Here is a 113,217-nt window from a genome sequence, read left to right on the forward strand (position 1 = left end):
ATGTGTTAAGCACGCCGCCAGCGTTCGTCCTGAGCCAGGATCAAACTCTCCGTGAATGTTTTCCCGTAATCGGGACGACACCACGAGAGCGGAACAGTCAGGCGGAATAGGCCCGACCGTTCACAGCGTCCTCGCTGTGTTTTTTCAAAGGAACCTCATCCTCGGCTATCACTGCCGGGGACGGGGTATCAACATATCTGGCGTTGATTTTTGGCACGCTGTTGAGTTCTCAAGGAACGGACGCTTCCTTTGTACTCACCCGAGAGACTCTCTCAGGCTTTCCTCCGGGCTTTTCCCTTCGGTCTTGCGTTTCCGACTCTATCAGATCTTTTCTCGATCCGATTTCCTCGGTGCTTTCCAGGTTTCCGCTCTCGCGGTTTCCTTTCCGGCGGTTCCGACTCTATCAGATCCTTTCGGCGTCTGATTCCCCGTCAGAGGGGGGTTGTCTTCCCGGCCGTTGGGCCGTTCCGACGTCTCAAACCTTAGCGGATCCGTACCGGCGAGCGCTAATCGAGCCGCCGGCCCCAATTCGAATTGCATTCGGGCATGCCGAATTCAGTCCCGTGGGGAGATCTTGCTGTGGTGTGAGGTGCCGCTTCAGCGGCGGAGGTGCTGTCGAAGAACCGTTACGGCTCCGCGGCAACCCGAAGAACTGTACGGATCGGGGAGGGGGGTGTCAAGCGCCCCCTGTCAAGATCTTTTAATCGAGGTCGGTGAGTCGTCCGCCGGCGTCCGGCTGGGCGTGCTCCACCCGGCGCAGCAGCCTGGTCAGGACGTCCCCGAGGGCCGTGCGGTCCTCCGCGGAGAGGTCCTGGAGCAGGTCCTCCTCGAAGACGGTCGCCAGGCGCATCGCCTCCAGCCACTTCTCACGGCCCTCGGGGGTCAGCTCCACGATGACCCGGACCCGGTTGGACTCGTCCCGCTCCCGGGTCACCAGTCCCTCGGCGACCATGCGGTCGATCCGGTGGGTCATGGCGGCCGGCGTGAGGCCGAGGCGCTTGGCGAGGTCGCTGGGGCCCAGTCGGTAGGGGGCGCCGGAGAGGACGAGCGCCTTGAGCACCTCCCACTCGGCGTTGCTGATGCCGAGGGCGGCGGTCTGACGGCCGTAGGCGACGTTCATACGGCGGTTCAGGCGGGACAGCGCCGAGACGATCTTCTCGACCTGGGGGTCGAGGTCCTGGAACTCGCGCTGGTAGGCGGCGATCTGCTCTTCGAGGGTCGGCTCGCCGCCGATGCCGGTGCTGCCGGAGGTGTCGCCCATGGGCGTCAGTATCGCACGCGGGTCGTTCGCGTTGAAGTTCTTCGAGGTGTACTGTTTAGCCTTGAAATTTATCTTCGAAGTCTTCGGTTCTAAGAACTGAGCTTCGCCACCAGTGAGCGACTACCTGAGAGAGGTGAACGTGACCAGGGCGATGGGCGCGGCGATGCGCCGGATCCACGTGGGCAACGCACTCAGCGCGTTCGGACTCGGTTTCACCGTCCCCTATCTGTACGTCTACGTGGCGCAGGTGAGGGGGCTGGGGGCCGTGACCGCGGGGCTCGTCCTCGCCGTCTTCGCCGTGGCCGCGCTGATCGTGCTGCCGTTCGCCGGTCGGGCGATCGTGCGGCGCGGCCCGCTGCCGGTCCTGATCGCCGCCCTGGTCACCGCCGCGGTGGGCGCGCTGGGCCTGGGGCTGGCCGGCAGCGCCACCGCCGTACTGGCCGCGGCGGCCGCGCTCGGGGCCGGGCAGGCCGTGATGCAGCCGGCGCTCGCGACGATGATCGTGGACTGCTCGACCGCGGAGACGCGGTCGCGGGCGTTCGCGACGCAGTTCTTCCTGCAGAACCTGGGGCTCGGCGTCGGGGGGCTGATCGGCGGGCACCTCGTCGACACCACGCGCGTGTCGTCGTTCACGCTGCTGTTCGCGATCGAGGCGGCGATGTTCCTGCTGCTGGCCGCAGTGGTGGCGACCGTGCGGATGCCGCACGCGCCACGGGTCGGGGACGCTCCGCGGGGATCCTCCAAGGGGAGCTGGAGGCAGTTGCTCGGGAACCGGGCGATGGTGCAGCTGTGCGTACTGGGCTTCGTCCTGTTCTTCGCCTGCTACGGACAGTTCGAGTCGGGGCTGAGTGCGTACGGGGTCGAGGCCGCGGGGATCTCCACGTCCGCGCTCGGGACCGCGCTCGCCGCGAACACGGCGGTGATCGTCGTCGCGCAGTTCGCCGTCCTGAAGTTCGTCGAGCGGCAGAAGCGGTCGCGGGTGATCGCCGCGGTGGGTCTGATCTGGGCCGTGGCATGGGCCGTGGCCGGGTACGCGGGGCTGGGGCACGGCAGCCGGGAGACGGCGACGGCGGCCTTCGTGTCGACGTACGCGCTGTTCGGGCTGGGGGAGGCGATGCTGTCGCCGACGGTCGCGCCGCTGGTCGCAGATCTGGCGCCGGCCGGGCTGGCGGGCCAGTACAACTCGGCGTTCGCGCTGGTCAAGCAGTTGGCGCTGGCGATCGGGCCGGCCGTGGGCGGGCCGATGGCTGCCTCGCTGCACGGGCCGTACGTGGTGACGTTCCTGGTGTTCTCGTTGGGGATCAGCGTCCTCGCCGTGCGGCTGGGGCGGCGGCTCACCCCCGAGCAGGATCGGCCGTGGCTCGGGCGGAACCGGGTGGTGGCCCGGGGCGCGGCAGCCACGGAGCCGGTCGGCGCCGAGGCGTGAGGCCGTCATGAGGACGCCATGAGGGCGTCATGTGGCTGTGTGGAGGCGGCCGTCGTCGTGGACGACGGGCGCCTCCGCGCTTTTTACGGGCCGTGGCGTCGTCAGTCCGTCGTGCGGGGCAGGACGAACTCGCACCACACCGCCTTGCCGCCGCCCGGGGTCCGTCTGCTGCCCCAGCCGGAGGCGATGGTGGCCACGATCGCGATGCCGCGGCCGGACTCGTCGCCCGGTTCGGCGCGGCGGCGGAGCGGCAGGTGGTCGTCGCCGTCGGTGACCTCGATGATCAGGCGGCGGTCGGTGCGGCGCAGACGCAGGCGCATGGGCGGGGTGCCGTGCTGGAGCGAGTTGGCGACGAGTTCGCTGGTGGCGAGGACGCCGAGGTCGTGCAGTTCGGTGGGGAAGCGCCAGCTGGTGAGGACGCCGGACGCGAAGGCACGCGCGCGGGGGGCCGCCTCCACGCCGCCGAGCAGATCCAGGGCGGCGTTGCGGAACAGCTCGCCGTCGGCGCCGGTGCGGTGCGGGTGCTGGAGGACCAGGACGGCGACGTCGTCGTCGTGGTCGGCGGTGACACCGGCCGAGCGGACCAGGCGGTCGCAGATCACCTGGGGGGTGCCGGTCGCGCCTGCCAGGGCGCGCTCCAGGGAGGCGATGCCCTCGTCGAGGTCCTCGTTCCTGCGTTCCACCAGGCCGTCCGTGTAGAGGACGGCCGTGGAGCCGGGGGTGAGGGGGACCGTGCCGGAGGCGTGCATCCAGCCGCCGGTGCCGAGCGGGGGGCCGGTGGGTTCGTCGGCGCGCCGGACGGTGCCGGTCTCGTCGCGGACGAGGATGGGCAGGTGGCCGGCGGAGGCGTACACCAGGCGTCCCTCGTTCGGGTCGTGGACGGCGTACACGCAGGTGGCGATCTGGTTGGCGTCGATCTCGGCGGCGAGGCCGTCGAGGAGCTGGAGGACCTCGTGCGGGGGCAGGTCGAGGCGGGCGTAGGCGCGGACGGCGGTGCGCAGCTGCCCCATGACGGCCGCCGCGCGGACGCCGCGGCCCATGACGTCGCCGATGACGAGGGCCGTGCGGCCGCCGCCGAGGGTGATGACGTCGTACCAGTCGCCGCCGACTGCGGCTTCGGTGCCGCCGGGCTGGTAGGTGGCGGCGATGCGCAGGTCGTCCGGTTGTTCGAGCTCCTGGGGGAGGAGGGAGCGCTGGAGGGTGACGGCGGTCTCGCGCTGGCCGCGTTCGCTGGCTCTGAGACGTTCGGCGGCCTCGGCGTGGTCGGTGACGTCGGTGGCGAAGATGAGGACGGCGCCCTCGCCGTTGTCCTCGGCGGCCGGGGTGCAGGTGAAGGTGTAGGAGCGGCCGTCGGGGGCCCTGCGGGACTTCAGGGTGCGCGGCCGGCCGCTGCGCAGGGCCTGGTCGAGGAGCGGCATCAGGCCCAGCTCGCGCAGCTCGGGGAGGGCCTCGGCGGCCGGTTCGCCGGGCGGCCGGACGCCGAAGGCCGCCGTGTAGGCGCCGTTGACGTAGGCGAGGCGGTGGTCGGGGCCGTGGACGAGGGCGACGAGGGCCGGGACGCGGTCGAGGACCTCGCGGACCGGGAGTTCGTCGACGGCGGGGACCGGGGGCGGCTCGTCGGTGAGCCGTTCGGCGCGGGCCGCGGGCACGGAGCCCTCGCTGCGTCGGTCGGTGGTGGTGACCGTGTGCTCGGCCCGCGCGTTGGCGCGGCGCTGTGTTCCGGGGAGCCGGGCGCTCCAGCGCGTGAAGTTCACGATTCCTTGCCTCGTGTAGTCGTCGTCGGCCGGCTCCGGGCCCGGCCTGGGCTCCGGGGGCCGCGCGGCGGTGGCCGCACATTGTCGCAGCACACCCGGGAAATGCAGCACGTGGAAACAGCCTCGTCGTGGGGCGGGGCGGGCAGTGGCCCGCCGTGGGCTCGGGAAAGGGCTCGGGAGGGTCGGGGGAGGCTCGGGGAGGGATGGGTCAGCAGTCTGGCAGGGGGCCGTCCGGGACGACATTCGTCAGACGCCGGGGCGGCCGGTGGAGTTCCTGGATCCGGCCAGGACTACCCGTTCGGGTTGCTGTTCGAGCCGCCCTTCGGGTCGTCCTTCTGGGTGTCCCGCCGGTCGTCCCGGCCGTCTTCCCGGCCGTTGTCCCGGCCGGTCTCTGGGCTGTCGTCCCGGCTGTCGTCCCGGCCGTTCTCCCGCCGATCGCCCTTCCCGTCGCCCTTCCCGTCGCCCTTCCGGTCGGCAGAAGGCTTTCCCCCCGCGGCCAGTTCGAACTCCGCACGGGGGTGTTCGAGTGAACCGAGCGAGACGATCTCCCGTTTGAAGAGGCCCGACAGCGTCCATTCGGCGAGCACGCGCGCCTTGCGGTTGAAGGTGGGCACGCGGCTGAGGTGGTAGGCGCGGTGCATGAACCAGGCGGGGTAGCCCTTCACCTTGCGTCCGTAGACGTGCGCGACGCCCTCGTGCAGTCCCAGGGAGGCGACCGAGCCGACGTACTTGTGGGCGTACGGCCGCAGGGGCTCGCCGTGCAGCGAGCGGACGATGTTGTCGGCGAGGGCCTTGGCCTGACGCAGGGCGTGCTGGGCGTTGGGGGCGGTGTACGTGCCGGGCTCGGCGGCGGTGACGTCGGGGACGGCGGCGGCGTCTCCGGCGGCCCACGCGTGCGTGACGCCCTCGACGGTCAGCTCGGGTGTGCATTTCAGCCGGCCCCGGTCGGTGAGGGGGAGGTCGGTGGCGGCGAGCAGGGGGTGGGGTTTGACGCCGGCGGTCCACACGACCGTACGGGTCGGGAAGCGGGCGCCGTCGCTGAGGACGGCCGTGCGGTCCGCGCAGGACTCCAGGCGGGTGTGGAGGCGGACGTCGATGTTGCGGCGGCGCAGTTCGCTGACGGTGTAGCGGCCCATCTCCTCGCCGACCTCCGGCAGGATCCGGTCGGAGGCCTCGACGAGGACCCATTTCATGTCCTCGGGCTTGACGTTGTGGTAGTAGCGCGTGGCGTAGCGGGCCATGTCCTCCAGCTCGCCGAGCGCCTCCACGCCCGCGTAGCCGCCGCCGACGAAGACGAAGGTGAGGGCCGCGTCGCGGATCGCGGGGTCGCGGGTGGAGGAGGCGATGTCCATCTGTTCGATGACGTGGTTGCGCAGGCCGATGGCCTCCTCGACGGTCTTGAAGCCGATGCCGTGGTCGGCGAGGCCCGGCACGGGGAGCGTGCGGGAGACGGAACCGGGCGCGAGGACGAGTTCGTCGTACGCCATCTGGCGGGGCCCGGTGCCCTCCTCCTCGGTGGCGAGGGTGGTGAGGGTGGCGGTGCGCTTGGCGTGGTCCACGGCGGTGACCTCGCCGACGACGACCCGGCAGTGCGGCAGGACGCGGCGCAGCGGGACCACGACGTGGCGGGGGGAGATGGCGCCGGCCGCGGCCTCGGGCAGGAACGGCTGGTACGTCATGTACGGGTCGGGGGTGACGACGGTGATCTCGGCCTCGCCCCGGCCGATGTCCCCTCTGAGCTTCCGCTGGAGCCGCAGGGCCGTGTACATCCCGACGTAGCCGCCGCCGACAACGAGAATGCGCGCACGTTCCTTCACCATCCCATGACGCACCCGGCGCCGGAGTTTGTCCACAGCCCCGGCACGGCGGGTGTCCGGGAGCGGGGCGGGCGCCGGGTTGGCCGAAACACCGGTGTGGAGTGCGGCGGCGCAGGTCAACCGGTGTGCGCCGGGGTGCGGGGAGAGGCGCAATCGGGACGTATGCGCCGCGTACTCCGATCGGGGGGCGCTCCGTGCGGAACCTGCCCCTTCTGAATTGAGTCCCGCTCAACTATGTTCGTGTGTCGACGGGGTGTAGGGGGAGGCGCTCCTCGGGTCCGCGACGGGCGGGTCCGGGTGGTCGCGGTCCCCGGTTTCCATCGCCCCGGCTTTTCGATGGCGGGGAGAGTCTCCGGGGGGAGACGTCATTACCGGGGGATCATTCATGCACATTCAGGACAGGCATTGGTCGTCCGCGTCCGCCCTTGCACCGGGCGGCGCGGTGAGCGCGGCGGCGGGCACGGGACGCGGGGACGGCCCGCGGACCACGCCGCTGCGCGTGGACGCACAGCGCAATCTGGAGCACGTGCTGCGCGCGGCGCGCGAGGTCTTCGGCGAGCTGGGGTACGGCGCGCCGATGGAGGACGTGGCGCGGCGCGCCCGCGTGGGCGTGGGGACCGTGTACCGGCGGTTCCCCAGCAAGGACGTGCTCGTGCGGCGGATAGCCGAGGAGGAGACCTCCCGGCTGACCGACCAGGCACGGGCGGCGCTCGGTCAGGAGGACGAGCCGTGGTCGGCGCTCTCGCGGTTCCTGCGGACGTCGGTGGCCTCGGGTGCCGGGCGGCTGCTGCCGCCGCAGGTGCTCAGGGTCGGTGTCTCCGACGAGGGCGGCGCCGAGGACTCCCCGGCCGACGCGGTGCGGGTTCCGCAGCAGCGGTCCCAGCCGGTCGGCGGTGAGCTGCGGCTGGTGTCCGAGGAGGGCGGTCCGGCGCCCGTGGACGACGCCGGGGCGGCAGCGCTGCTCGACGTCGTGGGCCAGCTCGTGGAGCGGGCACGCGCGGCGGGCGCACTGCGGCCCGACGTGTCGGTGTCGGACGTCCTGCTGGTGATCGCCACGGCGGCACCCTCACTGCCGGACGCGGCCCAGCAGGCGGCCGCTTCGGCCCGGCTGCTGGACATCCTGCTGGAGGGACTGCGGTCGCGGCCGGTCGGGTAGCGGGCGGTTCCGCCGGGGGCGGCGGACGGCTTCGTCGACCGCGGGCGGTTCCGTCGCCGGCCGGCTTCCGTCGGGGCCGGTTCCGCCGGTGACGGCGGGCCGGCTCGGCCGACGACGGTGGGCCGGCTTTGTCGGTGACGGCGGCTGGTTCCGCTGGTGACGGCGGCCGACTTCGCCGGTGACGGCGGCCGGTTCCGCCGGTGCCAGCAGCCCGTCCTGCCGGTGACGGCGGGCTGACTTCGCCGACGACGGCGGGCCGGCTCTCTCACCGGTGGCGGGCCGCATCCGTCAGCCGCGGCGGGACAGGTCCGTCCATGGTGGCGGGCCATGCCCGTCAGTGGTGGCGGAACAGGTCCGTCAACGGTGGTGGGCCGGTCCCTTCAGTGGTGGCGGCCGGATTCGTCAGCGGTGGCGGAAGCCGTGCGTGACTCGTAAGGGTGACGGTGGGGCGGGGCGTTCCGGCGCTCCGCCCCCGCCCTCCGCCACGGGCGTGCCCGGCGCGTCCGGCAGGCTGCGCGGCGTCTCTGCCGAGCGCGGCAGCCGAACCTTCCCCGTTCGGGTGAATTCCCGCACTGGAGTACGGCCAGCCCCCGAAGGACGGCTGGGTGGCCCGGTCGGTGGGGATCCCGGACGATGGCCGATATGGCACTCTGAGCCGGTGGTCGGGACCGGTTGGGCAGGCGGCGGGGGCTTTCCGCGATGAGCGTTGAGGGGCGGGACGGGTCACCGGGCGACGGTGGCGCGGAGGCCGGTGGCCGGATCGCACCGCAGGTGCCCAGTCAGGGCGGCCGCCCGGGTGTTCCCCGCGGCCGCGGTGCCGCGGCCGTGCCGCCGGACGGCGTCGGCGTTCCGGCACAGCGCGAGTGGCGGGCGGACGACAGCGTCCTGCCGCCGCCGGACGCGCCGCCGGCCGACGCCGAGCTGATCGGGCGGATGCGCTCGGGCGACGACACGGCGTACGAGGAGCTGTACCGGCGCCATGCCGACGCCGTACGCCGGTACGCGCGCACCTGCTGCCGGGACGCCCACACCGCCGACGACCTCACCGCCGAGGTCTTCGCCCGCATGCTCCAGGCCGTACGCCGCGGCTCCGGCCCCGAGCACGCCGTCCGCGCCTACCTGCTCACCTCCGTCCGCCGGGTCGCCGCCGACTGGACGCGGTCGGCGAAGCGGGAACAGCTCGTGGACGACTTCGCGGTGTTCGCCACGCAGTCCGGCCGGTCCTCCGAGGTCCCCGACAGCGACGCGCTCGACCTCGGCGCGGACGTGCGCGCGATGCACGAGGCCGATCGGTCCATGGCCATGCGGGCCTTCCGCTCGCTGCCCGAGCGCTGGCAGGCCGTGCTGTGGCACACCGAGGTCGAGGACGAGTCGCCGAGCGAGGTCGCCACGCTCTTCGGGCTCGACGCCAACGGCACCCGCGTGCTGGCCAGCAGGGCCCGTGAGGGCCTCAAGCAGGCCTACCTCCAGGCCCACGTCAGCGCCGCCCTCACCAGCGACGTGGAGTGCGCCCGGTGGGCCGACCAGCTCGGCACGTACGCCCGCCGCCGGCTGCGCACCCGCGCCGAACGGGGGCTGCGCAAGCACCTGGAGGAGTGCGCCAGGTGCCGGCTGGCCGCCCTCCAGATCGAGGAGGTGGCCGGAGGCATCCCCGCCGTCGTGCCGGTCGCGGTCATCGGCTGGTTCGGAGCCGCCGGGTACGCCAAGGCGGCCGCGCTCATCGCCGGCGGTGCCGGGACCGGGGCGGCGGGCGTCGCGGGCGGTGCCGCCGCGTCGGGCGGCGGATCGTCGGGCGCCGGGGGCGGTACGGCGGCCTCGGAGGGGCTGGGCGCGCCCGTGAAGGCCGGTGTCGCGGCCGGCGTGGTCGCGGTGGCGGCCGCGGCGGTGGCCCTCGGCCTCGTCGGCGACGACAGCCCCGCGCGGCAGCCCGTGGCCCATCCCCCCACCTCCGTCCCGGCCGTCCTGCCGGAGCAGCCCACGCCGGCGCCGACGCCCCGCCCCACCCGCACGCGGGAGGAGTCCACGCCGGCCCCCACGGTGATCGTCCCGGCCGGGGCCGCCACGCCGACGCCGAAGCCCACGTCCCGGACCGTCGGGAGGACGACGACCCCCACACCCACCCCCACACCGCCCTCCTCGCCCACCCCGACGCCCACACCCGCTCCCGACCCGGCACCCACCTCCACACCGTCTCCGGCACCCCCGTCGGCCCCGGCCGTCCACCGGTTCGACGAGCTGCCCTTCGACGTCTTCGGCGACGGCACCGGGCCGGAGATCCGCCTGGGCGGCAGCAGTTGGGTCTGGCAGCGCTCCGAGCTGTCCATCGCCGGCCGGCGCTACGCGCGCGGGGTGACCGTCCACGGGGACTCCTCCGTCACCGTCGACCTCAACCGCGCCTGCACCGCGTACGACGCCGTGGTCGGCGTCGACGACCTCACGGGGAAGCTCGGCAAGGTCACCTTCTCCGTCCACGCCGACGGGGACCGGCTCTGGACGTCCCCCGTGGTCGGGGGCGGTGACCCGGCCGTCCCCGTCCACGTGGACCTCACCGGGCGCCGGACGGTCCGGCTGGTGGTCGAGCCGCACGACCCCCTCGACACGCTCACGCTCGCGGACTGGGCGGAGTCCGGGTTCACCTGCTCCTAGGCCCCAGGAGGGCGAAGTCCCCCTGTCAGGAGGGCACAGTCCCCCTGGATCGTTCAGCCCCCGGAGGAGACCGCCCGCCTCTGGGGGGCGATCCCCGCGGGTACCGCACGCGCGCGGGCCGGGGTGCCCGTCCAGCAGGTGCCGCGGCGGGACAGCAGGCGGCGCAGCCACAGTTCCAGGGAGACCAGGTCGGCCAGGCCGTCGAGCGGGAGGGGCTCGCCCGCCGCCGCCCCCCGCAGGGCCTTGCGGACCACCCGGGCCTCGATCAGGCCCGCCTCGGCGAGGAGAGGGGCGTCGAAGAGGGCCAGCACGGGGTCCGTGGCCGTGCGCAGGCCCGCACGGGCCGCGGCGGTGGTGGAGCCGAGGGAGGGGGCGCCCCAGCCGGGCGGGAGGTCGGCCACGCCGGAGCCCTTCAGGACGGTGCGCAGGATCGCGGCACGCGCCCCCGGTTGCACGCGCAGGGTCTCGGGGAGCGCACGGCAGGCGCGCACGACCTGGTTGTCGAGGAACGGGGCGTGCAGGCGCTGGGAGCGGATCTCGGCGGCCTGCTCCAGGACGCGCAGATCGGCCGCGTGGCGGGCGAGGGCGGCACGCGCGCGGTAGTCGCCGGGACGCTGGCCTGGGCCCACGCCGGCGCGGTGCGCCATGGACTGGAGGCGAACCGATACTTCAGCCAGTGCCTCTCCGGTCAGCCAGCGCGCGGCCGGACCGGGCCCGCCCCAGGCGAGGGCCGCCAGCGAGGCCCCCACGGCGCCCGCGGCGCCCGCGGGATCGTCGAAGCGGCGGTGCAGCAGCCGTTCGGCGAGGCCCTCCACGCCCGCCCCGTACGGGGTACGGGCCAGCCGGCGGGCGGCGCCGTACACGCGCGCGGGGACGAGCACGGACCCCTCCGCCTTCGTCAGGGCGGCGACGGGCCGGACGAGGTGGCGTCTCTTGCGGTCCATCAGCAGGTCGGCGAGGCGGGCGGGGTGGGCGTCGAGGACCTGGCGGGCGCCGTGTCCGGTGAAGTGGTCCGCGCTGCCCGCGGCGAGGCGCGCGCGGTGGCGGGCGGCCGTCACCAGGCTCGGGCCGGGTTCGTCGGTCAGGGGGCCGTCCAGGTCGGCGTACGGCAGGGTCTCCTCGCCGCCGGCCACGACGACGTGGTGCAGGCGGGGGTTGGCCGCGAGGGTGCCGGCCCGCTCGACCTCGGCCTCGTGGCCGCCGACGGCCAGGTCGTTGAAGGTGACGGCCAGCAGGCGCTCGCCGGCGCCGGTGCCGTGCCCGAGGAGCGTGCCGGGCCTGCCGGGCAGGCCCGCCGCGAGCAGCGCCAGCGTCCCCGAGGCGGGACCGCCGGACAGGTCGGCGCCGATGCCCGGGACCGGCATCCCGCGCGCGGCCCGTCGCTCGGCGGGGCCCATGCCGGGGACGGGCCCGGGGTCGATGTCGGGGACGTGCCGCGGCGCCGACAGACGCGCGCGTACCGCTTCGACGAGGGCGTCGCGCACGGCGTCGACCGCGCTGTCCGGATCGGCCGGGGGCGCCGCCACGGCGAGGGAGGCGACCGGCTCGTACCCGGCGATCTCGCGCGCCCCGGCGCGCAGGATCAGCGCGTGCCCCGGCGGAACGCGTCGCACGCCGTCGTACGGCGTGGAGTCGTGCACGGCGGCCGGTACGTCGGGGGCGGCGAGGAGGGCCGCCAGGTGGCCGAAGTCGAGGTTGGCCTCGACGAGGTCGGCCAGCGGCAGCGCGGCCGTCGCGTACGCCGTACCGCCCGCCCAGGGCGTGTGGAACACCGGGCGGGCGCCCGCCAGATCACCGCAGACGGTGATGCGCCGACCGACCTGGACGATCGCGGTGTAACTGCCCGGCCAGGCCGTCAGATGGCGCAGTGCCCCTCCGCGCGCGGCGAACAGTCCGACGCGCAGCTGCTCGTCCGTCGCCCCGCAGATGCCGAGCACGGCGATCCGGGTCTGGGCGTCCGCCCGCACCACGCGCACCTCGTCGGGCCGCCAGTCGCCGACCGCCCACAGCGGATCGGGGTCGCCCCACAGCGGTTGGGAGCCCACGGGGTGCAGCGTCTCGCCGTCGTACCCGATGCGCCCGGCGTCCTCGCCGCGGCCGGCGTACCCGCCGCCGTAGCCGCCCGCTCCGACAGTGCCGGGACCGGTCCCTCCCGCGGCGGCGCTGCTCCATCCCACCAACCACCGCATCGACGCCTCCACAGGCTGTGGACAAACCAGTGCACCGCACGAACGGTTCACATGCTGCCACGAAGAACGCGCCGCAGAAGGAGGTGACGCCGCTTGAGATCCCCGGAGTGCGCCCCCGTGAACGCCCCCGCGCCGACCTGCGGGACCATGGGCACTCGCGCGCGCGGGGCGCTGGTGACCGCGCATGCCCTCGCCTGTGCGACGCGAATGCGCCCCCGAAACGCTCCCCCAAAACACCCCGCGCGCCCTCGATTTCCATGGTGGGAAGCGAATTCACCCACAGAACACGGGGTCGATTTTCGGCCAATTACCGGACGGCGGGCCGCCGTCGGGCCGCCGTCGGGCCGGACCCGCGCACGCTCCGTACACAGCCGCGCGCCTCGGACGGCGCGCCGGCCCGGGAGACGGAGCTCGCCTCCCGGACCGTTCCGCCGCCCGCGGGGATGGTGGCGGCGGTGTCCCCCAGCCCACTGGATCCAGTACAGCGGGCCGACCCACGCACGACCCATGGAACCGCTCCCCCCGTGGCCGGAGAAGAGCGCACGGACGGGCGCACGGCCACACAGCGGGAGCACGCCGCGACGGTGCGTACCCATGCCGGCACTTTGGTACGTGCCACAATCCCGCCATCCGGAAGAATGCCCCTTAACGCTTGGGATGCGGCGAACTACGCTGGGTTTACGAATGCCGCGTGGTTATGCCAGCGCGGCAGCCGTCTGTGTCGAGGGGTGGCGCAATGTCCAGGGAGCAACGCGGGCCGAACGAAAAGCTCGGCGCCGTTCTCGCCCTCGCGGGAATCAGCAACGCCGGACTCGCGCGACGCGTCAACGACCTCGGCGCCCAACGCGGGTTGACTCTTCGCTACGACAAGACGTCGGTGGCGCGCTGGGTGTCGAAGGGCATGGTGCCGCAGGGCGCCGCTCCGCACCTCATCGCGGCCGCGATCGGCCAGAAGCTCGGCCGCCCGGTGCCGCTCCACGAGATCGGCCTGGCGGACGCGGACCCCGCGCCCGAAGTGGGCCTCGCCTTCCCCCGGGACGTCGGCCAGGCCGTGCGCTCGGCGACGGAGCTGTACCGCCTCGACCTCGCCGGCCGCCGGGCCGGCTCGGGAGGCATCTGGCAGTCGCTGGCCGGCTCGTTCGCGGTCAGCGCCTACGCGACGCCCGCCTCACGGTGGCTGATAACCCCGGCCGACAGTTCGGTGGCGCGCGAGGTGAACTCCGCCGAGGGCTCCGGCGCACCGCTCAAAGTCGGCCACAGCGACGTGCAGAAACTGCGGGAGGCCGCCGAGGACGCCAGGCGCTGGGACTCCAAGTACGGAGGCGGCGACTGGCGTTCGTCGATGGTGCCGGAGTGCCTGCGGGTGGAGGCGGCCCCCCTGCTGCTGGGCGCGTACTCCGACGAAGTGGGCCGCGCCCTGTTCGGGGCGAGCGCCGAACTGACCCGGCTGGCCGGGTGGATGGCCTTCGACACCGGCCAGCAGGAGGCCGCGCAGCGGTACTACATCCAGGCGCTGCGCCTGGCGCGCGCGGCGGCGGACGTCCCGCTCGGCGGCTACGTCCTGGCATCGATGTCCCTCCAGGCCACCTACCGCGGCTTCGGCGACGAGGGCGTCGACCTCGCGCAGGCCGCCCTGGAACGCAACCGCGGCCTGGCCACGGCCCGCACCATGAGCTTCTTCCGCCTGGTCGAGGCTCGCGCCCACGCGCGCGCGGGCGACGCGCAGGCCGCCGGCGCGGCCCTGAAGGCCGCCGAGAGCTGGCTGGAGCGCGCCCGCGAGGGCGACCACGACCCCTCGTGGCTCGGTTTCTACTCCTACGACCGCTTCGCCGCCGATGCCGCCGAGTGCTACCGCGACCTGAAGGCACCACGCCAGGTGCGCCGCTTCACGGAGCAGGCGCTGTCGAAACCGACGGAGGAGTTCGTGCGCTCGCACGGGCTCCGGCTCGTCGTCTCGGCGGTCGCCGAACTCGAGTCGGGCAATCTCGACGCGGCCTGCGAGCAGGGGGTGCGCGCGGTGGAGGTGGCCGGACGCATCTCGTCGGCCCGCACCACCGAGTACGTCAAGGACCTCCTGCACCGCCTGGAGCCGTACGGCGACGAGCCCCGCGTGGTCGAGCTGCGCGAGCGCGCCCGGCCCCTGCTCATGGCGCCGGCGTAAGCACTGCGCCCTGGGGCGTCCCGGCACGGCACGCCGGGCCGGGCCGGGCCGCGCTGGGCCGGGCCGCGCTGGGCCGTGCCGCGCTGGGCCGGGCCGCGCTGGGCCGGGCCGCGCTGGGCTGTGCCGGGGGACGGCCGGGAGCGATGGGATCGCCGGGGCGCTCGGGACCAGCGGCCGGTGGGACCAGCGGGGCGCTCGGTGCAGGGGGGACTGCCGGGACCGATGAGAGCACCGGGGCGCCGGGGCCATGGGACAGCCGGGACGATGGGACCCGTGGGGCCCGTAGGGCAGGTAGGACCGCCGGGCCGCTTGGGATGCAGGGCACCCGTGCGGCGTGCCCGCGAGAAGTAGGACACGCTCCCGCGAGACGCGGGACACGGGGTAAGGGGCGCCGTCCGGGGTTTCAAGCCGTTGTCAGTGGCGCAGTGCACTATCGAAGCCGGGAGGTGGTGCAGGTGGCGCGGCAGGTGCCGGGGACTCGGGCGGTCGGCTACGACTGTGACGTGCTGGTGATCGGCGGCGGGATCGTCGGCCTGTCGACGGCGCACGCGATCACGCGGGCCGCGCCGGGTACACGCGTGACCGTACTGGAGAAGGAGCCGGGGCTCGCCCGGCACCAGACGGGGCGCAACAGCGGCGTCGTCCACAGCGGGATCTACTACCGCCCGGGCTCGCTCAAGGCGCGCTACGCGGTCCGCGGCGCCGCCGAGATGATCAAGTTCTGCGCGGAGTACGGCATCCCGCACGCCGTCACCGGCAAGCTGATCGTCGCCACCGACCGCTCCGAGCTGCCCCGCCTGCACGCCCTCGTCCAGCGCGGCCGGGAGAACGGCATCCCGGTCCGGGAGCTGGGCCCCGCGCAGATCACGGAGTACGAGCCGGAGGTCCGCGGCCTCGCGGCGATCCACGTCCGCACGACCGGCGTCTGCGACTTCACGGCGGTCGCCCGGCAACTGGCCGAGGCGTCCGGCGCGGAGATCCGCCACGGTACCCGGGTCGTCCGCGTCGACCGCCGCCCCGGCCGCGGCGTCGCCGTCCTGACCGCCCGCGGCGACATCGTCCGGGGACGCGTCCTGGTCAACTGCGCGGGTCTGCACTGCGACGAGATCGCCCGCCTGACCGGCGACGAGCCCGGGATGCGGATCGTGCCGTTCCGCGGCGAGTACTACGAGCTGGCGCGCCCCGAGCTGGTGCGCGGCCTGGTCTACCCGGTCCCCGACCCGGCGTTCCCGTTCCTCGGCGTCCACCTCACCCGCGGCGTCGACGGCAGCGTCCACATCGGCCCCAACGCGGTCCCGGCGCTGGCCCGGGAGGGGTACGGCTGGGGGGTCGTACGCCCGCGGGAGGCGGCGGCGACGGCGGCCTGGCCCGGGGTGTGGCACCTGGCCCGACGGCACTGGCGCCACGGCGCCGGCGAGCTGCGCCGGTCGCTGTCCAGGGCGGCCTTCGCGGACGCCGTGCGCCGGCTGCTGCCGGCCGTCGAGGACGGGGACCTGGTGCGCGCGGCGGCCGGAGTGCGGGCCCAGGCGGTGCTGCGGGACGGCGGTCTGGTGGATGACTTCCTGATCCGGGAGGGCCCGCGTACCGTCCACGTCCTGAACGCCCCCTCCCCCGCGGCGACGGCCTCCCTGCCGATCGGCCGGGAGGTGGCCCGGCGGGCCCTGGGGGCGCTGGCCGACGGCTGATCCCCACCGAGCACGCGCTCACCCCCGCCCCGACCCCGTCCACCCCGTCCACCCACGCACGTAAAATCGGCCCCACTGTGTCTGACTCCCTGAACACCCCCGACTCCCGACCCGCCCCCGGCGAGTCCCTCCGCCGTACCCGCGCCAAGGGCGAGCCCCGCTTCCCGGACGGCCCCAAGGCCGACCCCACCGGCTCGCACTTCGAGCGGCGGATCCGCAGCTTCCAGCCCCGCCGCAGCCGGGTGACCACGGGACAGGCCGACGCGCTGCAACGGCTCTGGCCGAAGTGGGGGCTCGACATCGACGGTCACCGCGTCGACCTCACCGAGCTGTTCGGGAACGACCACCCCGTCGTCCTGGAGATCGGCTTCGGGATGGGCGAGGCCACCGCGCGCATGGCGGCCGCCGCCCCCGGCACCAACCTCCTCGCCGTCGACGTCCACACGCCCGGCCAGGGAAACCTCCTCAACCTCGCCGACCGCGACAGCCTCACCAACGTCCGGGTCGGCAACGGCGACGCGATCATCCTGCTGCGCGAGATGCTGACCCCGGACTCCCTCGACGGCCTGCGCGTCTACTTCCCCGACCCCTGGCCCAAGAAGCGCCACCACAAGCGGCGCCTCATCCAGCCGGAGTTCCTCACCCTGGCCGCGACCCGCCTGAGGCCGGGCGCGCTGCTGCACTGCGCGACCGACTGGGAGCCGTACGCGGAGCAGATGTTGGAGGTGCTCACCGCGCACCCCGGCTTCGAGAACACGCAGACGGACGGCGGTTTCGCGCCCCGGCCCGAGTTCCGGCCGCTCACCCGTTTCGAGGGGCAGGGCCTGGACAAGGGTCATGTGGTGAACGATCTGCTGTTCCGTCGCGTACAGCACGGCTGACCCCGAGCACCCGCGCCGCCCGGGTCACCGCCCCCGGCCCCCTCCACCGCCGTCCTCTCCCTCGTTAGGGTCGATGCCGTGGCCACCAGTCCTCCGTACCCGCCGCACCCGCCACAGCCCCCGCAGCCGCCGCAGTCCGGCGCGGTGCCGGAGGGCGGTGGGGTCCGGCACGCGCACTGGTGGCAGCACACCTGGGTGCGGTACGGCGCCCTGATCACCCTGCTCGCCCTGTCCGGGCTGGTGATCCTCGCCCTGGTCCGCGAACAGACGGGCACCCAGGGGTTCCTGGTGGGACTGGGGCTGGCCGTGCTGCCCGTCCCGCTCCTCGTGGCCGTCTTCCGCTGGCTCGACCGGGTCGAGCCCGGACCCTGGCGGAACCTGGTGTTCGCGTTCGCGTGGGGGGCGTGCGCGGCGGCGCTGATCGCGATCGTCGCCAACAGCTTCGCCACCCGCTGGATAGCCACGGCGACCGCCGACCCCGCCGGAGCGGACACCCTGGGCGCGACGGTCGTCGCCCCGGTCGTGGAGGAGTCCGCCAAGGCGGCCGCCGTCCTGCTCGTCTTCCTCTTCCGTCGGCGGGACTTCACCGGGCTGGTCGACGGAGTCGTCATCGCCGGCGTCACCGGGACCGGCTTCGCGTTCACCGAGAACATCCTCTACCTCGGCAACGCCTTCGGCACCGACCAGCTCACCGGTGACGGCGGCATCGCCTCCGTCACCGCCGCGACCTTCTTCGTGCGCATCATCATGTCCCCGTTCGCGCACCCCCTGTTCACGGTCCTGACCGGCATCGGCTTCGGCATCGCCGCGCTCTCCGGGCACCGCCGGCGCGCCCGCCGGGTCCTGTTCCCGCTGGCCGGCCTGCTGCTCGCCATGGTCATGCACGCCCTCTGGAACGGCTCGGCGTCCTTCGGCGAGTGGGGCTTCCTCGCGGTGTACGGGGCGTTCATGGTGCCGGCGTTCGCGGTGCTGACCTGGCTGGTGGTGTGGACGCGCCAGCGGGAACTGGGCACCGTCCGCGAGGAACTGCCCGCCTACGCGGCCGCGGGGTGGCTCGCCCCCGGGGAGCCGTACGCGCTCGGCTCGATGCGCGCCCGGCGGCTGGCCCGCGACCACGCCCGCCGGTACCTGGGCAAGCCCGCCGCGCGCGAGGTGGCGCGGTACGAGGCGTACGCGACCTCCCTCGCGTTCCTGCGGCACCGGGGGAGCCTCGGCCGGGCCGGCGCCGACTTCGTCGTACGGGAGCGGGAACTGCTCAACGAACTCTGGCGGCGCAAGGACGTCGCCCGCCCCGCCCTGGAGCACGCGGCCCGCATGACGGCTCCCCCGGTCCCGTGGGCCGTGCCACCGTGGCCGGCGTACGGGGTCCACGGGCCCGGGCACCCCGGGCACCCCGGATACGGCGGGCCGGGCTACGGCCAGCCCGGTCAGGGACACCCCGGTCAGGTGCACCCCGGTCAGGGACCCTCCGGCCACGGACCAGGCGGTTACGGGTACCCGACGGGACCGGGGCCGTACCCGGGGCCGCACCCGGGGCCGTACCCGGGGCCGCACCCGGGGCCGCACCCGGGGCCGCACCCGGGGCACGGCCCCCACCACCCCTACCGGCCGTAAGAGCCGGGCCGGCGCGGTCCCCTCAGGCCGAGGCCTCGGTCAGTCGCGCGATCTCCCCCTCGGTCAGCTCCAGTTCGGCCACCCCCAGCAGCGCGGGCAGTTGCTCCACGGTCCGCGCCGAGGCGATGGGCGCCGCGACCGTCGGCCGGGCCGCGAGCCAGGCCAGTGCCACGGTGGCGACCTCGCTGTCGTGGGCGCGGGCGATCTCGTCCAGGGCGGCGAGCACCCGCCGGCCCCGCTCGGTCCCCAGGTGCCCGGCGGCCCTCGGGGCGCGGGCGCTGTCCACGGTCGTCCCGGGCCGGTACTTGCCGGTGAGGAAGCCGGACGCGAGCGCGAAGTACGGCACGGCGGCGAGCCCGGCCGCGGCGGCGAGGTCCTGGAGTCCGCCCTCGTACGTGTCGCGCGAGACGAGGTTGTAGTGCGGCTGGAGGGCGACGTACCGGGCGAGGCCCTCGCGGTCGGAGAAGTCCAGGGAGGCCCGCAGCCGCTCGGGCGAGATGTTGGAGGCGGCGATGTGCCGCACCTTGCCCGCCTTCACCAGTTCGTCGAGCGCGCCGACGATCTCCTCGACGGGCACCTCGGGCTTGTCGAAGTGGGTGTAGTAGAGGTCGATGCGGTCGGTGCCCAGGCGTCGCAGCGAGGCGTCGGCGGCGGCCTTGATGGTGGCGGCGGACAGGCCCTGGTAGTCGGGGTGCTGGCTCACCTTCGTCGCGATGACGACGTCGTCCCGGTTGCCGCGGGCCTTGAGCCACTTGCCTATCAGGGTCTCGGACTCACCGCCGCTGTTGCCCTCGATCCATGCCGAGTAGGAGTCGGCGGTGTCGACGAAGTTGCCGCCGGCGGCCGTGTAGGCGTCCAGGACGGCGAAGGAGGCGGCCTCGTCGGCGGTCCAGCCGAAGACGTTGCCGCCGAGGGCGAGCGGGAAGACCTCGAGGTCGGAGGAGCCGAGCTTGCGCAGAGACGTCATGCTCCATGGCAACGCCTCGGCCGGAGGCGTGTATTTCACGCCTCCGGCCAAGTGTTCGCAAACATCCGGGAGACCACCTCACCGGCCCCCGGAAGACTCAGGGCCTACGGGACGGCCTCAGGGGTTGAGCCCCTTGTCCCGGAGCCAGGCCGCGGGGTCGACGCCCGTGCTGCTGCCACCGGGGTGGACCTCCAGGTGGAGGTGGGCGCCGGTGACGTTGCCGGTGGCGCCGACGCGGCCGATCACGTCACCGGTGGAGACCTTCTGGCCGACGCTGACACTGATGGACGACTGGTGGGCGAACCAGAGTTCGGTGCCGTCGTCGAGGGTGAGCACGGTCTTGTACCCGTACGACCCGTCCCAGCCCGCCGAGGTGATGGTGCCGCTGTGGATGGCCTTGATCAGGGTGCCGGTGGGGGCGGCGAAGTCGAGGCCGGTGTGGTAGCCGGAGGACCAGTAGGCGCCGGCCTGACCGAACGTCGAGGTGATGGTGTACGAGGAGGTCGGCAGCGTGTACTGCTTGGCGAGCTCGGCGAGGCGCTCGGCCTCGGCCTTCTTCGCGGCCTCCTCGGCGGCCTTCTTCTTCGCGGCGGCGGCCTTGGCCTCCGCCTCCTTCTCCGCCTTGGCGGCCGCGTCGGCCTCGGCCTTGGCGGCGGCGGCCTCGGCGGCGGCCTGCGCCTTGGTCTCGAGCTGGGTCTGCTGCGACTCGGCCTGCGCCATGATCCGGCTGCGCAGCGCCTCGCCGGCGTCGGCGGAGCTGTCGCCGCCGTCGTCGTCGGCGGCCGTGGTGCCGAAGCTGCTGAGGGCGGACGCCGTGGATTCCTCGGGGGTGTCGTCGTCCGAGATCAGGGAACCCACGGAGGGGAGGTCCGGCATGGAGATGGAGACCGGGGGCTTGCCGGTGTTGGCGCTGGCCATGCCGCCCGCGCCGACGGCGGCTATGACACCGACGCCGAGAACGGTGGAGCTGCGGGCGAGTCCGCCGCGCTGCTTCGCGACGCGGTGCCGGCCGCGTACCGGGCGAACGGAATCCGCGGTGGGGTTCCACTCCTCCCAGGGGCCCTCGTCGGTGCGGTAGCCGCCGTAGCCGAAGGTCTGGCTGGGCGCGCTCGGGGCTTCTGGGGCAGGCCGGTTGGACGCCACGCGGGCGTACTCCTTTCCTTCCGTCGCCTACCGGGTTAGCTGACGGGTTCGGAGCGGGAAGGTCTCCTACGCGCGTATACCGGCCGTTACCTCACGGCGGCTCCGCGTGATTCACCCCAAGGTGGTGGTTCCCCGGTTCCCTTACGGGATTCGGCGCGTGCGCACGGAGCCGCCTCTTGTGACGGCTGGGACGACCGCGCTGCGTTATCGAACGTTAATAGACCCGGGGCTGGGTTTCCAAGCCGTTCCCCTTGATCAACAACATTGATGGCCTGGACTTATACCTCAGGGTCGATGAAATCAGGGCGAGTTGACCCGGTGTCGAACACGCTGCGCCCGCCAAGGCCTTTTTGATGGTGACTCAGTTGTTATGCGCAGGGCGCTCACCCGCTCACGTTCCGTGAGGGAGGCGCCGAAGACGTCTGGGCGGACGCCGAAGACGTCTGGGCGGACGCCGAAGACGTCTGGGCGGGCACCGAAGACTCGGGGGCGTGCGCCGGAGGCCCTGGGGGCGCGCGACGGCGCAACACACCGAGGGCCGGAATCCTGTGATCAGGATTCCGGCCCTCGGCCTTCAGTAGCGGGGACAGGATTTGAACCTGCGACCTCTGGGTTATGAGCCCAGCGAGCTACCGAGCTGCTCCACCCCGCGTCGGTATGACACCAGTGTACGCCATCCGCGGGGCCTGAAGCACACGGCTTCCCCGGGGCCGCCCCCCACGGGCCCCGGCCCGGCTCAACCGCCGTGCAGCAGATGCAGGTTGGGCTCCTTGGCCCGTTCCTCGTACTCGGGCAGGACGGCGACGTCGACGCCCGCGGCCGTCAGCAGGCCGGTGCCGTCGGCGTCGGTCACGAAGGTGTCGGGTTCGCGCCAGGCCGTCACCACCCTGCGGACGCCCGCGGCGAGGACGAGGCGGGCGCAGGGGGTCGGGCGGGAGGAGCGGCGGGCGCAGGGTTCGAGGCTGCTGTAGACGGTGGCCGTGGCCAGGCGGGGGTCGGCGGGGTCGATCTTCGCGAGGGCGGCCTCCTCGGCGTGGACGACGGGGTCGCCGGCCTCGCGGGAGTGGCCGCGGGCCAGCTCCGTCCCGTCCGCGGCCACCACCACCGCGCCCACGCTGAACGCGGTCCGCGACGGCGGGCAGGCGGCGGCCAGCTCACAGGCGAGGGCCAGCCAGTGCCGGTCGGCGGCGGTGGGGAGCGGGCCGGCGCCGGGCGCGGTGGGCTCGTAGCGCATCAGGACGACGTCGTCGAGGCGCCGTGTCTCGACCAGGCGCAGCCGTCCGCCCTGGTAGCCGCCGGGCCCGAAGAGCCGGGGCGCGTCCGGGTCGCCCACGAAGAGGGGCGCCAGGACGAGCTGGAGTTCGTCGGCGAGGCCTTCCCGCAGGAGCTGGCTGTGGATGGTGCCGCCGCCCTCCACCATGAGCCGGCGCACGCCCCGGACGTCGTGGAGGTGTTCCAGGAGCCGGCGCCAGTCGAGGCGGGGCCCGAGGGGGACGACGTCGGCGGCGAGGCCGAGCGAGCGGGCGCGCTCGGCGCCCGGGTCGGTGGTGTACACGACTTTCTCGCCGCCGGTGTGCCAGAACAGCGCCGCCGGGTCCAGTTCGCCGGAGCCGCTGACCAGGACCTTGAGGGGGTACTCCGGCCGGCCGGCCGCCCGGCGCGCGGCCCGGCGCTCGGGCGCGTTGACCAGGAGGCGGGGGTTGTCGGCGCGGAGGGTGCCGGCGCCGATCAGGATGGCGTCCACGGAGGCCCGCACCTCGTCGACCCGGTCGAAGTCGGCGGGGCCGGAGAGCAGCAGGCGGTCGGGGCCGGTGTCGTCGAGGTAGCCGTCGAGGGAGACGGCTGCGGACAGCAGGACGTACGGGTACGGCATCGGCGCGGCCTCTCCGGGGACGGTCGACGGGGTCATGGGGTGTGCACGGGGTCCTGGCGCGGCGGGGGTCGGCGGCAGGAGGTCCGCGACTCTTGGGAACTCTTGGTTCAAGTTTGAAACAAACCTACACTGGGAGCATGACGACCCGCTGGCTCACCCCTGAGGAGCAGCGCGCCTGGCGCGCGTACGTCGCCGGATACCTCCTCCTGGAGGACGCGATCGACCGGCAGCTCCAGCAGGAGGCCGGCATGCCCCACCTGTACTACTCGATCCTCGCCCACCTCTCCGAGGCGCCGCAGCGGCGGCTGCGCATGACCTGTCTGGCGGAGAAGCTGAAGATCACGCGGAGCAGGCTGACGTACGCGGTGGCGCGGTTGGAGAAGGACGGTCTGGTGCGGCGCGAGGAGTGCCCCCGGGACAAGCGCGGGAGCGTCGCGGCCCTCACGCAGGAGGGCATGGCGGTGCTGGAGCGGACGGCGCCGGGCCACGTCGACACGGTGCGCGCCTCCCTCTTCGACCGGCTCACGCCGGAGCAGGTGGGGCAACTGGAGGAGATCTTCACTCAGGTGGCGAAGGGACTCCAGGAGGGCGGCGGCGAGGCCGTGCCCGAGGACCTGCCGTGGCGGCGGCGCTCGTCGCCCTGTACCGACGGCCGCTGAGCCGCCCCCCGCCCCCCGCCCCCCGGACCCATTGCTTCAACTTTCAAGCATGAGGTAGGGTCCCGATCACCCAACTGCTTCAAACCTGAAGCAGATGTACGGCGGGCACGGCGGGGAACCGCGCGCTGCCCCGCGCACCGCCCGCGCCCCGCCCCCGCCCCCCTGACCCGGAGAACCCGCATGCCCGACACCCCCGCCGCCACCCCGCGTGCCCGCGTCCGGGTACCGCTGCGCTTCCACGACGGCTTCGCGGTCGACGCCGACCTGGTCACCTTCCACGGTCTGACCGACGGCCGGGAACACGTGGCCGTCGTCCTCGGCGAGCCCGGCCCCCGCCCGCTCGTTCGGCTGCACTCCGAGTGCCTGACCGGCGACGTCCTCGGCTCGGCCCGCTGCGACTGCGGCCCCCAGCTGCGCGAGGCGGTCGAACGCATAGCCGAGCGGGGAGGCGTCCTGCTCTACCTCCGCCAGGAGGGCCGCGGCATCGGCCTGTACAACAAGCTCGACGCCTACGCCCTCCAGGACCAGGGCCTGGACACCTACGAGGCGAACGCCGCGCTGGGCCTGCCGGAGGACGCCCGGGACTACACGGCCGCCGCCCAGATGCTGCGGGCCCTGGACATCACGGCCCTCGACCTGCTGTCCAACAACCCCGACAAGGCGGGCCAGTTGCGCGCGCTGGGCATCGACGTGCACGACCGCGTGCCGACGGGCGTCTTCACCACCCCGCACAACGTCCGCTACCTGCGCGCGAAGGTGCTCCAGACGCAGCACACACTGCCGCTGGCGGACCTCACGGGACGCGGCGTCGGCTGAGGCGCGCCCGCCTCACGTCGCCGTACGCCCTCGGCCCCCGTGCGCCCGTCCTCACCGGCGAGCGAAGGGCCCGTCGAGCGCGGCCCACTGGAGCAGCATGATCGTCTTGGCGTCGGCGACGGCGCCGGTGCGGATCAGGTCGAGCGCCTCGCCGAAGGGCAGCTCCACGACGGTGATGTCCTCGCCCTCCTCGGCCACCCCGGCGGTGTCCGCGCCGGGCGTCGACCCGTCGTAGGGCGCGGCGAAGAAACTCAGGCGTTCGGTGACGGAGCCGGGGCTCATGTAGGCGTCGAAGACGTGCTCGACCTCGTGGACGGTCCGCCCGGTCTCCTCCTGCGCCTCCCGGCGGATCGCCTCCCGCGGCTCGTCGCCGTCCAGCAGCCCGGCCGCGGTCTCCAGCAGCATGCCGTCGGGGTGCCCGTTGACGTAGGCGGGCAGCCGGAACTGACGGGTCAGCAGGACCGTACGGCGTTCGGGGTCGTAGAGCAGGATCGTCGCGCCGTCGCCCCGGTCGTAGGTCTCGCGCCGCTCCCGGCTCCAGTGGCCGTCGCCGTGCCGGTAGTCGAAGGTGGTGCGGCGCAGCACCGACCAGTCGCAGGCGAGGACCTCGACGTCGAGGACGCGGACGCGGGGATTGCCGGTCAGGTCGCGGCCGTGGCGGTCGAGTCCGGTACGGCCGCGGGGGTCGGGGACGTCGATGCCCGGACGGGCGGGGTTCCCGTTCCCGGCGCTCATCGGCCGGCCTCCGCCGGTACGCCGGTGAGGTCGGCGATCTCCGTGTAGATCTCCTTGCCCTGCGCGCGGGCCCGGGCCACCATCCGGTCGGCGCCCTCGGAGGGGCCGCCGATGCGCAGGACGGCGTCGCAGCGGTCGAGGAGGCGTTCGGCGACGGGGTGGAACAGCTCCGCGAAGAGCGGGTCGTCGGGGCCGGTGCTGCCCGCCGTCTCCAGGAGCGGCAGCGCGAGCGCCTCACCGGTGACGGGCAGGTGCCCGGCGCGGTGGAGGGCGAGGGCGGCCTCGTTCATGGCCCGTACGTTCGCGGCGAGTTTGGCGGGGTCGTCGCCGGTGCCCGAGCGGTACGGGCCGGCGACGAGGATCATCAGGGATGTCAACGGGACCTCCTTCGGAGGGCTGGGGGTCTTCGAGGGCTCACACGAGCAGCGTCTCGACGCCCGCCTCCCGCAGGGCGTCCAGGGTCTGCGGGCCGCCGGGGTGGGTGGCGGGGTCGGCCGCGGCGGCGTCGGTGACGAAGGTGTGCACGGCGTCGAGCGGGGCGACCTGGCTGAACGCGCGGACGCCCAGCTTGGTCGCGTCGGCCACGGCGACCGTGCGGCCGGCCTGGCCGAGCCCCGCCTGCTTCACGGCCGCGTCGTCCAGGGAGAACTCGGACCAGCCGTGTGCGGCGTGCACCCCGCCGATGGACATCACGAACACGTCGAACGCCAGCGACTCCAGCGTGCGCAGCGCCAGCGGCCCCACGAAGGACCGCTCCCCCGGCCGTGACCGCCCGCCGACGACCAGCAGCTCGATCCCCGGCCGGTCGGCGAGCCGCACGGCGGCCTGCACGCTGAGCACGGCGACCGTCAACGGCCCACGCGCGGCGAGGTGTTCGGCGACGTGCACGGTGGTGGTCCCGGCGTCGAGCAGCACCCGCGCGCCCGGCTCCACCAGCCCGGCGACGGCCGCCCCGAGCCGGTCCTTGGTGGCGGTCTGCCACCCGGCCCGCGCCTCGAACCCGCCCCCCTCCTCCCGCGCCCGATCGGCAACGGCCCCGCCGTGCACCCTGCGCACGAGCCCCTGCTTCTCCAGCGCGTCGAGATCCCGGCGCACGGTCATCTCGGACACCCCGAGCCGCTGCGCGAGCTCGGCGACGGAGACGCGGCCTTCGGCACCCTGGACGAGGCGGAGGGTCAGGTCGAGACGGTTGGCTACACCCATGCGGGTATTTCTACCATGAGAGTGTGCGAATGAACATTCACCTGTTCAGGTCGTGCCTCATGGCCGACGGTCCTCGCCGTCCGGCACCGGGAGGCGCATCCCCCGGGACTCCGCGACCCGCAGGGCGTCGACCAGGCACTCGGCGAGCCGGAGACCGGCGTACCGCACCTCGGTGTACGGCGAGCGCGGGTCGTCCAGCACCCTGCGCGCGAGGCCGAGCACATCGGCACCCATGGCGAGCTGCGTGGCCTCCATCTCGTCGGCGAGGCGGGACACATATCCGCCACCGCCGCCTGCGACCAGGTAGCAGGGCTTGCCGTCGGGGGACTGCCAGGGCAGCAGGCGGGGCGCGGTGGAGGCGGTCGCGGGGCCGGTCGTGTGCTCCATCACGCGGCCACCTCCTGTGCGCCGATCAGATGCCGGTCGAGGTCGGCAGCGGCGAGGAAGGGCCGTACGAGAGCGGAGTCGGCGCCGTCGAGGCGGGTGACGAGTCCGTAGGGGGAGCGGTGGCGGGGGAGGCGCGGGGGCGGGGGTGCGGGAAGGGCTACGGCGGCGGGGTGAGGCCGAGGGGAGAACCGGCCGCGAGCCCGGCGCCGTTCGCCCGCCCCAGGGGCGAAGAGAAGACGCAGCCCTTCGAGGGCGCGGCGGATAAGGTCGTGCATGTCGACGCTCCTTGTTCAGCGTTGGCCGTGCCCCGGGAGGTCTGGCCACCTCGCCGGGGTCTTCTGCGTCTCCGACGTTACACAGGGATGCAGCCCTCTACATACAAGTACAGAGGGATCCACACGATCGTGCACGTCACTACCGCTCTACGTTGGACACATGAGCGATACGGAAAAGCGGAAGGCCGCGCTGGACCCCATGAGCGCGAGGCCGCTCTACGTCCAGTTGGCCGACGTCATCGCCGAGAAGATCGCGTCCGGGCAGTTGGCCCCGGACAGGCCCATCCCTTCGGAGAACCACCTCGCCGACGAGTACGGCGTGGCCCGGCTCACGGCACGGCGAGCTGCACAGGAACTGCGCGAGCGCGGGCTGATCGTCACCGTGCGCGGCAAAGGGTCCTTCGTCGTCGAGCAGCCGCCCGGCGAGGGCGAACCGAACAACTGAAGGCGCCGAAACGACCGCGCCCCCAGCTCAAGTACTCCTGAGCTGGGGGCGTTCCGGTAGGCCCTGTGGGACTCGAACCCACAACCAATGGATTAAAAGTCCACTGCTCTGCCAATTGAGCTAAGGGCCCAGGCGATGTTGCCACCCTGAGCATAGCCGGAGGAGGCCGTGTCTCCGATCGGGTATCGGGGACACGGCCCTGCCGGAGGCGGAGAAAGGTCACGGATCCGTCGTTTCGGCCACCGGCCGCGCTCCTGCGGCCTCGCCAGAGACCTCACCGGCGGTCGCGTCGGTGGCCGTGCCGGCGGGGGCGGGCCGCAGGAACCAGTGCCGGGCGGAGACGATCCACCAGGCGGCGGCGAAGCCCAGGACGACGAGGACGGCCACGGGGGCGTAGTTGAAGGTCTCCCAGGTGACCGGGGAGACCTGGGGCAGCATGAACAGGACGGTGATGACGGCCACCCAGGTCACCGACACCACCCCCACGGCCCGCGACCACCGGCCGAGGTGCCAGGGCCCCCGGTCGAAGGCGTCGCCCTTGCGCAGCCGCAGCAGCGTGGGGATGACGTAGGCGATGTAGAGGCCGATCACGGCGATCGAGGTGACCGCCGCGTACGCCGTGACGTTGATCAGGTACGGCAGGCCGAGGAGCAGGGCGCCGCCGGCCGCCAGCCAGACCGCCGCGACGGGCGTGCGGGAGACGGGGTCGACGGTGCGCCAGACCCGGGAGAAGGGCAGGGCGCCGTCGCGGGAGAAGGCGTAGATCATGCGGCTGTTGGCCGTCACGGAGGCCATGCCGCAGAAGAGCTGCGCGCCGATCACGACGAGCAGCAGCAGTTTGCCCGCGGTCGCGCCGAGCGCGTCGAGGAGGATCTGGGCGGGCGGGGCGCCGGTCGGGGAGGTGAGGGCGCCCTCGTAGGACTGGATGGCGAAGGTGAAGCCGAGGAGGAGGACGAAGCCGGCGATCCACGACGTCCAGATGGACCGGACGATGCCCTTCGGGCCGGCCGTGGACGCGTCGCGGGTCTCCTCCGTCATGTGGGCGGAGGCGTCGTAGCCGGTGAAGGTGTACTGGGCCATGAGGAGGCCGAGCAGGACGACGTACGCCCCGCTGCCCCAGCCCGTGTGGTTGACGAACTCGCCGAAGACGAAGGACGCCGGCCGGTGCCGGTCGGGGACGACGGCGAGCGCGCCGACGATGACCGCCACGCCGATCACGTGCCACCACACGCTCACGCTGTTCAGCAGGGCGACGATGCGCACGCCGAAGGTGTTGAGCAGACCGTGCAGCACCAGGATGCCCGCGAAGAGCAGGATCGTCCGACCGGGCGTCACCTCGAAGCCGAACTGGAGGTTCAGGTAGGCGCCGAGGAAGGAGGCGGCCCCGAAGTCGATGCCGGCCGTCACGGCCACCTGGCCGAGCACGTTGAACCAGCCCGTGAACCAGGCCCAGGCCGCGGCCGTGCGCGCCGGAGCCAGGCGGTGGGCCCAGAAGTACAGGCCGGCCGAGGTCGGGTACGCCGAGCAGATCTCGGCCATCGACATCCCGACGAAGAGGGTCATCAGGCCGACGGCGATCCAGCCCCAGGTGATCACCGCCGGGCCGCCGGTGTTCATGCCGAACAGGTACAGCGTCAGGCAGCCGGACAGGACGGAGATGATCGTGAACGAGACCGCGTAGTTGGAGAACGCCGACATGCGGCGGGCGAGGACCTGCGTGTAACCGAGCTGGGCCAGCCGTTCCTCGTCGGACGGCCCGCCCGCTCTGGCGTCATCTGTCATGCCCCCAGCAATTCCCTCACCGGGGGCGTGACACACGCCACAACGTGACTAGAAAAGGCCCTTGTAGTTCTGCCACCCGGCGCCGATCTTCGTCCGCGCCCCGAACGTGCCGGTACCGGTGCCGTCGAGCCGGTACAACCCGCCCGCCGTGTCCCGCACGACGAGGTCGGCCTTTCCGTCGCCGGTGATGTCACCGGCCCCGACGACCGCGTTGTACGAGGCGCCCCAGTTCGCGAACAGCTTCCCCCGCGCGCCGAAGGTCCCCTTGCCGGTCCCGATGTACCGGTACAGGTTGTTCGCCTTGTCCTGGGCGATCAGGTCCCCGACGCCGTCCCCGTTGAGGTCACCGACGCCGACGATCTTCTTGTACGTCCTCCAGTCGTCGTACAGCTTCACGGGTGCGGCCAGCTTGCCGGCGGCCGTGCCCTTGTACAGGTAGACCCTGCCCGTCGACGGGTTGCGCGCGATCAGGTCGGGCAGGCCGTCCTTGGTCACGTCGCCCGGCGAGGTGATCACGTCGAACTGGTTCCAGCCGCTGGTGCCCAGCGTGGTGTACGGCGACGTGGGCCGCACCGCGCCGCCGCAGCCGGTCCGGTACAGCCGCAGTGCGCCGCTGCTCAGCCGGACGAGGACGTCGTTGCAGCGGTCGCCGCTCAGGTCGCCGATGGGCACCGCCTTGATGCCGCTCGGCCAGCCACCGCCGCTGACCTGGCCGGAGAACGTGCCCCGGCCCGTGCCCTGCTGGTAGGTCAGCGTGCCCGCGTACGGCATGGTCAGCAGGTCGCCCACGCCGTCCGGCTTCGCCCCCGCGCCCACGTAGTCGTGGAACACGGCGGCGCCGCCCACCAAGCGGACCGTGCCCCGCACCTGGAGCGGGGCGCCGGCCCCGTCCGTGGGCGTCACCGTCAGCGTCCAGTCGTACGAGCCGTTGGGGAGGAGCTTGCCGGTCGCGTCGCGGCCGTCCCAGCCGACGTTCAGCGCACCGCGCACGGCCCCGCCGTCCGTGCCGTCGACGCGCTTGCCCGTCGCCCCGCCGCGGACCTCCAGCGCCCAGCCGGCGGCCGGCTTGGACAGCAGGACGGACGTGAGGAGGCCGCCGGGGGAGACCTGGGCCTGGCTCTGAGCGGCCTCCAGCAGCCGCAGGGGCTGCTGCGGCACACCCGAGGGCACCAGGTGCACCCGCTCCTGGTCGTCGACGTAGGCCGCGTTGGCCCCGGACTCGTCGACGGTCCAGCGCACGTCGCGCTGCGAGACCCCGGTGTCGGGCAGATCGCCGATGACCCGGCCGGCGGCCGTACCGTCCGTGACGGTGGTGAGCGTGAGCTTCCCGGCCTGCCGGTCGTGCGTCACGACGTACCCGTCACCGAGCTTCGCCTCGCCCGCCGGCACCTCGACGGACCTCTTCGCCGTACGGTCGTAGACACCGGCCCGTCCGTCGCAGGTCCAGTACAGCCAACGGCCCAGCGCCTGGAGGTCGGTGGGGGTGCAGCCCGCGTCGGTGGTGAGGGTCCCGGTGGTGTTCTTCGCGCTCAGGTCGTACGCCGTGACGCTGCCCGGAGTCGTGCCCGGGGTCCACAGCGTGTCGCCGTCGAGGGCGGCGGGGCCCGGGGCGCGGGTGAGGACCGGGCCGCTGGTGACGGGACTGGTGAGGCGGTGGACGGACTGCTGGGTGGCGGTCGTGTGGATCACGTAGCGGCCGGAGACGTCCGTGATCCGCCCGCCCGCGGGCACGCTCCGTTCCTTGGCCAGATAGCCCGGCCCCCAGTTCCTGAGCTGGTCCCTGCCCGTCGCCGCGTCGTGGTCCAGCCAGACGAGCTGCCCGTCGGCCGCACCCCGGATCGGAGCGCAGGCGATGTCGTCGACGGCGCAGTTGCCCACGGCGCCGGCGCCCAGGAAGGTGGAGGACGGGCCGAAGGCGGGGGTGCCGGCCGGGGCGACCGTGCGCAGCCGCGTGGTCCGTATCCCACCGCCCGCGACGCTGCTCTGCTGGTCCGCCACCACCAGCAGGCCGTGGTCCAGCGACAGGCCCTGAATCTTCAGCGGCGGCTTGGGCAGCGCCTTCACCTGCGTGACGACCGGGCTGCCGTCCGGGCCAGGCTGGATGCGCTGGACGCCCCAGTCGTCGGTGGCCGCGGGAGTGCGGCCGACGGCGACGGCGGTGCCGTCGGACACGGCGGAGCTGCCGACATTCGACGCCGCCAGCAGGGTGACCTCGGGTCCGCCCGCGAGGGGCTGCGCGTACACCGCCGTACCGGAACCGGCCCGGTGCACCAGCCAGTCGCCGACCACGGCGAGGTCCCGCGCCGGGTCCACCCCGCCGCCCGTCAGGGTGACCTCGGCCGGAGCGGCCGACAGGTCGGCGCGGTCGAAGACCAGCACGGTCGCCTCGTCCAGGTCGAACAGCACCACGTGATCGCCGGTGACCTGTGCCTTGAGGTAGACCTCGGACCGCACCGGGGTCGAGTCCGTGACCTGCCCGGTCGTGCGGTCGACCATGACCGACCGGTACCCCTGCGCACCCGACCCGGCCTGGAACAGCAGCCCGTCGGCGTCCCCGCCCACCGGCGCCCCGAGGACCACGCCCTCGGGCACCCCGCCCACCGTCACGTCGCGCGTGCCGCCGTCGTCCGCCGGGGACAGCAGGTGCGTCTCCCGCCAGGTGCTCCCGCTCTCGTCCTCGACCGTGCGGTAGGCGACGACCAGGTCGCTGTAGACGGCGAGCCGTGACAGCTCGTCGGGCACCTGGACGCTGCGGGTGGTCCCGTCGGCCGCGTTCCACAGGTCGACCCGGCCCTCGTCGTCGTAGGTGTACGCCAGGACGTCGCCGCCGGTCACGCTGTAGCTGGAGTAGCCCTCCGGGTGGACGACCTTCACGGACCTGCCGTCCGAGTAGCGCGTCCACACCAGCCCGGAGCCCTCCAGGCTGTGGAACACGCCCTGGGCGCCCGCACCGTCGCGGCCGGAGTACGACGACGCGCCGTAGAGCGCGCCGGAGGTGTACGTGTCGCGCAGCGCCGCCGGCACCACCGTCTCCTGCGCCTCGTCCGCCACGGCGGTGGACGGCAGCGACGGAACCAGGCCGGCCGCCAGCACGGCGGAGGCGGCGACGAGACACAGACGTACGGAGCCATGACGGGCCACGAGAGTCCCTCCCCGGGAACACGGAGACGGGTCTGGGCGCCGCTACGGCGCCTCCGGCCCCCCGGCCTTCACATCCGTCTCACAAGTCTGCTGATCTTACAGTCGTTTCACAGCTTCGGGGCAGGGGAGAATCGCGCCGTCGGAAACGCCGTGGCCCCCACCGAAGAGTCGGTGGGGGCCACGGCGTTCACTCACACGGGCCTGCGCGGTCAGCCGTTGCGCTTCCAGCGCGGCTTGTCCTCGCGGCGACCGAAGGAACCGCCGCCGCGGTGGTCGTCACGACGGCCGTTGGGGCGGTCGTGGCCGGCAGCACGGAAGCCGGGGCGGTCGTCACGGCGGTCACGGTTGAACGGACGGTCGCTGCCCCGGTGCCCGCCGCGCTCGTCACGGCCGCGGAAGCCACCGCGGTCGTCACGGCGCTCGAAGGAACGGCCACCGCGGTCGTCGCGGTTGAAGCCGCGCTCACGGTCCCGGTCCCGGTCGAACGGACGACGGTCGTCACGGCGCTCGAAGCCACGGCCGCCGCGGTCGTCACGGCGCTCGAACGAACGGCCACCGCGGTCGTCGCGGTTGAAGCCGCGCTCACGGTCCCGGTCCCGGTCGAACGGACGACGGTCGTCACGGCGCTCGAAGCTCCGGCCGCCCCGGTCGTCACGGTCCCGGCCGAAACCACGGTCACGGTCGCGGTCACGGTTGAAGCCACCGCGGTCACCGCGGTCACCGCGGTCGTCCCGACGGAACCCGCCCCGGTCGTCACGGCGCTCGAAGGAACGCTCGCGGTCCCGCTCGAAGGGCCGCCGCTCCCGCCGCTCGTACGACGACGAAGCCGCCGCCCGCTCCTCACGGCCGCCCCGGTCGCTCCGGTCGATGTCCCGCGCGGCCGGCTGCTCCGGCACGGAGACCTCGGCCACCGGCGACGCCTCGACGGCCTCCACGGCAGCCGCCTGCGCCTCGGCCACCGCGGCCTCGGGGTCCTCGCCCCGCTCACGGGCGACCCGGGCGACCAGCCGGTCGGCCTCCTCCCGCAGCTCGCCCGCACGGCGCTGCGCACGCTCCAGCTGCTTGGTGAGCTGGGCGACCTCACGCTCGGCCTGCTGCGCGGCGTTGCCCGCCGACTCGGCCTGGACCTCGGTCATCGACCGGGCGCCGGTGATCTCGGCGACCTCCGGGTCGAAGGCCGCACCGCCCTGGATGATGTGCCGCCCGGCGTCGACGCCGGCGTCCTCCATCAGGCGGAAGATCTGGCGGCGCTGGTGCGGCAGGGACAGGGAGACGACCGTGCCCGTGCGCCCGGCGCGCGCCGTACGGCCGGCGCGGTGCAGGTAGTCCTTGTGGTCACCGGCCGGGTCCACGTTCAGGACCAGGTCGATGCCGTCGACGTGGATGCCGCGCGCGGCGACGTCCGTCGCGACCAGGACGTTGACGTAACCGTCCTTGAAGTCGGCCAGGGTGCGGGTGCGCGCGCCCTGGGTCATGCCGCCGTGCAGCGCGTCCGCCTTCACGCCCGAGTCGCGCAGCTGCTCGGCGACCCGGTCGGCGCCCAGCTGGGTGCGGACGAAGATGATCGTGCGGCCCTTGCGGGAGGCGATCGCGGCCGTGACCGGCGCCTTGTCCTTCGGCTTCACGATGAGGATGTGGTGCGACATCGTCGTGACGGCGCCCTGGGCGGCGTCGACCTCGTGGCTGACCGGGTCCTTCAGGTACCGGTCGACGAGGGTCTTGATCTCGTTCTCCATCGTCGCGGAGAACAGCATCCGCTGGCCGCCCGCCGGAACCTGGTCCAGCAGCTCCGTCACCTCGGGCAGGAAGCCCAGGTCGGACATCTGGTCGGCCTCGTCGAGGACGGCGATCCGCACGTCCTCCAGGGAGCAGGCGCCCCGGTTGATGATGTCGCGCAGACGGCCGGGGGTGGCGACCAGGATGTCGACGCCGCGCTCCAGGGCGTAGATCTGGTTGCCCATCGACGTACCGCCGCAGACGACCTTCATCCGCAGGCCGAGGACGTCACCGTAGGGCTGGAGCGCGTCGGCGACCTGCATCGCCAGTTCGCGCGTCGGGGTCAGGATGACCGCGCGCGGCTTGTGCTTCTCGGTGCGGCCGCCGGCCAGCGTGGCCAGGGTCGGCAGTCCGAAGGAGAGGGTCTTGCCGGAGCCGGTGCGGCCACGGCCGAGGATGTCCTTGCCGGCCAGGGCGTCCGGGATGGTCGCCGCCTGGATCGGGAAGGGGGTGGTCACGCCGTTCTGCGCGAGCTTGCGCACGACGCCCTCGGGCAGACCCAGGTCCGCGAAGGTCACCTGGGGCGCCTCGTCGGCGTCGGCCTCGACGACGTCGGCGGCCTCGACGGCCTCGACGGCCTCGACGGTCGAGACGGCCTGGGCGGTCTCGACGGCCTCCGCGGCCTCGTCGTTCTCGGGCACGACGGCGTGATCAACAGGGGAAATGGACATGCGTATGCGAAACCTTCCGGAGTCTCGTCGGCACGCGCCCGTCAACTCCGTGTTCGCAATACGACCGCCTCAATGCGGTCAGCCACGGCAAGGGAGAGTACGCGCCACACGGCGCGCTCTGCGGTGGCGCCGGGCAAATGGGATCAAACGATCTACCACCATACGCACCCACCACCCCCGAAGGCAAACCGAACCCCGTAGACGTAGGTCACACGCAGCCCTGGAACACAGCCCGTGAACGCAGCCCGTGAACGCAGCCCGGAACACGGCCCGCACCAGCCCCGGAAAAGGCTCCGAGCCCAAGCCACCGCCGACCACCCGCCCCCTACACCGGCGCCCCCGCCTCCGGTGCCGGCTCCCGTTCCACCAGCTGTGGCAACGGCTCCTCGTGGGCCGACGACGACGGTTCCGCGACCGTCGGCTCGGGCGCCGGCGACGGCGGGGGCGGTGGCGGCTCGGGCGACGACGGCGGCTCCGGATCGGCCGACCGCGAGGGCGTGGGCTGCTCCTTCGACGGCTCCGGCTCCCCCGGCTTCTCGCTGCGGCCCGGCCGCGCCCCCGGCGAGGCCGCGGCGCTCGCGCCGGGCGACGCGGAGGAGGCCGAGGGAGCCGCCGATCCGTCCGGCCCGCCCTTCCCGCCGCCTTTGCCGTGCTCGCGCCGGCCGTCACCGCCGGCCGCGCCGAACCCGTGGCCGCCGACCGGCCCGGCGGGCCCGCCGCCCGCCGCCTCACCGCCCCGGTGCCCCGCCGAACGCGACGGCTCGGCCCGGGTCCCCTCCCCGTCCCCCACGCTCATGCAACCGGCGGCCGCGGCGACGGCCATGACCGTGGCGGCCAGTCGAACGGGTACGTACAAGGGGCGCACGGGCCACCTCCGGAAGCAGAAACAGGAGTCGACCTCCCCAACTCCCGCCGCCCACAGGAGGACACGCGTCCCGCACGCCGACGGCTCAGCCGTACCCCAGCGCGTGCAGCCGGGCGTCGTCGATCCCGAAGTGGTGCGCGATCTCGTGCACGACGGTCACCTCCGTCTCCTCGACGACCTCCTCGCGCGTCTCGCACATCCTGAGCGTGGGCCCCCGGTAGATCGTGATCCGGTCGGGCAGCACACCCGCGTACCACTCGCCGCGATCCGTCAGCGGAGTCCCCTCGTAGAGCCCGAGCAGCTCGGGATCGTCCGCCGGCGGCTCGTCCTCCACGAACACGGCGACGTTGTCCATCAGCCGTGTCAGCTCCGGCGGGATCCGGTCCAGCGCCTCGGCGACCAGTTCCTCGAACTCCTCGCGCGTCATCTCCAGCACAGGCTCATTCTCCGGCACGACACCGCCGTACGAGCCACACGAACGGCCCGCATATCCGGGCGCGCACTTGGGCATACGGGACCAATGGTCCGCGCCCGCCTCCCCACCGCCCCGCATTCCGTGAACCGTCCGCACCGCCAAAACCGCCGCCGCTCCCCCCGCACGACCCCCGAACTCGCCGCCCGCCCCCGGCCCTGGGTCCGCGCCCTCGGACTCACCGCCGTCGTCCTCCTCGGCGCCTGGCTCGGCCTGCTGGTCGTCGGCGACGTCCGCGCACCCGTCGGCCCCATGAACACGACGATGACCCTGCGCCCCTCCCTCACCGGCGGCACCAAGATCAACGTCTCTCCCCTGGGCGCCCTCCACCTCGACAGCCACACCGCTCCCGTCCGCCTGGACGTCAACGTCGACCAGCTCGACCCCGCCCGCGCCCAGGCCCTCGTGGACCACCCCGAACGCCTCTCCGGACTCCAGGACGAGATCGCCCGCGACGTCGGCCACGGCACCCTCGACCTCGCCGCCCGCTCCTGCGTCGCCGTCGTCACCGGCGCGACCGCCCTCGGTCTCGCCGTCTACCGCCGCCCGCGCCGCGCCCTCGCCGCCGGCGGCCTGGCCCTCGCCCTCCTCGCGGCCTCCGGCGCCACCGCGTACGCCACCTGGAACCCCAAGTCCGTCCTCGAACCCCGCTTCTCGGGCCTGCTCTCCTCCGCCCCGTCCCTCGTCGGCAGCGCCCGCAGCATCGTCACCGAGTTCGACGTCTACCAGCGCGAACTCGCCCGCCTCGTCACCAACGTGACCAAGCTCTACGACGTGACCTCCACCCTCCCCGTCTACCAGCCCGACCCCACCACGGTCCGCGTCCTGCACGTCTCGGACATCCACCTCAACCCGGCGAGCTGGAAGATCATCGCCTCGCTCGTGGAGCAGTACAAGGTCGACGTCATCGTCGACTCCGGCGACACCATGGACCACGGCACCGCGGCCGAGAACGGCTTCCTCGACCCCATCGCCGACCTCGGCGCGCCGTACGTCTGGGTGCGCGGCAACCACGACTCGGCCCTCACCCAGCGCTACCTCGACGGGATGAAGAACGTCCACGTCCTCGACGACGGCCGCGCGGTCACCCTCGCGGGCCTGCGCTTCGCCGGCGTCGGCGACCCCCAGTTCACCCCCGACCGCTCCACCGCCCCGGGCGGCGAGGGCGTCCAGGAAGCGGCCGGCGACCGCCTCGCGGACGCGCTGCGCGCCCAGCGGGCCGCGGGCACCCCCGTCGACGTGGCCGTCGCCCACGAACCCGCCGCCGCCCGCCGTACCGACGGCACGGTCCCCCTCGCCCTGGCCGGCCACCTCCACCACGCGGACATGGAGGTCCTGAAGAAGGGCACCCGGCTGCGCACGGAGGGCTCCACGGGCGGCAGCGGTCTGCGCGCCGTCGAAGGGAAGTACCCCGACCCCATCGAGGCGTCGATCCTCTACTTCGACCGCGACACCCGCCGCCTCCAGGCCTGGGACGCGATCAAGCTGGGCGGCCTGGGCCTGACGACGGCCGAGGTCAGCCGCCACCTCCCCAAGGAGAACCAGCCGGGAGCCACCCCCTCTCCCACCCCTTCCCCCACGTCCACCGCCACCCCGTCCCCCACGCCCTCCGGCACCGCTCCGTAAACCGTTTTGGCGATACCTCCCGCCATCCCATATGCTTCTCACGTCCCCGACGCGCTGAGAAGCGCGCAGGCGGGCCGATAGCCCTCATCGTCTAGCGGCCTAGGACGCCGCCCTTTCAAGGCGGTAGCACGGGTTCGAATCCCGTTGGGGGCACGCAACACCGTGTGCGACACTGTCGTACACAACAGCTTGGTCCTGTGGAGCAGTTTGGAGTGCTCGCCACCCTGTCAAGGTGGAGGCCGCGGGTTCAAATCCCGTCAGGACCGCTGAGGTTCCCTTGGGAATCTCGTGGCTGGGTAGCTCAGTTGGTACGAGCGTCCGCCTGAAAAGCGGAAGGTCGCCGGTTCGACCCCGGCCCCAGCCACAACCGCTGAACAGCGGAAAGACCCCCGTCGGGAAACCCGCGGGGGTCTTTCGTGTGTGCGGGCCGCGCCTGCCCGCGCCACGCACAGCGCGGAGACGGGGTCCGCGTCGACCGGAGCTCACTTGACCGCGAAGCCGGCCCAGAGCCCTGCCGTCCCGACGATCAGGGCTCCGGCGGCCGCACCCGCCAGAGCGATCCACAACTGCTTGCGGGTCTCCGAACTCAGCTTCCGCACTTCGCTCTCGTTCCGCGGAACGATGCGAACCGTTCCGGTGCGATACGCGAATGTGCTGTTGAATCCGAAGGTGACGAAGCAGGCCCCGAGGAAGGACGCCAGCGCCGCCCGCCAATCGCCGAAGACGAAAAACGAAGACGCCGCCAGGGCGATTCCACTGATCAGGAGCACGACGTCATGAGTACCGTCGAGCCACTGATAACCTCCCCGGAGGCTGCGTTTGGCGTCGACGAATTTCTTGATCCCCTCCGCCACCGCTTTCCCTTCGGCGTCGGACGCCTGAGCGGACACATCGGCGTTCTCCGACCAGAGGTCGACCGAGATCAAGGGCGCCTCCACCGAGATACGGACCCGTTGCAGTTCACCGGGGGTGGCGTCCCGCAGGTCCCCGGGCGCGTCCGCCGTCGCGTCCCGTGCCGTGATCCGCACCTCGGCCGCCACGGTGTTCAGACTGTCGGCCCGCTCCTTGGCCGCCTTCACCAGCGTCGTGTGAATCAGCTCGACATCGTTCAGATACAGCCTCGAAGGACCCAGCCGGTAGCGCACGAAACCCGGGTCGCCCTGTTGTGGGATTTCAATTTCTCGATGTAACGCCATCCGCCCCTCCCCCGTGCGCGACCCATTCGAGTCGATCACGCATTATACGAACGACCGGCACCATGCGCCATCCCTCGGATCGGCCTTCACCAGCCGTCGCTCCATTGGATATATATGACCGCCCACCTGAACAGAACAGGGCGGTAAGAGATCGATTCCGATCGGAAACAGGCCCCGTCTTTCCCGTTCGCGCGCCCGGTACCGCCGGTCCGTCGGGCGGGGCCTGGTCCTCCCCGTGCCCCCGCAGGCCGGATGCCGAAGGGGGGACGGGGGAAGACCGTCCCGGGAGCCGTCACCCGCCCCACCCCACGAACCGCCCCCCGACCGGAGACAAAAGCGTTCGCCACGTTTTTCTCCGGGATGAGATCCTGGATCGCGTATGTCTACGCACCCTGCCCCCGCCCTGGGCGCCCTCGCCCCCCGCCTGGCCGAGCTGTCCCTGCGTGACGCGCACCGGCTCGGGCGCAGGCTCGAAGGCGCGCGCAAGATCCGCAAGCCGGAGGCCCGGGCCGCCGTTCTCGCCGAGATCGAGGCGGAGGTCGCCCAGGCCGAGGAGCGGATGGGAGCACGGCGCACCCGTGTGCCCGCCGTGACCTATCCGGAGCAGCTCCCCGTCAGCCAGCGGAAGGACGCCATCGCGGACGCCATCCGCGATCACCAGGTCGTCATCGTCGCCGGTGAGACCGGGTCCGGCAAGACGACCCAGATCCCGAAGATCTGCCTGGAGCTCGGGCGGGGCGTGCGCGGGATGATCGGGCACACCCAGCCCCGCCGGATCGCCGCCCGGACCGTCGCCGAGCGGGTGGCCGACGAACTGCGGACGCCGCTCGGGGAGGCCGTCGGCTGGAAGGTGCGCTTCACCGACCAGGTGAACCCGGACGCCACCTTCGTGAAGCTGATGACGGACGGCATCCTGCTCGCCGAGATCCAGACCGACCGCGAGCTGCGCGCCTACGACACGATCATCATCGACGAGGCCCACGAACGGTCCCTCAACATCGACTTCCTGCTGGGCTACCTCGCCCAGCTGCTGCCGCGCAGGCCCGACCTGAAGGTCGTCATCACCTCCGCGACCATCGACCCCGAACGGTTCTCCCGGCACTTCGGGGACGCGCCGATCATCGAGGTCAGCGGCCGGACGTATCCGGTGGAGGTGCGCTACCGGCCGCTCCTGGAGGAGGACTCCGAGGACGCCGACCGGGACCAGATCACCGCGATCACCGAAGCCGTCGAGGAGCTGATGGGGGAGGGGCGGGGCGACATCCTCGTCTTCCTCTCCGGCGAGCGGGAGATCCGGGACACCGCGGACGCGCTGGAGAAGAAGAAGTACCGGTTCACCGAAGTGCTGCCGCTGTACGCCCGGCTGTCGCACGCCGAGCAGCACCGCGTCTTCCAGCCGCACACCGGACGCAGGATCGTCCTGGCCACGAACGTCGCCGAGACCTCCCTGACCGTGCCGGGCATCAAGTACGTCATCGATCCCGGCTTCGCCCGGATCAGCCGCTACAGCCACCGCACCAAGGTGCAGCGGCTGCCCATCGAGCCGGTCTCGCAGGCCAGCGCCAACCAGCGCAAGGGCCGCTGCGGACGGACCAGCGACGGCATCTGCATCCGGCTGTACTCCGAGGACGACTTCACCGCCCGCCCGGAGTTCACGGACGCGGAGATCCTGCGCACCAACCTGGCCTCCGTCATCCTCCAGATGACCGCGGCCGGCCTCGGCGACATCGACAAGTTCCCGTTCATCGACCCGCCGGACCACCGCAACATCCGTGACGGCGTGCAGCTGCTCCAGGAGCTGGGCGCGCTCGACCCGGAGCAGAAGGACCCGCGCAAGCGGCTCACCCAGACCGGCCGGAAGCTGGCCCAGCTGCCCGTCGACCCGCGGCTGGCCCGGATGGTCCTGGAGGCCGAGAAGAACGGCTGTGCCCGCGAGGTCATGGTGATAGCCGCCGCGCTCTCCATCCAGGACCCACGGGAGCGCCCGGCCGACAAGCAGACCCAGGCCGACCAGCAGCACGCCCGCTTCCGGGACGAGACGAGCGACTTCCTCGCCTACCTCAACCTGTGGCGGTACGTCCGCGAGCAGCAGCGGGAGCGCGGCTCGTCGTCCTTCCGCCGCATGTGCCGCCAGGAGTTCCTCAACTTCCTGCGCATCCGCGAATGGCAGGACATCTACACCCAGCTCCGCACGGTCGCCAAGCAGATGGGCATCCACCTCAACGAGCAGGACGCCTCCGGCGACAGCGTCCACGTCTCCCTCCTCGCCGGCCTGCTGTCCCACATCGGGATGAAGGACGTGAAGGACGGCAACAAGAACGAGTACCTCGGCGCCCGCAACGCCAAGTTCGCGATCTTCCCCGGCTCGGCGCTGTTCAAGAAGCAGCCGCGGTTCGTGATGTCGGCGGAGCTGGTGGAGACCAGCCGCCTGTGGGCCCGCGTCAACGCGAAGATCGAACCGGAGTGGGTCGAGCCGCTCGCCGGGCACCTGCTGAAGCGCACCTACAGCGAGCCGCACTGGGAGAAGGACCAGGCGGCGGTGATGGCGTACGAGAAGGTCACGCTGTACGGCGTGCCGATCGTCGCGCAGCGCAAGGTGAACTACGGGCGGATCGAGCCCGAGGTCTCGCGGGAGCTGTTCCTCCGCAACGCCCTGGTGGAGGGCGACTGGCGCACCCACCACAAGTTCTTCGCCGACAACCGCAAGCTGCTCAGCGAGGTCGAGGAGCTGGAGAACCGGGCCCGGCGCCGGGACATCGTGGTCGACGACGAGACGCTGTTCGACTTCTACGACCAGCGGGTGCCCGAGCACGTGGTGTCCGGTGCCCACTTCGACTCCTGGTGGAAGCGCAAGCGGCACGAACAGCCCGACTTCCTGGACTTCGAGCGGGAGATGCTCATCCGGGAGTCGGCGGAGGCGGTCACCAAGGCCGACTACCCGGACACGTGGCGGCAGGGGCAGCTGACGTTCCGGGTCACGTACCAGTTCGAGCCGGGCGCGGACGCGGACGGTGTGACCGTCCACATCCCGCTCCAGGTGCTCAACCAGGTCACGGACGACGGCTTCGACTGGCAGATCCCCGGCCTGCGGGAAGAGGTCGTCACCGAGCTGATCCGCTCCCTGCCGAAGCCGGTCCGCCGCAACTACGTGCCGGCGCCGAACTTCGCCAAGCGGTTCCTGGACCGGGCGGTGCCCCTTCAGGAGCCGCTCACCACGGCGATGGCGCGCGAGCTGAAGCGGATGGTCGGCGTCCCCTTCGAGGCGGACGACTTCGACTGGTCCAGGGTTCCCGACCATCTGAAGATCACCTTCCGGATCGTCGACGAGCGGCGCCGCAACCTGGCCGAGGACAAGGACCTCGAGGTCCTGCGGCTGCAGCTGAAGCCGAAGGCCCGCCAGGCCCTCTCCCAGGCCGCCGCGGCCATCGCCGAGCGCCGAGGCGGTGAGTCCCTGGAGCGTTCGGGCCTGTCCGACTGGACGATCGGCTCGCTCACCCGCGTCTTCGAGACCCGCCGGGCCGGCCAGCCGGTGAAGGCGTACCCGGCGCTGGTGGACGACGGCGACACCGTGTCCGTACGCCTCTTCGACACGGAGGCGGAGCAGGCGGAGGCGATGTGGAAGGGCACGCGCCGGCTGATCCTGCGCAACATCCCGGTCAACCCGGCGAAGTTCGCGTCCGAAAAGCTGACCAACGCTCAGAAGCTCGCCCTGTCGGCGAATCCGCACGGCTCGGTCCAGGCGCTGTTCGACGACTGCGCGATGGCGGCGGCGGACCGGCTGATCGGCGACTTCGGCGGCCCGGCGTGGGACGAGGAGTCGTACCGGAAGCTCTACGACAAGGTGCGTGCCGAGATCGTGGACGTGACCGTACGCACGGTTGGTCAGGTGCAGCAGGTGCTGGCCGCCTGGCAGGCCTGTGAGCGCCGTCTGAAGGCCGTGGGCAGCCCCACGCTGCTGGCGAACCTGACGGACGTGCGCAAGCAGCTGGACGCGCTCGTACGGCCGGGCTTCGTGACGCAGGCCGGGCTGCGCCGGCTGCCGGACCTGATGCGGTACCTGGTGGCCGTGGACCGGCGCCTCCAGCAGATGCCGACCAACGTCCAGCGGGACACCACCCGTATGGAGAAGGTCCACGAGATGCAGGACGAGTACGCGTGGCTGCTGGAGCAGTTGCCCCAGGGCCGCCCGGTCCCGTCCGCCGTCCTGGACATCCGCTGGATGATCGAGGAGCTCCGGGTCAGCTATTTCGCCCACGCGCTGGGCACGGCGTACCCGGTCTCCGACAAGCGGATCGTGAAGGCGATCGACGCGGCCGTGCCGTGACGGTCCCGGTGCGGAGGGTGAGTTCGACCAAGGGGCTCACCCTCCTGTACAGTCCTTCTCGCAGCACAACGCAACACCAAGTGCCGCGAAACCTGGTCCTGTGGAGCAGTTTGGAGTGCTCGCCACCCTGTCAAGGTGGAGGCCGCGGGTTCAAATCCCGTCAGGACCGCAGTATCGAGAGCCCGGGTCTTCGGACCCGGGCTCTCGTGTGTTCCGGCCTCGGCTCCAAAGCCGGTTCCGGAACCGGGGCCAGGTCCGGTTCCGGGGCCGCGGCCGGTCGGCGAACGCAGGGCCGCGCCCGTCGGCGGTCGTGCCGCAGGGCCGTTCCGGCCGGCGCGAGGGGCCCCGTACGGGCTCACCGTCGCCGTGCACGCGCCGCGCTCCCTTGACGGCGTCACATTCGCCCGGTACCCCAGAGTTCAAGGCTCTGTTCCCCGCGTGGACCTCTCGGAGGTGGCGTATGGCGGCATCGGCCAGGCACGAGACGCGGGCGTTGCTCCGCGCGCATCTGTCGGCCGCGTCGTCCTACCGACATCGGACCCGTCACTGCCCGATCTGCCACCGCCTGCTGCGACTGGCGATGGACGGCGCTCCACGGGCCGCCCAGGCCCCCCAGGAGGCCACCGAGGGGGACGGCACCCCGTCGACGTGACGGCCCCACGACACCTCGGGAGCGGGACCGCGCGCAGGCCGCGTCCGGGACCGCGTTCGGGACCGTAGACGCCCAACACCCTTGCAGGCGTGGGCTGCTGGGGCGCGAGGCGGAGCAAGCGGTTCCTCTAGCGCAGACGCGGCGACGTCGACAAGGCCAGTGGCATGTGACGGGTGTCACCGCATGAGTTTCCGAAAACCGGGTTCTTACTCGTCTCCTACAACCGGTCAATTTAATATGTGCAATTGCACCACTGTGGAGGATGCTGCCCACAACCCTCGCGCAACCTCCCAGAGACTCCCCAGACTCGGACAAGGCCACTCACAGAGCCACCTGCTAGACAGGCTCCGGCGCACAAAAAAGATCGCGCTGGACCCGGCGGAGTCCAGCGCGATCGACGACGTACCGTGTGGGCGAGAGGCCTGTTGGGGCAGGCCCACGTCGTGTGGAGCAGGTGGTTCGGGCGTTCCGGCAGGTTGGGGGACCTGGCGTTCTGCCCGGTTATTCAGTTGTTCAGGCCTCGCTGCGCTGCTGCGGGATGCCCGCCAGCAGGGCGCGGACCTCGGCCTCGCGGTAGCGGCGGTGCCCGCCGAGCGTGCGGATCGACGTGAGCTTGCCGGCCTTCGCCCAGCGCGTGACCGTCTTCGGGTCCACGCGGAACATGGTGGCGACCTCAGCCGGGGTCAGCAGCGGCTCAGCATCAGGGGTGCGAGCGGTCATGAGCGGCCTCCTCGGGAGAACCGAACCTTCTCGGTTCTTTCCTCTAAATTCTGCACCTTGACCCGCGTTGCCCGAAATGGCGGACGCGAGTCGAGTCGGTTATAGGACGAACGGCTTGTCCTCGGCACTACAACTACACCATCTGTCCAGCCGCGTCGGCCAAACCGATGGAATTGCCCCCCAGGTGTTCATCGGCGACGGAAGCCGATGGACCGTGCCATAGCGGACAGTCACGCCAGTGTGACGATCAGTCACACGGCGATCAGGAGTCACCAGACCCCCCAAAGCGTGCAATGCTGAGATCCCGCCCACGTCGGAACACAAGCGGACGGAGGAGCCCTCCCCGGACTCCTTGTCCTATTTTGGCACGAGGAGGGGCAAGCGGCGCAAGGGCCGCGTACGTGCGGTCCATCACCCTTGGCGGTTCTTGCGGCTATACGCCCGGATCGGGGCCGGTGCCCGGATCAGGCCCGACGTCCCGTCAGTTCCGTGAGGTGCGGTCGACCGTACGCTGTTCGAAGGCCTGGCGGCCGTGACGTACGTCACTCATCAACCGTATGTCGTATCTGTCACACCGTCAGTTCGCCGAGCGCCGGTCCCGCACCGACCGCCACCGCTCCACGAGCCGGGCGTACGCCTCGCCCGCCGCCGCGCCGTCCCCCCGCCGCAGGGCGTCGATCCCGGCGGCGACGTCGGCGGCCGAGTGGTCGTTCTCCAGGTCGCCGGCCGGCAGGGCGTGCACCAGGCCGCCGTAGTCCAGCTCGACCAGCGAGCGCGGATGGAACTCCTCCAGCCAGCGCCCCACGTCCACCAGCCCGTCGATGAGCGGCCCCTCGTCCATGGCGTCCCGCAGGGCCCGCAGCCCCCGGGCCACCCGGCGGCGGGCCTGCACCATCGGGGTGCGGTAGCGCAGCACCGGCGGCAGCTCCGCCGTCCCCTTGTCCCACTCGCGCTCCTCGTCGGAGACGAGCACGAACCAGTGCAGCGGGATCTGCCAGGCCGCCGTGCGGATCCAGGGGCGGGCGTCCGGGTTCCGGGCCAGCCAGCGCTCGTAGTCCTGGGCGGCCTGGAGGCGGACGACGGGGGGCAGCACCGCGTCCAGGACCGGTCCGGGCAGTTCGTCGCCCAGCTCCTCCAGGGCCTGCCAGCCGCGCAGCCGGGTGCGCCAGGGGCACACGCAGACCACGCCGTCCACGTCGAGCACGAAGGCGTCCCCGCTCTCGTGCACCGGGACCGCGACCGGCGGGGTGGGCAGCAGGTCGGACAGCGAGCGGCGCAGCTCGTCCTGGTACGTGGGGCGGTCGGGGCGGTTGGCGTAGCGCACCCAGTGGCCGCGCTCCGGTTCCGGGAAGGCGGCCAGCGGCTCGTAGACGCGCAGATAGACGGCGTACGGGACGATCACCGAGGACACCTGGGGCACGCCTCCTCCCTCCCCCTCCGGCCGTGCGGGAAACCTTCCGGACCGCTCGACCGGGAGCCGGAAAACATACAAATCGTCCCACGGCCTTACTCCGCAAGAAGGTGATCCGGAACACCACGCGTGCGGCGGCCCGCCCAGGCTCTACGCTCGTCCCACAGGCCCCGCCACCCGTACGGGAGCCCTTGTCCCGATCGCCGCTAGTTACCCAGGAGTCACCACAGTGACCGACGTATCCGGCGCCTCTTCCGATGTCCTGCACACCCTGTTCCACTCGGATCAGGGAGGCCATGAGCAGGTCGTGCTCTGCCAGGACCGGGCCAGCGGCCTCAAGGCCGTCATCGCCCTGCACTCCACCGCCCTGGGCCCCGCGCTCGGCGGTACGCGCTTCTACCCGTACGCGACCGAGGGAGAGGCCGTCGCCGACGCCCTGAACCTCGCGCGCGGGATGTCGTACAAGAACGCCATGGCCGGGCTGGACCACGGCGGCGGCAAGGCCGTGATCATCGGCGACCCCGAGGTGATCAAGACCGAGGAGCTGCTGCTCGCCTACGGCCGTTTCGTGGCCTCGCTCGGCGGCCGGTACGTGACCGCCTGCGACGTCGGCACGTACGTGGCCGACATGGACGTGGTGGCGCGCACCTGCCCCTGGACGACCGGGCGGTCCCCGGAGAACGGCGGCGCGGGCGACTCCTCCGTCCTGACCGCGTTCGGCGTCTACCAGGGCATGCGGGCCTCCGCCCAGCACCTGTGGGGCGACCCGTCGCTGCGGGGCCGTACGGTCGGCATCGCGGGCGTGGGCAAGGTCGGCCGCCACCTGGTGGAACACCTGCTGACGGAAGGCGCACAGGTGGTGATCACGGACGTGCGCCAGGAAACCGTGCGGCGGATCGCCGACGAGCACCCTTCGGTGGGCGTGGTCGCCGACACCGAGCGCCTGATCCGGATCGAGGGGCTCGACATCTACGCCCCCTGCGCGCTGGGCGGTGCCCTCGACGACGACTCGGTGCCGGTCCTGACCGCCGCGGTCGTCTGCGGCGCGGCCAACAACCAGCTCGCCCATCCGGGCGTCGAGAAGGACCTCGCCGACCGCGGGATCCTCTACGCGCCGGACTACGTGGTGAACGCCGGCGGGGTCATCCAGGTCGCCGACGAGCTGCACGGCTTCGACTTCGAGCGGTGCAGGGCGAAGGCGGCGAGGATCTTCGACACCACGCTCGCCATATTCGCACGTGCGAAGGCGGATGGGATTCCACCGGCCGCGGCGGCCGACCGCATCGCCGAGCAGCGGATGCACGACGCGGCCCGGGCGGGCGGGCGGTGAGACGGAGGGAAGGGTTCCGCTGACGGCCCGGGGCGCCCCGTCCCCGCCCTCGCCCCCGGTTTGCCGGTACCTGCCGACGGAAAGTTAGAGAGAACTCTCACTCTTCCCGGCGGGTCGCCCGCCGATAAGTGGTTAAAATCGCCACTGACCAGCGAGGACGGGGCGCCTCGAAGGTTCTGTGCACACGCGCGTGCCACGGGCGACGTACCGTATGGGTGCGGGCTCAGGTACCGTGGAAGCCCTACGGACCGGCCTCTCTGCGGAGAGTCCGTTCCGGATCATGAACGCGTGTCAAGACTCTGGGGCCGTCGAGCCCCGTCGTTGAGGGGGTCGAGCCATGGGGCGCGGCCGGGCCAAGGCCAAGCAAGCGAAGGTCGCCCGCCAGCTGAAGTACAACAGCGGCGGGACGGATCTCTCACGCCTGGCCGAAGAGCTGGGCGCATCGTCTCCGAACATTCCGCCGAATGGCGAGCCGTTCGAGGACGATGAGCAGGACGACGACCTCTACAGCCGGTACGCCGACCTGTACGAGGACGACGACGAGGACGAGGACTCCTCGCAACAACACCGTCGCGGCGCTTGACCTTGTACTGAGCACCCACCCGGTCGGTGACTTCGGTCATCGACCGGGTCTTGTGCTGTCCGCACGGTTCCGCGGGCTCCCCCGGGCCCGCGGGTTCCATGAGGTCAGCCGGCGTAGTCCCCGACCAGGGTGGCGCCGCCGGTGTGGTCGCCGCGCTCGGTGATCTCGCCCGCGACCCAGGCGTCGACCCCGCGGTCGGCCAGGGTCGCCAGGGCCACGTCCGTCGACTCCGGCGGGACGATCGCCAGCATGCCGACGCCCATGTTCAGGGTCTTCTCCAGCTCCAGCCGCTCGACGTTCCCGGTCCGGCCGACGAGGTCGAAGACGGGGGCGGGCGTCCAGGTGGAGCGGTCGACGGTCGCGTGCAGTCCGTCCGGGACGACCCGGGCGAGGTTGGCCGCGAGCCCGCCGCCGGTGACATGGCTGAAGGCGTGGACCTCGGTGGTGCGGGTGAGGGCCAGGCAGTCCAACGAGTAGATCTTCGTCGGCTCCAGCAGCTCCTCGCCGAGGGTCCGGCCGAACTCCTCGATGTGCGCGTCGAGGGAGAGGCCGGCCTGGTTCAGCAGGACGTGGCGGACCAGGGAGTACCCGTTGGAGTGAAGCCCGGAGGACGCCATAGCGATCACCGTGTCACCCGTGCGGATGCGATCGGCGCCCAGCAGGCGGTCGGCCTCCACGACGCCCGTACCGGCGCCGGCGACGTCGAAGTCGTCCGCGCCCAGCAGGCCCGGGTGCTCGGCCGTCTCACCGCCGACCAGGGCGCAGCCGGCCAGCACACAGCCCGCGGCGATGCCCTTGACGATGGCGGCGACGCGCTCGGGGTGGACCTTGCCGACGCAGATGTAGTCGGTCATGAACAGCGGCTCGGCGCCGCACACCACGATGTCGTCCATGACCATGGCGACCAGGTCGTGGCCGATGGTGTCGTAGACGCCGAGCTGGCGCGCCACGTCGACCTTGGTGCCGACGCCGTCCGTGGCGGAGGCGAGCAGGGGTCGCTCGTAGTGCTTGAGGGCGGAGGCGTCGAAGAGGCCGGCGAAGCCGCCGAGGCCGCCGAGGACCTCGGGGCGCTGCGTCTTCTTCACCCACTCCTTCATCAGTTCGACCGCGCGGTCGCCCGCCTCGATGTCGACGCCGGCAGCCGCGTAGGAAGCACCGGGAACACCGGTACGGGTCTCAGACATTGCCTGGGATCTTTCGGGTTGGTGATACGTACGAGGCCTACGGGCGGCGGATCGCGTCGGACGCGGCCGTGGCGGCCGGGCCCGCGGCCAGCTCCGTCTCCAGGAGCTGCTTGCCCAGCAGCTCGGGGTCGGGGAGCTCCATCGGGTACTCGCCGTCGAAGCAGGCGCGGCACAGGTTCGGCTTGGCGATGGTGGTCGCCTCGATCATGCCGTCGATGGAGATGTACGCCAGGGAGTCGGCGCCCAGGGAGGTGCCGATCTCGTCGATCGACATGCCGTTGGCGATGAGCTCGGCGCGGGTGGCGAAGTCGATGCCGAAGAAGCAGGGCCACTTCACGGGCGGCGAGGAGATCCGGATGTGGACCTCGGCGGCGCCGGCCTCGCGGAGCATGCGGACCAGGGCGCGCTGGGTGTTGCCGCGGACGATCGAGTCGTCGACGACGACCAGGCGCTTGCCCTTGATGACTTCCTTCAGCGGGTTCAGCTTCAGGCGGATGCCGAGCTGGCGGATGGTCTGCGAGGGCTGGATGAAGGTCCGGCCGACGTACGCGTTCTTGACCAGGCCCGCGCCGAAGGGGATGCCGGAGGCCTCGGCGTAGCCGATGGCGGCCGGGGTGCCGGACTCCGGGGTGGCTATGACCAGGTCGGCCTCGGCCGGGGCCTCCTTCGCCAGGCGGCGGCCCATCTCCACGCGGGAGAGGTACACGTTCCGGCCGGCGATGTCGGTGTCGGGGCGGGCCAGGTACACGTACTCGAAGACGCAGCCCTTGGGCTTCGCTTCCGCGAACCGGGAGGTGCGCAGGCCGTTCTCGTCGATGGCGACGAACTCGCCCGGCTCGATCTCGCGGACGTAGCTGGCGCCGCAGATGTCGAGGGCGGCGGACTCGGAGGCGACGACCCAGCCGCGCTCCAGACGGCCGAGGACCAGCGGGCGGATGCCCTGCGGGTCGCGGCCGGCGTAGAGGGTGTGCTCGTCCATGAAGACGAGCGAGAAGGCGCCCTTGACCTGCGGGAGGATCTGGTGGGCGGCCTCCTCGATGGTCAGCGGCGTGCCGTCCTCGCCGACCTGGGCCGCGAGGAGCGCGGTGAGCAGGTCGGTGTCGTTGGTCGCCGCCACGCGCGGGGTGCGGCCCTCCTGCTTGGGCAGGTCGGCCACCATCTCGGCGAGCTGGGCGGTGTTGACGAGGTTGCCGTTGTGGCCGAGCGCGATCGAACCGTGCGCGGTGGCGCGGAACGTCGGCTGGGCGTTCTCCCACACGGAGGCGCCGGTGGTCGAGTAGCGGGCGTGTCCGACCGCGATGTGACCCTGGAGCGAACCGAGCGAGGTTTCGTCGAAGACCTGGGACACGAGGCCCATGTCCTTGAAGACGAGGATCTGGGAGCCGTTGCTGACCGCGATTCCCGCGGATTCCTGGCCCCGATGCTGGAGGGCGTAGAGCCCGAAGTACGTGAGCTTTGCGACCTCTTCGCCCGGAGCCCAGACACCGAAGACGCCACACGCGTCCTGGGGGCCTTTCTCACCGGGGAGCAGATCGTGATTGAGTCGACCGTCACCACGTGGCACGTCTTCGAGTGTAGGCGAGATCGACCACTGGTCCGAATTGGGGATACTTGCCAGTAACTCGATCATGACCTGGGGTCCCACTCCGAGATCGCTTCGTTTGCGCAGGTCAGATCGGTGTGGCGGCGATCGGTTCGGGTTTCGGGAGCGCTCCCGAGGTGGCCGGACGGTGGCTTGTTCCCGTGATGTGAGTGAGGTGTCGCACATCAATCGGCCGCTCGCGCGTCAGGACATCAACGGCAGCAGCGCCGTGAGGTCCGACCGCTCCCCGCTCGCGCTCACCCGGGCCTCCTCGACGGCGTCCTTCCAGGTCAGCCGCCCGGTCGCCAGCCGCATCCAGGTCAGCGGGTCGGTCTCGACGACGTTGGGCGGGGTGCCCCGGGTGTGCCGGGGGCCCTCGACGCACTGCACGACGGCGTACGGCGGGACGCGCACCTCCGTCGCGCCGCCGGGCGCCTTGACGGCGAGGGCGTCGGCGAGGAGCCGGGTGGCCGCGGCGAGCGCCTGGCGGTCGAACGGGACGTCCAGACCGGGCACGGCGGCGTTGAGGTCGTCGGTGTGGACGACGAGTTCGACGGTGCGGGTGACCAGGTAGTCGGCCAGCGGGAGGGCGCCGACGTTGGTCTGGAGCAGCCGGCCCCCCGGGTGGGCGTCGAGCAGCTCGCGCAGGCGCCGGTCGATGTCGGTCAGGTAGGTGACGAGGTCGGGGTGGGTCTCGGCGACGCCCCGGGTGAAGTCGTCGATGGCCGGGGCGTTGGCGGCGGTGGCGAACGGCCAGTCGAGGAGCACGGCGTCCTGCCGTGCCGGTTCCGGCTTGTCGAGCGCCCGGTGCACGGCCGTGACCGCCATCCCGATGTGCGCGACCAGCTCCCGTACGGTCCAGTCGCCGAGCCGGGTCGGCAGCGCGAGCTGTTCGGGCGTGAGGGTGCCGGCCGCCTGCCGTACGGCGCCGAGCTGGGCCAGTACGGCGGTACGGGTTCTGGCCGGGTCGTAGGTCCTGGTGCGCTTCTTGGCCGGGGGCATGGCGGTGAGCCTATGCGCCGGCGGCAGGAGCGTTGCGGACTTTTCCGAACGGGCGGTCGAGGGAGGGCCCGGACCGGCCGCCGGTTCAGGATCCGGGATCGGGATCGGAATCGGCCGCGACCGCCGTCACGGTGTCGCCGTCCGCGCCGGTCAGGGTGAGGGTGCGGTGGTCCAGGCGGTAGGCGACGGTGCCGTCGAAGAGGTTCAGCAGGCGCCGTTCGGTGTCCATGAGCGGGCCGGGACACAGCTTGCGGGTGGTGGACGGGGCGCCCAGGGCGATCCGGCCGTCGCGGACGGTCGCCGACGCGTGCACGGTGTTGCAGCCGAGGCTGCCGCCGACCTTGCCGTTCTCGTCGAAGGTGAGGTGGGGTTCGGCGCCGGCGGGGAGGGACTCGGCCGCGCCGTCCGCGGCGCCGAGTGCGGTGACCTTCCAGCGCGTGCCGTACAGCGGGGCGGCCGGCTCCTCGGTGAGCCGGACGGTGTCGCCGCCGTCGGTGGTGAGGGTCAGCCGGCCGTCCTCGACGGTCGCGGTGAGGGTGCCGTCGGCGAGCGTGCGGGCGAGGGCCGTCTCGACGGCCGTGGACCGGCCCTCGCAGGCCATCTCGGTCGCCGCGGTGTCGCTGAGCCGGAGCCGGTCGCCGTCGAAGTCGGCGCGCGCGCTGAAACGGTTGCATCCGTAGCTGCCCTGCGCCCGGCCGTCGTCGTCGATCCGGACGGTGGCGCCCGCGGGTGCCTCGTGGGTCGTGCCCCCGACGGTGACGTCGGCGACCTTCCAGTGGACGCCGGTCACCCGCTCCCCCACGCCGACGGAGCCGCTGCCGCCGGCCGTCTCGCTTCCACAGGCCGCCAGGAGCGGGACGAGAGCCGCCACGGCGGCCAGGATCAGTCGCTGCTGCTTCCTGGACATGTCGGTTCGACGGGGCGGGTGGGGTGAACGGTTCCCCTCGCCGGGGGGAAGGCCGCGGCCGGGGGGCGGGCCGCGACCGGGGGTGACGGGTCGCGACCGGGGGTGAGGTGTCGCGCGCGCCGCCCGCGGAGGACGACGGGCCGCGACCCGGGGGGTGGCGGACCACAGCGGGCTGCGCCCAGGGGTGACGGGCGGCAGCGCGCCGCGCCCGGAGGGCGACGGGCCGTGACCCCGGGGGCGGCCACGGGCTGCGCCCTGAGGACACGGGCCGCAGCGCGCCGCCCGCGGGGAGCAGCGGTCCCCGAGCGCCGCGACCGGGAGACGGCGGCCCGGACCGAGCCGCGACCGGGAGGTGGCGGGCCACAGCGAGCCACGACCGGGGGCGGCAAGCTTCAGCGAGTCGCGACCGAGGGGGCGGCGGGCCGTATCGAGTCGGCGTGGGGGGCGCAGGCCGAGGGCCGCCGGCCAGGTCCGGGGGCGGTACCTGGACGGCGGCCCTGGGTGTCGTACGGGCCGGGCGGCGGAACCCGCTACGCGAGCAGCGCCGGGATGGTGGCCTCGTGGACCTCGCGCAGCTGCGCCAGGGGGAGCGAGAACTCGCCCTGGAGCTCGACCGTGTCGCCGTCGACGACACCGACGCGGGTGGCCGGGAGGCCGCGGGCGCCGCACATGTCGTTGAAGCGGACCTCCTCGGAGCGCGGCACGGCGACGATCGCGCGGCCGGCCGACTCGGAGAAGAGGAGGGTGAAGGCGTCCAGACCGTCGGGGACGATCAGGCGGGCGCCCTTGCCGCCGAGCAGGGCCGACTCGACGACCGCCTGGACCAGACCGCCGTCGGAGAGGTCGTGCGCGGAGTCGATCATGCCGTCGCGGGAGGCGGAGATCAGGATCTCGGCCAGCAGGCGCTCGCGCTCCAGGTCGACCTTCGGGGGCAGACCGCCGAGGTGGTCGTGGACCACCTGCGACCAGGCCGAGCCGCCGAACTCCTCGTGCGTGTCGCCGAGGAGGTAGAGCAGCTGGCCCTCCTCCTGGAAGGCGACCGGCGTGCGCCGGGCCACGTCGTCGATGACGCCGAGGACCGCGACGACCGGCGTCGGGTGGATGGCGGCCTCGCCCGTCTGGTTGTAGAGCGAGACGTTGCCGCCGGTCACCGGGGTGCCGAGCTGCTGGCAGGCGTCGGCCAGCCCGCGGATGGCCTCCGCGAACTGCCACATGACGGCCGGGTCCTCGGGCGAGCCGAAGTTCAGGCAGTCGGAGACGGCGAGCGGCTTGGCGCCGGTGGTGGCGACGTTGCGGTACGCCTCGGCGAGGGCGAGCTGGGCGCCGTGGTACGGGTCCAGCTTGGCGTACCGGCCGTTGCCGTCGGTGGCGATGGCGACGCCGAGGCCGGTCTCCTCGTCGATGCGGATCATGCCGGAGTCCTCGGGCTGGGCGAGGACGGTGTTGCCCTGCACGAAGTGGTCGTACTGCGAGGTGATCCACTTCTTCGAGGCCTGGTTGGGCGAGCCGACCAGCTTCAGGACCTGGTCCTTCAGCTCCTCCGAGGAGGCGGGCCTGGGCAGCTTGTTCGCGTCGTCCGCCTGGAGGGCGTCCTGCCACTCGGGGCGGGCGTACGGGCGCTCGTAGACCGGGCCGTCGTGGGCGACCGTGCGCGGGTCGACGTCGACGATCTTGCCGCCGTGCCAGAAGATCTCCAGGCGGTCGCCGTCGGTCACCTCACCGATGACGGTGGCGATGACGTCCCACTTGTCGCAGATCTCGAGGAAGCGGTCGACCTTCTCCGGCTCGACCACGGCGCACATGCGTTCCTGCGACTCGCTCATGAGGATCTCCTCGGGCGAGAGCGTGGAGTCGCGCAGCGGTACGTCGTCCAGGGTGACGCGCATGCCGCCGGAGCCGTTGGAGGCGAGCTCGGAGGTGGCGCAGGACAGGCCGGCCGCGCCGAGGTCCTGGATGCCGACGACCAGCTTCTCCTGGAAGGCCTCCAGGGTGCACTCGATGAGGAGCTTCTCCTGGAAGGGGTCGCCGACCTGGACGGCGGGGCGCTTGGAGGGCTTGGCGTCGTCGAAGGTCTCGGAGGCGAGGATCGACGCGCCGCCGATGCCGTCGCCGCCGGTCCGGGCCCCGTACAGGATGACCTTGTTGCCGGCGCCGGAGGCCTTCGCGAGGTGGATGTCCTCGTGCCGCATGACGCCGATGGCACCGGCGTTGACCAGCGGGTTGCCCTGGTAGCAGGCGTCGAAGACGACCTCGCCGCCGATGTTGGGCAGGCCGAGGCAGTTGCCGTAGCCACCGATGCCGGCGACCACGCCCGGCAGGACGCGCTTGGTGTCGGGGTGGTCGGCCGCGCCGAAGCGGAGCGGGTCGACGACGGCGACCGGGCGGGCGCCCATCGCGATGATGTCGCGGACGATGCCGCCCACGCCCGTGGCCGCGCCCTGGTAGGGCTCGACGTAGGAGGGGTGGTTGTGCGACTCGACCTTGAAGGTGACCGCGTAGCCCTGGCCGACGTCGACGACGCCGGCGTTCTCGCCGATGCCGACGAGGAGCGCGTCGGACTGCGGGGCCTTCTCGCCGAACTGGCGCAGGTGCACCTTCGACGACTTGTACGAGCAGTGCTCGGACCACATGACGGAGTACATGGCGAGCTCGGCGCCGGTCGGGCGGCGGCCGAGGATCTCCACCACCCGCTCGTACTCGTCCTTCTTCAGGCCGAGTTCGGCCCAGGGCAGCTCGACGTCGGGGGTCGCGGCCGCGTGCTCGACCGTGTCCAGAGGCGTCCGGCTCATACGTTGACCAGCTTCTTGAGGATCGAGGTGAAGAAGGGGAGGCCGTCGGTGCGGCCGGTGCCGATGAGCGGCTCCACGGCGTGCTCCGGGTGCGGCATCAGGCCGACGACGTTGCCGGCCTCGTTGGTGATGCCGGCGATGTCGTTGAGCGAGCCGTTGGGGTTGAAGTCCACGTAGCGGAAGGCGACCCGGCCCTCGGCCTCCAGCTCGTCCAGCGTGTACCGGTCGGCCACGTAGCGGCCGTCCATGTTCTTCAGCGGGATGTGGATCTCCTGGCCGGCCGTGTAGTCGGTCGTCCAGACGGTGTCCGCGTTCTCCACCCGCAGCTTCTGGTCGCGGCAGATGAAGTGGAGGTGGTCGTTGCCGAGCATCCCGCCGGGAAGCAGGTGGGCCTCGGTGAGGATCTGGAACCCGTTGCAGATGCCGAGGACCGGCAGACCGGCCTTCGCCTGCTCGATGAGGGTCTCCATCACCGGCGAGAAGCGGGCGATGGCACCGGCACGCAGGTAGTCGCCGTAGGAGAAGCCGCCGCACAGCACCACGGCGTCGACCTGGTGGAGGTCCTTGTCCTTGTGCCAGAGGGCGACCGGCTCGGCGCCGGCGAGCCGGATCGCGCGCTGGGTGTCCCGGTCGTCGAGGCTGCCCGGGAAAGTGACGACGCCAATACGAGCGGTCACTTCACGGCCTCCGCGACAGCGTCCTCGGACTCGACCTTGACGGTGAAGTCCTCGATGACGGTGTTGGCGAGGAAGGATTCCGCAAGATCGTGGATGCGGGCGAGCGCGGCCTCGTCGACCGGGCCCTCAACTTCCAGTTCGAATCGCTTTCCCTGACGTACGTCGGAGATGCCTTCGAAACCCAGCCGCGGCAGTGCGCGCTGCACCGCCTGGCCCTGGGGGTCGAGGATCTCCGGCTTGAGCATGACGTCGACTACGACGCGTGCCACTGGCACTCCCGGTGGTGTGGTGCTGAGCAGGTTCCTGATGGTGTCTCCAACAGGTGTCTTCAGACTACCCGCACAAAATTTCTACGCGAGTAGAGTTGTAGGAATCTACGTGAGCGTCATCACGATCAGGTCTCGGGGGCCCACTCCGGCGAAAAGTTCGGGGAAAGATCCCGGATTGGTGGACGAGGGGTATTGCGCCCGGACACGCGGGAAGATTTAGTCGGGCTTCCCAATGCATTGCGGGCACTGTACAAATGAATTGGCAATAGCCGATACTCGGCACGCCATCGCAGATGAGCTGTATGCCGTGCCACACGAAGGGACCGATATTCGTGGCGCAGAAGGTCGTGGTCACTCTCTTTGACGACATCGACGGCTCGGAAGCGGCGGAAACGATCGCCTTCGGACTCGACGGCAAGTCGTACGAGATCGACCTGAATGAAACCAATGCCGAGAAACTGCGTAAGGCGCTCGCGCCGTACGTGGAGGCCGGCCGCAAGCGGTCGAGGTCCGGCAGGGCGTACCAGCAGACGGAGGTCGCCCCCGACCCGGCGGCCGTCCGCGCCTGGGCCCAGGCGAACAAGATGGACGTACCCGCCCGCGGCCGGATCCCCAAGAAGGTCTACGAGGCGTTCGCCGAGGCGCAGTGAGCCGTTCCCCGGCAGGTTCCCGGGGTCCGTCAGCGGCCCCCGGGGACAACCGACTTGCGCTACCCCCCACATGGTCGGCTAATGTCTGGAGCACGCCGCCGGGCAGGGTCGAAAAGCCCAGCTCACGGAGGCCGTGCGGGTGTAGTTCAGTAGCAGAACATCCCCCTTCCAGGGGGAAGGCGCAGTGTGCGATTCCTGTCACCCGCTCTGCATCGCCGTCCCGACCACCTCGGTGGATCAGGTAGGCTGGTGCTCGCGCCGGTCGGTGAGAGCCGATCGGAGGCAATGCGGACGTAGCTCAGTTGGTAGAGCGCAACCTTGCCAAGGTTGAGGTCGCGAGTTCGAGCCTCGTCGTCCGCTCGGGAATGAGACCCCGGTCCACTGGACCGGGGTCTTTTCGTGTGCCACCGGTTCCCCGGGCGTCCCTTTTCCCCGCGCCTTCTGACATTTGTCATGCGGAGTGATGACGTCGCGCACTGCCGCCCGCGCCCGACGGCAGGGACGCTGACGTCATGGACACCGGGGAAGCAGCCAGGACAGCCGGGCCGGCCGGGGAGACCGGGGGCACGGCAGAGCATGTGATCGAGGTCACCGACCTCCGTCGGGTGTACGGGGGACGGTTCGAGGCGGTGCGCGGGATCTCCTTCCACGTCGACCGGGGAGAGATCTTCGCGCTGCTGGGCACCAACGGCGCCGGGAAGACGTCGACGGTGGAACTGCTGGAAGGGCTCGAACGGCCCGACGGCGGGCGGGTCAGGGTCCTCGGCCACGACCCGCACGCCGAGCGCGCCACCGTACGGCCGCGGACCGGGGTGATGCTCCAGGAGGGCGGCTTCCCCTCCGAGCTGACCGTGGCGGAGACCGCGCGGATGTGGGCCGGATGCGTGAGCGGGGCCCGCCCGGTCGCGGAGGCGCTCGCCCTGGTCGGACTGCCCGGCAAGGCCCGGGTACGGGTCAAGCAGCTCTCCGGGGGCGAACGGCGGCGGCTCGACCTGGCGCTGGCGCTGCTCGGGGAACCGGAGGTGCTGTTCCTCGACGAACCGACGACCGGCCTGGACGCCGAGGGGCGCCAGGACACCTGGGACCTGGTCAGGACCCTGCACGAGGCCGGGACGACGGTGCTGCTGACCACGCACTACCTGGAGGAGGCGGAAGGACTCGCCGACCGGCTGGCCATCCTGCACGCCGGGCGCATCGCGGCCGCCGGGACGCCCGCCGAGGTGACCGCCGCACAGCCGTCCCGGATCTCCTTCCGCCTGCCCGAGGGGTACTTCGTCGGCGATCTGCCGCCGCTGGCCGAGCTGGGGGTGTGCGACCACGAGACGGACGGGCGCCTCGTGCGGCTGCGGACCCGTCAGGTGCAGCGGGCGGCCACCGGGTTGCTGGTGTGGGCCGAGCGGACCGGCGTCGAACTGCGGGAGCTGGACGTGCGGTCCGCGTCGCTGGAGGAGGCGTTCCTCGGCATCGCACGCGCCGCCGGGGCCGGGAGCAGGGAGGTCGCGGCATGAGCGGCGCCACGGCCGGGGGTCCGGTGACGAGGGGCGTCAGGAGGAGCGCGGTGGGCGCGGGCAGGGGTGCGGGGACCACGCCGGTGAGCCGGATGGCCGCCCTCGCGCGGGCCGAGCTGGCGCTGCTCGGACGGAGCCGGGCCACCCTCGTGACCGCCGTACTGGTGCCGCTCGCACTGCCGTTCAGCCTGCGGTCGGTGGTCGACGAGATGGACGTCGGCGAGGCCGGCCTCACCGTCGGGGTGGTGCTGCTGCCCGCCGCGATCGGGTTCTCGCTGCTGTTCGGCGTGTACGGGGCACTGACCGGGATCTACACCGCCCGGCGCGAGGAACTCGTGCTGAAGCGGCTGCGCACCGGGGAGCTGCGGGATGCGGAGGTGCTCGCGGGTTCCGCGCTGCCGGTGCTCGCCACCGGGCTGGTGCAGTGCCTGGTGCTGGCCGCGGCCTGTACGGCCTTCCTCGACGTGCCCGCCCCCGAGGCGCCCCATCTGGCGGTGCTGGGGGTGCTTCTGGGGCTGGTGATGTGCGCGGCGCTGGCGGCGGTCACGGCGAGTCTGACCCGGACCGTGGAGAGCGCGCAGGTCACGACGATGCCGTTCGTGCTGGTGTCGATGGTCGCCTCGGGGGTGACCGTACCGCTGGAACTGCTGCCCGACCGGGTCGCCTCCCTGTGCGGACTGCTGCCGCTGAGCCCGGTCGTCACCCTCGTCCGCGGCGGCTGGACCGGCGACCTCTCGGCGTCCGGGACGCTGGTCGCCCTGGCCACCGCGCTGGCCTGGACGGTGGCGGCAGTGTTTGCTGTACGGCGGTGGTTCCGGTGGGAGCCGCGGCGCTGAGCGGCCATCCGTCTGGACGGATGGCCGGAGGGCCGGACGGCAGGGCCGGAGGGCCGGAGGGCAGGGCCGGAGGGCAGGGCCGGGGTCCCGGGGCGCCGGAAGGGACCGGGGAGACCGGGCGCGCCGGGGCCTCGGTCCTCCGGGTCGCCTCGCGGGCGGCGGCCGGAGCGGCGGGACGGTGAGGTTGCGGAGACCGCGGAGAACCACGGGAAACGGCGAGGACCGGCAGAGAACGGCAGAGAACAGCGGAGAACGGGGGAGGTCGTGCCGGTGCGCGGGACGGGGGGCTGGTGGCGGCGGAAGAGCACGCCGGCGAAGGTGGAGACGTACACGCGGTGGTCGTACCTCGTCTTCCCCGCGATCGAGGTCGGGACCTTCGGTCCGCCGGTCCTCGGCGGGGTCGGCGCACCGGCGGGCGGCTGGCTGTTCGTCCTGCTGCTCGCCCACGCGGTGCTCGCCACGGTGACCGCCCTGCGGGCGCTGGACTGGGTGCGCGGGCGCCGCGAGCAGCCGGTGCGCCTGATGTGCGCGCTGGCCGCCGTCACCGGCGCGCCGGCCCTGCTGGCGCTCGCCGTCACCGACGGGCGGGACGAGCACACGGACGCGGTCTCCGCACTCGGCGGGATATTCGTGGGTGTGCTCGTCTTCGGCGCCGGCACGATCGCGCTCGGCATCCGGCGGCGCAGCCGAGTGCTGTACCTGGTCGCCGGGTTCGGCGCGGGGGCCGCCGCCCTGGCGCCGGCTTTCGGCGCCGCCGGGACGGAGGTGCTGGCCACGTCGCTCGCGGTGCTCCTCGGTTCCGGCTTCCTCGCCTTCACCTCGGTCTTCTCCGTCTGGCTCCTCAACGCCGTCTACGAACTCGACGAGGCCCGCGAGACCCGCACCCGGCTCGCCGTCGCGGAGGAACGGCTGCGGTTCGGGCGGGATCTGCACGACGTGCTGGGGCGCAACCTCGCGGTCATCGCCCTGAAGAGCGAGCTGGCGGTCCAACTGGCCCGGCGGGACCGGCCGGAGGCGGTCGAGCAGATGATCGAGGTGCAGCGGATCGCGCAGGAGTCGCAGCGCGAGGTGCGCGACGTCGTACGGGGCTACCGGGAGGCCGATCTGGGCGTGGAACTCACCGGCGCGCACGGCGTGTTGACGGCCGCCGGGATCGAGTGCGAGGTGCGGGCCCCGGCCGGGTCGGCCGACCGGCTGCCCGCCGGGGTGCAGTCGGCGCTCGGGTGGGTGGTGCGGGAGGCGACCACGAACGTGCTGCGGCACGGGGACGCCGCACGGTGTTCCGTGAGACTGCGGGTGACGGAGGGACATGTGGTGCTGACGGTGGAGAGCGATGGGGTGGAGCCCGGGGGTGGTGAAGCGGGGGCCGTGAGTGGTGAAGCGGGGGCCGTGAGTGGTGGAGCGGCACTCGTCCGTGGTGGCGCGGATTCCTTCGGGGGCGGGGGCGCGGGGGGTGCGGCGGGAGGGGGCCGGGGCGGGTCGGGGCTCGCCGGGCTGCGGGAGCGGCTCGCGGAGGTGGACGGCACGCTGGAGGCCGGGTTCGCCGGCGCCGGGCGGTTCCGGGTGGTGGCCGAGGTGCCCCTGCGGGAGACGGCCGCCGTACGGGAGGTCACCGCGTGACCGTGCGGGTGCTGCTCGCCGACGACGAGCATCTGATCCGGGGCGCGCTGGCCGCGCTGCTCTCGCTGGAGGACGACCTGGTGATCGTCGCCGAGGCGGCCACCGGCCCGGAGGCACTGGCCATGGCGCGGGCGCACGCGCCGGACGTGGCCGTCCTGGACCTCCAGATGCCCGGCGCTGACGGTGTGAAGGTCGCCACATCGCTCCGGGTGGAACTGCCCGCGTGCCAGACGCTGATCGTCACCAGCCACGGCCGGCCGGGGCATCTGAAGCGGGCGCTCGCGGCGGGGGTGCGCGGGTTCGTCCCGAAGACGGTGAGCGCGCAGCGGCTCGCCGAGATCATCCGGACCGTGCACGCCGGCAACCGGTACGTCGACCCCGAGTTGGCCGCCGACGCCATCGCCGCCGGGGACTCGCCGCTGACCTCGCGCGAGGCCGAGGTGCTGGAGCTCGCCGCCGACGGGGCGCCCGTCGCGGAGATCGCCGAGCGGGCCGCGCTGTCGCCGGGAACCGTACGGAACTACCTCTCGTCGGCCGTCTCCAAGCTCGGGGCGGAGAACCGGCATGCGGCGGTGCGGCTCGCACGCGAGCGGGGTTGGGTATAGTTGCTCTCGCGCCACGGCGCAACGCGGACGTAGCTCAGTTGGTAGAGCGCAACCTTGCCAAGGTTGAGGTCGCGAGTTCGAGCCTCGTCGTCCGCTCGCGGAGAAAGCCCCCCGGCTTGTGTCGGGGGGCTTTTTCGTGCCTTCTCGCGCGTTCCCGCGCGTTCTCGCGCTCTTTGGGCGCCTGCTCTGTGGGGCGGGGCGGGGCGAGGGCGTGGCCCGGGTCGGGGCCACGCCCTGGTCGGCCCTACGCCCAGCTGGTGCCGGTGAGGCGTTCGTACGCCTCCACGTACTTCGCGCGCGTGGCGTCCACGATCTCCTGGGGCAGCTCCGGCGGCGGCTGCTCGCTCGCCCGGTCCCAGCCCGAGGCGGACGAGGTCAGCCAGTCGCGCACGAACTGCTTGTCGTACGACGGCTGCGCGCGGCCCGGCTGCCACTGGTCGGCCGGCCAGAAGCGGGAGGAGTCCGGGGTGAGGACCTCGTCGGCGATGACGAGGGTGCCTCCCTCATGGCCGAACTCGAACTTGGTGTCGGCGAGGATGATGCCCCGGTCGCGGGCGATGGCGCGGGCCCGGCCGTAGACGGCGAGGGTCGCCTGGCGCAGCTGGGCGGCGGTGTCGGCGCCGACCTGGCGGGCGACCTCCTCGTAGGAGACGTTCTCGTCGTGCTCGCCGACCGCGGCCTTGGTGGCCGGGGTGAAGATCGGGGCGGGGAGTTCACTGCCGTCGACCAGGCCCTCGGGCAGGGCGAGGCCGCACACCGTACGGGACTCCTTGTACTCGGCGAGGCCCGAGCCGGTGAGGTAGCCGCGGGCCACGCACTCCACCGGGACCATCCGCAGCGACTTGCAGACCAGGGTGCGGCCGGCCCAGTCGGCGGGGGCGCCGGCCGGGAGCTCGGTGCTGAGGACGTGGTTGGGGACCAGGTCGGCCAGCTGGTCGAACCACCACAGGGAGAGCTGGGTGAGGATGCGGCCCTTGTCGGGGATCTCGGTCGGCAGCACCCAGTCGAAGGCGGACGTACGGTCGCTGGCGACCATCACGAGATCGCCCGCCTCGTTCCGGTACAGCTCACGCACCTTGCCGGTGTGGAGGTGCACCAGGCCCGGCACCTGAAGCGGCTCGGGCTTTTCTACGAATCCGGACACGGTTCCTCCCCGTGGTTCTGTCCAATGACTTGATTCTCCCTTAGACCGGGATCGATCAGGACAGAGGGTCGGGTGGTCGGGGCGGGGGTTCAGTCGCGCTTGCAGATGCGGTCCAGGAGGTTCGCGGTGGCGCGCTGGACGCGGGGGTCCACATGGCCGGGGCGGTCCAGGGCCGGCGACCAGGCGAAGGTGCCGGAGGCGAAGACCAGGGCGCCCGAGCGGGCCCGGTACAGGGAGGTCTCCTGGTGGCGCAGGACGCCCCCCGTGTCGGTGTACGGCGAGTGGGCGAGGAGGGTGCGTTCCTCGTGGTCCGGGAGCGGGGTGCGGGGGAAGTAGCGGTCGGCCTCGCCGGCGACCAGGCCCTGGATCCCCTCGCCCTCGTGGGTGCCGGTCGCCTCCCACAGCCAGTGGCCGGCGTTGCGGACGATCAGCGGGCGGGGTTCGGGGACCCGGCCCGCGTACTGGATGCCGAGCAACTGCTGCTCGGCCCGGTCGATCTCGCGCCACAGGACGGAGCGGCCGGGGCCCTTGCGCTTGCGGCAGGTGAGCAGGCGGCCGGGGACACCCGACGGGGACGGGCCCAGCTCCACCTGCCAGTACAGGGTGTTGGCGGAGAGGAAGACCAGCGAGGTGCCGCTGTCACGGGCGCGCTCCACGGCGCGGCGCATGGTCTGCGACCAGTACTCGTCGTGGCCCGGGAAGATCAGGCCGCGGTAGCGGGTGGGGTCGATGTGGCCGACGTGCAGGTCGCGGGCGTCGGCGTAGGCGAGGTCGTAGCCGTAGCGTTCGGCCCAGCGGATGACGTCGTAGGCGTGGCCGACGTGGAGCGGGAGGCCCGCGCCGGCGTAGGGGCGGTCGAAGGAGACGGTCGTGGCGGCGTCGGCCTCGCCCAGCAGGCGGCCCTTCTCGTCCCAGGCGTGGTAGAGGCTGGCGCCGGTGCGGCCGTCCTCCGGGTAGAGGTTGTAGGCCTGCCAGGTGATGTCGGGGAGCAGCAGGAGCAGGTCGGCGGGGCGGCTGTCGCGGACGGTGAAGGGGATGTGGGAACGGTGGCCGTCGGCGGTGGTGAGGACGGCGACGTAGGCCCCGATGTTCCAGTACGACGGAACCTGAAGCCGCCAGGAGAGCCACCAGTGGTGGCAGGAGACCGTGCGGTCGGCGGTCAGCGGCGGGGGCTGGACGATGCCGGACAGCCGCGGGCTGGTGGTGATCTTCGCCGCGCCGTCGCCGTCGTAGTGGCCGATGCGGTAGATGTCGACGGCGAATTCCTGGGGCGGGTCGACGGTGATGTGGAAGTCGAGGGCGTCGCCGGGGGCGACCGCGCCGGTCGAGACGAAGCCCTTGATCTGGCGGCGTACGTCGTCGGCGGAGCGCGGGCCGCCGGAGGCGCGGGGGGACGGGATGCGGGGGGCGGCGTCCCGGGCGTGGCCCGGGGCGGGGGCCGGGTCGACGTACCAGGGGACGACCTGGCCGGTGTCGTCGAAGTAGGTCTCGCTGCCGCGCAGCCAGGGGAGGGGGCCCTGTCCGAACGGGTCCGTCACGGCGTGCGCCAGCGCTCCCGACTCCCACCGGCGGATGTGGTCCTGTCCCATGGTGCTCCCCTCCCTTTGGCCCCCGTGGTGGTCGTGCCAGGTGGTGGTCGTGCCAGGTGGTGGTGCGGCGGTCCGCCGTGGTGGCGGGGGTGGTCCGCCGTCGTGGCGGGGGTGGCCCGCGTGACGGCGTGGTGCCGGTGCGGTGACTGTTGCCCGATGGTGGGGTGACGTGGTTGTCCGTTTGTCCTATGTCGCGCGCCCATGCCATGGGCTCGTTCGGTCCCAGCACATCACATGACGCGCTCAGACAGTCACCATTCGGTGCGAATCGACTGGAAGTGGAATCAACCGCTCCGTCAGTGGTTCGGGCGGTCCGGGGTGGCGCCCGGGTGACCACCCCTGGCGACGCCCGGGTGTCGCCGGGGGTGGTGCCCGGGTGTCGCCGGGGGGGTGCCCGGGTGTCGCCGGGGTGCGTCAGCCGAGGCGTACCGGCTTCTCCGGGCGTATCCCCAGCTCCACCAGCCAGCTGCGCAGCGGGGCCGCGTCGCCGTCCTCCACCAGGCTGAGCACGCGGGGGGCCAGATCGGTCACGCGTTCGCCGTCGACCAGCAGGGACGGGCCGTCCAGCCAGTCCAGGCCGGGGGTGGCCCCCACCGTGTCCATCGCGGCGCAGCAGACCATCGCGGTGACGTGGTCGGTGAGGAGCTCGCGGTCGGTGCGCGGGGGCTGGAGGGGGAAGAGCGGCAGCGTGCCGCCGTCCCAGAGGGTGGCCGGGTCGGGGCCCGGCCCGGGCGCGGGGAGTTCCGGGGCGGCCGCGGACGGCTCGGTGCCGGCCTCCTCCCGGGCCAGCTCGGCACCGAGGCGGGCGGCGAGGGCGGCGCTGCGGGGGTTGGGGGCGGGCAGGTTCTCGTCGTCCTCGCCGGGCGCGGGGGTGCCGGGTGCGGCGGCGGGCGAGGGGGTGGCGGGCGTGGGGGTGCCGGGTGCGGCGGCGGGCGAGGGGGTGGCGGGCGTGGGGGTGCCGGGTGGCGCGGTGGCGGGGTGCGGGGCGGCGGGGTCCTCCGGGCCGGGGAGCGCGTGTTCCACGCCCGTCAGGTGGTCCAGGACCCGGGCCAGCGTGGGGCCGTCGGAGGAGGCCCCCGTCAGCCGGTCGGGGACGCGGCGGACGCCCAGGGTGTCCAGGACGCGGTGCAGGCGGGCCGCGTCGGTGCGCCACTTGCGGTCCACGACCTCGTCCGGATAGTCCTGCCAGCCCACCGGGGACCAGTCCGGACCGGGTTCCGCCGGGCCGCCGTGGAAGAGACGGGCGGCCAGCAGGGAAGCGGCCTCGTCGACCGCGCCGGGCTCCTCCAGCAGGTCGCAGGCGGGACGCTCCCCGAGCCGGGAGGCGAAGCCCTCGGCGAGGCGGTCCCGCCGGGACAGTTCGGTCAGGGCGGCGACGACACCCGCGTCCAGCCGGGACGGCCACCGGCCCATCCGCCAGGCGGGCAGCGCCACCCGGGTGAGGAGCCGGTCCCAGCCCGCGTACGCCAGCCCCACCTGTTCCTGCGCGACGATCCGCAGGCCGTAGTCCACGCTCTGCGCGCGCTCGGCCGCCGCCGCGGCCACCCCCCGCTCCATCTCCGCCGCGTGGACCTGACAGCCGCGCAGCAGCAGCCGCGCGACCCGGCCGACGCCCGCGCAGACCAGGCGTACGCCGGGACAGCGGCCGCGGCCGCGGTCGGAGGAGACGGCCACCGCGGCGTCCAGCCCCCGCACGAAGCGCCGGGCGGCGGCTATGTCGGGGTGCGCCGAGGGTCCCGTACCGGCGACGACCGGGGCGAGGACGGCCCGCAGCTCGGCCACCCGCATCCACCACAGGAACGGCGAGCCGATGACGAGGACGGGCGCGGTCGGTGTACGGCGGTGAGGGTTCCGGCCCGGCCCGGCTATCTCGTCCGGGTCGCGCGGCGCGGGCGGGCCGTGGGCCGGGTGGGCCCGGTCCTCCAGCCAGCTGTCGCAGTCCGGGGTGAGCGCTATGGCCGACGGCGCGGGGACGTCGAGCCGCTCGGCGAGGTCGCGCACCAGCCGGTACAGGTCGGGAGCCGCGCGCTCGGCGATCGCGACCGTGGGACTGACGGCGGGGCGGGCCCGCGCGACGACCAGGGCGACGACACCGGCGGCGGTCAGCACGACGAGCGCGAGCGCGGACACGACCCCGCGGGCGACGTCCCAGCCGGGGCCCACCAGGTGCCCGGAGGAGGCACCGGCCAGCAGGATCGCGGCGGCCGCCGCCGGCAGCAGCGCCACCGCCAGCGCCCAGCCGCGGATGCGCAGGACGGCCAGCGCCCGGGCCCTGGCGGCCTGCGCGCCCGCTTCCCTTCCCCTACCGGTCACGGCCGGACCTCACCCCCTCCCCTCGATCCCGGCTGTCCTGTCCGGCCCAGCCCGCTGCGTTTCGCTCACTCCCCCACTGTGGCACCCGCGACTGACATCGCAATGCCGATGGGCCAAGTGCCGGAGAGCTTGCGCCGCACCCTAGTTGGCCCTCCGGCCCCCGTCAGCCGGATGCGGTAGCGCTCACTCGATGGAATGGCTTTGGGGAAAGGTGTATGACGGAGGGCAACGAAAAGGCCCCGGATTCCAGAGGTGTTCACCTGCTGGAACCGGGGCCCGAAAGTGCCTGCTGGTCGGCCTGTTACGCCTTCGCCGCCGCCTCCGCCGCGGCCTTCGCCGCGATGTCGGTGCGGTGCTGGGAGCCGTCGAGACCGATCCGCGCGACCGACCGGTACGCCCGCTCGCGGGCCTGGGTGAGGTCCTCGCCCGTGGCGGTGACGGACAGGACCCGGCCGCCCGCGCTGACCACGGCGTCGCCGTCGACCCGCGTACCGGCGTGCAGGACGTAGGCGTGCGGGGCGTCCTCGGCGGCGACCTCGGCGAGGCCGGTGATCGGGTCACCGGTGCGCGGGGTGCCGGGATAGTTGTGGGAGGCGACGACCACCGTGACGGCCGCCTCCTCGCTCCAGCGCAGCGGCGCGAGGTCGCCGAGGGTGCCGGTGGCGGCGGCCAGGAGGACGCCGGCGAGCGGGGTCCTCAGCCGGGCCAGGACGACCTGGGTCTCGGGGTCGCCGAACCGGGCGTTGAACTCGATCACCCGCACACCGCGGCCGGTGATCGCGAGGCCGGCGTAGAGCAGGCCGGAGAACGGGGTGCCGCGGCGCCGCATCTCGTCGACGGTCGGTTGCAGCACGGTCCGCCTGACCTCGTCGACCAGCGCCGGATCGGCCCAGGGCAGCGGGGAGTACGCGCCCATGCCGCCGGTGTTGGGGCCCTCGTCGCCGTCGAGCGCGCGCTTGAAGTCCTGGGCGGGCTGGAGCGGGACGACCGTGTCGCCGTCGGTGATCGCGAAGAGGGAGACCTCCGGGCCGTCGAGGAACTCCTCGATGACGACCCGCTCGCACCCCGCCGCGTGCGCCTTCGCGGCCTCGAGGTCGTCGGTCACCACGACGCCCTTGCCGGCGGCCAGGCCGTCGTCCTTGACGACGTACGGGGCGCCGAAGGCGTCGAGGGCCTCGGCCACCTCGTCGGGCGTGGTGCAGACGTAGGACCGGGCGGTCGGCACGCCGGCCGCGGCCATCACGTCCTTGGCGAACGCCTTGGAGCCCTCCAGTTGCGCGGCCTCACCGGAGGGACCGAAGACCGGGATGCCCGCCGCGCACACGGCGTCGGCGACCCCGGCGACGAGCGGGGCCTCGGGCCCCACGATCACGAGGTCGGCGCCGAGCTCGGTGGCGAGCTCGGACACGGCCTTGCCGTCCAGGGCGTCGACCTGGTGCAGCTCGGCGACCTCGGCGATGCCGGCGTTGCCGGGCGCGCAGTGCAGCGCGGTGACGGCGGGGTCGAGGGACAGTGAGCGGCACAGGGCGTGTTCGCGGGCGCCGCTGCCGATGACGAGGACGTTCACGGGGCCAGCCTAACGGGCGGCGGGCGGAGCGGTTTGTGCGGGCTTCCGAGGGCGACGGGGCGCATCCTTCGTAGGTTCCTCCGAGGGGAGGCGCGTCGACGGGACTCGGCTCGCGGGCGGTTCCGGGTCGCTGGTCCGCCGGTACTCGGCTCGCGGGCGGTTCCGTGACGCCGGTCCGCCGGTACTCGGCTCGCGGGCGGTTCCGTGACGCCGGTCCGCCGGTACTCGGCTCGCGGGCGGTTCCGTGACGCCGGTCGTGCCGTGGTGGCGTGCCGGTTCTCGGCCGCCCGCCCGGCCTTCCATGCGACGCCACGCGTGACGTCACGCCTGTCGCTCCGGCTCGGCCGTCCCGCCGGGTGCGCCGTCCGGGCGGGTGCGCCGTGAGGCCGGGGGTGCTGTACCGGCGGATCGGGCTGCCCCGGCGCGTGTGCGGGCCCGACAGGTCGGCCTGTCGCGGCGGATCGGGCTGTCCCGGCGGATCGGGCTGTCCGGCGGATGTGCGGCCCGCTACTCGTTCGTGAACTCCTCCATGACCGTCGCCCCCAGCTCCCGCACGATCAGTTCGTGGCCGGAGAGGGCGGACTCGTTGAGGTCGGGGTCGTCGTCCTCGGGGATGTCGTCCTCGAGGGCCACGGGCTCCGGGGCGGACGTGGGCTGCGGACGGGGTGCCGCAGGGGCGGGGGCCGCCGGGGCCGCGGAACGGGCCGGGACGGTGCTCGGGCCGGTGGACGCGCCCGGGGAGGCGGACTGGGGAGCGCCACCGCCGTAGCCACCCGATGAGCCGTAGCCGCCGGGCGTGCCCTGACCGCCGCCCGGGGCACCGCCACCGCCGCCGAAGGCGGAGGAGCCGCCGGAGCCGGAGAAGCCACCGGGACCACCGGGACCGGACGGGCCACCGGCACCGCCGTAGCCGCCGAGACCGCCGGCCGGAGAGGCGGGTCCTCCGTAGCGGCCTGAGCCGCCTGAGCCGCCTGCGGCCTCGACGATCGCCTCGATCTTCCATTGGACGTTGAACTGCTCGCCCAACGCCTGTCGCAGCACGTCCTCGCTGCCGCTGCTCGCGAAGTTGTCGCGGGCGCCCGCGCTGGCGAAGCCGAGCTGGAGTGTGGTGCCGTCGAAGCCGGTGATCTGGGCGTTCTGGCTGAGGAGGATCCAGGTGAAGCGGCGACGGTTCTTGACCGCCTCCAGGATGTTCGGCCAGAGCGTGCGGGGGTCGAGGCCGCCGGCCGGGGGCGCGTAGGCGGCGGGCGCGGGGCCGGCCGGGGGCGCGGTGGCCGGGGAGCCGGCGGGCGGGGCCGCGGGGGGCGCCGAAGGGCGGGCGCCACCGCCCGCGGGAGCGGCCGTGGGCCAGCCGCCGGGGCGGCGTCCGCCGCCCGCCGGAGCGGCCGTGGGCCAGGCACCCGGGGCGGGGGCCGAGGGGGCGGCCGGGGCGGGAGCCGGTGCCGGGGCGGCTTCGACGGGCGCGGAGGCGGCCGCAGGGGCGGAAGGGGGAGCGGAGACGGGTGCGGGCGCGGGCGCGGGCGCGGCAGCCGGTGCTGCGGGCTGCGGCGCGGACGGAACGGGAGGCGGAGCGGCGGCCGGGGGCTGGGACTGGAAGTTGGGCTGGGGCTGGGGCTGGGCTCCCGGGCCGCGTACCGCCGCGCGGGCGGCCGCCGCGCCGCCACCCGGCGGGATCGGTGCGGCGGCGGGCACCCCGGCCGCTCCCCCATGCCCCTCGGGACCGGGCACGTACCCCATGGCCGGCATCCCGGTGGCACCGCTCGCGGCGAAGTTCACCCCGCGCTCGATGCGGTCGAGGCGGGCCATGACGGACCGCTCGTCGCCGTAGGCGGCGGGCAGCAGGACGCGCGCGCAGATCAGCTCGAGTTGGAGGCGGGGCGAGGTCGCACCGCGCATCTCGGTGAGGCCCTCGTTGACGAGGTCGGCGGCGCGGCTGAGTTCGGCGGCGCCGAAGACGCCGGCCTGGGCCTGCATCCGCTCGATGACATCGGCGGGGGCGTCGATGAGGCCCTTCTCCGCCGCGTCCGGGACGGCGGCGAGGATCACCAGGTCCCGCAGCCGCTCCAGGAGGTCGGTGACGAAGCGCCGGGGGTCGTTGCCGCCCTCGATGACACGGTCCACGACCTCGAAGGCGGCGGCCCCGTCACCCGTGGCGAAGGCCTCGACGACGGAGTCGAGCAGCGAGCCGTCCGTGTACCCGAGCAGCGAGGTGGCCATGGCGTACGTCACGCCGTCGGCGCCCGCGCCGGCGAGCAGCTGGTCCATGACGGACATGGAGTCACGCACGGACCCCGCGCCCGCGCGCACGACGAGCGGCAGCACCCCGTCCTCGACGGGGATGTCCTCCTTCTGGCACACCTCGCCGAGGTACTCCCGCAGGGTGCCCGGGGGGACCAGGCGGAACGGGTAGTGGTGGGTCCGCGAACGGATGGTCCCGATGACCTTCTCGGGTTCGGTGGTGGCGAAGATGAACTTCAGGTGCTCCGGCGGCTCCTCGACGACCTTGAGCAGCGCGTTGAAACCGGCCGACGTGACCATGTGGGCCTCGTCGATGATGTAGATCTTGTAGCGACTGCCGGCTGGCCCGAAGAAGGCCTTTTCCCGCAGGTCACGGGCGTCGTCCACACCGCCGTGCGAGGCGGCGTCGATCTCGATGACGTCGATGGACCCAGGTCCGTTCCGCGCCAGGTCCCGGCACGACTGGCACTCCCCGCAGGGAGTCGGCGTGGGCCCCTGCTCGCAGTTCAGGCACCGGGCCAGGATGCGCGCGCTGGTCGTCTTGCCACACCCGCGCGGCCCGCTGAACAGGTACGCGTGATTGACCCGGTTGTTCCGCAGCGCCTGCTGCAGCGGGTCGGTGACATGCTCCTGCCCGATGACCTCGGCGAAGGACTCCGGGCGGTAGCGGCGGTACAACGCGAGAGACGACACGCCTACGAGGTTATAGGCGCCCACCGACAACCGGACTCGCCCGAGGTCCATGGCCTCGGCACGCACGGCTCGCCGGGGACACCACCCACCCAGTGGAAGCTCACCCCAGGCGCGAAAGCCCGGGGGGACCCGGAACCCGGGGAGACCCGGGGGGCCCGAGGAAACCCGAGGGAAAAGCAAGCGCCCCCCACGCACCCGCCAGAGCCGACCTACCCTTGCTGCCTTCCGGCCCTGGGGGAGTTCAGTCAGATAGCGCCGCGTGAGGGGCTGCGCCAAGGCTACCTGATGTCAGGGGCGGGGAACGAGTTCGCGAGCACTCCTCTCGGTCATGTAATGTTCCCACCGGAGGATTCGCCTAGAGGCCTAGGGCGCACGCTTGGAAAGCGTGTTGGGGGCAACCCCTCACGAGTTCGAATCTCGTATCCTCCGCCAGTGCCTCACCGGGCACGATGTCGAAGGGCCCCACCGTTCGCGGTGGGGCCCTTCGACGTGGTCCGTCTCAGTTTCCGTCTCAGTTCGTCGTCGGAAGCTCCCAGAAGATCAGGAAGTCGGGTTCGGGCTCAGCGGTCCGCCGGCCGGCGAGGCGAAGACGTGCCCCTTGCCCTCCCAGTCGGCGCCGGCCGCGGTCGGGGACGCGTCCGCGGCGCACCGCTTCCCGAGGGCCACCCGGATCGTCCGGTGGACGTGGTGCGCGGTGCCGGCGGAGCTCCCGAAATCCTGCACCTTCCGGTAGCAGCGCTCCGGGTGCTCCGGCTCCAGGCGGTCGAGCCGGTGAGCGCCGAGGCCGGGCACAAGGTGAACGCGGACATCGACCTCGTACCCCGTCGTACGTGTTCTGGGAGACGTACGGCTTGGCGATGTTCTCCACCCAGTGCTCAAGCCGGCTCTGCACGGTCCACTCCTTGCCGGGCTTCTTGACCTTCTTGGCATCCCGCGCCCGTTCCATCTCGCGGACGGCCCGGGTCACCTCGGTCTTGGCCCTCCGCTCGATGTGCCGACGGTCGGGCCTACCGTCGTCCCGGACGCCGACCGTCACCCGGCCGTGCCATTTCCCGTCCTTGCCGAGGCCGTGCCGTTTCCCGTCCTTGCCGAGGCCGTGCCATTTCCCGTCCTTGCCGAGGTGGACGGACGAGGCCCCATTGGGCTGCCGGGTGCGCAAGGCCCGCGCACGGCGCGAGCGCGCGCCGCCTCTGCGGTGCGGCCTGCCTCAGTCGCTTGCCCGAGTGGCTCCGGCGGAGTGGCCGCCCCGCTCTTCGGGCCGTCCGTGCCAGGAGCGTCACGAGAGGGTGCCGTACTCCCCGCGGATCCCGTGGGTCCGGGACCTGCGCGAGGCGTTCCAGCAGATCCGGGAGGTCGCTCCCGGAGACTTCCGGATGCGGTCTGAGCCGTTCAGAGGCGGGGGAGAGCAGAGATGACGCGTCGGCAGGCGCGGGCAGTCCAAGGTCACAGAGCGTAGAGAACTCCGTGATCGCGGACGTCCGTGCCTGCTGTGTACCGAACCCCGCCCAGCATGACGAGATGTCAGCAACCGGGCGTCAGCCGACTACGCCGAAGCCCTGGCCGAGGAGGGCGCGGTAGTGCGTGACTTCCGGTTCGCGCTCCATCCAGATGATGCCGGTGGGGGGTCTCCGTTGTTGCGCTGTCGGACCATCCGCTTGGTTTCCGCTGCGCTCTTCGAGATGCACGACGAATGGATCGCCTTACCTCGCCGCCACCTCCCCGAAGGCGATATGGGTGATATCTACCGTAAACTCTCTTTTAGTTCCTCTGCGCCACCCAACGCACCGAAATGCAACCGCCAGTTGGCCCCCAACACCATGACGAGGGACACTACCCGGCGGATGCGCGTTCCCGACCGAGTGGCACTCGCTTCGGTATCCTCCCGTGCAGGTCATCGGAGGCCATTTACCCAACGATTACTGGGCAGTTGACCTCAGGGTTTCGTGGTAGCGTCCCTGCTCGGAGGGACAGTGCAACCTGAAAGGGAAATCGTGAACACGGAGAAGATCGCCGCTCGCCGCCTCTCGCTGGAAGAGGTGACGAAGCTCGGCGTGAAGGACAGGATCTTCATTTCCGCCGACACGGCAGAACTCAAGCTTCCCGACTGCTATGTCCCTGCTTTCCTGACCAAGTCCGGCGAGAATTTCGAGGGCGGTTCGATCACGGCGCGAACCGTATTCCAGGAAGAGGTCTCCTGCCTTCCCGACGACGAGAATGAAGCCGGAATCTACCTGGCCGACGAGAACGGCTCGGTGACCATCGAGGTCCTCCAGTCCGCCGGTGTCGTGCTGGACCTGGCACTTTTCGTCCCCGGTGGGGACAAGGGGGCCCTCACGGCCCTTTACGCTGCGGCCCGGCAGGCGTTCGGTGCCGACATCGTGCAGATCTGGCGCCAGGGCCTCAAGGAGGTTCCCGACGTGAAGGTCGACATCTTCGAGGAGCAGATTCCCCGGGGGCGCAAGGGGAACGACAGCCCCAAGCGTGACCGTCGCGCGATCGACACCTACCCCACCCGTGCGGACTTCATCGAGTTCTCCGCGGGGTGGAAGCCGGTCATTGAGGTTCACAGGCCGATTGTTGACGACACCCCGACCATCTGAGGCGGCGTTACCTCTCGGCCTCGGCCTGAGAGAACGCCGAGAACGCATGCGCCGGATCCGGTCGACCCCGGAGCGGCCCAGCGAGCCGTCGGGAAATAACTCACGAACGCCGAAGCGCCGTTCCACTCGATGACCTCGCGAGACAGCCCGCCTGACCGAGGTCAAAGCCTGAAGTTGTTCTGCGACAGCTCCCAGGGCTTCGGCGTAGTCGAGTGGAGTCCGCCCGGCGCCCTGTTGAGACACAGCCACCGTCGCTGTCGAACGCGGTGCAGCCCCCCAGGACCGCAATCCGCCTCAGACGATGAAACGGCGACGCGGATTCGGGGACGGAGACGACGGCCTGGCCGGCGTACTCGCCCGTGTGGAACCGCGCCGCCTTTGGCGAGCGATGTCGGTACGACTGTGAGACCGCGGGGCGAAGCGCCCTGCATGACCGGCCTCGCGCACCCACGAGGCCGGTCATCTCCCGTACGCGCGCTTCCAGCGTGCCCGGTGCCGGGAGTCTCCCTGCCCTCTGCCGTTCACCTCGCTCACGGACAGCAGGGAGGCCCCGTTGTTCCACATGCCGAGGTGATCGCGGTGCACTGCGAGGATGCCGTGCTGCACCGCGAATCTCTCGGAGGGCCGGCTGAAGCGCGTGGTCGTCACGAACACTGCCAGGTCGGCCCCGAAGTGCACCTTGGCACCCAGCAGATCGCGTAACTCGCGACTCGCGATCGTGCTGCTCGGCGCGTAGCGCTTGCACTGGATCACCATGGTCCGCCCGTCCGGGAGACGGCCGACGACGTCGGCGCCGTTGTCGTTCGCACCGCCCACCCGCCGCACCTGCGTGCAGCCGTCCCGGCGGCACAGGCTTGCGACCAGATCCTCGAACTCGGTGCCGGTCATCGCGTCCACCTCGGCGAGAGTCCGGTACCCGGCCTTCACCGCCTCTTCCTGCCGCCACAGACGGTCCCGCCCGCGCACGAGCCGGTCCGCACGCCACAGCCACCAGGCCGCCGCTCCGAGGCCGCCGAAAACCAGTGCGCCCGTGACGTACGGCCACACGGCCGACCAGAACACCACCAGCAGGACCAGCGCCAGAGCACCGCCGGCCGCCGGCGCCTTCAGCCGCGCCGCCCGACGCCGGCGGGCAGCCGCACCCCGTCTACGCCCAGCCACGATCGAAGCCCCTCCCCCACAAGTCCGTGTACGGCAGTCTGAGCAGCCTGAGGCGACGGCAGAAGGGCGCGAGTCGGCCATGGCCGGATTGGTTTCCGTTGGTCACACCCGTCACAAGTTCGAACCTCGTATGCTCCGCCAGTGCCTCACCGGGCACGATGTCGAAGGTCCCCGCCGTTCGCCGTAGGCCCCTTCGGAGTTGGGCGTCTCGGTTTCCGGTTCGCCGATCCGGCGATATCCCGTTCGGCTGCCTGCCATGCTGGGCATCATGTCCATGATCACCACCACATCGGCCGCGGCCTCATCCGACCCGGCAGGGGTCCTGATCTTCCTTGCAGCCCTGGGGGCCGCAGCCGTCTGCTTCGGAGCGAGGTGGACCTTCAACCTGCGCGGTGCCGTCGACGCAACGCTGGCCCGCCGACGGGCCGCTCTGGAGCTGAAGGGTCAGCGCACAGGCGATCTGAGCCTCGCGGACACCGAGAGCCTCGGCCCCGGGTTCTTCAAGCTCATCGGCAGCGTCATAGCTGTGGCAGGGCTTGCCTTGCTGGCACTGAGCCTGATCCTCGCGACCCACTGAGTCGGCACCCGGTGAACGCGGCTGAACGGCTCTGATCAGGCTCTGATCAGGCTCTGACCGGCATGAACAGACCCCTGAAGTAGATATGGGGCAAGTCGTCGAGGGTTCACATTCCTCCACTACCGCACGTGAGCGAAGGGCTCGTCCGCTGGACCGGGCTCTTCGGCGTGTCCGCTATCGGCTTCTTGCCGACGTAGGCCCAGACGAGGGCGGCGAAGAGCGAGCCGTTGAGGAGGAAGAGCAGCCACAGCAGCTTCGGTACGAAGCGGACGCGGTCGGCGGGGGTGCGGACGCAGTCGATCAGCGCCCACAGCGAGAGGGCGGCCGCGAGGGCGATCAGCACGAGGGTCGGCAGGTCCATCATGTGCAGCATTCGTCTTCTCCTTGCTCGGACTCGGGCTCCGTCTCGGAGCGGCGTTCACTCCCTCATCGCACGAGCCCCTCCGATCGGTTCACGCACGGGCGCGGTGTGTGCCGGCCGGTGCGTACCGCCTACAGTCCCCGCATGGACTGGACCGCTCCCCTCAGCGCCATGGCCGGTGCGCTCGCCGGCATCGTCGCCACGTTCGTCGTGGACCGGGACCGCTGGAGGCGGGCGCAGAAGGCGGAGGCACAGACCGTTCTGCGGGAGGCGTTCGTGACCTATCTCGCCCACCTGGCCCGTGCGACCGAAGGCATGCGCTTCGCCGCGGAGGCCACCTACGAGACGGCCGAGGAGCGCAGGCGCGCGGTCCGTGCGGCGTTCTCCGAGTCCGGTCTGTTCGAGCAGCGCTTCGCGCTGACGATGCTTGCTCCGCCCCGCGTGGTCGAGCTGGGCGTCGAGGCGTTCCGCACGGTCCGCACGATGCGGGACCTGCTGGCGGACGGCGAGCAGGTGACGGGCGGCACCTTCCAGACCGCGCAGCACACGTACTTCGTGGCCGTCCAGGACACGGCGGCCGTCATGCGCCAGGAGCTCGGGATTGCGGAGCTGCCCTTCGTTCCCCTGGCACCCAGTCACGACGGCGACCGGGTCGGACACGGGTGAACGCGCCGGGCCGCGGCCCGGCACCCTCCTGGACATGGCGATCACCGAAGGCCCACCTCACTTACCCGTACGGCGAGTTGAGGGTGCGGGACCGCACGGTCGCGGAGGCGGTCGGCGTACGGACCCGGCCCGTCGCTGCGGCCGTCAGGCCGTCCGATAGCGTCGCTGCCGCCCGTTCTCCCTGGTCAGCAGGGGTGGGAGGGGCAGTGAACAGGTACGACAGGACGGCGGGCGCAGTGGATGTGAAGGGCGGCTCGATAGCCGAGGACCCCGGGAGCGGGATGGTGCTGATCCCCGCAGCCGAGGCCAAGTTCTCCGTCGGGGTGGCGCTGTGGGACGACACGGACGCCGTGTACCGGTCGTTCCTTCGCGGCAGGCTCACGGAGGGCTGGGAGAAGGACACCTTCCGGGCGTCCGTCGCCGGGCGGGGCCACCGGCAGACGCTGCTGCCCGTGCTGGTGCAGCTCGTCCCCCGGCCGGACAACGACTACAACCCCGCGGCGATCAGCGTGGCCGCTCCCCCGGCGCTGGGCGGGACGGACCACGAACGGCACATGGGCTACCTGTACGAGCGGAACCTGGTGTCGCTCGGGGGCCCCGTCCGGGCTCTGGCCGCCCTCGGCGACCGCCCGGTCGGCTGCCACGGGATCGTCGTGGTCGACGAGGTCGACGAGGTCGACGACGATCTCTGGGACGAGCAGGAGGAGCAGGACGAGGAGTCCGGCCATTTCCTGCGGGTCCGGAGTGCCGGGCGGACGTACTCGGTGGCCTCCCTGCGGCTGCGGCTGCCCTGGTGGGAAGACCTCCAGGCCATGACGGTCGCGTACGCGCGGAGGATGCGGCCGGAGCTGATCCTGCCGTTCACCGGCCACTGGACGTCGTACCGCGAGGGCGCTCACGACGAACTGCTCCGCCGGACCGACCGGAAGGCGTTCCCCGTCACCCTCCGCGCCGAGGGTGACACGCTCACCGCGTTCTACGAGGACCTGGAACTGTCCGTCCTCGTGCCCTCCGGCCGGGACTTCTTCGACCGCACCCTGCTCCGGGTCCGGGAGCTGGGCGGTACGGCCACGGCCCACGCCCAGGAGCACCGCGGGGCGCTGAAGGTGTTCGTGGAGGACCACACGCCGGTCGGCGCCTCCTGACCCGTACGGGGCCCGTCGGCGCGCGGGGTCCGGGCGGGCGGTCCGTTCACCGTACGATCCGCACCCTCGCCGTCTCGCTCACCTGGTCGATCTCCGACGTCCGTACCGTCACCTTCATCTCCCAGGTGCCGGGGGCGGGCAGGGTGAAGGACGGCGCGGTCCAGTAGCCGCCGCGGTCGGTGAGCCTGGCGTCGAGGGGGCCGACGTCCTGATCGGGGAGGGTGAACGAGACGCGGAGTTCGGGGACGGCCGCGAAGCCGCCGTCGGGGCCGTAGACCACGGCCTGGAGGGAGTTGCTGCCGACACGGCCGGGATCGAGGGTGAGCTGGACCGTGCCGCGGCCGCCGGTGGCACCGGCGTCGAAGGGAACGGTGGTGACGGAGGCGACGGGCAGGCCCGTGGACCGCCCCGCGGTGGCCGCCTCCGCCTCCGCGCGGGCCGGCAGGGTGCCCGTCAGCACCGTGGTGAGCCCGAGCACCACCACGGAGACGACGACCTCGGCCAGTACGGAACGGCGCAGGGCACGCCGGTGGGCGTCCTCGACCGGCGGGAACGGCGGCTCGGTCGGGGGAAGCGGTGGCTCGGCCGGCAGGAGCGGCGGCTCGGCCGGGGGGAGCGGTGGCTCGGCCGGTGGGAGCGTGTCCGGCGGGGAGAGCCGGGTGTCCGAGGGGCGGCCGTCGGCGGGCTGCGGAATGCGGTCCCGCAGCTGTGCCCGGGGGCTCGTGCCTGCGTGCGCTGCCACCGTCACCGTGACCGCCGCCGTAACCGGCGTCGCCGTCCCAGTCTCCGTTTCCGTCGCCTCCGCCGTCTCCGTCGTCTCCGTCGTCGCCGGTGTCTTCGACCGCATCTTCGTCCGTTCCTCCGCCTCCGCCACCCGTGCGGTCCATCGTCGGGACAGTGCGCCCGCCGTGAGGAGCAGTGCCACCGCGGCCAGCTTGGCGAGCAGGAGACGGCCGTAGGGGGAGCCTGTCAGCGCGCCGAGGGAGCCGAGGCCGCGCCAGGACTGGTAGACGCCGGTGACCGCCAGGACGGCGACCGAGGCGGCGGCCACTCGGGAGAAACGGGCCGCCACGCGGGCCGGGAGGGCGTCCCGGCGGAGCAGGGTCAGCAGAGCCGTCAGGCCACCGAGCCAGGCCGCCGTCGCCAGCAGGTGCAGCACCGACGACGCCATCGCCGCCGGGACCTGGATGCCGGCCGACGCGTGTTCGGCGGCCGCCCAGGTCAGGGCGAGGGCCACGGCGAGGACGGCACCGGCGGCGAGGGTCGTCCGGGGGACCCTCGCGCGCCCGCGCTGCCGTACGAACAGGACGGCGGCCACGGCCAGCAGGGCCAGCCGTACCGCCAGGGCGAGGCCGGGGCGGCCGGTCAGGGTGCGGGTCAGGCCGGACGGATCCAGGGCCCGGGCCGGGCCCGCGCCCGTCTCGTAGGGGGCGCGCAGCAGGAGCAGCAGGACCGTCGAGCCGGTGAGGACGGCCCAGCCCGCCAGCAGGGGCCGGCGCAGGGGACGGGGGTCAGGCGGGCGGCAGACGGCGAGGAACGCCGCCGTACCGATGAGGACTGCCGCCGCGCCGTACGCCAGATAGCGGCCGATCTTGAAGAGGCCGGCGGTGGCCGGGTCCTCGGCGGGGCCGGCGGGCGGGGTGGCGCGGGTCGCGGACGGTGCGCCGACGGAGAAGGTGAAGGCGCCGCCGATCGGGTGGCTGTCGGCGGACACCACCCGCCAGACCACCGTGTAGGTGCCGTCGCCGAGCGTGGCGGGCAGGGTGGTCCGCGCGGTGTCGGCCCGGCCCCGCGCGTGCCGTGCCGGGCCCGTTCCGACGCGCCGGTTGTCGGGGTCGAGGACGCGGAAGGAGTCGTCGAGCAGGCCGACGGACTCGGTGAAGGTCAGGGTGACGGCGCGGGGCGCGGACCGGACGACGGAGCCGTCGGCGGGGTCGGCGTCGCGGAGGACGGCGTGGGCGGATGCCCGGCCCGCGCCCGGGAGGAGGAGCAGGACCAGCAGGGCGCCCAGCAGCACCAGCCCCTGAAGCCGTCGGCCCCCTCGATCCCCTCGGCCCCCTGGGCCCCGTCGGGCTCGTGGACCCTGTCGGCCCCGTGGTCCCCGTCGGGCCCGTGGTCCCGCCGTCCCGGTCCCCGGGCCGCTCCGGCCGCCTCCGGACCACCTGCCGGTCGTCCGCGCGGCTCCCGACGCTCCTGGGGCAGCTCCTGGTACTCCCGGGGTTCCCGCGGCTTCAGCGACTCCCGCGACTCCCGCGGCTCCCGCGGCTCCCGCGGCTCCTGGGGCTCCTGGGGCTCCTGGGGCTTCCGCGGCTCCCAGGGCTCCCGGGGCTCCCAGGGCTCCCGCGGCTGCGGCGACTCCCGCGGCTCCCGAGGCTCCCGGGGCCCCCGAGGTCGCCGTCGTCCCGTCCCGTCGTCCGTCGTCGTGGCCTTCGCTCACGCAACCGCTCCGTACCTCGGACTCGTGTGCTCGGGGATACGTACGGACGGCGGGGCGGTCCTGCTCACCACGACGGGCGGACCGAGACGCCTCCGTCCACCACCAGGTCGTGGCCGGTGATCCAGGAGGCGAGCGGGGACGCGAGGAAGACGCAGGCGTCGCCGACGTCCTCCGGGCGGCCCAGCCGGCCGACGGCGACCGCCTCGCGCCACCGCCGCACGCCCTCGGGCCAGGCCTCGGCGAGACCCTCCCGTTCGATCAGACCGGGCGAGACCGTGTTGACGCGGATGCCCCAGGAGCCGTACTCCCGCGCCGCCGCGCGGGCGTGCATCACGACCGCCGCCTTCGAGGCGGCGTAGTGGGCGTGGTGCTCGGCGGGCCGTCCGGCCTCGACCGAGGCGATGTGGGTGACGGTGCCGCCGCCGTCCTGTCCGCGCATGACCTCGGCGGCGGCCCGGGTGCAGGAGAAGACACTGGTCAGGTTGGTGTCGAGGACGACCCGCCAGTCGGCGTCGGACATGTCCGCCAGCGCCTGGACGGGCTGTACGCCCGCGTTGTTGACCAGGTCGGTCAGCCGTCCGCCGCCCCACTCGGCGGCCTCCCGCACGAGCCGCCGGCAGTCCTCGGGGCGGGACAGGTCGGCCTGGAGGACGACCGCCCGGCGGCCCGTCCCGGCGACCGCGCGGGCGACGTCACGCGCCGCCTCCACTCCTCGGTGGCAGTGGAGCGCCACGTCCGCGCCCTCCTCGGCGAACCGCAGCGCGATCCCCCGGCCGAGTCCGCCGCTCGCTCCCGTGACCAGGGCCAGACGGCCCGTCAGCAACGTCATGGACGGCAGAGTCGCTCGATCAGGGCCGCCCGGTCCGGGTGGCGCGCCGTGAGGCCGGCCGCGTCGCCGTGCTCGTAGTCCCCGTAGGTGAACCCGGGGGCCATGGTGCAGCCGAAGAACGTCCAGGCGCCGCCCGCCGTGACCCGCGCGCCCATCCAGGTGCGCGCGGGGACGGTGAGCTGCGGATGCTGGCCGCCGAGGACGTCCGGGCCGAGCACGGCCGTCCGGGAGGTGCCGTCGGGGGCGAGGAGCAGCAGCTCCAGCGGGTCGCCCAGGTAGTGGTGCCAGACCTCGTCGGCGGGCAGGCGGTGCAGGGCCGAGAAGTCGTCCGCGGTGAGCAGGGCGACGATCGCGGAACCGGCGGTCCGGCCGTCCGGCCCCTCGGGGCCCGTCCAGGTACGGCGGAACAGTCCCCCCTCACGGGGGATCGGCTCCATCCCGTAGTGGGCGACGAGGTCTTCGGGGGTCACCGGGCCTGGGGAGGTCACCCGGGGAAGGCTACCTCCCGGCGGAGGAAGGCCAGTTGCGCCTTCTTCTCCGGCAGGTACACGTCCGGCAGGTCGATCTCCGGCAGCGTGACGAGCGGCCCGGCCTCGAATCCGTGCCGCAGGAAACGGCCGACCGCCTTCTCGTTGCGCACGTCGGGGTCCACGACGATCCGCCGCCGGTCCAGCCCGAGCAGCGCGTACGCCGTGAAGGCGTCCAGCAGCGCCGACGTCCAGCCCGGCCGCGGGCCGTCGCCGCCGGCCGGCGCGAGGAGCAGGTGGATGCCGATGTCCCCGGGCTCGACGTCGTAGCACTCGCTGACCCGGTCCTCCGTGGGCTCGTACGTCTGGAGCAGGGCCACCGGGGTGCCGTCCAGCTCGACGAGGAAGGCGTGGTGGGTGTCCAGGCCGGCCATGTGGGCGTAGATCTCGGCGACCTGGTCGCGCGTCAGGCCGGTCATGCCCCAGAACGCGGCCCGTTCCTCGCGCACCCAGCCGTGGACGACGTCCGCGTCGCCCTCGGCGTCGAGGGGCCGGATGCCGACGGTGCCGAAGCCGTCGGCCGTCCGCTCGAACAGGTAGGCGGGCGGGTGCTCGGACGTGGTCGGCTCTGACGAGCGTTCGGACGTGGTCCACCCTGACGAGTGCTCGGACGGGTGTTCGAACGGGCGTTCGGAGGGGTGGTCGGGCGTGGTCCCGGACCCGGGGCGGTCAGACATCGCTCTCCTTCTTCAGCTGCGCCCAGTCGGTGACGACCGGGGCCAGCTCGCCCGTGAGCCAGAGGGGCAGCTGGTCGTGGTGGTGGGGGCTGTCGGGGTGGCCGTCGGCACCGTAGGGCACGACCCAGGAGCTGTCCTCGCGGCGGGCCAGGTCCCAGACGTAGCGGGCGGCCGGGCCGCGGGCGGCGAGGTCGGTCCAGCCGGGCACGGCGGAGGTGCACAGCACGCAGTCGTGGTCGCCGGAGAGGGCCGGGGCCTCCTGCGCGGGGTCGGGCAGGGCCCGCCAGGGCGCGAGGCGGTGCGTGTCGCCCCAGCGGGCGGCCGGCTGCCCGGCGACCTCCTCGACGGCCTCCCGGAGCAGGGCGGTGCGGTCGATGCCGTACAGCTCCTCGGCGCGCAGGAGGTGTTCGAGGGCGAAGCCGACCCGGGGCAGCAGGGCCAGCCAGGGCAGGAAGACCTCGGGGTAGGCGGGCGGGGCGGTCAGCGGGGCGAAGGCCGGCTGGGTGGCGAGGCGGCGGACGAGCGCGCCGCGCAGGGCCGCGAACCGTGCGGCGTCCTGGCTGCCGGCGTCCATGCGGCGGTCCCAGCGCAGGAGGTGCTCGCGCAGGTCGGCCGCCGGGCCGGTCAGGTCGTCGAGGGCGGCGAGCCGGTCCAGCAGGGGGGCCGCGGACGCCAGGTGGGTGTCCGTGTGGATCCCGGGCATGTCGGCCGCGGACCAGTCACGGCGCCGGTCCAGCAGTTCCCGGATGCGGTCGGCGCGGTGGGGCGGGGCGAACTCGACGCCGAGCGGGCCGGCGGGGCCGCGCTGGTTGGCCATGACGGCGATGCCGTCGGTGAGTCCGGCGCGGGGGGTCTCGTGCCAGCCGGTCCACTCGTGACCGGGTTCCCAGGCGGCCACGAGCCGGGTGCGGTTGGCCCGGGAGCGGACCGGGACGCGGCCCGCGACCCGGTGCAGGAGCCCGCCCTCGGTGTCGGCGGCCTGGACGACGTTGACGGGCTCCGCCCAGACGTCGAAGGCGCGGTCCACGTCGGCGACCCGGCGGGCGCGCAGCAGGGGCAGCAGGGCGCCGAAGCCCAGGTCGCCGGTGACGCGGGGCGGGTAGCGCAGGGCGAGGGCGAGCGGGGTGCCGTCGTCGAGCCCCTCCGGGCCGCCGGCGATCACCGGGCCGCGCTCGGTCTCCAGGACCTCCACCTCGACGGTCTCCTCGCCCGCCACGCGGACCAGTTCGGTGTGCCGGGCGACGCGCCGCCAGACGCCGTCCGGGCCGAGGGCCTCGACGCCGGCGCCGGTGCGGCGCAGCCGTTCGCGGTAGAGGTCCTGGTAGTCGGCCATGGCGTTGGTGATGGCCCAGGCGACCGTGCCGGTGTGCCCGAAGTGGGCGATGCCGGGGACGCCCGGCACGGCGAGCCCGACGACGTCGAACTCGTCGCAGGCCAGCCGGATCTGCTGGTAGACGCCGGGATCCTCGATGAACCGGTGCGGGTCGCCGGCGATGACGGCCTGTCCGGTGCGGGTGCGCTCGCCGGCGACCAGCCAGCCGTTGCTCCCGGAGGTGCCGGGTCCGTCGGTGGCGAACAGGCCGACGGCGTCCGGGCCGAGGTGGCGGACGGCCTCCTCGCGCCAGAGCTTGGCCGGGAAGCCGGCGAAGAGGATGTGGGTGGAGAGCCAGACGGCGAGCGGGGTCCACGGCTCCCAGCGGCCGGGGGCGAGGCCGACGCGCGCGAACTCGGGCGCCGGGCCGCCGGCACGGTCCAGGTCCAGGCGTGTGCCGACGCCGTCCTGGCCTGCGCCTACGCCTACGCCTACGCCTACGCCTACGCCTAGGCCTAGGCCTACGCCTACATGGTCCAGGCCTGCGCCGACGCCGTCGAGGGCTGCGCGGACACCGTCGAGGCCTTCGTTGACGCCGTCGACGTAGGCGCGCACCCAGTCGGCGGTCTCCGGGTCCCGCTCCTCCAGGGTGGTGAAGCAGCGCCGGGCCGTGTCGTCCAGGCGGGCACGGCGCACGAAGCGGTCCCAGGAGAGGGCCTCGGGGCCGAGGAAGGACGCCGAGGTGCCGCGGGCGCGATGGCGTTCGACCTCCAGCTGCCAGGCGCGGTCGCGCGCGGTCACCCGTCCCTGGAGGCGGGCGAGGTCCCGGGCGCTGCCGGCGCGCAGGTGCGGAATGCCCCAGGGGTCCCGGAAGACGCCGTCAGGAATGTCGGTCTCGCTCGTCACCCTGCATCCTCGCATCTTTAGGTTAGCCTTACCTAACAATTCGTGGAGAAATCGTACGCGAGGGGTGAAGACGCCATGGCGCAGGGGCCGGGTTGGGAAGGCGCGGTCCTCAAGATGATGCGGGCGAAGTACTTCACCCTCACCGTCACGGGCGCCGGGGACGTCACCCCGCACTATCGCAGGCTGCACCTCGCCGACGGCGGCCTGCTCGCCGCGACCGGCGTCCACCCCACGATGTGGGTGCGGCTGTGGTTCGCCGACGCCGGGAAGCCTCACCAGCGGGCGTACACGCTGGTCGACCGCGGCGCGTGCCCCGGCGCGACACGGGGGCCGCGCTGGTGGACCGGGTGAAGGCGGAACTCCCCGACCTCCTGACGGCCACCCCGCACCCGTACGTCCGGATCGCCCGCGACACCCGCACCACCCGCACGCTCTCGGCGCACGTACGCAAGGACCTGGACGTCCCCAGGGAGCGGACCCACGCGCTGGGGTACCGGCGGGCGGGCTGAGGCCGGCCGAGCCCGCCAGGCCAGCCAAGCCGGCCAGTCCCGCCAAGCCAGCCACACCCGCCAGGCCCGCCGAGCCTGCGAGACCCGCCAGACCAGCCAAGCCAGCCACACCCGCCAGGCCCGCCACCGAGGTGCCGGTGGGCACGCCGCCCTCGTGCGCGGGATGATCGGACCATGGACGTCACTCTTCACCTCGCCCAGGACCCCGAGGCCGACGCGCTGCTCGGGCGCTCGCCGCTCGCCGCGCTGGTCGGGATGCTGCTGGACCAGCAAGTGCCCATGGAGTGGGCGTTCAAGGGGCCCCGGACGATCGCCGACCGGCTCGGCGCCGGCGATCTCGACGCCCACGAGATCGCCGCCCAGGACCCGGAGGCCTTCGCCGCCCTGCTCTCCGAGAAGCCGGCGGTGCACCGCTACCCGGGCTCCATGGCCAAGCGCATCCAGCAGCTGTGCCAGTACCTCGTCGAACACTACGACGGTGACGCGAGCGCCGTCTGGGAGGGCGTCGGCACCGGCACGGAGCTGCTCGCACGGCTGGAGGAACTGCCCGGCTTCGGCAAGCAGAAGGCCCAGATCTTCCTCGCGCTCCTCGGCAAGCAGCTCGGCGTGCGGCCGACGGGCTGGCGGGAGGCGGCCGGCGCCTACGGCGAGTCCGGCTCCTTCCGCTCCGTCGCCGACATCACCGGACCGGAGTCGCTGTCCAAGGTGCGGGCGCACAAGCAGGAGATGAAGGCGGCGGCCAAGGCGAGGAAGCAGTCCTCGGGCGGCTGACGCCGACCAGGGCCGAACGGGTGGTTCTCGCCCCACCATGCTGAACGATCGGCGTGTCGCGGGGAGACCACCTCCCATGAGCAGCACGCGAAGCCTCCCGTTCGGCCCCGCCTGGCTACGGGTCGTCGTGCTGCTGCTCGTGGTCCTGGTGCCGAACGCCCCCACCGGGACGGCCGCGATTCCGCCCGTGGCCGCCGCGGAGACCTTCGAGTTCGACGCCCTGGACACGGCGCTGCGCCCCACCTCGGGCGGCTCCCACCGCACCGTCGCCCCGCCGCCGCGCTCCACGCCCGGGCGGACGCCGACGCCCGCCGTTCCCCCGGGCCGCCGCGTCCCCCCGCCGCACGGGGCGCCGTACGCCCCGGACGCCCTGGTCGCCCTGCGCACCGTCGTCCTGCGCTGCTGACCGGCCGCCGCCCGCCACCCGGCCGGGCAGGGACCAGCCAGCACTACGCGAGGAACATGCGAGGGAACCAGCCATGCCCACCGACCCCTACGCGGTCCTGCGCGCCCTGCTGCGCGCCGAGGCCGTGCGCAGTACGCCGAAGCCGCAGCTGAAGGTCACCGACCAGGAGAAGCCGCAGCGGGCCCCGAAGAGCGACCGGGGCCGCTGACCCTCCGGCGGAGGCGGGCTACCGCCTCCGCCGCGCGGTACCGAAGAGCGAGCGGGTGATCTCCCGGCCGATCTGCGTGCCGATGGACCGCGCGAGCGACCGGAACACGCCGCTGCCGACGACCTGTTCGACGACGGAGGGCTCGTCCCGCCCGGCCGCCGATCGCGACCCCGACCGAGCCTCCGACCCCGACCGCGCCTCTGGCTCCGACCGCGAGCCGGGCTTCGACCGCGAGCCAGGCTTCGAGGCCGGCTCCGGCTCGGAGACGCGGGCGCGGGCGCGCGCCGCCAGCATCTCGTGCGCCGACTCTCTGTCCACAGCCTGTGCATACCGCCCGTACAGCGGCGACGCCCTCACCGCCCGGTCGAGGGCCGCCCCGTCGACCGGGCCCATCAGGGACTCGGGGGCGCGCAGGCGGGTCGCGGCGACGGGGGTCGGGGCGCCGTTCTCGCCGAGGACCGTGACGACGGCCTCGCCGGTGCCCAGGCCGGTGAGGAGTTCCTCCAGGTCGTAGGCCGAGTCCGGGAAGGTCCTCACCGTGGCCCGGAGCGCCTTCCGGTCGTCCGGGGTGAAGGCGCGCAGGGCGTGCTGGACGCGGTTGCCGAGCTGGCCGAGGACGTCGGCGGGCACGTCCTCGGGGGACTGCGTGACGAAGAACACGCCGATCCCTTTCGAGCGAATGAGGCGGACGGTGCGGGTGACGGACTCCAGGAACGCCTTCGAGGCACCGTCGAACAGCAGGTGCGCCTCGTCGAAGAAGAAGACCAGCCGGGGCCGGTCGGCGTCGCCGATCTCGGGGAGGTCGTGGAAGAGGTCGGCGAGGAGCCACATCAGGAAGGTCGAGAAGAGCTGCGGCCGGTCCAGGACGGCGGGGAGTTCGAGGACGGAGACGATGCCGCGCCCGTCGTCCGCCGTACGCAGCAGCTCGCTCGTGTCGAACTCCGGTTCGCCGAAGAACCCGGCCATGCCCTGCGCCTCGAAGGCGGTGAGGGAACGGAGGATCACCCCGGCCGTGGCCGGCGACAGGCCGCCGATGCCCTTCAGCTCCCCCTTGCCCTCGTCGGAGGTGAGGAAGGCGACGACCGACCGCAGGTCCTTGAGGTCGACCAGCTCCAGCCCCTTCTGGTCCGCGTAGTGGAAGACCAGGCCGAGGGACTGCTCCTGGGTCCGGTTGAGCTGGAGCACCTTGGACAGCAGAAGCGGACCGAACCCGGTGATCGTGGCCCGGACGGGGACGCCGTCGCCGAGGCCGCCGAGGGCGTAGAACTCGGCCGGGAAGCCGGCCGGGCGCCACTCCTGACCGACCTCGGCGCAGCGGGAGGCGACCTTGGCGTTCGGGGCGCCCGGCGCCGAGATGCCCGACAGGTCGCCCTTGACGTCCGCGAGGAAGACGGGCACGCCGTGCGCGGAGAGCTGCTCGGCGAGGAGCTGGAGCGTCTTGGTCTTGCCGGTGCCGGTGGCGCCCGCGACCAGGCCGTGCCGGTTGAGCAGCGGCAGGGGCACGCGCACGCGCGCGCCGGGCTCGCACACCCCGTCCCACAGGAGGGCGCCCAGTTCGAGGGCCGGGCCGGTGAAGGCGTACCCGGCGGCGATCCCGGCGGCATCGGTCGGCGCGTGCATCAAGAGCCCCTCATTCCCTTTTGCCCCGTTCGCCACTTCTTTTTCAGCGTCGCACTCGGTCGCCATGGCTGCGCCCGGAACGTCGGGCCCGGTAGGCTTTCCGTGTGATCTTCAAGCGCATCGGAAACGGCCGGCCGTACCCCGACCACGGCCGGGAAAGCACCCGCCAGTGGGCGGACGTCGCGCCGCGCCCGGTCCGCCTCGATCAACTGGTGACCACCAAGCAGCAGCTCGACCTGGAGACGCTCCTCGCCGAGGACTCGACGTTCTACGGCGACCTCTTCGCCCACGTCGTGAAGTGGCAGGGCGACCTCTACCTCGAGGACGGCCTGCACCGCGCGGTGCGCGCCGCCCTCCAGCAGCGCCAGGTGCTGCACGCCCGCGTCCTCGAACTGGACTGAGCCTCCGGCCGCCGCCCCTCAGCCCACGCCCAGGGAACCCTCAGCCGGCCCCCGGCCGACTCCCGGGCGACCCTCGGCCGTTTCCCGGTTGGCCCTTTCGGGTCGTCCTGCGCGGTGTCGAATGATCATCTAGTAGGCACGGCCGTCCAGGCCCACTACGCTGCGCTCATGAGCATGCTGACTCCCCCCGGCATGGGCGGCAAGTACCGGATCACGGGGGACAAGTACCCCAGGATGCGGCCCCACCGGCGGCGCGGGCGGCTGGTCGGCGTGGTCGTCGGCTGCGGGGCCGTGCTCGGCGTGGCCGGGTGGGGCACGGTGCAGCTCATCGACGTCTTCTCCGGCGGCGGCGAGGCCTCGGCGGCCGGCTCGGGGACCGCCTGCTCGGTCAGGTCCGGGGCCACGGCCACCGCTTCCCCCGCCGCACTGCCCCGGCCCGCGCAGATCACGGTGAACGTCTTCAACGCCACCACCCGCAGCGGCCTCGCCAAGACCACCGCCGACGAACTGAAGAAGCGCGGCTTCGTCATCGGCGAGGTCGGCAACGCCGGCAAGGAGTACGACAAGAAGGTCGCCGGCACCGGCGTACTGCTCGGCCCGGCGTCCTCCCTGAACACCTCGCTGCCCGTCCTCGCCACCCAGCTCACGACCGCCGAGCGCCGCACCGACGCCGCCCGCACGGGCACCGCGATCGATCTGATCCTGGGCAACGGCTTCAAGGCCCTGACCGGCCAGGCGCAGGCCGCCCAGGCGCTGACCGCCCTGGCCTCGCCGCAGCCGACGGCGACCCCGGACAAGCACTGCTGACGCGCTGCGGCCCCACTGGACGGACCCCGCTCCCGGGCAGCTCCCGGTCCGCTCCCGAGCCACTCCCGGTCGCCCTCCGGCCGTCCCCGGCCGTCCCCGGCCGTCCCCGGCCGGAAAACTACTCCGCGGCCCCGTACAGCCGGTCCCCCGCGTCGCCCAGACCGGGGACGATGTAGCCGAGCTCGTTGAGGTGGTGGTCGACGGCCGCCGTGACGACGGTGACCGGGGCGCCCGCCAGCTCGCGCTCCATCAGCTCCACGCCCTCCGGCGCGGCCAGCAGCACCACGGCGGTGACGTCGTCGGCGCCGCGCCGGATCAGCTCGCGGATCGCCGCGACCAGCGTGCCGCCGGTGGCCAGCATCGGGTCCAGGACGTACACCTGACGGCCGGAGAGGTCCTCCGGCATGCGCGTGGCGTACGTGGACGCCTCCAGCGTCTCCTCGTTGCGGATCATGCCCAGGAAGCCCACCTCGGCGGTCGGCAGCAGCCGGACCATGCCGTCCAGCATGCCGAGGCCGGCCCGCAGGATCGGTACGACCAGCGGACGCGGGTGGGAGAGCTTGACGCCGGTGGTCGTGGCGACCGGGGTGGTGATGTCGACCTGTTCGGTCCGCACGTCGCGGGTGGCCTCGTAGGCGAGCAGGGTGACCAGTTCGTCGGCGAGACGGCGGAAGGTCGCGGAGTCCGTGCGCTGGTCGCGCAGCGTGGTGAGCTTGTGGGCGACCAGGGGGTGGTCGACGACGTGGAGACGCATGTCCACAACATTAACCGGGCCCCACCGGCCCGGCGTCCGCACGCACGGTGACCCTCTCCCCCCTGATGGGGCCGTTCGTCGGCATCAATCCCCCCGAGCGGGGGAAGGTGGTGGGGACGGACCAGGGTGGTGGACCTATGCCTGACCTGCCAGACCGCGCGGCGCACGACGCGGGCGAGCCGCCGGAGACGGACGCCGAGCGCCGCCGACGACGCGCCCGGTTCCTGCGCGAACTCGCCGAGGCCCGCGCGCTGCGCGACCGGGTCCAGCCCCGCCGCGCCAAGACCGCCCGCCTGCGACACGCGATGCGCATGCGAACGTTCCGCTGGTAGCCGCCCGCCCGTTGCCCGCACGGGAAAGATCGCCGCCGCCATGGGCGTTGCGGGGGTGGGCGTGCGTGGACGCATCCGAAAGCCGCGTACGATCCGCACGTGGCGGCAACGAGTGCGCTGGTGGGTTGCTTGCGGACGTGCGCACCGACGTACGCGCCGGCCCGCGATCAAAACAGCCGGACACAGGGAGCCGAAGACGTCCCCTGGACGCCTTGTTTCTGCCACGATTCCGAGTGGGTGGGGCTCGGAGCACAGCTCTCTCCGCCCGTAACCTCCGCCGGGGGGACCCCCAACCGGCACGCCTATGACCAGTGGGAGAGTCACGGTGTACTTCGCCGCACTGCTCGCGCGCACCGAAGACGGGTGGGAAGCGAGCGACACAGAGCTCGACGATGTGGAGACCCTGTCGGATCTGGCCGACCTGGCTCGGGAAGCCTCTCCCGACGAGGACACGGTGCTCGTGCTCATCGAGCAGGAGGACTCGTGGTTCGGGGTCGTCCGCATCGACGGCGAGGACGACCCTCGCATCTACGTCTCCGACGCCGCAGCTGCCGCCCGCAGCTCGTACGGCGAGATCCTGCTCACCGACGAACTGCTCGGCCGGGACACGGACTCCGGTGACGACCTCGACTCCCTCGACCTCGACGGCACCGAGGACGGCGAGGACGACGACGGCGAGGACGACGGTTCCGCCGCCGAGGCCGTACCGCACGGCCCGGTCGGTGACGCCGCCGTCCTCGACGACCTCGGCGTCAGCGAGAAGGAGCTGAAGTCGCTGTCGGAGGACGCGCTCACCGAGATCGCCGAGGCCCTGGGTGCCTCGGAGGTCCTGGAGACCGTCCGCTGACCGCACCCGACCCGCGTCGGGGAACCGAGGCCGACAGGGCCACCGAGGCCGACGAGACCTCCGTGGCCTCCGGTCCCGTACGTGACGCCGACCTCGTACGGGACCCCGGTCCGGCACCCGCCGGTGACCCCGCACACGACACCGGACAGGGACGTGAACCCGTTCCCGGCCCCGGCCCCGACCCCGGCCCCGACCCCGACCCTGTCCGCGACCCCTGGCGGGCCGCGATGCGGCTCGCCCTGGAGGAGGCCGTCCGGGCCGGCCGGGGCGGTGACGTTCCCGTCGGTGCCGTCGTGCTGGCCGCCGACGGCACGACCGTCCTCGCGACCGGCCACAACGAGCGGGAGGCCGGCGGCGACCCGACGGCCCACGCCGAGGTCCTCGCCCTGCGGCGGGCCGCCGCGCGCGTGGGCGAGTGGCGCCTGACCGGCTGCACCCTCGTCGTCACGCTGGAACCCTGCACGATGTGCGCGGGCGCCCTCGTCCAGTCCCGCGTGGACCGGGTCGTCTACGGCGCCCGCGACGACAAGGCGGGCGCGGCCGGCTCCCTCTGGGACGTCGTCCGCGACCGCCGGCTCAACCACCGGCCCGAAGTGATCGAGGGCGTCCTCGCTGACGCGTGCGCGGGGCTGCTCACCGAGTTCTTCCGCTCCCGCTGAGAACCGATTTCGAAGCAGCGCCCGCCGTACTGTAAGGTCTCCCTCGGTAGCGTGTCCGAGCGGCCGAAGGAGCTCGCCTCGAAAGCGAGTGTGGCGCAAGTCACCGAGGGTTCAAATCCCTCCGCTACCGCTCGAAGTGAAGGGCCCGGTCCGTTGGACCGGGCCCTTCATCGTCTTCGGACGGCATCACGGTTACACTCGCGCCCGGCAACAGGGGGCCCGCAGCACAGCACGCACGCCCCGCAGGCAGTACTCACAGGGGAGGCCGCGGTGGCGGTGAACGCAAAGAAGATCGCCGTCTACCTACTCGTGGTCTTCGTGCTCTACGTGATCATCACGGACCCGGCCAAGGCCGCGGACTACGTCCAGATAGGGTTCGAGGGCATATCGGACGCCGCGAAGGCCATCGGCGACTTCTTCACCTGGCTCGCCGACGGGGCGCAGTAGCGGAAGGGGCGGCCGCGGCCGTCGCACAACGCTGGGAGTGCCCATGATCCGCCACCTGGTCCTCTTCAAGCTCAACGAGGGCGTCGAGCGCGACGACCCCCGGGTCGCGCAGGGGGAGGCGGCCTTCCGGGCCCTGGGCGACCAGATCGAGGAGCTGCGCTTCTGGGAGCTGGGCTGGAACATCAGCGAGCGCCCCATCGCCTACGACTTCGCGATCAACTCGGCGGTCGACGACACCGATGCCCTGAAGCGGTACCTGGAGCACCCGGCCCACCAGGCGGGCGTCGCCCTGTGGCGCGAGTTCGCCACCTGGGTGGTCGCCGACTACGAGTTCTAGGCCGCACGGCGCCACACGGCACCGCGCCGCACCGCCCACGCACCGCACCGCACCGCGCTGCCCGCCCGAGGCGCGCGCCCGGGGCGCGCACCCGGCGCGAGCGTGCCGCCGGCCGAACGCCCCTCAGCGCCCCTCAGGGCGCGCCCCGAGCCCTCCGCCGGAAACAGCGGGGGGCTTTCGCCTGCCCGCCCCCCTCCACCCCCTCTGCCCCCTCCACCCCCTCTGCCCTCTCCGACCCCTCAGGTCCCTCCGCCCCCCAGATCCCTCCCGCCCCTTCCACCCCTTCCACCCCTTCCGCCCCCTCCGTCCACCTCCTCGGCCGCACCTCAACTTGGTCCCTCAACACGGACTTATGGGGTGCTTGCACACAGTGCACATGTCTTGTGATGCTATGACCGCTTTTGATGGATGAGTGGGCCGATGACGTTCGATGCAGCCCGACAAAGACCGATGAGGACCGATGAAGAGGTGGCGTTGACCGTGTCGGCCAGTACTGCGCCGCCCCAGGAGGAGGCACCCGCGCCTGCCCCCGTCCCGGAGAAGCGTCGCGGCGCAGACACCCGGGCACTGACCCAGGTGCTCTTCGCACAGCTCAAGGAGCTCCAGCCGGGCACGCCGGAGCACGACCGGGTGCGCGGGGCGCTCATCGAGGCCAACCTCCCGCTCGTGCGCTACGCGGCCGCCCGCTTCCGCTCCCGCAACGAGCCGATGGAGGACGTCGTCCAGGTCGGCACGATCGGCCTGATCAACGCCATCGACCGCTTCGACCCGGACCGGGGCGTGCAGTTCCCGACGTTCGCGATGCCGACCGTCGTCGGCGAGATCAAGCGGTACTTCCGCGACAACGTCCGCACGGTCCACGTACCGCGCCGGCTGCACGAACTGTGGGTGCAGGTCAACAGCGCGACCGAGGACCTCACCACCTGCTTCGGCCGCATCCCGACCACCGCCGAGATCGCCGAGCGGCTGCGGATCAGCGAGGAGGAGGTGCTCTCCTGCATCGAGGCGGGCCGGTCGTACCACGCCACCTCCCTGGAGGCCGCGCAGGAGGGCGACGGGCTGCCCGGCCTGCTGGACCGCCTCGGCTACGAGGACCCTGCGCTGGACGGGGTGGAGCACCGCGACCTGGTCCGCCACCTGCTGGTCCAGCTCCCGGAACGGGAACAGCGCATCCTGCTGCTGCGCTACTACAGCAACCTGACCCAGTCACAGATCAGCGCGGAACTCGGCGTCTCCCAGATGCACGTCTCCCGGCTCCTGGCGCGCAGCTTCCAGCGGCTGCGCTCGGCGAACCGGATCGACGCCTGACCGGCCGACGGCCGCGGCGCGTGCTCCGTCCGGGTGGTGATCCGTAACCGAACGCCGGATCGGAGGATCACCGGTGCGAGCGAATCGCTCACCTCGTCGGATCCCGACAGATCCATGCTGAAACACCGTCACACCCCCTCTTTCCAGGGCCGATTCATGACCTGGATGTCGACATGTCACTACAGCGTGTTGCCGACATGTGACATTCTGCCGGAAGCGCGTTTGCCGAGGCTTCGGCTCCGGTATTCAGGTGAAGGCTGACCTTCCTCCCCGGGAGAGTCCGCCGCGACCGTCCCGCGACCCAAAGGGGGTGGCATGTCCGCAGACCAGGGCAGCTCGAAGGTGCTCACGCTCACGAAGAGCGAGTCCGCGCCCGCCGAGCCCGTCACGCCCGTCGAGCCCGACCTGCTCGACGACGTCACGGCCCTCGAGGCCGCGCCGGCCCCGGCCCTCCCGGCCACCACGGGGGCCATCGACACCCGCACCCTGTCCCGCTCCCTGTTCCTGCGGCTGGCCGCCCTCGACGAGGACAGCCCCGAGCGCGCCTACGTCCGGGACACGCTCATCGAGCTCAACCTCCCGCTCGTGCGCTACGCCGCGGCTCGGTTCCGCTCGCGCAACGAGCCGATGGAGGACATCGTCCAGGTCGGCACCATCGGCCTGATCAAGGCGATCGACCGCTTCGACTGCGAACGGGGCGTGGAGTTCCCGACGTTCGCGATGCCGACGGTCGTGGGCGAGATCAAGCGGTTCTTCCGCGACACCTCGTGGTCGGTGCGCGTGCCGCGCCGCCTCCAGGAGCTCCGTCTGGCCCTGACGAAGGCCAGCGACGAGCTCTCCCAGAAGCTGGACCGCTCCCCGACGGTCGCCGAACTCGCCGCGGTGCTGGGCGTGTCGGAGGAGGACGTGGTGGACGGCCTGGCCGTCGGCAACGCCTACACGGCCTCGTCCCTGGACTCCCCGGCCCCCGAGGACGACGGCGGCGAGGGCTCCCTGGCCGACCGTCTCGGCTACGAGGACACCGCCCTGGAGGGCGTCGAGTACCGGGAGTCGCTGAAGCCGCTGCTGGCCAAGCTCCCGCCCCGTGAGCGCCGCATCATCATGCTGCGCTTCTTCGCCAACATGACCCAGTCGCAGATCGGCGAGGAGGTCGGCATCTCCCAGATGCACGTCTCCCGGCTGCTGACCCGCACGCTGGCCCAGCTCCGCGAGGGCCTGATCTCCGACTAGCCGACGGAGCCGCCGGCGGCAGCGACGGAACCTCCGCCGACAGGACGCCGAGGAGGAGCCCCGGCGGCAGGACATCGAGGAGGAGCCCTGGCGGCAGGACGCCGGGGAGAATCTCCGCCGCGGAGCCCGGGAGGGCTCCGCCGAGACGGACGGCACGAAAAGGGCCGCCGACGCGCCGTACCGGGCGCGCCGGCGGCCTTCGTCGTGCGGTGGGGCGGGGACGTGCCGGTGCGGCGGGGAGGAGAAGACGGCGAGCCCGGCTCGCCGTCGGTGTGCTACTTCAGCGCCAGCCAGGCCACCACCGCCACGACCACCACCGCGACGACGACGCCCACGATCAGACCGGTGCGGGGACCGGCCGGCGCGGGGGCCTGGCGGGAGGACTGAGGGGCGCCATCGTCGACGAACGCGCGGAACATCTGGGTGCTGCCTGCGGGGTCGTGGGTGCCCTGGGGGCCCTGCGTGTTAGCCATGCCCCGAGACACTAGCGAAAACGGCGGGGACGGCCCAAGTGGGGGTCGCCACAACCCCGTTCCCCACGCCCCGCGGGACGCCGTCCGCGTCACCCCACCTCACCAGCGCATTTACTGTCGCAATACTTGCCTTTGCCAACTTTTTGCGAGGCTCACGGCCGTTTTATTTGCCTGTAGCAACCAAGCTCTTCTATGGTTGCCCTAAGCAACAAACGTGGGAGGTGTGATGGCCGGGCAGGCGCAGTACGAGCAGTACGAGGAACTGGTGCGTCAGCTCAGCGCCGTCGGAGCCGTGAAGCGAGACCTCGGGCGCATCCTGCCGCCCGACTGCTCGGCGGGCTCGGCGGCGGTGCTGACGCTGCTCGGCCGCCACGGCGACCTCCGTATGAGCGCCCTGTCCGAGCTGCTCTCCGTGGACATGTCGGTGACCAGCCGGCACGCCGCGCACCTCGCGGAGCGGGGCTGGATCGACCGGTCCCCCGACCCGGCGGACAAGCGCTCCCGCATCCTGCGCCTCACCCCCGCCGGCCGGGCGATGCTCGCCGAACTCTCCCGCCGCACCGCCGACCTGCTGGCGGAGCGGCTGGGCGACTGGACCGAGGACGAGGTCGGACAGCTGATCCGGCTGATGACCCGGCTGCGCGCCAGCTTCGGCGACTGCCGCTCGGCCCCGCACCGGGCCCAGCCCCCACCCCACGTTCCCGTACGCGAATCGACCACCCGTACACCCGCACAAGCTACGTAAGAGAAGGAAGCCCATGGCAACGACCACACCAGCCGGTGTGCGGGCCCACGCCAAGCACGGGGGAGGCTCCTCCGGGCACTCCGGCGACGCGCCGATGACACACCGGCAGATCATGGAGGCCCTGTCCGGGCTGCTGCTCGGCATGTTCGTGGCGATCCTGTCGTCCACGATCGTCTCCAACGCCCTCCCCGAGATCATCGGCGACCTCGGCGGCGGCCAGTCCGCCTACACCTGGGTCGTCACCTCCACGCTGCTGGCGATGACGGCGGCCACCCCCCTGTGGGGCAAGCTCGCCGACCTCTACAACAAGAAGGCGCTCGTCCAGACAGCCCTGGTCATCTACGTCCTGGGCTCGATGGCCGCCGGCCTGTCGCAGAACGCCGGCATGCTGATCGCCTGCCGCGTGGTGCAGGGCATCGGCGTCGGCGGTCTCTCCGCCCTCGCCCAGATCGTGATGGCGGCGATGATCTCCCCGCGCGAGCGCGGCCGTTACTCCGGCTACCTCGGCGCCACGTTCGCGGTCGCGACCGTCGGCGGTCCGCTGCTCGGCGGTGTCATCACCGACACCGAGTGGCTGGGCTGGCGCTGGTGCTTCTACGTCGGCGTGCCCTTCGCCGTCATCGCCCTGATCGTGCTCCAGAAGACCCTGCACCTGCCCGTCGTGAAGCGCGACGTGAAGGTCGACTGGGCCGGCGCGCTCTTCATCTCCGCCGCCGTCTCGCTGCTGCTGCTCTGGGTCACCTTCGCCGGTGACAAGTACGACTGGCTGTCCTGGCAGACGTACACGATGGTGGCCGGCTCGGTCGTGCTCGCCCTGATCTTCGTGTTCGTCGAGTCCCGGGCGAGCGAGCCGATCATCCCGCTGCGGCTGTTCCGCAACCGGACCATCACCCTGTCGTCGATCGCCTCCCTGTTCGTGGGCGTGGCGATGTTCTCCGGCACGGTCTTCTTCGCCCAGTACTTCCAGCTGGCCCGCGACGAGTCCCCGACCATGTCGGGTGTGCTGACCATCCCGATGATCGGCGGTCTGTTCGTCTCCTCCACGGTCTCCGGGCAGTTCATCACCCGCACCGGCAAGTGGAAGGCCTGGCTGGTCAGCGGCGGCGTGCTCATCACGGCCGGCCTCGGACTCCTGGGCACCATCCGCTACGACACCGACTACTGGAAGACCGCGGTCTTCATGGCCCTGCTGGGCCTCGGCGTCGGCATGATGATGCAGAACCTGGTGCTCTCCACGCAGAACCAGGTGGAACCGAAGGACCTCGGCTCGGCCAGCTCGACCGTCACCTTCTTCCGCTCCCTCGGCGGTGCGATGGGCGTCTCGGCGCTGGGCGCCGTCATGGCCAACCGGATCACCGACTACGCCAAGGACGGCATCGCCGGCCTCGGCCCGGAGTACGCCTCCCTGGCGTCGGGCTCCAGCGGGTCGATCCCGGACATGGACACGCTGCCCGCGCCGCTGCGCACGGTCATGGAGAGCGCGTACGGCCACGGCATCGCGGACGTCTTCCTGATCGCGTCGGTGATGGCGCTGCTCGCCTTCGTCATCACGCTGTTCATCAAGGAGGTCCCGCTGCGGACCGCGGGCGCGATGGCGCAGGCCGCCACGGCCGCCCAGGAGGCCCCGGCCGCCGCCGCGGCACCGGCCGCCGACGAAGAGCAGTCCTCCGACCGGTTCGTCGTCGCCTCCGCCACCGAGGCGGGCACCGAAGCGGGCCCCTCGGGCACGCAGCGGCTCGCGGCCGTCGCCACCCTCGACGCCCCCACGGCGTCCACCGGCAACGGCGGCATCCCCGTCCACGGCTTCGTCCGCGGCACGGAGAACACGCCCGTCCCGCAGGCCGCCGTCACCCTGATCTCCCTCGCGGGGCGGCAGCTCGGCCGGTCGGTCGCGCAGGCCGACGGCTCCTACGTGCTGGACGCGCCGGGCACGGGCTCGTACGTCCTGATCGCCTCCGCCGACGGGTTCCAGCCGCAGGCGTCGACGATCGTGGTGAACGGCGAGCCGGTCGCCTACGACATCCTGCTCAGCGGCACCAGCGGACTCCTCGGTGTCGTGCGGGCGGCGCAGTCGGGCGATCCCGTCAAGGACGCCATGGTCATCGTCACCGATGTGCGCGGGGACCTGCTGGCCACCGGAACCTCCGACGAGCAGGGCGCGTTCTCCTTCGCGGAACTGGTGCCGGGAGCCGTGACCGTCGCGGTGAACGCCGCCGGGTTCCGGCCGCGGGCGCTGCCCGTGGAGATCGGCGCGACCGGTGTGACCCGGATCGAGGCCGTCCTCGACGCGGGCGCCCAGCTCCAGGGTGTCGTCCGGGCGCCGCACGGCCCGCTGGCCGACGCGCGGGTCACCCTGGTGGACGCGGCGGGCAACGTGGTCGGCACGGCCACGACCGGCGCGGACGGGGCGTACGCCTTCGCCGACCTCGACGGCGGCGAGTACACCGTCATCGCGACCGGCTACCCGCCGGTGGCCACCGCGCTGACCGTCGGCGGCACCGGCGTCGACGGCCACGACATCCAGCTCGCCCACCCCGGCGAGTGACCGGCCGGCACCACCGGCAGCACTGAACCCCGGCCCGTGCCGGGCGCGCACTGAGCGGAGGCGCGTCCGCCACGGGCCGGTCCTCTTCCTAGGAGTTACCCGAGATGGCACTGACCGCCAGGATCCGCACCCGGGACGGATGGGCCGTGTCGCACGCGGTCGTCACCGTCACCGACATGACGGGCACGCAGGTGCTGCGCGCCGAGGCCGACGCGGAGGGCGCCGTCCGCGACACGACGGCCCTGGCGCCGGGCGCGTACGTCGTGATCGTCACGGCCGTGGGCTACGCGCCCGCCGCCTCCAGCGCGCTCGTCACCGCGAGCGGACGCGCCGAGGTCGGCACGGTGACGCTGGCCCGGCAGGGCGGCACCGAACTGCCGCCGCCCGGCCCGTGGACCGTCGACCCGGCCCACTCCACGGTGGGCGCGGTCGCCCAGCACCTGGGCATCTCCAGCGTGCGCGGCCGGTTCACGGAGTTCTCGGCGAGCGTCGAGATCGCCCCCGACGACGTCACCAAGTCCCGGGTGGAGGCGGTCATCCGGGCCGCCTCCATCGACACCGGCAACGGCATGCGCGACACCCACCTGCGCTCCGCGGACTTCCTCGACGTCGAGACGTACCCGGAGATCACCTTCCGTTCGGCGGGGCTGACGGCGGCGGGCCCCGACCGGTGGACCGTCCACGGGGAGCTGGCGATGCGCGGCGTCGTCCGCCCGGTCGACCTGGACCTCGCCTACCTCGGCACCGGCGCCGATCCGTGGGGCGGCGTCCGCGCCGCCTTCCGCGCGACCGCGGAACTGCACCGCGAGGACTTCGCCATGAACTACAACCAGGTCGTCCAGGCGGGCATCGCCGCCATCGGCACGACGCTGAAGGTGGAGCTGGACATCCAGGCGGTGCAGGGAGAGGCGCTTCCCCAGGACGGACAGGGGCAGGGAGAGGCGCTTCCCCAGGCGTAGGCCCGACAGGGGCAGGAACGGCGGCCCGGCCCGCCCCTACGCTGGTTCCATGGCACCGAACATCGCGACCAACACCTCCGTCACCCTCGACGAGCTGCTGGACTTCGTACGCCCCCGCCACCGCGCGATCCTGCTCACCCGGCGGGCCGACGGCAGCCCCCAGGGCTCGCCGCTGACCTGCGGGGTCGACGACTCGGGCCGGATCGTGGTGTCCACGTACCCGGAGCGCGCCAAGACCCGCAACGCCCGCCGCGACGAGCGGGTCAGCGTGATCGTCCTGAGCGACGACTGGAACGGACCGTGGGTGCAGGTCGACGGCACGGCCGAGGTCGTCGACGCGCCGGACTCGGTCGAGCCGCTGGTGGAGTACTACCGCAACATCGCCGGTGAGCACCCGGACTGGGACGAGTACCGGGAGGCGATGCTGAAGCAGGGGAAGTCGATCATCCGGATCACGCCGGAGCGGTGGGGTCCCGTGGCGACGGGCGGCTTCCCGGCGCGGCTGGCTCCGGAGGCGTAAGGGCCGCCCGAGGGGCCGGCCGAGCGGCTGTCCGAGGGATCGGGACGCGGTATCGGGGGCGGGCCCCGGGTGGGGGTCCGGGTGGGGGGAGTCCGGTCGCCCGTCACCGCGGTGGCCGAGCGGTCAGCCCCGGTCCACCATCGCCTCGATGCCCGCCACCAGCAGGTCGAGGGCGAAGGTGAAGTCCCGGTCCAGCATCTCGGCGACCGTGTCCCCGCCGCGCGCCGCCATCAGGTCCCGGGACTCCGCCACGACCTCGGCGGCCTGCGGGGCCTCGGTCACCGAGGTCATGGCGTGCTGGAAGTACTCGTCCGCGGTCATGCCCGTGTCCGCGACCCGGCCGAAGAAGTGGCCCTCGATCGTGCCGTAGCCGTACACGAACTGGAAGACGGCGGCGATGGCGCTCGTGATGCGGTGCGCGGGCAGGCCGGTGCGGCGGACGACCTGCTGGACCGTGCGGGAGAACGCGAGGGAGTTCGGGCCGACGTTGAGGTAGCGCCCGGCGAGCGGCGACAGCCAGCGGTGGCGCACCAGCAGCGTGCGGTACGCCGTGGCCAGCGCCCGCAGCTGGTCGCGCCAGTCCGCGTCCCCGGCCGCCGGGTCGGGCAGCTCCAGCTCGCCGAAGGCCGCGTCCAGGGCGAGTTCGAGGAGGTCGTCCTTGGTGTCGACGTACCAGTAGACGGACATCGCCGTGACGTTCAGTTCGGCCGCCAGCCGCCGCATGGAGAACCTGTCGAGCCCCTCGGCGTCCAGCAGCCGCACGGTAACCTCGGTGATCCGCCGCCGGTCGAGGCCCGACGGCTGCCCGCCCCCGCGGCCACGTCGGCGTGCCCTGTCGTCCAGCCACACGCTGGCCCGCGCGGCCTTGCCGGCAGCAGCCTGTCCCATGGGGCACCTTCCTCCGAGTCCGGTGAGTCCGGTGAGGTGAGTCGGTCACCGGTGACGATGGTGACGATGCTAGGTGTGTTGCCCGCCGGCGTCGTTTCACGCGGCCAGGGCCCCCGCCTCCGTCCGCTCCGCCCTGCGCAGCAGCCCGGCCGCCACCACCCCGCCCAGCAGCACGGCCACCGCTCCGACCAGCTGGCTGGTCACCAGCCCGGAGGAGAACGCGTCGGTGATCCGCTCCTTCTCGCCGGGCGAGTCCGCCGCGGCGAGCGCCGCGGGCAGCGACGCCGCGCCCACCGCGACCAGCGCCGCGAACCGGGAGGTGAGCACGGCCCCGAGGACCGCCACGCCCAGTCCGTTGCCGAACTCGGCAAGCGTGCCGTTGATCCCGGCCCCCACTCCCGCCTTCGCGGGCGGGATCGCGCTCATGACGGCGTGCGCCATCACCGGGTTGGCGACCGCCGCGCCGACGCCGATGAGGACCAGTCCGAGCAGGGTGCCGGCGTAGCCCCGCGCCGCGAGGAGGGCGATCGCCACCAGACCGCCGGACATCAGCACCATGCCCAGCAGGATCGACCCCGGCGTCCCCAGCCGCGCCGTCCACCTCGCGGACAGACCGGTGAAGTTGAGGGCGACGACCGCCAGCGCCAGCGGCGCGGTGCGCAGGCCGGCCTCCAGCGGGCCGTAGCCGAGCACGAACTGGAGGTGCTGGGTGAGCAGGAAGAGCGCGCCTCCCATGCCGAAGGTGATGAGGACCGTGCCCGCCACGGCTCCCGTGAACCGGCGGTCCCGGAAGAAGCCCAGGTCGAGCATGGGGTACGGGATCCTGCTCTCCCAGTACGCGAAGAGGGCCAGGACGACGAGCGCGACGGCCGCCGTGGCCGTCACCCGGCCCGACGTCCAGCCGTGCTCGGGGCCGGAGATGATCGCGTACACCAGCGCGGTCATGCCGATCGTGGAGAGCAGGGCGCCCGGCAGGTCGGGGCGGTCGCCCCGGGGGTTCCTGGACTCGGGGACCAGGGCCACGACCGCGACCAGGCCGAGGGCCGCGACGGGCAGGTTGATCAGGAAGATCGCGCCCCACCAGAAGTGGTCGAGCACGAAACCGCCGATGAGCGGGCCGGTGGCGAAGCCCAGCGCGTTCACCGCGGACCAGATGCCGATGGCCTTTGGCTGCTCGGCGGGCGTGAAGATCTGCATCGCCACCGCGAGGGTGGTGGTCAGCAGCAGCGCCCCGCCGACGCCCATGCCGGCGCGCGCGGCGATCAGCTGGCCGCTGGTCCCGGCGAGGCCGGCCACCAGCGACCCGGCGCCGAACAGTGCCAGGCCCGTGATCAGCATCTTCTTGCGGCCGTAGCGGTCGGCGGCGCTGCCCGCGGTGAGCAGCAGACCGGACTGCACCAGCGAGTAGGCGTTGATCATCCACTGGACGTCGGAGGTGGCCGCGTCCATCTCCCGGGTCAGCGAGGGGATCGCCACGTTCAGGACGGTGTTGTCGAGGAGCACCGTGAGCTGGGCCAGGCAGATCACCCCGAGGATGAGCCAGCGCTGGGGGTGGCCTTCGGGGGAGTCGGCGGTGGGCCGGGGGGAGGGGTGGGGAGAGGGACGGGGAGCCGGGTGCGAGGCGGGCATGCTGTACACCGTAGAGGAGTTCCTATACGGCGTACAGCGCTTAATGCCGGGCCCGCCCGACGGAAAGCGGACCGCGCCCGACGGAAAAGGGCGGTGGGGCCGGGGGGGAACCCCCCGCCCCCCCCCCCCGGGGGGGCCGGGGGGGGGGGGGGGGGGGGGGCGCCCCCCCGGGGGGGGGGGGGGGGGGGGGGGGCCCCCCCCCCCCCCCCCCCCCCCCTTCTGCGAACCCGTTGTCCTGCGTGCCTCAGTCGCTCGCCTTCTGCGTGAGGTCGTAGAAGGTGGCCGAGCCGACCGTGACCTGCTTGAAGTTGGCCTCGACCCACTCGGTGATCTGCGACGAGGTGCCGTCGCTGCTGCCGCCCATGCCACCGCCCGAGCCGCTGCTGACGAAGTAGTGGATCTTGCCGTCGGCGACGTACTGCTTGAACTGCGCCAGCGTCGGGGACGGGTCGGTGCCGTTGAAGCCGCCGATCGCCATCACCGGCTCGCCGGTGGCCAGCTGGTAGCTCGCCGCGTTCTGGGCGCCGATCGCCGCCGCGGCCCAGGTGTACTGGTCGGAGTCGGCCTCCAGCAGCTTCTTCGCCTCGTCGGTGACCGTGGCGCCGTTGATCAGGCCGCCCATGGCACCGCCGCCGCCCATGCCCCCGCCCTCGCCGGTCTGGCCACCGGGGAAGCCGTTGCCCTGCTGACCCTGGCCCTGGCCCTGCTGGTTCTGGGTGGTGCCGTTGCCGTTCTGCTGGTTCTGGCCGGGCATACCGCCGCCGGGGAAGCCACCGCCGGGGAAGCCACCGCCCGGGAAGCCACCGCCGTTCTGGCCCTGGCCCTGGCCCTGCTGGCCGGGCATACCGCCGCCCATGCCGCCACCGCCGCCGGGACCGCCGCCCCGTCCGCCGCCCATCATCGACGCGCCCGACGGGCCGGCCGTCGGGATCGAGCCGGTGTGCGCGGAATTCACGGTGCTCAGCGTGTACGCCGTCGGTCCGGCCAGCGCCGCGACCACGCTCACGGCCGCCGCCGCGAGGGCCAGCTGCCGGGACAGCCGCCCCACGAAGACCAGGCCGAGCGCGCCGGCCAGACCGCCGACCAGGACCAGCCACTTCAGCCAGGGCAGGTAGTCGGAGGTGCGGTTGAGCAGGACGTATCCCCAGACCGCGGCCGCCACGGAGGCGGCGGCGAGGGTGATCGCCGCCCAGAGCTCGGACCGCTTCTCCCACAGGATGCCGGCGCCCATGCCGATCACGGCCGCCAGGTAGGGGGCGAGGGCGATCGTGTAGTACTGGTGGAAGATGCCCGCCATGTAGCTGAAGACCACCGTGGTGATCAGCAGCGAGCCGCCCCAGACCAGGAACGCGCCCCGGGTCGCCGAGGTCCGCTTCGCCCGGCGGGTCGCCACCAGGCCCGCGACCAGCAGGATCAGCGCGGCCGGCAGCAGCCAGGAGATCTGGCCGCCGATCTCGGAGTTGAACATCCGGTCCCAGCCGGTCTCGCCCCACTGGCCGGTGCCGCCGCCGGCGCCGCCACCACCGCCGACACTGCCGGTCTCCTCGCCGTTGAGGCGGCCGAGACCGTTGTAGCCGAAGGTCAGCTCCAGGAAGGAGTTGTTCTGCGAGCCGCCGATGTACGGGCGGGAGGAGGCGGGCCACAGCTCGACGATCGCGACCCACCAGCCGCCGGAGACGACCAGCGCCCCGGTGGCCACGGCCAGCTGTCCGAAACGCTTCTTCAGCGACACCGGCGCGCAGACCGCGTACACGACGGCCAGCGGCGGCAGGATCAGGAAGGCCTGGAGCGTCTTGGCGAGGAAGGCGAAGCCGATCGCGACACCCGCCCACACCAGCCACCTGGTGCGGCCGTCCTCCAGGGCACGGGTCACGAAGTAGCAGGCCACGGCCATCAGCAGCGCCAGCATCGCGTCCGGGTTGTTGAACCGGAACATCAGCGCGGCGACGGGGGTGAGCGCGAGCACCGCGCCCGCGATCAGACCGGCGGCCGGGCTGAACCGGCGGCGCACGCCCGCGTAGACGACGGCGACCGTGCCGACGCCCATCAGGACCTCGGGAACGAGGATCGCCCACGAGTTCAGGCCGAAGACCTTCACCGACAGCGCCATCGGCCACAGCGAGGCCGGGGGCTTGTCGACGGTGATGGCGTTGGCCGCGTCCAGCGAGCCGAAGAACAACGCCTTCCAGGACTGGCTGCCGGCCTGGACGGCCGCCGAGTAGAAGGAGTTGGCGTAGCCGGAGGCGCTGAGGTTGTAGAGGTAGAGGACGAGGGTGGCGAGCAGCAGGCCGAGGAAGGCCGGGCGCACCCAGCGCGGGTCCTCGGGACGGCCGCGCCACAGCCGGCGCGCCAGGGGCTGCTTCGGCTCCCCCGCCTCGGGGGCCGGGCCGGCCGGATCGGACGGGTGGGCCGGATCAGCGGTGTGGGGTGGATCAGACGTGTGGGATGGATCAGCCGTGTGGGCCGGGTCGTGCCCCTCGGGGGTCACGGTCTCCGGCCGGCTCCAGGAGTCCGTCCGGTCGAGGTCGGTGGTCATCGGGCGTCCCTCGGATCGGTGTCGTGGGGGCGCACCGGCTGCAACTGCATGGTGGCGTCCCTCCAGGTGCCGTCCGCGGCTTCGCCGGCGCGGAACTGGGTGGGGTCGTGCGGTGCGTAGGCGCCGTGGGCCGTGCCGTGGCCGTACGCCACCGGTGCCTGTGCCTGTGCCACCGGTGCCTGCGGGGCGCCGCCGGCCGGGTACGCCGTCGGCACCGGGACGGAGGAGGCGACGACGTGCGTCGGCCGGCTCTCGCCCTCCCGCCGGTCGGAGAAGACCCACACCCGGAAGAGCAGGAAGCGCAGCACGGTCGCCGCGAGGTTGGCGGCGATCAGGACGGCCAGTTCGGTGGAGTGCGCCGGGTCGGAGGTCGCCGCGTTGAGGGCGACGAGCGAGCCGCTGGTCAGCGCGAGGCCGATGCCGAAGACGACCAGGCCCTGGGCCTGGTGACGGGCGGCGCCGGCGCGTCCGCGCACCCCGAAGGTGAGCCGGCGGTTGGCCGCCGTGTTGGCGATCGCGGAGACGAGCAGCGCGAGCGCGTTGGCGAACTGGGAACCGGTGAACTGCCGGAAGCCGCTGTAGAGCAGCAGGTAGAAGAGGGTGGACAGGCCACCGACGACACAGAACCCGACGAGCTGCCGGGCCAGTCCCTTGGGTACGTCCATGATCTCGCGGTCGCGGGGGTCGTCACCGAACGGCCTGGTCAGCCGGTCCAGCGGCAGGGAGCCGGTGGCCAGTGCCCGGCCCACGCGCCATACCCCCTTCAGATCGTCGGTCGCCGTCTTCACGATGTGCACCGTGGAGTTCGGGTCGTCGACCCAGTCGACCGGCACCTCGTGGATACGGAGACCGGCACGCTCGGCGAGGACCAGCATCTCAGTGTCGAAGAACCAGCCGGTGTCTTCCACCAGGGGGAGCAGGATCTGCGCGACGTCCCGGCGGATCGCCTTGAACCCGCACTGCGCGTCGGAGAAGCGCGCCTGGAGCGAGCCGCGCAGGATCAGGTTGTACGAGCGGGAGATGAACTCGCGCTTGGCGCCGCGCACCACGCGGGAGCTGCGGTTCAGCCGCGAGCCGATCGCCAGGTCGGAGTGGCCGGAGATCAGCGGCGCCACCAGCGGCAGCAGCGCGTTGAGATCGGTGGACAGGTCCACGTCCATGTACGCGAGGATCGGGGCGTCCGAGGCGGACCAGACGGTCCGCAGCGCACGGCCGCGGCCCTTCTGTTCCAGCCGGAAGGACGTCACCTCGGGGATGCGCGACTCCAGCAGCCGCGCCACGTCGGGGGTGGTGTCGGTCGACGCGTTGTCCGCGATGGTGATGCGGAACGGGTACGGGAACGTCCGCGCCAGGTGGTCGTGCAGTCTGAGGACGCACGGCTGGAGGTCCTTCTCCTCGTTGTAGACGGGGATCACTACGTCCAGGACAGGCGTACCGGCTGCGTCGGCCGGGAGGTGCTCCCGCGCCGGCAGGGTGCCGGGAGAAGAGTCGGTTCGCATGTCAACGACCTTCGTCAAGTGCCCTGTTGCACCCATGTGGTGGCACTGTGGTGTACCTGTGAGTCAAGTTGCCAGTTCGTTTCGGCGGCCGGCTGGGGAACGGGCGGGGCAAGCGCGGGCAAATACACGGTGAACACGGTCTGTCCGGGCACGCTGTCCACGGTGACGGCACCGCCGTGCGCCGTCGCGACGGCCTGCACGATGGCCAGGCCGAGGCCGGTCGAGCCGGTGGAGCGGGAGCGCGCCGAGTCGCCGCGGGCGAAGCGTTCGAAGACGTGCGGGAGCAGGTCCGGCGGGATGCCCTGGCCGTTGTCCTGGACGTCCACGCACAGCCACGGGCCGCGCCGCTGCACGCGTGCGGTGACGGTCGTCCCGGGCGGGGTGTGCGTGCGGGCGTTGGCGAGCAGGTTGACGAGGACCTGTTGCAGGCGGGCGGCGTCGGCGGAGACGAGGGCCGGCTCGTCGGGCAGGTCCAGCCGCCAGACGTGGTCCCGGCCGGCGGCGCGGGCGTCGCTGATGGTGTCCACGACCAGCGGGATCAGGTCGGTCTGCTCGAACTGCAACGGGCGGCCCGCGTCGAGGCGGGCGAGCAGCAGGAGGTCCTCGACGAGCAGGGTCATCCGGCCGGCCTCGGACTCGATCCGGCCGAGGGCGTGCCGGGTGTCCGGCCCGACCTGTTCCCGGCCGCGCCGGGTGAGCTCGGCGTACCCGCGGATGGACGCGAGGGGCGTGCGCAGCTCGTGGCTGGCGTCGGCGACGAACTGGCGGACCCGCATCTCGCTCTGCTGGCGGGCGTGCAGGGCGCCGTGGACGTGGTCGAGCATCCGGTTGAGCGCGGCCCCGACCTGGCCGACCTCGGTGTGCGCGTCGGTCTCGGACTCCGGGACGCGCTCGCTGAGGTGGACCTCGCCGGTGTGCAGGGGCAGCTCGGAGACACGGGTGGCGGTGGCGGCGACCTTGCGCAGCGGACGGGTGGCCACGCTGACGAGGACGAAGCCGGCGATGGCGGCGGCGACCAGACCGGCCGCCGTGACGCACACCTCGGCGACGATGAGGGTGGTGATGGTGTTGTCGGCCTCGTCGGTCGGGATGCCGACGTAGTAGTCGCCGTTGTTGCCCTGGACGAAGCGGACCCGGTAGTCGCCGAGACCGGGGATCTCGACGGTGTGTTCCTTCTCGTCCTGGGCGACCGTGCCGAGCGCCTTGATCTGCGTCTCGGTGAGGGCCTTGTCGTTCAGCCGCGGGATGTTCTGGTCGTCGTTGGACTTCTCGCCGATCTTGGCGTCGGTGATCGATCCGTTGTCGACCTTGGCCGCGAGGGTGCCGCTCGGCTGCGGGGCGCGGGTGACGAAGTCGGCGAGGTCGGTCGCCTTGGCCTGCTCGGGCACCATGGTGCCGTCGCCGTCCTTGCCGCCGCCCTTCTGCTCCCCGTCCAGGCCGACCGGTCCGCCGGAGACCCGCATGGCGGCCTCGCGCAGCGAGTTGTCCAGCTGCTCGTACAGGTGGGACCGCAGCGCGAGGGTGGTCACGGTGCCGATCACCGCGCACACGACCGCGATGAGGGCCACGGACGCGACGACGAGCCGGGTCCGCAGGGTGCGCGGCTGTCCCGCTCGTCGCTTCTGCGGACGCGGCCGTCGTCGCCCGCTCATGACGCCGCGGGCTTGATCAGGTAACCGGCGCCGCGCCGGGTGTGGATCATCGGCTCACGCCCCGCGTCGATCTTGCGCCGCAGGTACGAGATGTAGAGCTCGACCACATTGGCCTGGCCGCCGAAGTCGTACGACCACACACGGTCGAGGATCTGGGCCTTGCTGAGCACGCGCCGCGGGTTGCGCATCAGGAAGCGCAGCAGCTCGAACTCGGTGGCGGTGAGGTGGATGTTCACCCCGGCGCGCGAGACCTCGTGGCTGTCCTCGTCGAGGGTGAGGTCCCCGACGACCAGCACGGAGTCGGAGCGGCGGTCGGCGGCGCCGGAGCGCCGGATGAGCCCGCGCAGCCGGGCGACGACCTCTTCCAGGCTGAACGGTTTGGTGACGTAGTCGTCACCGCCGGCGGTGAGACCCGCGATCCGGTCCTCGACCGCGTCCTTGGCGGTCAGGAAGAGCACCGGGACGTCCGGCAGCTCGCGCCGCAGCCGGCCGAGGACGGTCAGTCCGTCCATGTCGGGCAGCATCATGTCCAGGACGACGGCGTCGGGGCGGAACTCGCGCGCGGTCTGGATGGCGCCCGTGCCGTCCCCCGCACTGCGGATCTGCCATCCCTCGTAGCGGAGGGCCATGGACAGCAGCTCGGTGATCGACAGTTCGTCGTCCACCACAAGCACTCGGACGGGGCTCCCGTCCGGCCTCAGCAGTTCGGTGCGCCCCTGGGGCGAGGTCGTGGTCATGGAGGACACCATGTCGCCGTCCTCTGAGAGCACGCTTTTCGCTGTCTGTGATTTTCCTGAGAAACACACAGGCAGCTCTTAGGAAAGACCTAACAAGCACTCTCTTTGTTCATCTATCGACCGCTTTGCCCACCCCTTTCAGGGGGACGGATGTCCTGATTACTCGACCGAAGTCCTTAAAAAAAGCTGTCACCGGACCTGCCCGCTCTCATCTGCGCCGGGTCAGAACAGCTCTGCGCCGGGTCAGAACAGCCCGTCCTGGAGCCGCCGCCCCTCTCCCCTGAGCTGCCGCAGGGGCAGGGGCGGGGGCAGCCGTGGTGTCCCCTCGCCGCCGTCGGCCGTCACCGGCACCAGCTCCCACCCCCTCATCAGCCGGGTGTCGAGCACGACGACTCCCCGCGCGGTCACCAGGTGCAGATCCGGTCCGGCGGCCGCCAGCAGTTCCCCGTCGACCGCGGCCCCGGCGACGAGCTCACTCACCTCCGCGACGGCGGGCGGGGCCCCGGCGAGCCCGAAGGCGTGGACATGGTCGACGGCCCGGAAGGGCTCGCGGACGAGCGTCTCCGGCCAGCCGGTCAGCGCGACGGCCCGCGCATGCAGCTCCGCCGTCTCGGCGGCCCGCTCCGCCTCACCCTCCGGCAACGCCGCCCGCACCGCCCGCTTCTCGGCGTACGGGATCCGGTCGGGCACGCCCAGGGCGGCCCGCAGCAGCTCCTCCGTACGCCGGGCGGCCATCAGCGGGCCCGTGCCGAGCCAGCTGAAGCAGACCGCTCCCTGCTCCAGCAGCCGGGCCGTCCCCCGTTCGACCGCCGTGATCCCGACCTTGACCAGGCCGGGCCCGAACCAGGCGAGGTACACGCGGTACGGCCGGGGGTCGTCGGCGATCCCGTCGGCGGCGACGGAGTGCGCCCGGTCCAGCCGCGCGCACTCCTCGCACCGGGCCCCCGCGCTCCTCCCCGGCACGACCGCCCGCACCGGACACGGATGCCCCCGAGCCCCCACACATCCGCGCACACCCCCTTCCGCGACCCCGAAGGCCACCCGCTTCCCCCACGACAGCGGGCTGCGGCGCCCGCCGTCCCACATCAGCACGGGACCCTGCGCCGACCACCGCAGCCCCGTGCACCTCCACACCCGTGCCATCACCCACCACGGTAGGCCCCGCCACTGACAACGCCCCCTCACTCGGGCGTCCCCGCACCCCACCCTCCTCGCGACGCCGCACACCCGACGGCGTGCCCCGTCCCGCCGGGCGGACTGCCCACGAGGGCCGGAAAACTCGGCCCTCCGGTCCCGGGCCCCCGCGCCCACGAGGGCACCGGTGACGGCCCCCTCCTCACCCTCACCCCCTCGGCCGAGAGCGGACCGCCACGACCACCAGGCGCCTCAACAGGGGGTTCCGCCGGAGACCGAAGCGATCCCCCACATCACACCAGCCCCTCCCTCAACACCTTCCTCACACAGTTTCTGTCCATTCCGTTGACAGCTTGCACACCCGCTCCTAGGGTCACACGCCACGCCAACTCCCCGCCTGCGTGACGGTATTTCGAACGGTTGAAAGGCGAGTGCCCTGCGCATCCCCGGAAAGAGCACACGTGTGTCCGCGACGCGGTTATGCGGCCTGACGTACGTACAGGCGCACACCGGCAGAGGGACCACACGAGCCGGCGAGCCCCGGGTGCCCGGCCGTACCGGCGCCGACGCCCGCACCGCCCGCACGGACGCCGACACACCGACCGGCGCTCCGCGGAACACCGCGACCCCTGAGCACCGGCTCGAGCGACGAGTCCGCCGACCTGGCCCCCCATCACCTCGGCACCGCGGGACCGCCGGACGGATCCGCCGCGGCACACCGCTCCAGCCGACGGACGACCCGTCCAGATCACCCGGCACCCGGCCGTAAGGAACCCCTACGGCACTGCCCCCGCACACCGCCCGGGAACGAGCACGGCACGCCCGCCGCACGCCCCCTGCTCACCACCAAGCCCCGGCCCGCTCCATCGCGCACCACCGCTCGGCACCGGTCTGATACGCCGTCATCCTCTCAACGACGAGAAGAACCAGGAACGATCACCATGCGCAACCGAAGAGCCGCCCTCGCCGCCCTCGCGGGAGCCACGTCCCTCGCCCTCGTCCTGTCCGCCTGCGGCAGCCAGGACGTCGGGGCGAGCTCCGAGGGCGGCACCATCGGCATCGCCATGCCGACCCAGGCCTCCGAGCGCTGGATCATCGACGGCAAGAGCGTCGTCGACGACCTGAAGGCCAAGGGGTACCAGGCCAAGCTGGTCTACGGCGAGGACGACCCGGCGACCCAGGTCTCGCAGATCCAGAACCTGATCAAGCAGGGCGTCGACGCACTGATCATCGCCGCCATCGACAACAAGTCGCTGAACGACGTGCTCGAGCAGGCCGCCGCCGCGGACATCCCGGTGATCTCCTACGACCGGCTCATCCTCGGCACCGAGAACGTCGACTACTACGTCTCCTTCGACAATGAGCAGGTCGGCCGGCTCCAGGCCCGCTACATCATCGACCAGCTCGGCCTGGAGGACGGCAAGGGTCCGTTCAACATCGAGCTGTTCGCCGGCTCCAGCGACGACAACAACACCAAGTACTTCTTCGACGGCGCGATGCACCTGCTGCAGCCGTACCTGGACAGCGACCAGTTGGTCGTCCGGTCCGGCCAGACCGCGCTCGACGAGGTCACCACCCTGCGCTGGGACGGGGCCACCGCGCAGAAGCGCATGAGCAGCATCCTCGCCGAGTCGTACGGGAGCAGACAGGTCGACGCGGTCCTCTCGCCGTACGACGGCATGTCCCTCGGCATCCTGTCCGCGCTGAAGGCGGACGGCTACGGCTCCGGCGACAAGCCCCTCCCGATCATCACCGGGCAGGACGCCGAACTGGCCTCGGTGAAGTCGATCAAGGCGGACCAGCAGGCACAGACCGTCTTCAAGGACCCCCGCCTGCTCGCCGAGGTCGCCGCGGACATGGCCGACGACATCCTCAACGACAAGACGCCGAAGATCAACAACCGCAGGGCCTACAACAACGGCATCAAGGCCGTCCCCGCCTACCTGCTGCAACCGACGAGCGTCGACAAGACCAACTACGACTACGTCCTGATCGCGGGCGGCTACTACACGGACGCCGACCTCAAGTAGCCGCACGCCCGGCCGGGGCGGAACCCCGGTGCACGCTCCCGGCGGCCGGCCCGCTGACGGCGCCCGCACGACGGCTCCCGTCAGCGGTGGACGCGTGCCTGTCCCCTGTCCTGTCACCTGTCCTGTCACCTGTGCGGAGTCGGCACGCCCGGTCCGGACGCTCGGTCCGGACGTCCGGCTCGACGCGCGGCACCGGTCGGGGCTGCCTACGCTTGAGGGGCAAATCGCCCGGCGCGCAGGGGATTCCCGCGATCAGCGGGGTGCGCGTCCGGCTTCCCACCGCACCGGAAGGCGGTCCGGACATGGCCACTGCGTCTGAGACTCCCGTCATCGACACGATCGCCGCCATGACCATCGACTCCATCGAACATTGCCACATGGACAAGCGGTCGCTGATCCAAGCCCGCATTGCCGCACTCGTGGCCATGGACGCGCCGGCGATCTCCTACATGGCCCACATCGACCCCGCGATCAAGGCCGACTTCACCGTCGAGCAGTTGCAGGATCTCCTCGTCGCGATCGCTCCCGTCGTGGGGACGGCACGCGTCATGTCGGCGGCGACCCACATCGCTCAGGCGTTCGGTGTCGCCATCGCGCTGGCCGAAGCCGAGGCCGAGGCCATAGCCGAGGCAGAAGCCCACAGCCGCGGCAATCCCTGACGGGGGCCAGCCTGACGGCCCGCCGCAGCGGCGACGGGGTCCGGTCGCGGGCGCTGTACGTCGCTGCCGTACGCCCATGAAACGCCAGAGGCCCCGGATCTCTCCGGGGCCTCTCGCCTGTGTGCACTCGGCAGGATTCGAACCTGCAACCTTCTGATCCGTAGTCAGATGCTCTATCCGTTAAGCTACGAGTGCTTGTCATTTTTCTTTTTTTTGTCTTTCCGCTCCCGGCCCTTCCGGCCCGCTCGCGGCGACAGGAAGAACATTACATGACTGCCGCCGTCATGTGAAATCCGATTCCCACACCCGTTGTGACCTGCGGAAACGTCCACGAGGGGGGTTCCCGGAGGGTTCCGGTGGGCAACGACGAAGCCCCGGTCGGGAGGACCGGGGCTTCGGGTGAGGGCGGAGGCGGAGGGATTTGAACCCTCGATGGGCTTTAAGGCCCAAACCGCATTAGCAGTGCGGCGCCATAGACCGGACTAGGCGACGCCTCCAGCACATCCCCTCGCGTGTGCGAGTGGTGCGTGCAGATGATGACACAGTCGAGCGTCGTGTCACC

At 72.5% G+C, this 113,217-nt stretch carries 92 protein-coding genes, 13 tRNA genes, 1 other RNA gene, 2 pseudogenes and 1 riboswitch; of the genes and pseudogenes, 52 read left to right on the forward strand and 56 right to left on the reverse strand.

Going from position 1 to position 113,217, the window contains the following annotated elements; translation table 11 throughout:
* Window positions 1-700: 700 nt before the first annotated feature.
* Entirely contained in the window at window positions 701-1,261 is a 561-nt protein-coding gene (locus tag ACFYWQ_RS23480; RefSeq protein WP_385071362.1) for a MarR family winged helix-turn-helix transcriptional regulator, read from the reverse strand.
* A gap of 151 nt (window positions 1,262-1,412) precedes the next feature.
* On the opposite strand from ACFYWQ_RS23480, the gene ACFYWQ_RS23485 reads away from it, so the two are divergent.
* Window positions 1,413-2,687: an MFS transporter gene (locus ACFYWQ_RS23485; protein ID WP_389519372.1), complete on the forward strand. Its 1,275-nt coding sequence runs from the start codon at window positions 1,413-1,415 to the stop codon at window positions 2,685-2,687.
* A 101-nt stretch (window positions 2,688-2,788) separates the two neighbouring features.
* Here ACFYWQ_RS23485 and ACFYWQ_RS23490 read toward each other — a convergent pair whose 3' ends face one another.
* Both ACFYWQ_RS23490 and ACFYWQ_RS23495 read right to left on the reverse strand, forming a co-directional pair.
* Window positions 2,789-4,441 (reverse strand): SpoIIE family protein phosphatase, encoded by a 1,653-nt coding sequence (locus ACFYWQ_RS23490; protein ID WP_389518836.1) that lies wholly within the window; start codon window positions 4,439-4,441, stop codon window positions 2,789-2,791.
* Between the two features lie 290 nt (window positions 4,442-4,731).
* Entirely contained in the window at window positions 4,732-6,261 is a 1,530-nt protein-coding gene (locus ACFYWQ_RS23495) for an NAD(P)/FAD-dependent oxidoreductase (RefSeq protein WP_389518837.1), read from the reverse strand.
* Between the two features lie 382 nt (window positions 6,262-6,643).
* Between ACFYWQ_RS23495 and ACFYWQ_RS23500 the strand changes: the two genes are divergently transcribed.
* Both ACFYWQ_RS23500 and ACFYWQ_RS23505 read left to right on the forward strand, forming a co-directional pair.
* Window positions 6,644-7,414: a TetR/AcrR family transcriptional regulator gene (locus ACFYWQ_RS23500; protein ID WP_389518838.1), complete on the forward strand. Its 771-nt coding sequence runs from the start codon at window positions 6,644-6,646 to the stop codon at window positions 7,412-7,414.
* Window positions 7,415-8,113: 699 nt separating this feature from the next.
* Window positions 8,114-10,060 (forward strand): sigma-70 family RNA polymerase sigma factor, encoded by a 1,947-nt coding sequence (locus ACFYWQ_RS23505; RefSeq protein ID WP_389518839.1) that lies wholly within the window; start codon window positions 8,114-8,116, stop codon window positions 10,058-10,060.
* Between the two features lie 53 nt (window positions 10,061-10,113).
* Here the strand turns inward: ACFYWQ_RS23505 and ACFYWQ_RS23510 are convergent, their stop codons facing one another.
* Entirely contained in the window at window positions 10,114-12,249 is a 2,136-nt protein-coding gene (locus tag ACFYWQ_RS23510; protein WP_389518840.1) for an asparagine synthase-related protein, read from the reverse strand.
* Between the two features lie 736 nt (window positions 12,250-12,985).
* Between ACFYWQ_RS23510 and ACFYWQ_RS23515 the strand changes: the two genes are divergently transcribed.
* The 4 genes from ACFYWQ_RS23515 (at window position 12,986) to ACFYWQ_RS23530 (ending at window position 18,590) form a co-directional block, all read left to right on the forward strand.
* Complete coding sequence (locus tag ACFYWQ_RS23515; RefSeq protein ID WP_385071379.1) at window positions 12,986-14,410, forward strand: MFS transporter; 1,425 nt, start codon at window positions 12,986-12,988, stop codon at window positions 14,408-14,410.
* 425 nt (window positions 14,411-14,835) lie between these two features.
* Entirely contained in the window at window positions 14,836-16,095 is a 1,260-nt protein-coding gene (gene lhgO, locus ACFYWQ_RS23520) for an L-2-hydroxyglutarate oxidase (protein WP_389518841.1), read from the forward strand.
* A 77-nt stretch (window positions 16,096-16,172) separates the two neighbouring features.
* Window positions 16,173-16,976 (forward strand): tRNA (guanosine(46)-N7)-methyltransferase TrmB, encoded by an 804-nt coding sequence (trmB, locus tag ACFYWQ_RS23525; RefSeq protein ID WP_389518842.1) that lies wholly within the window; start codon window positions 16,173-16,175, stop codon window positions 16,974-16,976.
* Window positions 16,977-17,054: 78 nt separating this feature from the next.
* Entirely contained in the window at window positions 17,055-18,590 is a 1,536-nt protein-coding gene (locus ACFYWQ_RS23530; RefSeq protein WP_389518843.1) for a PrsW family intramembrane metalloprotease, read from the forward strand.
* Window positions 18,591-18,612: 22 nt separating this feature from the next.
* Here the strand turns inward: ACFYWQ_RS23530 and ACFYWQ_RS23535 are convergent, their stop codons facing one another.
* The 4 genes from ACFYWQ_RS23535 to ACFYWQ_RS23550 form a co-directional block, all read right to left on the reverse strand.
* Window positions 18,613-19,557, reverse strand: coding sequence for an aldo/keto reductase (locus ACFYWQ_RS23535; protein WP_389518844.1), 945 nt, complete (start codon window positions 19,555-19,557; stop codon window positions 18,613-18,615).
* 117 nt (window positions 19,558-19,674) lie between these two features.
* Window positions 19,675-20,700 carry a M23 family metallopeptidase gene (locus tag ACFYWQ_RS23540; protein WP_389518845.1) on the reverse strand — a complete coding sequence of 342 codons (1,026 nt, stop codon included), beginning with the start codon at window positions 20,698-20,700 and terminating at the stop codon, window positions 19,675-19,677.
* Between the two features lie 7 nt (window positions 20,701-20,707).
* A riboswitch (cyclic di-AMP (ydaO/yuaA leader) is annotated at window positions 20,708-20,866 on the reverse strand.
* A gap of 412 nt (window positions 20,867-21,278) precedes the next feature.
* Window positions 21,279-21,352, reverse strand: a tRNA-Met gene (locus ACFYWQ_RS23545).
* A gap of 84 nt (window positions 21,353-21,436) precedes the next feature.
* Window positions 21,437-22,573: a dihydrofolate reductase family protein gene (locus ACFYWQ_RS23550; RefSeq protein WP_389519374.1), complete on the reverse strand. Its 1,137-nt coding sequence runs from the start codon at window positions 22,571-22,573 to the stop codon at window positions 21,437-21,439.
* A 137-nt stretch (window positions 22,574-22,710) separates the two neighbouring features.
* Between ACFYWQ_RS23550 and ACFYWQ_RS23555 the strand changes: the two genes are divergently transcribed.
* Window positions 22,711-23,232, forward strand: a complete 522-nt coding sequence (locus ACFYWQ_RS23555; RefSeq protein ID WP_389518846.1) for a MarR family winged helix-turn-helix transcriptional regulator — start codon at window positions 22,711-22,713, stop codon at window positions 23,230-23,232.
* A 180-nt stretch (window positions 23,233-23,412) separates the two neighbouring features.
* Window positions 23,413-24,048, forward strand: coding sequence for a GTP cyclohydrolase II (gene ribA / locus ACFYWQ_RS23560; protein ID WP_389518847.1), 636 nt, complete (start codon window positions 23,413-23,415; stop codon window positions 24,046-24,048).
* A 51-nt stretch (window positions 24,049-24,099) separates the two neighbouring features.
* Here the strand turns inward: ribA and ACFYWQ_RS23565 are convergent, their stop codons facing one another.
* From ACFYWQ_RS23565 to ACFYWQ_RS23585, 5 genes are read right to left on the reverse strand one after another with little or no spacing between them, the layout of a single operon-like run.
* Window positions 24,100-24,783 carry an NUDIX domain-containing protein gene (locus ACFYWQ_RS23565; RefSeq protein ID WP_389518848.1) on the reverse strand — a complete coding sequence of 228 codons (684 nt, stop codon included), beginning with the start codon at window positions 24,781-24,783 and terminating at the stop codon, window positions 24,100-24,102.
* Window positions 24,780-25,148 carry a DUF4406 domain-containing protein gene (locus ACFYWQ_RS23570; protein WP_389519376.1) on the reverse strand — a complete coding sequence of 123 codons (369 nt, stop codon included), beginning with the start codon at window positions 25,146-25,148 and terminating at the stop codon, window positions 24,780-24,782. Before ACFYWQ_RS23570 ends, ACFYWQ_RS23565 begins: the two co-directional genes overlap by 4 nt.
* Before the next feature lie 49 nt (window positions 25,149-25,197).
* Window positions 25,198-25,986, reverse strand: coding sequence for a DeoR/GlpR family DNA-binding transcription regulator (locus ACFYWQ_RS23575; RefSeq protein ID WP_389518849.1), 789 nt, complete (start codon window positions 25,984-25,986; stop codon window positions 25,198-25,200).
* A gap of 57 nt (window positions 25,987-26,043) precedes the next feature.
* Window positions 26,044-26,373 (reverse strand): hypothetical protein, encoded by a 330-nt coding sequence (locus ACFYWQ_RS23580; protein WP_389518850.1) that lies wholly within the window; start codon window positions 26,371-26,373, stop codon window positions 26,044-26,046.
* Window positions 26,373-26,648, reverse strand: coding sequence for a hypothetical protein (locus ACFYWQ_RS23585; protein ID WP_389518851.1), 276 nt, complete (start codon window positions 26,646-26,648; stop codon window positions 26,373-26,375). Before ACFYWQ_RS23585 ends, ACFYWQ_RS23580 begins: the two co-directional genes overlap by 1 nt.
* 160 nt (window positions 26,649-26,808) lie before the next feature.
* Between ACFYWQ_RS23585 and ACFYWQ_RS23590 the strand changes: the two genes are divergently transcribed.
* On the forward strand, window positions 26,809-27,093 hold the full coding sequence (locus ACFYWQ_RS23590; protein WP_389518852.1) for a GntR family transcriptional regulator: 285 nt from the start codon (window positions 26,809-26,811) through the stop codon (window positions 27,091-27,093).
* A 57-nt stretch (window positions 27,094-27,150) separates the two neighbouring features.
* On the opposite strand, the gene ACFYWQ_RS23595 is transcribed toward ACFYWQ_RS23590, so the two are convergent.
* From ACFYWQ_RS23595 to ACFYWQ_RS23620, 6 genes are all read right to left on the reverse strand, one after another.
* Window positions 27,151-27,223 (reverse strand) — tRNA-Lys (locus ACFYWQ_RS23595).
* Window positions 27,224-27,312: 89 nt separating this feature from the next.
* Entirely contained in the window at window positions 27,313-28,875 is a 1,563-nt protein-coding gene (locus ACFYWQ_RS23600) for an amino acid permease (protein WP_389518853.1), read from the reverse strand.
* A gap of 48 nt (window positions 28,876-28,923) precedes the next feature.
* Window positions 28,924-32,016, reverse strand: a complete 3,093-nt coding sequence (locus ACFYWQ_RS23605) for an FG-GAP-like repeat-containing protein (protein ID WP_389518854.1) — start codon at window positions 32,014-32,016, stop codon at window positions 28,924-28,926.
* Window positions 32,017-32,225: 209 nt separating this feature from the next.
* Entirely contained in the window at window positions 32,226-34,463 is a 2,238-nt protein-coding gene (locus tag ACFYWQ_RS23610) for a DEAD/DEAH box helicase (RefSeq protein ID WP_389518855.1), read from the reverse strand.
* 325 nt (window positions 34,464-34,788) lie between these two features.
* On the reverse strand, window positions 34,789-35,328 hold the full coding sequence (locus tag ACFYWQ_RS23615) for a hypothetical protein (protein WP_389518856.1): 540 nt from the start codon (window positions 35,326-35,328) through the stop codon (window positions 34,789-34,791).
* A gap of 85 nt (window positions 35,329-35,413) precedes the next feature.
* On the reverse strand, window positions 35,414-35,764 hold the full coding sequence (locus ACFYWQ_RS23620; protein ID WP_003999986.1) for a metallopeptidase family protein: 351 nt from the start codon (window positions 35,762-35,764) through the stop codon (window positions 35,414-35,416).
* An 84-nt stretch (window positions 35,765-35,848) separates the two neighbouring features.
* Between ACFYWQ_RS23620 and ACFYWQ_RS23625 the strand changes: the two genes are divergently transcribed.
* The 4 genes from ACFYWQ_RS23625 to ACFYWQ_RS23640 all read left to right on the forward strand — a co-directional run bounded on the left by ACFYWQ_RS23625 (window position 35,849) and on the right by ACFYWQ_RS23640 (window position 37,790).
* On the forward strand, window positions 35,849-37,426 hold the full coding sequence (locus ACFYWQ_RS23625) for a metallophosphoesterase (protein WP_389518857.1): 1,578 nt from the start codon (window positions 35,849-35,851) through the stop codon (window positions 37,424-37,426).
* An 80-nt stretch (window positions 37,427-37,506) separates the two neighbouring features.
* Window positions 37,507-37,579: transfer RNA gene (locus tag ACFYWQ_RS23630), tRNA-Glu, on the forward strand.
* Between the two features lie 38 nt (window positions 37,580-37,617).
* Window positions 37,618-37,692: transfer RNA gene (locus ACFYWQ_RS23635), tRNA-Asp, on the forward strand.
* Window positions 37,693-37,716: 24 nt separating this feature from the next.
* A tRNA-Phe gene (locus tag ACFYWQ_RS23640) sits at window positions 37,717-37,790 on the forward strand.
* Window positions 37,791-37,908: 118 nt separating this feature from the next.
* On the opposite strand, the gene ACFYWQ_RS23645 is transcribed toward ACFYWQ_RS23640, so the two are convergent.
* Window positions 37,909-38,622 (reverse strand): hypothetical protein, encoded by a 714-nt coding sequence (locus ACFYWQ_RS23645; RefSeq protein WP_389518858.1) that lies wholly within the window; start codon window positions 38,620-38,622, stop codon window positions 37,909-37,911.
* A gap of 379 nt (window positions 38,623-39,001) precedes the next feature.
* Here ACFYWQ_RS23645 and hrpA point away from each other — a divergent pair, with 379 nt between their 5' ends.
* The 3 genes from hrpA (at window position 39,002) to ACFYWQ_RS23660 (ending at window position 43,598) form a co-directional block, all read left to right on the forward strand.
* Complete coding sequence (hrpA, locus tag ACFYWQ_RS23650) at window positions 39,002-42,946, forward strand: ATP-dependent RNA helicase HrpA (protein ID WP_389518859.1); 3,945 nt, start codon at window positions 39,002-39,004, stop codon at window positions 42,944-42,946.
* 94 nt (window positions 42,947-43,040) lie between these two features.
* Window positions 43,041-43,115: transfer RNA gene (locus ACFYWQ_RS23655), tRNA-Asp, on the forward strand.
* Window positions 43,116-43,406: 291 nt separating this feature from the next.
* Window positions 43,407-43,598 carry a DUF6274 family protein gene (locus tag ACFYWQ_RS23660; protein ID WP_389518860.1) on the forward strand — a complete coding sequence of 64 codons (192 nt, stop codon included), beginning with the start codon at window positions 43,407-43,409 and terminating at the stop codon, window positions 43,596-43,598.
* A 513-nt stretch (window positions 43,599-44,111) separates the two neighbouring features.
* Here the strand turns inward: ACFYWQ_RS23660 and bldC are convergent.
* Together bldC and ACFYWQ_RS23670 are read right to left on the reverse strand one after the other, a co-directional pair.
* Window positions 44,112-44,318, reverse strand: coding sequence for a developmental transcriptional regulator BldC (gene bldC, locus ACFYWQ_RS23665; RefSeq protein ID WP_003949541.1), 207 nt, complete (start codon window positions 44,316-44,318; stop codon window positions 44,112-44,114).
* Window positions 44,319-44,895: 577 nt separating this feature from the next.
* Window positions 44,896-45,738, reverse strand: coding sequence for a hypothetical protein (locus tag ACFYWQ_RS23670; RefSeq protein WP_389518861.1), 843 nt, complete (start codon window positions 45,736-45,738; stop codon window positions 44,896-44,898).
* A 220-nt stretch (window positions 45,739-45,958) separates the two neighbouring features.
* Between ACFYWQ_RS23670 and ACFYWQ_RS23675 the strand changes: the two genes are divergently transcribed.
* Together ACFYWQ_RS23675 and ACFYWQ_RS23680 are read left to right on the forward strand one after the other, a co-directional pair.
* On the forward strand, window positions 45,959-47,059 hold the full coding sequence (locus tag ACFYWQ_RS23675; protein ID WP_389518862.1) for a Leu/Phe/Val dehydrogenase: 1,101 nt from the start codon (window positions 45,959-45,961) through the stop codon (window positions 47,057-47,059).
* 337 nt (window positions 47,060-47,396) lie between these two features.
* On the forward strand, window positions 47,397-47,642 hold the full coding sequence (locus ACFYWQ_RS23680) for a DUF3073 domain-containing protein (protein ID WP_385071441.1): 246 nt from the start codon (window positions 47,397-47,399) through the stop codon (window positions 47,640-47,642).
* 104 nt (window positions 47,643-47,746) lie between these two features.
* Here ACFYWQ_RS23680 and purM read toward each other — a convergent pair whose 3' ends face one another.
* The 7 genes from purM to purS all read right to left on the reverse strand — a co-directional run bounded on the left by purM (window position 47,747) and on the right by purS (window position 56,052).
* Entirely contained in the window at window positions 47,747-48,826 is a 1,080-nt protein-coding gene (gene purM / locus ACFYWQ_RS23685; RefSeq protein ID WP_389518863.1) for a phosphoribosylformylglycinamidine cyclo-ligase, read from the reverse strand.
* Between the two features lie 37 nt (window positions 48,827-48,863).
* Window positions 48,864-50,390 (reverse strand): amidophosphoribosyltransferase, encoded by a 1,527-nt coding sequence (gene purF / locus ACFYWQ_RS23690; RefSeq protein ID WP_385071446.1) that lies wholly within the window; start codon window positions 50,388-50,390, stop codon window positions 48,864-48,866.
* A gap of 222 nt (window positions 50,391-50,612) precedes the next feature.
* On the reverse strand, window positions 50,613-51,410 hold the full coding sequence (locus ACFYWQ_RS23695; RefSeq protein WP_389518864.1) for a sterol carrier family protein: 798 nt from the start codon (window positions 51,408-51,410) through the stop codon (window positions 50,613-50,615).
* 85 nt (window positions 51,411-51,495) lie between these two features.
* On the reverse strand, window positions 51,496-52,317 hold the full coding sequence (locus ACFYWQ_RS23700; RefSeq protein WP_389518865.1) for an META domain-containing protein: 822 nt from the start codon (window positions 52,315-52,317) through the stop codon (window positions 51,496-51,498).
* A 530-nt stretch (window positions 52,318-52,847) separates the two neighbouring features.
* Entirely contained in the window at window positions 52,848-55,106 is a 2,259-nt protein-coding gene (purL, locus tag ACFYWQ_RS23705; protein WP_389518866.1) for a phosphoribosylformylglycinamidine synthase subunit PurL, read from the reverse strand.
* Window positions 55,103-55,783: a phosphoribosylformylglycinamidine synthase subunit PurQ gene (gene purQ / locus ACFYWQ_RS23710; protein WP_389518867.1), complete on the reverse strand. Its 681-nt coding sequence runs from the start codon at window positions 55,781-55,783 to the stop codon at window positions 55,103-55,105. Before purQ ends, purL begins: the two co-directional genes overlap by 4 nt.
* Window positions 55,780-56,052, reverse strand: a complete 273-nt coding sequence (gene purS, locus ACFYWQ_RS23715; protein ID WP_389518868.1) for a phosphoribosylformylglycinamidine synthase subunit PurS — start codon at window positions 56,050-56,052, stop codon at window positions 55,780-55,782. The genes purQ and purS overlap by 4 nt, the downstream gene beginning before the upstream one ends.
* 332 nt (window positions 56,053-56,384) lie before the next feature.
* Between purS and ACFYWQ_RS23720 the strand changes: the two genes are divergently transcribed.
* The 8 genes from ACFYWQ_RS23720 to ACFYWQ_RS23755 all read left to right on the forward strand — a co-directional run bounded on the left by ACFYWQ_RS23720 (window position 56,385) and on the right by ACFYWQ_RS23755 (window position 61,367).
* Window positions 56,385-56,702, forward strand: coding sequence for an Lsr2 family protein (locus tag ACFYWQ_RS23720; protein ID WP_385071463.1), 318 nt, complete (start codon window positions 56,385-56,387; stop codon window positions 56,700-56,702).
* Window positions 56,703-56,837: 135 nt separating this feature from the next.
* Window positions 56,838-56,909 (forward strand) — tRNA-Gly (locus ACFYWQ_RS23725).
* Window positions 56,910-56,989: 80 nt separating this feature from the next.
* A tRNA-Gly gene (locus tag ACFYWQ_RS23730) sits at window positions 56,990-57,062 on the forward strand.
* Between the two features lie 152 nt (window positions 57,063-57,214).
* Window positions 57,215-58,210, forward strand: a complete 996-nt coding sequence (locus ACFYWQ_RS23735) for an ABC transporter ATP-binding protein (RefSeq protein WP_389518869.1) — start codon at window positions 57,215-57,217, stop codon at window positions 58,208-58,210.
* A complete protein-coding gene (locus tag ACFYWQ_RS23740) occupies window positions 58,207-59,046 on the forward strand; it encodes an ABC transporter permease (protein WP_389518870.1) in 840 nt (279 codons plus the stop codon). Before ACFYWQ_RS23735 ends, ACFYWQ_RS23740 begins: the two co-directional genes overlap by 4 nt.
* Before the next feature lie 270 nt (window positions 59,047-59,316).
* Complete coding sequence (locus ACFYWQ_RS23745; protein ID WP_389518871.1) at window positions 59,317-60,666, forward strand: sensor histidine kinase; 1,350 nt, start codon at window positions 59,317-59,319, stop codon at window positions 60,664-60,666.
* Window positions 60,663-61,271, forward strand: coding sequence for a response regulator (locus ACFYWQ_RS23750; RefSeq protein ID WP_389518872.1), 609 nt, complete (start codon window positions 60,663-60,665; stop codon window positions 61,269-61,271). The genes ACFYWQ_RS23745 and ACFYWQ_RS23750 overlap by 4 nt, the downstream gene beginning before the upstream one ends.
* Window positions 61,272-61,294: 23 nt before the next feature.
* A tRNA-Gly gene (locus ACFYWQ_RS23755) sits at window positions 61,295-61,367 on the forward strand.
* A gap of 148 nt (window positions 61,368-61,515) precedes the next feature.
* Here the strand turns inward: ACFYWQ_RS23755 and ACFYWQ_RS23760 are convergent.
* The 6 genes from ACFYWQ_RS23760 to ffs all read right to left on the reverse strand — a co-directional run bounded on the left by ACFYWQ_RS23760 (window position 61,516) and on the right by ffs (window position 71,087).
* Window positions 61,516-62,415 (reverse strand): phosphoribosylaminoimidazolesuccinocarboxamide synthase, encoded by a 900-nt coding sequence (locus tag ACFYWQ_RS23760; RefSeq protein WP_389518873.1) that lies wholly within the window; start codon window positions 62,413-62,415, stop codon window positions 61,516-61,518.
* Window positions 62,416-62,504: 89 nt separating this feature from the next.
* Complete coding sequence (locus ACFYWQ_RS23765) at window positions 62,505-64,004, reverse strand: N,N-dimethylformamidase beta subunit family domain-containing protein (RefSeq protein WP_389518874.1); 1,500 nt, start codon at window positions 64,002-64,004, stop codon at window positions 62,505-62,507.
* A 414-nt stretch (window positions 64,005-64,418) separates the two neighbouring features.
* The gene (locus ACFYWQ_RS23770; RefSeq protein ID WP_389518875.1) at window positions 64,419-66,317 is read right to left on the reverse strand and encodes a hypothetical protein; all 1,899 of its coding nucleotides are present in this window, start codon (window positions 66,315-66,317) and stop codon (window positions 64,419-64,421) included.
* Between the two features lie 301 nt (window positions 66,318-66,618).
* The gene (gene purD / locus ACFYWQ_RS23775; protein ID WP_389518876.1) at window positions 66,619-67,884 is read right to left on the reverse strand and encodes a phosphoribosylamine--glycine ligase; all 1,266 of its coding nucleotides are present in this window, start codon (window positions 67,882-67,884) and stop codon (window positions 66,619-66,621) included.
* Between the two features lie 507 nt (window positions 67,885-68,391).
* Window positions 68,392-70,815, reverse strand: a complete 2,424-nt coding sequence (locus ACFYWQ_RS23780; RefSeq protein WP_389518877.1) for a DNA polymerase III subunit gamma and tau — start codon at window positions 70,813-70,815, stop codon at window positions 68,392-68,394.
* A 173-nt stretch (window positions 70,816-70,988) separates the two neighbouring features.
* Window positions 70,989-71,087, reverse strand: an RNA gene (gene ffs, locus ACFYWQ_RS23785) — signal recognition particle sRNA small type.
* A gap of 72 nt (window positions 71,088-71,159) precedes the next feature.
* Between ffs and ACFYWQ_RS23790 the strand changes: the two genes are divergently transcribed.
* Window positions 71,160-71,247, forward strand: a tRNA-Ser gene (locus ACFYWQ_RS23790).
* Between the two features lie 199 nt (window positions 71,248-71,446).
* Here the strand turns inward: ACFYWQ_RS23790 and ACFYWQ_RS23795 are convergent.
* A pseudogene (locus tag ACFYWQ_RS23795) lies at window positions 71,447-71,974 on the reverse strand (hypothetical protein); the annotation flags it as partial.
* A 376-nt stretch (window positions 71,975-72,350) separates the two neighbouring features.
* On the reverse strand, window positions 72,351-72,500 hold the full coding sequence (locus tag ACFYWQ_RS23800; RefSeq protein ID WP_389518878.1) for a hypothetical protein: 150 nt from the start codon (window positions 72,498-72,500) through the stop codon (window positions 72,351-72,353).
* Between the two features lie 306 nt (window positions 72,501-72,806).
* On the opposite strand from ACFYWQ_RS23800, the gene ACFYWQ_RS23805 reads away from it, so the two are divergent.
* On the forward strand, window positions 72,807-73,415 hold the full coding sequence (locus ACFYWQ_RS23805) for a hypothetical protein (protein ID WP_389518879.1): 609 nt from the start codon (window positions 72,807-72,809) through the stop codon (window positions 73,413-73,415).
* A gap of 459 nt (window positions 73,416-73,874) precedes the next feature.
* Here ACFYWQ_RS23805 and ACFYWQ_RS23810 read toward each other — a convergent pair whose 3' ends face one another.
* Complete coding sequence (locus ACFYWQ_RS23810; RefSeq protein WP_389518880.1) at window positions 73,875-74,576, reverse strand: restriction endonuclease; 702 nt, start codon at window positions 74,574-74,576, stop codon at window positions 73,875-73,877.
* Window positions 74,577-74,844: 268 nt separating this feature from the next.
* Between ACFYWQ_RS23810 and ACFYWQ_RS23815 the strand changes: the two genes are divergently transcribed.
* A complete protein-coding gene (locus tag ACFYWQ_RS23815) occupies window positions 74,845-75,153 on the forward strand; it encodes a hypothetical protein (protein WP_389518881.1) in 309 nt (102 codons plus the stop codon).
* Between the two features lie 106 nt (window positions 75,154-75,259).
* Here the strand turns inward: ACFYWQ_RS23815 and ACFYWQ_RS23820 are convergent, their stop codons facing one another.
* Entirely contained in the window at window positions 75,260-75,526 is a 267-nt protein-coding gene (locus ACFYWQ_RS23820; RefSeq protein WP_389518882.1) for a hypothetical protein, read from the reverse strand.
* A 132-nt stretch (window positions 75,527-75,658) separates the two neighbouring features.
* Here ACFYWQ_RS23820 and ACFYWQ_RS23825 point away from each other — a divergent pair, with 132 nt between their 5' ends.
* Complete coding sequence (locus tag ACFYWQ_RS23825) at window positions 75,659-76,180, forward strand: hypothetical protein (RefSeq protein ID WP_389518883.1); 522 nt, start codon at window positions 75,659-75,661, stop codon at window positions 76,178-76,180.
* Between the two features lie 206 nt (window positions 76,181-76,386).
* The gene (locus tag ACFYWQ_RS23830) at window positions 76,387-77,325 is read left to right on the forward strand and encodes a hypothetical protein (protein ID WP_389518884.1); all 939 of its coding nucleotides are present in this window, start codon (window positions 76,387-76,389) and stop codon (window positions 77,323-77,325) included.
* 46 nt (window positions 77,326-77,371) lie between these two features.
* Here ACFYWQ_RS23830 and ACFYWQ_RS23835 read toward each other — a convergent pair whose 3' ends face one another.
* The 5 genes from ACFYWQ_RS23835 to ACFYWQ_RS23855 all read right to left on the reverse strand — a co-directional run bounded on the left by ACFYWQ_RS23835 (window position 77,372) and on the right by ACFYWQ_RS23855 (window position 84,013).
* On the reverse strand, window positions 77,372-79,342 hold the full coding sequence (locus ACFYWQ_RS23835) for a copper resistance protein CopC (RefSeq protein WP_389518885.1): 1,971 nt from the start codon (window positions 79,340-79,342) through the stop codon (window positions 77,372-77,374).
* Between the two features lie 484 nt (window positions 79,343-79,826).
* The gene (locus tag ACFYWQ_RS23840; RefSeq protein WP_389518886.1) at window positions 79,827-80,591 is read right to left on the reverse strand and encodes an SDR family NAD(P)-dependent oxidoreductase; all 765 of its coding nucleotides are present in this window, start codon (window positions 80,589-80,591) and stop codon (window positions 79,827-79,829) included.
* On the reverse strand, window positions 80,588-81,028 hold the full coding sequence (locus ACFYWQ_RS23845) for a cupin domain-containing protein (RefSeq protein ID WP_389519377.1): 441 nt from the start codon (window positions 81,026-81,028) through the stop codon (window positions 80,588-80,590). The genes ACFYWQ_RS23840 and ACFYWQ_RS23845 overlap by 4 nt, the downstream gene beginning before the upstream one ends.
* 47 nt (window positions 81,029-81,075) lie before the next feature.
* Window positions 81,076-81,795, reverse strand: a complete 720-nt coding sequence (locus tag ACFYWQ_RS23850) for a GNAT family N-acetyltransferase (protein WP_389518887.1) — start codon at window positions 81,793-81,795, stop codon at window positions 81,076-81,078.
* On the reverse strand, window positions 81,788-84,013 hold the full coding sequence (locus ACFYWQ_RS23855; RefSeq protein WP_389518888.1) for a penicillin acylase family protein: 2,226 nt from the start codon (window positions 84,011-84,013) through the stop codon (window positions 81,788-81,790). The genes ACFYWQ_RS23850 and ACFYWQ_RS23855 overlap by 8 nt, the downstream gene beginning before the upstream one ends.
* A gap of 75 nt (window positions 84,014-84,088) precedes the next feature.
* Between ACFYWQ_RS23855 and ACFYWQ_RS23860 the strand changes: the two are divergent.
* The 4 genes and pseudogenes from ACFYWQ_RS23860 to ACFYWQ_RS23875 all read left to right on the forward strand — a co-directional run bounded on the left by ACFYWQ_RS23860 (window position 84,089) and on the right by ACFYWQ_RS23875 (window position 85,907).
* Window positions 84,089-84,522, forward strand: a pseudogene (locus ACFYWQ_RS23860) (hypothetical protein).
* A gap of 174 nt (window positions 84,523-84,696) precedes the next feature.
* Window positions 84,697-85,293, forward strand: a complete 597-nt coding sequence (locus tag ACFYWQ_RS23865) for an HhH-GPD-type base excision DNA repair protein (RefSeq protein ID WP_389518889.1) — start codon at window positions 84,697-84,699, stop codon at window positions 85,291-85,293.
* Window positions 85,294-85,369: 76 nt separating this feature from the next.
* On the forward strand, window positions 85,370-85,699 hold the full coding sequence (locus ACFYWQ_RS23870; RefSeq protein ID WP_389518890.1) for a hypothetical protein: 330 nt from the start codon (window positions 85,370-85,372) through the stop codon (window positions 85,697-85,699).
* Window positions 85,700-85,772: 73 nt separating this feature from the next.
* Window positions 85,773-85,907: a hypothetical protein gene (locus tag ACFYWQ_RS23875; protein ID WP_389518891.1), complete on the forward strand. Its 135-nt coding sequence runs from the start codon at window positions 85,773-85,775 to the stop codon at window positions 85,905-85,907.
* A gap of 18 nt (window positions 85,908-85,925) precedes the next feature.
* Here the strand turns inward: ACFYWQ_RS23875 and ACFYWQ_RS23880 are convergent, their stop codons facing one another.
* Window positions 85,926-87,527, reverse strand: a complete 1,602-nt coding sequence (locus ACFYWQ_RS23880; RefSeq protein ID WP_389518892.1) for a helicase HerA-like domain-containing protein — start codon at window positions 87,525-87,527, stop codon at window positions 85,926-85,928.
* 104 nt (window positions 87,528-87,631) lie between these two features.
* Between ACFYWQ_RS23880 and ACFYWQ_RS23885 the strand changes: the two genes are divergently transcribed.
* Together ACFYWQ_RS23885 and ACFYWQ_RS23890 are read left to right on the forward strand one after the other, a co-directional pair.
* Complete coding sequence (locus tag ACFYWQ_RS23885) at window positions 87,632-87,928, forward strand: type II toxin-antitoxin system VapB family antitoxin (protein WP_004943146.1); 297 nt, start codon at window positions 87,632-87,634, stop codon at window positions 87,926-87,928.
* 168 nt (window positions 87,929-88,096) lie between these two features.
* Window positions 88,097-88,735 carry a LytR C-terminal domain-containing protein gene (locus ACFYWQ_RS23890; protein WP_389518893.1) on the forward strand — a complete coding sequence of 213 codons (639 nt, stop codon included), beginning with the start codon at window positions 88,097-88,099 and terminating at the stop codon, window positions 88,733-88,735.
* A gap of 118 nt (window positions 88,736-88,853) precedes the next feature.
* On the opposite strand, the gene upp is transcribed toward ACFYWQ_RS23890, so the two are convergent.
* Entirely contained in the window at window positions 88,854-89,489 is a 636-nt protein-coding gene (gene upp / locus ACFYWQ_RS23895; RefSeq protein ID WP_389518894.1) for a uracil phosphoribosyltransferase, read from the reverse strand.
* A 137-nt stretch (window positions 89,490-89,626) separates the two neighbouring features.
* Between upp and ACFYWQ_RS23900 the strand changes: the two genes are divergently transcribed.
* From ACFYWQ_RS23900 to ACFYWQ_RS23935, 8 genes are all read left to right on the forward strand, one after another.
* Window positions 89,627-89,821 carry a hypothetical protein gene (locus ACFYWQ_RS23900; protein WP_389518895.1) on the forward strand — a complete coding sequence of 65 codons (195 nt, stop codon included), beginning with the start codon at window positions 89,627-89,629 and terminating at the stop codon, window positions 89,819-89,821.
* 325 nt (window positions 89,822-90,146) lie between these two features.
* Complete coding sequence (locus ACFYWQ_RS23905; RefSeq protein ID WP_389519379.1) at window positions 90,147-90,668, forward strand: hypothetical protein; 522 nt, start codon at window positions 90,147-90,149, stop codon at window positions 90,666-90,668.
* A gap of 227 nt (window positions 90,669-90,895) precedes the next feature.
* A complete protein-coding gene (tadA, locus tag ACFYWQ_RS23910) occupies window positions 90,896-91,327 on the forward strand; it encodes a tRNA adenosine(34) deaminase TadA (protein WP_389519380.1) in 432 nt (143 codons plus the stop codon).
* Between the two features lie 45 nt (window positions 91,328-91,372).
* A tRNA-Ser gene (locus tag ACFYWQ_RS23915) sits at window positions 91,373-91,457 on the forward strand.
* Between the two features lie 140 nt (window positions 91,458-91,597).
* Window positions 91,598-91,774: a hypothetical protein gene (locus ACFYWQ_RS23920; protein ID WP_385076999.1), complete on the forward strand. Its 177-nt coding sequence runs from the start codon at window positions 91,598-91,600 to the stop codon at window positions 91,772-91,774.
* A gap of 43 nt (window positions 91,775-91,817) precedes the next feature.
* The gene (locus tag ACFYWQ_RS23925; RefSeq protein ID WP_389518896.1) at window positions 91,818-92,111 is read left to right on the forward strand and encodes a Dabb family protein; all 294 of its coding nucleotides are present in this window, start codon (window positions 91,818-91,820) and stop codon (window positions 92,109-92,111) included.
* Between the two features lie 450 nt (window positions 92,112-92,561).
* On the forward strand, window positions 92,562-93,419 hold the full coding sequence (locus ACFYWQ_RS23930; protein WP_389519382.1) for an RNA polymerase sigma factor SigF: 858 nt from the start codon (window positions 92,562-92,564) through the stop codon (window positions 93,417-93,419).
* Between the two features lie 315 nt (window positions 93,420-93,734).
* On the forward strand, window positions 93,735-94,649 hold the full coding sequence (locus ACFYWQ_RS23935; RefSeq protein ID WP_389518897.1) for an RNA polymerase sigma factor SigF: 915 nt from the start codon (window positions 93,735-93,737) through the stop codon (window positions 94,647-94,649).
* Between the two features lie 275 nt (window positions 94,650-94,924).
* On the opposite strand, the gene ACFYWQ_RS23940 is transcribed toward ACFYWQ_RS23935, so the two are convergent.
* Window positions 94,925-95,122, reverse strand: coding sequence for a hypothetical protein (locus tag ACFYWQ_RS23940; RefSeq protein ID WP_389518898.1), 198 nt, complete (start codon window positions 95,120-95,122; stop codon window positions 94,925-94,927).
* A gap of 226 nt (window positions 95,123-95,348) precedes the next feature.
* Here ACFYWQ_RS23940 and ACFYWQ_RS23945 point away from each other — a divergent pair, with 226 nt between their 5' ends.
* The 4 genes from ACFYWQ_RS23945 (at window position 95,349) to ACFYWQ_RS23960 (ending at window position 99,891) form a co-directional block, all read left to right on the forward strand.
* The gene (locus ACFYWQ_RS23945; RefSeq protein ID WP_389519384.1) at window positions 95,349-95,867 is read left to right on the forward strand and encodes a MarR family winged helix-turn-helix transcriptional regulator; all 519 of its coding nucleotides are present in this window, start codon (window positions 95,349-95,351) and stop codon (window positions 95,865-95,867) included.
* 13 nt (window positions 95,868-95,880) lie between these two features.
* On the forward strand, window positions 95,881-98,412 hold the full coding sequence (locus ACFYWQ_RS23950; protein ID WP_389518899.1) for an MFS transporter: 2,532 nt from the start codon (window positions 95,881-95,883) through the stop codon (window positions 98,410-98,412).
* A 104-nt stretch (window positions 98,413-98,516) separates the two neighbouring features.
* Window positions 98,517-99,371: a YceI family protein gene (locus ACFYWQ_RS23955; RefSeq protein ID WP_389518900.1), complete on the forward strand. Its 855-nt coding sequence runs from the start codon at window positions 98,517-98,519 to the stop codon at window positions 99,369-99,371.
* A 49-nt stretch (window positions 99,372-99,420) separates the two neighbouring features.
* Entirely contained in the window at window positions 99,421-99,891 is a 471-nt protein-coding gene (locus tag ACFYWQ_RS23960; RefSeq protein ID WP_389518901.1) for a PPOX class F420-dependent oxidoreductase, read from the forward strand.
* Window positions 99,892-100,014: 123 nt separating this feature from the next.
* On the opposite strand, the gene ACFYWQ_RS23965 is transcribed toward ACFYWQ_RS23960, so the two are convergent.
* The 7 genes from ACFYWQ_RS23965 to ACFYWQ_RS23995 form a co-directional block, all read right to left on the reverse strand.
* Window positions 100,015-100,779: a TetR/AcrR family transcriptional regulator gene (locus ACFYWQ_RS23965; RefSeq protein WP_389518902.1), complete on the reverse strand. Its 765-nt coding sequence runs from the start codon at window positions 100,777-100,779 to the stop codon at window positions 100,015-100,017.
* A gap of 96 nt (window positions 100,780-100,875) precedes the next feature.
* Complete coding sequence (locus tag ACFYWQ_RS23970) at window positions 100,876-102,408, reverse strand: MFS transporter (protein ID WP_389518903.1); 1,533 nt, start codon at window positions 102,406-102,408, stop codon at window positions 100,876-100,878.
* Window positions 102,409-102,652: 244 nt separating this feature from the next.
* Window positions 102,653-104,944: an ArnT family glycosyltransferase gene (locus ACFYWQ_RS23975; RefSeq protein ID WP_389518904.1), complete on the reverse strand. Its 2,292-nt coding sequence runs from the start codon at window positions 104,942-104,944 to the stop codon at window positions 102,653-102,655.
* Window positions 104,941-106,443 carry a glycosyltransferase gene (locus ACFYWQ_RS23980; protein ID WP_389518905.1) on the reverse strand — a complete coding sequence of 501 codons (1,503 nt, stop codon included), beginning with the start codon at window positions 106,441-106,443 and terminating at the stop codon, window positions 104,941-104,943. The genes ACFYWQ_RS23975 and ACFYWQ_RS23980 overlap by 4 nt, the downstream gene beginning before the upstream one ends.
* Before the next feature lie 14 nt (window positions 106,444-106,457).
* Complete coding sequence (locus tag ACFYWQ_RS23985; protein ID WP_389518906.1) at window positions 106,458-108,095, reverse strand: ATP-binding protein; 1,638 nt, start codon at window positions 108,093-108,095, stop codon at window positions 106,458-106,460.
* Window positions 108,092-108,832, reverse strand: coding sequence for a response regulator transcription factor (locus tag ACFYWQ_RS23990; protein ID WP_385079160.1), 741 nt, complete (start codon window positions 108,830-108,832; stop codon window positions 108,092-108,094). The genes ACFYWQ_RS23985 and ACFYWQ_RS23990 overlap by 4 nt, the downstream gene beginning before the upstream one ends.
* 243 nt (window positions 108,833-109,075) lie before the next feature.
* Entirely contained in the window at window positions 109,076-109,975 is a 900-nt protein-coding gene (locus ACFYWQ_RS23995) for a DUF2797 domain-containing protein (RefSeq protein WP_389518907.1), read from the reverse strand.
* A gap of 932 nt (window positions 109,976-110,907) precedes the next feature.
* Here ACFYWQ_RS23995 and chvE point away from each other — a divergent pair.
* A complete protein-coding gene (gene chvE, locus ACFYWQ_RS24000; protein WP_389518908.1) occupies window positions 110,908-111,996 on the forward strand; it encodes a multiple monosaccharide ABC transporter substrate-binding protein in 1,089 nt (362 codons plus the stop codon).
* Window positions 111,997-112,298: 302 nt separating this feature from the next.
* Window positions 112,299-112,655, forward strand: coding sequence for a carboxymuconolactone decarboxylase (locus ACFYWQ_RS24005; protein WP_389518909.1), 357 nt, complete (start codon window positions 112,299-112,301; stop codon window positions 112,653-112,655).
* A 122-nt stretch (window positions 112,656-112,777) separates the two neighbouring features.
* On the opposite strand, the gene ACFYWQ_RS24010 is transcribed toward ACFYWQ_RS24005, so the two are convergent.
* Together ACFYWQ_RS24010 and ACFYWQ_RS24015 are read right to left on the reverse strand one after the other, a co-directional pair.
* Window positions 112,778-112,850: transfer RNA gene (locus ACFYWQ_RS24010), tRNA-Arg, on the reverse strand.
* A gap of 211 nt (window positions 112,851-113,061) precedes the next feature.
* A tRNA-Ser gene (locus ACFYWQ_RS24015) sits at window positions 113,062-113,152 on the reverse strand.
* Window positions 113,153-113,217 lie beyond the last annotated feature (65 nt).

This window comes from Streptomyces sp. NPDC003247 (assembly GCF_042888135.1).
In the GTDB taxonomy this organism is placed as follows: Bacteria; Actinomycetota; Actinomycetes; order Streptomycetales; family Streptomycetaceae; genus Streptomyces.

What these genes read in the sequence shown, in the direction of transcription:
- ACFYWQ_RS23815 (WP_389518881.1), top strand. Translation starts at nt 74,845, where the DNA reads ATGTCCATGATCACCACCACATCGGCCGCGGCCTCATCCGACCCGGCA.
- ACFYWQ_RS23585 (WP_389518851.1), bottom strand. Translation starts at nt 26,648, where the DNA reads ATGCACGACCTTATCCGCCGCGCCCTCGAAGGGCTGCGTCTTCTCTTC.
- ACFYWQ_RS23500 (WP_389518838.1), top strand. Translation starts at nt 6,644, where the DNA reads ATGCACATTCAGGACAGGCATTGGTCGTCCGCGTCCGCCCTTGCACCG.
- ACFYWQ_RS23565 (WP_389518848.1), bottom strand. Translation starts at nt 24,783, where the DNA reads ATGAGCGCCGGGAACGGGAACCCCGCCCGTCCGGGCATCGACGTCCCC.
- ACFYWQ_RS23935 (WP_389518897.1), top strand. Translation starts at nt 93,735, where the DNA reads ATGTCCGCAGACCAGGGCAGCTCGAAGGTGCTCACGCTCACGAAGAGC.
- hrpA (WP_389518859.1), top strand. Translation starts at nt 39,002, where the DNA reads ATGTCTACGCACCCTGCCCCCGCCCTGGGCGCCCTCGCCCCCCGCCTG.
- ACFYWQ_RS23680 (WP_385071441.1), top strand. Translation starts at nt 47,397, where the DNA reads ATGGGGCGCGGCCGGGCCAAGGCCAAGCAAGCGAAGGTCGCCCGCCAG.
- ACFYWQ_RS23995 (WP_389518907.1), bottom strand. Translation starts at nt 109,975, where the DNA reads ATGGCACGGGTGTGGAGGTGCACGGGGCTGCGGTGGTCGGCGCAGGGT.
- ACFYWQ_RS23955 (WP_389518900.1), top strand. Translation starts at nt 98,517, where the DNA reads ATGGCACTGACCGCCAGGATCCGCACCCGGGACGGATGGGCCGTGTCG.
- ACFYWQ_RS23495 (WP_389518837.1), bottom strand. Translation starts at nt 6,261, where the DNA reads ATGGTGAAGGAACGTGCGCGCATTCTCGTTGTCGGCGGCGGCTACGTC.
- ACFYWQ_RS23510 (WP_389518840.1), bottom strand. Translation starts at nt 12,249, where the DNA reads ATGCGGTGGTTGGTGGGATGGAGCAGCGCCGCCGCGGGAGGGACCGGT.
- ACFYWQ_RS23970 (WP_389518903.1), bottom strand. Translation starts at nt 102,408, where the DNA reads ATGCCCGCCTCGCACCCGGCTCCCCGTCCCTCTCCCCACCCCTCCCCC.
- ACFYWQ_RS23570 (WP_389519376.1), bottom strand. Translation starts at nt 25,148, where the DNA reads ATGATCCTCGTCGCCGGCCCGTACCGCTCGGGCACCGGCGACGACCCC.
- ACFYWQ_RS23985 (WP_389518906.1), bottom strand. Translation starts at nt 108,095, where the DNA reads ATGAGCGGGCGACGACGGCCGCGTCCGCAGAAGCGACGAGCGGGACAG.
- ACFYWQ_RS23555 (WP_389518846.1), top strand. Translation starts at nt 22,711, where the DNA reads ATGACGACCCGCTGGCTCACCCCTGAGGAGCAGCGCGCCTGGCGCGCG.
- ACFYWQ_RS23505 (WP_389518839.1), top strand. Translation starts at nt 8,114, where the DNA reads ATGAGCGTTGAGGGGCGGGACGGGTCACCGGGCGACGGTGGCGCGGAG.
- purL (WP_389518866.1), bottom strand. Translation starts at nt 55,106, where the DNA reads ATGAGCCGGACGCCTCTGGACACGGTCGAGCACGCGGCCGCGACCCCC.
- ACFYWQ_RS23845 (WP_389519377.1), bottom strand. Translation starts at nt 81,028, where the DNA reads ATGGAGCCGATCCCCCGTGAGGGGGGACTGTTCCGCCGTACCTGGACG.
- ACFYWQ_RS23925 (WP_389518896.1), top strand. Translation starts at nt 91,818, where the DNA reads ATGATCCGCCACCTGGTCCTCTTCAAGCTCAACGAGGGCGTCGAGCGC.
- bldC (WP_003949541.1), bottom strand. Translation starts at nt 44,318, where the DNA reads ATGACCGCTCGCACCCCTGATGCTGAGCCGCTGCTGACCCCGGCTGAG.
- ACFYWQ_RS23820 (WP_389518882.1), bottom strand. Translation starts at nt 75,526, where the DNA reads ATGCTGCACATGATGGACCTGCCGACCCTCGTGCTGATCGCCCTCGCG.
- ACFYWQ_RS23550 (WP_389519374.1), bottom strand. Translation starts at nt 22,573, where the DNA reads ATGCCGTACCCGTACGTCCTGCTGTCCGCAGCCGTCTCCCTCGACGGC.
- upp (WP_389518894.1), bottom strand. Translation starts at nt 89,489, where the DNA reads ATGCGTCTCCACGTCGTCGACCACCCCCTGGTCGCCCACAAGCTCACC.
- ACFYWQ_RS23610 (WP_389518855.1), bottom strand. Translation starts at nt 34,463, where the DNA reads ATGTCCATTTCCCCTGTTGATCACGCCGTCGTGCCCGAGAACGACGAG.
- ACFYWQ_RS23890 (WP_389518893.1), top strand. Translation starts at nt 88,097, where the DNA reads ATGAGCATGCTGACTCCCCCCGGCATGGGCGGCAAGTACCGGATCACG.
- ACFYWQ_RS23660 (WP_389518860.1), top strand. Translation starts at nt 43,407, where the DNA reads ATGGCGGCATCGGCCAGGCACGAGACGCGGGCGTTGCTCCGCGCGCAT.
- ACFYWQ_RS23960 (WP_389518901.1), top strand. Translation starts at nt 99,421, where the DNA reads ATGGCACCGAACATCGCGACCAACACCTCCGTCACCCTCGACGAGCTG.
- ACFYWQ_RS23740 (WP_389518870.1), top strand. Translation starts at nt 58,207, where the DNA reads ATGAGCGGCGCCACGGCCGGGGGTCCGGTGACGAGGGGCGTCAGGAGG.
- purM (WP_389518863.1), bottom strand. Translation starts at nt 48,826, where the DNA reads ATGTCTGAGACCCGTACCGGTGTTCCCGGTGCTTCCTACGCGGCTGCC.
- ACFYWQ_RS23480 (WP_385071362.1), bottom strand. Translation starts at nt 1,261, where the DNA reads ATGGGCGACACCTCCGGCAGCACCGGCATCGGCGGCGAGCCGACCCTC.
- ACFYWQ_RS23825 (WP_389518883.1), top strand. Translation starts at nt 75,659, where the DNA reads ATGGACTGGACCGCTCCCCTCAGCGCCATGGCCGGTGCGCTCGCCGGC.
- ACFYWQ_RS23900 (WP_389518895.1), top strand. Translation starts at nt 89,627, where the DNA reads ATGCCTGACCTGCCAGACCGCGCGGCGCACGACGCGGGCGAGCCGCCG.
- ACFYWQ_RS23735 (WP_389518869.1), top strand. Translation starts at nt 57,215, where the DNA reads ATGGACACCGGGGAAGCAGCCAGGACAGCCGGGCCGGCCGGGGAGACC.
- ACFYWQ_RS23485 (WP_389519372.1), top strand. Translation starts at nt 1,413, where the DNA reads ATGGGCGCGGCGATGCGCCGGATCCACGTGGGCAACGCACTCAGCGCG.
- ribA (WP_389518847.1), top strand. Translation starts at nt 23,413, where the DNA reads ATGCCCGACACCCCCGCCGCCACCCCGCGTGCCCGCGTCCGGGTACCG.
- ACFYWQ_RS23875 (WP_389518891.1), top strand. Translation starts at nt 85,773, where the DNA reads ATGCCCACCGACCCCTACGCGGTCCTGCGCGCCCTGCTGCGCGCCGAG.
- ACFYWQ_RS23695 (WP_389518864.1), bottom strand. Translation starts at nt 51,410, where the DNA reads ATGCCCCCGGCCAAGAAGCGCACCAGGACCTACGACCCGGCCAGAACC.
- ACFYWQ_RS23965 (WP_389518902.1), bottom strand. Translation starts at nt 100,779, where the DNA reads ATGGGACAGGCTGCTGCCGGCAAGGCCGCGCGGGCCAGCGTGTGGCTG.
- ACFYWQ_RS23645 (WP_389518858.1), bottom strand. Translation starts at nt 38,622, where the DNA reads ATGGCGTTACATCGAGAAATTGAAATCCCACAACAGGGCGACCCGGGT.
- tadA (WP_389519380.1), top strand. Translation starts at nt 90,896, where the DNA reads ATGCGGCTCGCCCTGGAGGAGGCCGTCCGGGCCGGCCGGGGCGGTGAC.
- ACFYWQ_RS23850 (WP_389518887.1), bottom strand. Translation starts at nt 81,795, where the DNA reads ATGTCTGACCGCCCCGGGTCCGGGACCACGCCCGACCACCCCTCCGAA.
- chvE (WP_389518908.1), top strand. Translation starts at nt 110,908, where the DNA reads ATGCGCAACCGAAGAGCCGCCCTCGCCGCCCTCGCGGGAGCCACGTCC.
- ACFYWQ_RS23840 (WP_389518886.1), bottom strand. Translation starts at nt 80,591, where the DNA reads ATGACGTTGCTGACGGGCCGTCTGGCCCTGGTCACGGGAGCGAGCGGC.
- ACFYWQ_RS23600 (WP_389518853.1), bottom strand. Translation starts at nt 28,875, where the DNA reads ATGACAGATGACGCCAGAGCGGGCGGGCCGTCCGACGAGGAACGGCTG.
- ACFYWQ_RS23580 (WP_389518850.1), bottom strand. Translation starts at nt 26,373, where the DNA reads ATGGAGCACACGACCGGCCCCGCGACCGCCTCCACCGCGCCCCGCCTG.
- ACFYWQ_RS23575 (WP_389518849.1), bottom strand. Translation starts at nt 25,986, where the DNA reads ATGGGTGTAGCCAACCGTCTCGACCTGACCCTCCGCCTCGTCCAGGGT.
- ACFYWQ_RS23865 (WP_389518889.1), top strand. Translation starts at nt 84,697, where the DNA reads ATGGACGTCACTCTTCACCTCGCCCAGGACCCCGAGGCCGACGCGCTG.
- ACFYWQ_RS23700 (WP_389518865.1), bottom strand. Translation starts at nt 52,317, where the DNA reads ATGTCCAGGAAGCAGCAGCGACTGATCCTGGCCGCCGTGGCGGCTCTC.
- ACFYWQ_RS23535 (WP_389518844.1), bottom strand. Translation starts at nt 19,557, where the DNA reads ATGACGTCTCTGCGCAAGCTCGGCTCCTCCGACCTCGAGGTCTTCCCG.
- ACFYWQ_RS23945 (WP_389519384.1), top strand. Translation starts at nt 95,349, where the DNA reads ATGGCCGGGCAGGCGCAGTACGAGCAGTACGAGGAACTGGTGCGTCAG.
- ACFYWQ_RS23625 (WP_389518857.1), top strand. Translation starts at nt 35,849, where the DNA reads ATGGTCCGCGCCCGCCTCCCCACCGCCCCGCATTCCGTGAACCGTCCG.
- ACFYWQ_RS23880 (WP_389518892.1), bottom strand. Translation starts at nt 87,527, where the DNA reads ATGCACGCGCCGACCGATGCCGCCGGGATCGCCGCCGGGTACGCCTTC.
- ACFYWQ_RS23765 (WP_389518874.1), bottom strand. Translation starts at nt 64,004, where the DNA reads ATGGGACAGGACCACATCCGCCGGTGGGAGTCGGGAGCGCTGGCGCAC.
- ACFYWQ_RS23940 (WP_389518898.1), bottom strand. Translation starts at nt 95,122, where the DNA reads ATGGCTAACACGCAGGGCCCCCAGGGCACCCACGACCCCGCAGGCAGC.
- ACFYWQ_RS23990 (WP_385079160.1), bottom strand. Translation starts at nt 108,832, where the DNA reads ATGACCACGACCTCGCCCCAGGGGCGCACCGAACTGCTGAGGCCGGAC.
- ACFYWQ_RS23980 (WP_389518905.1), bottom strand. Translation starts at nt 106,443, where the DNA reads ATGCGAACCGACTCTTCTCCCGGCACCCTGCCGGCGCGGGAGCACCTC.
- ACFYWQ_RS23590 (WP_389518852.1), top strand. Translation starts at nt 26,809, where the DNA reads ATGAGCGATACGGAAAAGCGGAAGGCCGCGCTGGACCCCATGAGCGCG.
- ACFYWQ_RS23950 (WP_389518899.1), top strand. Translation starts at nt 95,881, where the DNA reads ATGGCAACGACCACACCAGCCGGTGTGCGGGCCCACGCCAAGCACGGG.
- ACFYWQ_RS23930 (WP_389519382.1), top strand. Translation starts at nt 92,562, where the DNA reads ATGAGGACCGATGAAGAGGTGGCGTTGACCGTGTCGGCCAGTACTGCG.
- ACFYWQ_RS24005 (WP_389518909.1), top strand. Translation starts at nt 112,299, where the DNA reads ATGGCCACTGCGTCTGAGACTCCCGTCATCGACACGATCGCCGCCATG.
- ACFYWQ_RS23515 (WP_385071379.1), top strand. Translation starts at nt 12,986, where the DNA reads ATGTCCAGGGAGCAACGCGGGCCGAACGAAAAGCTCGGCGCCGTTCTC.
- ACFYWQ_RS23870 (WP_389518890.1), top strand. Translation starts at nt 85,370, where the DNA reads ATGAGCAGCACGCGAAGCCTCCCGTTCGGCCCCGCCTGGCTACGGGTC.
- ACFYWQ_RS23975 (WP_389518904.1), bottom strand. Translation starts at nt 104,944, where the DNA reads ATGACCACCGACCTCGACCGGACGGACTCCTGGAGCCGGCCGGAGACC.